Raw genomic sequence first — 113891 nt, 5'->3', positions numbered from 1 at the left:
ATCCAGAATCAGCCAGCCTTGCGTCTCGGCGTGTTGACGCAGCGCTGCACTGGGGTTGGTGGCCACGGGGTGGGTGACGGCTTGCAGCAGCGGCAGGTCGTTGTGCGAATCACTGTAGAACCAGGAGGATTCGAATTCGTTCAAAGCGAGGCCCAGGCCAGCCAGCCACTGGTTTACGCGCGTGACCTTGCCTTCCTGGAAACTGGCTATGCCATGTATCCGGCCGGTGTACCGACCAAGCGCCTGTTCCGGTACGGTGGCGATCAGATGGCTGAGGCCGAAGGCGCGGGCTATGGGCGCCGTAACGAATTCGTTGGTAGCGGTGACAATGGCGCACAGGTCTCCGCGCGCCAGGTGTCTTTGCACAAGTTCGAGCGCACTGGCCTTTATGGCTGGGCGTACGACCTCGGCCATGAATTGCTCGTGCCAGGCCGCCAACTCGGCCGGCGTGGTGCGGGTCAGCAGGCCCAGCATGAACTGGGCGGCTTCCTCGGCGCTAAGGGCTCCGGCCTTGTAGCGCTCCATCAGTGCGTCATTGCGCCGTATGGCCTGGGCCGGATCACCGGCGCGCCCCGTGCGGGCAAGATAGTCGGCCCATTGATAGTCGCTGTCCAGCGGCAGCAGTGTGTGGTCCAGGTCGAACAGAGCAAGGTGTTGCGGGCGTGTCATGGCAGTGTTGGTCAAGAAGGCAGTGTGACGCCGGGAGAGTTCAGCCGGCGTTGGGCGAAGGCGGCGCTGTGCGCAGCAGGTCCTTCAGCAAGGGCAGTGTGATTGCGCGTTGTTTTTCCATGGAGTAGCGATCAAGTGCGTCCAGCAATGCGCTCAGCAGGCGCATATCGCGCGAATGGTGGGTGAGTATCCAGTTGATGACTTCGGGTGCCAGCCGTAGCCCCCGCTCCAGCGCCCGGGTTTCCAGCGCCTGGGCACGTTCGGCGTCCGACAGCAACTCGAGCCGGAAAACCAGGTCCCATCCCAGCCGGGTGCGCAAATCCTCCCGCAAAGGCATGGACAGCGGCGCCCGGTTGCCGGACAGAACCAGGGCAAATGCTAGGGGCGTGGCGGCTACCTCGCGCCAGCGATTGTACAGGCTGAAGAGCGCCGCCTGCGCGCTGTCGTCCAGGCGCTCCACGTCATCGACGGCCAAAAGGCGAAAGGGAGGGGTATCTGCCATGGCCGCGTCCCTTAGCATATCGGCGGCGTCGGAGGGCTCGATATATATGGCATCGGCGCGCTCCGCGCAGGCCCGCAGCAGATGGGTGCGGCCGGCGCCCGGCGCGCCCCAGAGATAGATCGCATGACCGGGGCTGCACCGTGAAAGGGCATCCAGCGCCTGCGCATTGCCGCCAGGCACGAAGTTGTCCAGCGAGGGAGGTGAAGGCGGCAGAAGGTCGAGTATGAGTTGCTGGGACATGGTCATGCCGGGTTCATCGTAAAATCCAGGTTCATCAAGTTAAACACGCAATTCTTGCACATCCCGCAGCTTTTCTCTCGATAGCGGCCGCTCCACCCGGGCGCCGGCTATCCCGGAGCACTTTTCATGACCAAAAAACCATCCGCTTCCATGACCTACCGCGATGCGGGCGTTGATATCGACGCGGGCGACGCGCTCGTCGACCGCATCAAGCCCCTTGCGGCCCGTACTATGCGCGCCGGCGCCCTCACGGGTATAGGGGGCTTTGGCGCGCTCTTCGAAGTGCCGCCGCATCTGAAGCAGCCCGTTCTGGTGTCAGGCACCGATGGCGTGGGCACCAAGCTGAGGCTTGCGTTCGAATGGCAGCGGCACGACACGGTTGGGATAGACCTGGTTGCGATGAGCGTCAACGACATCCTGGTGCAGGGGGCGGAGCCTTTGTATTTTCTCGATTATTTTGCCTGCGGAAAGCTATCGGTGGATACCGCTGCCAGTGTGGTGGCAGGTATCGCCAAGGGCTGCGAGCTCTCGGGATGCGCACTCATCGGAGGAGAAACCGCCGAGATGCCGGGTATGTATCCCGATGGGGAATACGATCTGGCGGGTTTTGCCGTCGGGGCAGTCGAAAAATCCAAGATCATCGACGGCAAGTCCATTGCGCAGGGCGATGTGGTGTTGGGCCTGGCATCCAGCGGCGCGCACTCCAATGGCTACTCGCTGATCCGCAAGATTCTCAGCCACGCGAATGCGCGCCCCAGCCAGGATCTGGATGGGCGCAAGCTCGAGGATGTCGTCATGGCGCCCACGCGTATTTATGTGAAATCCGTGCTGGCGGCGCTCGCGGCGCATGAAGCCGGCATCAAGGGCCTGGCGCACATCACGGGTGGCGGATTGCTGGAGAACGTTCCACGCATTCTTCAGCCGGGCCTGGCGGCGCGCCTGCATCGCGATGCCTGGGAAATGCCTGCCCTGTTCAAGTGGCTGCAGGAGAATGGCGGCGTTGCAGACCAGGAAATGTATCGCGTATTCAATTGCGGCGTTGGCATGGTGGTAGTGGTGGATGCCGCGTCGGCGGATGCGGTCACGGCAACCTTGCGGGCAGAAGGCGAAACCGTCAGCCGCCTGGGTGAAATCGTGGCCCAGGGCGAAGGCCCGCAGACTTTCGTGGTATAGGACGGAGTGCGCCCAATATTGGCGGTCAGCGCCAGACCTGCGCCGCGGCATCGATGATGCGATCCCGTGCATCCGCGGCCAGGCAGTCCACGACGACGCGTTCGGGTTGGGCGCGTAGCCATGTCAGCTGGCGCTTGGCCAATTGGCGCGTGGCCGCAACCGCTTGCTCAACGGCGGCCTGCAAGCGAGCATCGCCATCCAGATGCGCCCACAACTGGCGGTAGCCCACGCAGCGCATTGAAGGCAGGCCGGTGTGCAGGTCGCTGCGGGCGTGCAGCGCGGCTACCTCTGCCAGCAAGCCTTGATCCATCATTTGGCCGAAACGAGCGGCAATGCGCGCATGTAGCACCAGGCGATCCGAAGGTTCCAGGCTGAGTGTCATGTATCGATGGCCTGCGTCATCGGAGGGGCGTGCCTTGCGCAGCCAGGCCGACATGGGTATGCCACTGACACGGTAAATCTCGATGGCGCGCTGCAGGCGCTGGCTGTCATTGGGCGACAGACGGGCGGCAGTCTCGGGGTCGTAGCCGGCCAGCTGTCTGTGCAAGCCGGGCCATCCCAGCGAGGCGGCCTCCTGGTCTATCTGGGCGCGAACAGCCGCATTGGCCAGAGGCAGGTTGTTCAGGCCTTCCCGCAGCGCCTTGTAATACAGCATGGTGCCGCCGCATAGCAGGGGGATGTTGCCTCTGGCGCGGATGTCCCGGATCAGTTGCCTGGCATCGTGTGCGAATTCCGCCGCGGAGTAGCTTTGCGCCGGATCGCGTATGTCCAGAAGGTGTTGCGCCACCCGGGCGCGTTCTTGGGCACTGGGCTTGGCTGTGCCGATGTCCATGCCGCGGTAGATGGTGGCCGAATCCACCGTGATGATTTCAAGAGGCCAGCGCTCGGCCAGGGCGAGCGCCGCAGCGGATTTCCCGGAAGCGGTCGGCCCCGCAAGACAGAGTATGGGTGTTGCCATGCCGGACTATTGGCCGCGCATGAACAGGCGGTCGAGCTCGGCGATGGGCCATTGCATCCAGGTGGGCCGGCCGTGGTTGCACTGATCCGCGCGTTCGGTTTCTTCCATGCGCCGCAGCAGCCCGTTCATTTCATCCAGCGTCAGCCGGCGGTTGGCGCGTACCGATCCATGGCAGGCCATGGTGGACAACAGTTCGTTGCGCTGCTCAGTCAGATGAGGCGTCATGCCCACGCTGGCCAGATCGCGCAATACGCTGCGCGCCAGCGATTCAATGTCGCCACCGGCGAGCAGCGCCGGCACGGCGCGCACGGCCAGCGCGGCCGGCCCTGCCGGCCGGATGCCCAGCCCCAGTTCGTCCAGCGTGGCCTGATACTCTTCCACCAGGCCAACCTCCTTCTCGCTGACATTGAATACAACGGGTACGAGCAATTCCTGGCGCGGCAGATCGCGCGCGTCCATGGCGCGCTTGAGTTGCTCGTAGACGACACGTTCGTGGGCGGCATGCATATCGACCAGCACCAGTCCATGCCTGTTCTGGGCCAGTATATAGATGCCATGGAGCTGGCCCAGGGCCATGCCCAGCGGGTATTCGTCCGTATCATGTGCGGCCGGCGGGCTTTTTGTCTCATGCTCGCCGACGCCATCAACGTTCAGTCCGTCGGCGGGGCGGTAGAAGGCCTGCCACGTATCGGTTCCGCCCGCCGGGTCGCGTAGCGGGAAGGTCCGCTGTCGGCTGTAGACATGTCCAGGGTTTCCTGAGGCGGCCTGAGCAGCCGAGAAGCGGCGCCATCCGTCCTCCGGCGCGGATCCCGGCACGGCAGGCACGGAGGGTTGTGTGCCGCCTTCTTGTGGGATATCCGTGTCCGGCATCTTTGCGCCAGCCTTGCCGTCATGCGAACTGCCGGCTTCCGCCAGGGCGTGGCCTCCCGCTCCCGCAAGCGCCTGTGCCAATGTTTGACTGACAAACCGGTGAACCGCGCCGCTGTCCCGGAAGCGCACTTCGTGCTTGGCGGGGTGCACATTGACATCCACTGTGGCTGGATCCACAGCCAGAAAGAGCACGTAAGCGGGTTGCCGGTCTCCGTGCAGCACATCGGCATAGGCCTGGCGAATGGCGTGCGATACGCTGCGGTCCTTGACAAAGCGCCCGTTGACGTACAGGTACTGGCGGTCGCTGCGGCTGCGCGCAAAGGTGGGGCGGCAGGTAATGCCCTCGAGCGCGATCAGGCCCAGTTCACGATGGACGGAAAGGCATTGCGACACGAAGTCCTGCCCAAGCACTTCGCGCACGCGCTGTCCGACATCGCTGGCCCGCCAGTTTCTCTGCGCCTTGTCATTGTGAAACAGGCGGAATGCAATCTGCGGGTGAGCCAGCGCGATGCGTTCGAAGGCATCCAGGCAGTGGCCGTACTCAGTGGTTTCTGAACGAAGAAATTTACGACGGGCCGGCACCTCATCAAAAAGCTGCCGCACATCCACTGTGGTACCCACAGAGCCCGAGGCGGCCGAGGGCCGGTCCTGCGGTCCCGTAACCTGCCAGGCATGGGGCTCGCCCTCGGTGCGCGATGTCAAGGCCAGGCGAGCAACCGAAGCCACCGAGGCCAATGCCTCGCCGCGAAATCCCATGGAGCTTACGGATTCCAATTCATCCAGCGATGTGATCTTGCTGGTTGCATGGCGCGTCAGCGCGAGAGGCAACTCCTGCGGCGGGATACCGCTGCCATCGTCGCTGACACAGATGCGGCGTATGCCTCCCCCATCAAGCCTGACCTCGATTGCCCGTGCGCTCGCATCGATGGCATTTTCCATGAGCTCCTTGAGCACGGAGGCGGGGCGCTCGATGACCTCGCCTGCGGCGATCTGGCTGACAAGGCGATCGGGCAGCGGGGCGATCGCGCGGCGCTGTAGGGCGGGATTGGACATTGCGGTCATGCACTGATTTTAGCCTCAGGTTCGCGGCATGTTGAATGCTGGAATAAACTGGGGCGTTCGCACCCACCTTTACAGGAATTTATGCTCGATTTATTCAACATGATCCTCCACATCGACCAATTCATGGGCGAGTGGGTAGTGCAATATGGGCAATGGATCTATCTGGTTCTGTTTCTTATTGTTTTTGCCGAAACAGGCCTGGTCGTCACGCCATTCCTGCCTGGCGATTCACTGCTGTTCATCGCGGGGGCGTTTGGCGCCAGCGGCATGCTGGACCCAGTGCTGCTCGCTCTCATATTGATTGTGGCAGGTGTGCTTGGCAATACGGTCAATTATCATATCGGCCGCTACATCGGCCCCAAGGTATTCACAAGCCGCGTCCGCTTTCTGGATCAGCGCGCACTGCTGCGCACACATGCCTTTTATGAAAAGCATGGCGGCAAGACCATCATCCTGTCGCGCTTTCTGCCGGTCATTCGTACCTTTGCACCGTTTGTGGCCGGTGTGGGGCTCATGAGCATCGTGCGTTTCCAGGTGTTCAACGTGGTTGGCGCGGTGCTGTGGGTGGGCGGGCTGATCACGCTGGGTTTTTACTTTGGCAACGTGCCCATCATCAAGGAACATTTGAACACCATTGTGCTGATCGGTGTCAGCGCCGCCGTGGTGCCGGTGGTACTGGGAGTGCTGTGGCGGCTGCTCAGGCGCTCTTCAGCAAGCTAGCACCGGGCCCCCGACGGTGCATGCTCACAGCGCTCGGCCGCCCAGCCGAGGCGATTGCGGCCGATGACGCGTAGTCGCCAAGCGGCCAGGCCGTATCAAGCGCGCCGCGCCAGGGTGGGCGAGGCGTCGAAGAAATCGGTAATGCTGGTCAGCAGCGCTTCGGCAATCTGCTCCTGATACTTGCTGCTGCGCAGTTTGCGCTCTTCCGCCGGATTGCTGATGAACGCTGTTTCCACCAGGATGGAGGGAATATCCGGCGCTTTCAGCACGGCAAAGCCTGCCCGCTCTACATGCTTTTTGTGCAATGTATTGATTTTTGCTATTTCTTGCAGAACCCGGCTTCCGATGCGGATGGAGTCGTTGATCTGGGCGGTCGTTGACAGGTCCAGCAGTACTTTGGCCACTTGCTGGTTATGCGATCCCAGGTTCACACCGCCGATCAGGTCGGCGTCGTTCTCGCGCTTGGCCATCATGCGGGCCATGGCGCTCGTGGCGCCATGCTGCGACAGCGCGAACACTGACGAGCCCCGCGCGCTGGGCTTGATCCATGCATCCGCGTGAATGGAAATAAACAGGTCGGCCTTGACGCGCCGTGCCTTCTGTACGCGCACGTGCAGCGGCACGAAGAAATCGCGGTCACGCGTCATATAGGCGCGCATATTGGGCTGCGCGTCGATCAGCTTGCGCAGTTTGAGCCCTATCTTGAGCACAACATCCTTTTCCTTGGTGCCGCCTCGGCCATGCGCACCCGGATCCTCGCCGCCATGGCCCGGGTCGATGGCAATCAGGAGCGGACGGTCGGGTGTGGGGGGCGCCGGCATGGGAGATACGTCGGGCGTCCGCCTGGGGGGCTTGGGACGGGGTGTGGTGGCGACCGGAGGCAATTGCTGGCCTGGCACTGACGGGACAGGCGCATCCGGTGGATTGTTGCGGGCCAGGTCTTCAAGCACTTGGGCCAGTGGATCATCCTGAGCCTCGTTCAGGATGGCCAACAGCGGGTCTTGCGCCACCTTCGGGTACAAGTCCAGCACAAGACGATATTTATATTCTCCAATTGGCTTGAGCGTGAACACCTGGGGCGCGATGGGCTGCTTGAGATCGAGCACAAGCCGCACTACGCCCGGTCGGTTTTGGCCCACGCGCACCGCGGCGATATAGGGATCGTTGGGCTGGATCTTGGATACCAGCTCCTTGATCGCGGTGTTCATGCTCAGTCCGTCGATATCCACGACCAGCCGGTCGGGATGTTCGAGCATGAAGTGTTCGGCCTTGAGCTCGGAATCCATCTCAAGGGTGACGCGGGTGTATTCGTCGGCCGGCCAGGTCCGCACGGCCACGATGGTGGCTGCCTGACTGAGCGAGGGGATGACGGGCAGAAGCAGCAGAGAGCCCGCAGTCGCTAGGACCCGGCGCCGGGAGACATCTGCCGGATTATGTCCTTTTGTGTGGAGGCAAGTGTCGTCAGCCATAGTCTTCCTTTATCGCTATGGGCGACAAGGGAGGCATGACGCCCGACATCTGCATAGTCGAGCCTGATATCCATATCCGGAGAGGAGAGCAAGCCGCCCGCCTGTTCCGGCCATTCGATCAAAACCACCGCCTCATCACGCAGGATTTCTCTGAATCCTGCATCCACCCATTCGCGCGAATCGCTAAATCTATAAAAATCAAGGTGATAGAAGTATAAGTTAGAAAGATTATAGCTTTCAAGCAGTGCGTAGCTGGGACTTTTTATTCTTCCAGTGATTCCTGCGGCGCGAAGCAGGGCTCGAACGAAGCTGGTTTTGCCTGCGCCGAGGTGGCCGCTGAGGTGAATGCGGCCTCCTTTTACCGAGGGCCCAAGGCGCGGATGCGTGCCGCAAAGCATGGGCGCGAATGCCTGGGCCAGCGCATTTGTTGCAGCTTCATCTGGCAATTGAATCGAAATTGCATCTATTTTTGGTTCTTGTGTTGCCATGGTTTTAGGCTATCAGTTAAAGCCGATTGTTAGCCAGAAGGGAATGGTAATGACGGCGAGCACAGTTGTGACAGACATGGTGACCGCGACCAGAGGCCCATTTCCACCCATGCGGGCAGCCAGCACATATGCGGACGATGCCGTGGGCAAGGCGCCAAATAACAACAGTATTTGACGTTCGAGCGGCGGAAGATTCAGGGCCCAGCCTATCACGATGGCTGCCAATGGCATGAGCAGCAGCCTGACAACGACAATCCAGCCCATCAGCTTTCCGGCGCCACGTCCGCCGGAAAGTGACAATGTGGCGCCCACGCACATCAAGCCGATGGCGATGGCACAGGCCCCCAGACGGCTGAGCACCACATCGATCACATGCGGCACCGGGATGTGCAGGAAGTTGAAGGCAAGAGCGGCTACCGTGGCGATAATGAGCGGGTTGCGCACAATCTCGCGCAGGATGCGCCCTCCAGGCTGCTGACGGGCCAGGCCGTGGACGGCAGCCACATTGGCAAAGGGCACCGACAGCCCCACGATCACGGCCATGACGGTCTGGCCCTCCGTGCCCGACATGGCCAATGCCAGAGAGAGCCCTATATAGGTATTGAAGCGGTAGCCGCACTGCGCGATGGACGCATGCGCCATCGGCTGGGGCCGCAATACCGGCATGGCCAGCCAAACCGCCGCCACACCGCAGGCCAGAAGCGCAAGCACGGCCTGCAGCAATTGGTAGGCCGATGAAGGGCTAAGCGGTGTCTGGCGTATGGAGTGGAACAACAGGGCAGGAAACAGTACGAAATAGACGAGCTTCTCTGCGTGCTGGAAAAAGTCTCCTGAGAACCGCAGCTTGTTATACAGCAACCAACCCAGGCCAATGAGCATGAAATCCGGGAGTACTAGCAGGAGAACGGACATAGAGAAACTGCAGCAGCGGCCTGTAGGGGCAGGGTTATCCAGTATGCCAATTTGTAACTTTTTTTGTTGGCAACCAGCCAAGATGGGGTAGTTTACTGTTATTCTCCACCCTGAAACAAACAGCCTGGCTACGAGCCAGGCTGTTTTCTTCGCTTACTGGATACCCCTTTTCGGAGACATCACTAAATGAAAAACCTCCACAGAAAGTTTGCCGCACTTACCCTCGTTGCCGGCGTAGCTTCCATGTTTGGTGCGGCAGGTGTAGCGCATGCTGCCTACCCGGACAAGGCCATTCGTGTCATCGTGCCGTTTGCTCCCGGCGGCTCCACTGACATCGTGGCGCGGATCGTCACGCAGAAAATGGGCGAGGTGCTCGGCCAGGCCATGGTTGTCGAGAACAAGGGTGGCGCCGGTGGCGCCATTGGGGCATCCGAGGCAGCGCGCGCTGAACCGGACGGCTACACCTTGTCCATCGCCACCGTCTCGACCATGGCGGTGAATCCCGCGTGCCGCCCCAAAGACCTGCCTTATGATCCGCTGAAAGACTTCCTGCCGGTGACCAACTTCGCCAATGTGCCTAATGTCATCGAAGTCAATCCCAAGTTCCCTGCCAAGACTTTCAAGGAATTTGTGCAGCAGCTCAAGGATCATCCAGGCAAGTACACCCATGGCAGTTCGGGTACGTGCTCGGTCCTTCACCTTTTTGGCGAAGCCTTCAAGCAGGCAACCGGCACCGAAGCCATTCACGTGCCCTACAAGGGTTCGGGTCCGGCTGTTACCGACGCCGTGGGCGGACAGATCGACAGCATGTTCGACAACCTGCCCTCTTCCATGGGGCAGATCAAGGCCGGCAAGCTGCGTGCTCTGGCCATTGCATGGCCTGAGCGTCTGAAAGCCCTGCCGGATGTCCCCACTCTGGCAGAGGAAGGCTATCCGCAGCTGAATCAGCCGGCCTGGTACGGTCTGCTGGCGCCCAAGGGTACGCCCAAGGAAATCATCGATGTTCTGCACGATGCCGCTGTCAAGGCCTTGAAGGATCCTGAGGTGATAGCTTCGCTTGAGAAACAGGGCGCGGCGCCCTCGGGCAATACGCCTGACGAGTTCGCCAAGGAAATCAAGGAGCAGTACGACTGGGCGCACGAGGTCGTGAAGAAGGGCAACATCACGCTCGAGTAAGCATTGCGCTGTGTCCAGGCCGCTTCAGCAGCAGCCTGGCAGACATGGAAAAGGCCGGCATTTGCCGGCCTTTTCCATGTCTGCCAGGTGGAGCCTCGCCATTTATTTGGCGCGCTGCGCCTCGCGCGCAGGCGTGCCAGAACGTTGAGTGTCAGGCCGCATCTGTCGGCTTGTTCTCCTGCGACGAGTTGTTGCTCGCATCCAGCAATTTCTGGAAATCGGCGTCCAACTGCTTCAATGCTGCATCGATGTAGCCATGCCGCGCATCGATCCATGTCTGCTGTTCGGCAAGGTCTTTTCTCGCATCGGCAATCATGCGTTTCATTTCCGCCGGCTGCGGGCCGCCCGTCGTTGCACGATGGTTCACAATCGACACGGGATCCAGCGCTGCCTTGAAACCTTCCTCCGTCATGGGCAGAGTTTGCGGATACGCACTTCCGTGCACGGTTTCTGCATAGATGCGCTGCGCCTGCGCGTAGGGAAAGTCCAGCGGCTTGATGTTGTTCTTTTTGGCGTAGCTGACGACCTCGGATGCAAAATGGTGGCCGATGCGAAACGGCAGCCCATGATTGCGCATGAGCGAATCGGCCAATTCCTGCGAGGCGGTCCAATCGCTGTTCAGCTCTTCCAGCGCGCGGTCGGGGCTGACGACCAAAGCCTTCATGACATCATCCCAGTTTTTCAAGGCTTTGATTGCGCTGGCAACCATTGCGCTGTTGGCCTTGGCACTTTTTGGGTCCGGCATCCCCGGTGTGATGTTGTGGGCCTGAATGGCGGGTCCCAATGCCAGCGTCAGCGCGGTGGATGCGCTGCTGCGCGTCCTGTTCAGCAGGCCAGGATTGCGCTTCTGGGGCATGGCACTGGAAACATAGGTGTTGTCGCCGCCTTCCTGCAGTAGTATCCATGGCCTGGGCTGGGCATACTGAGTGAGCAGATCCTCGATGAAGTGGCCAGTATGCAAGGCAATGCTCATCACGATGGCACCTGCTTCCACAGGGTGCTCCATTGACGATATCTGCGCGGCGTCGTATGCATTGTCCACAATGCGCGGAAATCCGAGATAGTGGGCCATTCTTTCCCGATTCAGCGGCCAGCTGGTGCCGTTCAGTACGGTGGTGCCCATGGCCGATCGATCGACACGCGCATAAGCTTCCCGAATGCGCTGCGCGTCGCGCCGCAGGCCTGCGGCATGACCCAGAAGGTAGTGGCCATAGCTATTGGGTTGCGCGGCAACGCCATTGGTGTAGTTGGGAACAATGGTGGCTGCGTTCTTCTCGGCCAGATTCACGAGTGTCGTCGATGTGTCCTGCAGTTGCTGGGCGAGGTCGAGCAAGCCGTCGCGCAGAATGGCGGCGCGGTAGGTTGCGTGCATGTCCTGACTCGAGCGTCCCGCATGCAGCAGCGTGATTTCGGAGCCCGCGGCCTTGATCATCAGGGGTTCGAAAGTAATCACGGTGGATGGACGCTTGCCTCCTTCCTTGTTTCCATCCTCGATGACTTTTTCTATGCCTGCGGCAAAACCCGGGGCCATGGATTTTTCGATAAGGCCTTCGTCGGTGTTGATGACCAGTGTCGCTTTATTCATCTCCCCCAGCCAGAAGAATTCGTCCCGCGGTGTTTCGGCGACGCCCGGTGCAGCGTAGGCGATGGCAGACAGGCACAGCAATGAAAGCAGTGGGGTTCTCATGGTTTGCTTCTCCTTCGTGTTCTTTTTTCGTATTTCAGCGTGGAGTAACTTCGTGGGTTCTGAGCGCAAAGGCTGTAACCTCCTCGCGAGCCCTTTGTAGGATTTTTGAGCTCACCTAGCGCTACTATAGGCGCATTGAACAAGAGATACTTGTTCATTGTTTCAATGAATATGATTTGCCGCCGAACTCACAAAGCCAGCGGCATTTCCTTCATAGCCATAGCCGCTTCGCCCGCCTTGTCGATGATGCACATGGTTGCGGAGAACACGACGCCCGGTCTCACGCACAAGGGGGCGATAGCAATAGACTATAGCGATATTTACATTTCTATAAGCCGAAGCTTTCTCTACTTCGTGCATGATGCTTTCGACCACGGCAAACTTAAAGATTTCGAGTCGATGGGTTTTTGTGCGATCTGCTGCTTATTATGCTTGCAAGCCCGCGAGCTTCTTTCGATGATTTTGAGGGCTCTATTGCATATGCCAAGGCGTATCCGGGTGAGTTCAATTTTCTTCAGCCGGCAACGGTACGTTTTTGCGCTTGGCCATGCCATAACTAGCCGCGTTGCGCCCCGACGTCTCCGTTACTAATGAATCTGGCGTGCCAGGATTTGTGGTCGGAGCCTGCTGGGCATACTGTACCCAGCAGGCATGCCACATGAATACGTCGAAACTATGAGCCATGCAATCAAGAAGGCTCTAGGATTTAGCCATGGAGAAATGCCCATAGAAGCCTTGCAACGATCACCTTCCGATGGAGAGTTTCAGGATTTGCTGAAGGATGATGGTGCTGGGCTGTAAAGGTTTTTGGTGTGAGGATGAGCTAACGAAATATTTAGGCCTTGCCATAGGGAAGGCTTACACCCGCCTTCTTCGCTACATCCCCCCAGCGCTTCAGTTCTGCTTGGTTAAACTCGGCAAACTCTTTAGCATTGCGTACTTTTGGTTCAAATCCAGCATTGATGAACTTTTGCTTGTATTTTTGAGAGCCAAACCCCTCGACCAGAGTGTCCGACAGATTCTGTACTATCTCGGGTGCCAAGCCTGCGGGTGCATATACGCCCAACCAGCTCGTCACGTCGAAGTCGCTCATACCTTGCTCCTGCATTGTTGGAACATCCGGAAGCTGCCGTGCGCGATAACTACTGGTTACAGCAAGCGCTTTAAGTTGCCCTGTCTGAATAATGGGTAAAGTAGGCGGCATGTTCATAAATAGCAAGTCAAGATCTCCGTTGGCTGTACCTATCAGCGCATCGCTGGCGGCCTTGTAGGGAACGTGTTCTAAATTCAAGCCAGTACGAATGCCGAAGAGCTCACTAGTCATATGGGATGAGCTTCCAATGCCGTTGCTGCCGTACAGTACGCGTTTCTTTCTATTTTTTTGATAGTCGATGAACTCTTGCAGGTTGTTTGCTGGGTGATTTTTACGTACCACAAGCACATTTACAAACTCCGCTGCTTGTGCAATGGCCATGATCTGATTTGGTATATCAATGGGCAAGCCAGTGCGCGTGACCGGAGGAATAACATTGTGTCCAAGGCCCCCCAACTGCAATGTGTAACCATCTGGGGCGGCTTTGGCAACGTCAATCATGCAAATAACGCCGCCTGCACCTGGTTTATTCTCGACAACAACAGTCTGCTCATATTTATTCTGCAAAATTTCAGCAGCTAGACGTGAAGCCAGATCGGTTGCGCTACCTGGTGTTGAGCCTACCAGCATATGAATTGTGTGGGTGGGGTAGTCTTGGCCCTTCGCCATAAGGCGATTGTATGGCACACATACGGCGCCAGCGGCCAACAGCTTGAGAAGCGAACGGCGTTCCATTGAGTGTCTCCTTTTGGTTTGTGAAGCCTGTTTGAGCTGCGTTATATGGCTTCAAAGCAAAGGCCTAGGTAATGGCCAGAACTTGGCAGCCTATTGAAATTGTCTCTGTGCTCTCAGCACGGCGTATGGTACGGTCGACGATGCTACGGTAGCTGGCTGCCCGTGAGGGGAAGACAGGCTTCGTCTTTGATCTCATATGTGGGCATTAATTCGTCCCACGATTTTCCAGACATGAATTGCCCCCAGCGACGGTAGTACGCGCGCGCATTTTCTTCGGTGAATTCATTACTGACAACCGCGCCACGTAGTTCGGGGACGGGCTTACAGTGGCCGATACCCATTTGATAGTTAAAATACATTTCTCGAGCAATGCTGCCTCGACTGGCCTCGGTGGCGCCGGTCCAGTTTTCCATGTCATCGGACTCAGTCATGCCTCCCGGACCGGAATAGCGAAGAAAATAGTGTCTCGCTGCCTCTTTGACTCCTGCTGGTGCGTCTGCGTCCACCAAATACATGCGCCACATTTCCATTTCAGAGGGACTGATGGGGTGATACACAGTAATGGTGCGTGGTTGCCAACCATGAAAAGACATGTTTGGAAAGATGGTGCCAACGCGGTGCCGAACGCGCATCTGATTTCCGAGGTTTCTTATGCGAGCCTGATGTACATCTCGATAGTATTTTTCAATTTCTGGATCGGCTGCGTAGTTCGCCTGGTACTCGGGCTCTTCGTAATGAGGCAGGTTTCCCAGTAGGCCATGTCCCAGTGCAGGAAAAGCGATCGCAACTCGGCCCTTCATGGCATCTCGTCTGCCTCGCCCGCCGCTTGGCCCTATCCCGACGATATCCACTGATCGGTGGCTAATGTCGTGATATAGATCGCCGATAAAGTTCTCCGCTGGCATCTTCCAGTTGCTGCCAACACGCCATTTTTGTACGCCGCCTATAACAATAGATCCGCCAGGACTACCATCGCGGTGATCCAGCGCAGAATCCAGGTAGTAGCGCATATCTCCGAGATAATCTTCAAATGCAGGGGCGCCTGCGTCCCAGGTTGCAAATATCGCCCCCTTGTAATTATGTACGTGTGCTACCCGTTTCAGGCCCCATTGTTTTTTATCCAAATCTCCCTTGTAGTGGCTGGCATGACCTGGCACGCCTACCAGTTCTCCTGGACGCTCGACCAGATTGCCATCAGTGGAAAAGCTCCAGCCATGATATGGGCAGGTGAAAGTTCGGTTGTTACCTTGATCATAGCGGCACAGTTTCATGCCGCGGTGAGTACAGCTGTTAAGTAGTACCTGAATTTCACCCTGCCGATTGCGTGTAAGGATGACCGAGTCACTCCCCATGCGTGATACGAAGTAGTCGTCTGGATTGGGTATCAAGCTTTCATGGCCGACGAACAACCAAGCGCGTGAAAAGATTCGATTGATTTCCTCTCGAAAAATTTCTTCGTCTGAGAAGATGGCACGCTTAACCAAGCCCTCATCGGCTCGAACGAGCTGCTCTACTGGCTCCATGGCTATCCTCATTTTCAATGATTTCTTTGATTGTAGTATAATCACACTAATAAGATCAAGAGAATTGAGCTATTGAAGCTAGCAGTCGAAATAAATTTAATTTTTAGTTTAATATCAATGATTTACAAAAATAACTGCAATAGATACGAAGCTTATTCCATACAAATTACGTGCTTTATTGAGGTATTTTCCCTTTCTATCTTCCAAAAATTCCATTAGTAATATAATATTATAAACACGAGTAATTGGAGTGTTGAAACATGGCCCTTCTTAAACGTCGTCCAGAGTCGGATCGGCGATCCGAGCCCGTCAGCCTAACGGATCGAATTACTGAAATTCTGATCAATGAAATTACTAGCGGGCAATATCGTCTTGGCGAAATTTTGCCTCCTGAGCAGGTAATCGCCGAACGGTTGGGCGTTTCGCGTACGGCCCTGCGCGAAGCCGTGTCGCGCTTGAAGGCTGATGGCCTTGTGGAAAGCAAACAAGGGCGGGGCCTCGCTATTACGGCGGTGGCTCGCCCTTCCGTGTTGCGTATGCATGCTGCGGAAGACGGCGATATCGAGCAGATCATTAGTATTGTGGAGCTTCGTAGGGGGTTTGAGATCGAGGCCGCCTCTTTGGCAGCGTTGCGCCGAACTGATTCTGATATTGATGCCATGCGCGGTGCGTTAGTGGACATGGCTGATGCAATTGAAACTGACAATGTGGTGGCCGGTGTTGAGGCTGATATGCGATTCCATCGGGCAGTTGCGGAGGCGACCCGGAACGAACACTACATTGAGTTCTTCAGCTTCCTTAGTCAGTTACTGGTGCGTAACTTGGAAGTATCCCGTACGCGTTCGGCGAATGCTCGTCGTGGTACGGATGCTCAGCGTGAGCATCAGTTGCTTTTTGACGCCATTGAACGAGGCGACCCGGAATTGGCTCGGCAACTGGCTCGCAACCATATTGAGAATACAGTGTCGCGCTTGCTTGACCGTATGCCAAATGGCGTGAAGCGTGACTCTTGATCAAACAAAACAAGCGGCGAGCGGGTGGAATTTGCGTGAAATGCCACGCAACTGGGGAGGATGAAATGATGGAATCCGATGTGCAACAGTCGGCTCAGTCTAGCTCAATCGAGCTTTGGTGGGATATCCAGCAATTCTATTTTCGGGAGGCCGACCTGTTGGACGAACGCCGTTTCGACAAGTGGCTGGAGTTGCTACACGAGGACATTCAGTACCGTATGCCTCTTGCGCGCAATGTCCGCCGCGATGCGATGGATCAGGAGTATTCGGCCAAAGGCGAGGCTGCCTGGTTTGATGAGGGTATCAATACATTACGCCAACGCGTGGCTCAGATTGGGACGGGAATTCATTGGGCCGAGGAGCCAGCATCACGTGTCTCTCATTTGGTATCCAATATACGTGTGCTTGATTTGAGAGAAGGGGCGGAAGGGGGGAAGCAGGTAAAAGTGCGGTCGCGCTTTCTTGTGTATCAGAACCGCCTCCAGGATGAGGAAAGCCTGTTTGTGGGAAAACGGTTGGACACCTTGCTGGGCGTTGGCGGTGATTGGAAGATTCTCACCCGTGAAATTTTTTTAGATCAGAATGTGCTGTTGTCTAAAGCGTTGACAACGTTCTTTTGATTACCTGTGGCGTGAGAAGCGCCGCAAGGATGCTTGTGTAGTGTGCATTTGCGTCAATGCGGGCATGCATAAGTATGTAGTAGCCATGACACCAGGATACATGTGGGAGGATAGGTTGGTCGGCATACAAAATGAATCGATCAAAGCAGACACAGTCATTGTCGGTGCAGGCCATGCCGGCGTCGAATGCGCTTTTGCTCTACGTGCTGCGGGCTATGAGGAGAGCATTATTCTGCTGGGAGAGGAGTCTCGCATACCCTATCAACGGCCGCCGCTATCCAAAGCATTCCTTGCAGGCCAAACCACATTTGATCGTATTGAACTGAAGGCTGCGGACAACTATGAGAAGCAAAAGATAACTTTCCTAAGAGGGGAGCGCGTTACGCGAGTCGATACAGACACTCGTCAATTGATTACCGACTTGGGGCGCAGAATCAATTTCCGGCAATGCGTATTGGCTTTGGGTGCGAGCGCGCGGGAGTTGCCAAGCCTGGATAATCCAGGTTTGCACATGATTCGTACAGCGGATGATGCATTGCGTCTAAGGAGCAAGTTAGCGGCTGGTAAGCACTTGCTGGTTGTCGGCGGGGGCTATTTAGGTTTGGAGGTGGCGTCTACGGCAATAGGTTTGGGCGCTCGTGTGACGGTGTTGGAGCAAGCGACTACATTAATGGCCGGTCGTGTTTCTGCCCACACCTCGCGCGAGTTTGAGCGGATGCATAGGGAAGCAGGCATCACTTTGATCCACGGTAGCGCCGTTCGTCAATGTGCGTATGAAGAGAGTTCGTGGCGTGTTGAGCTCGATTGCGGGCAATGGCTTGAAGCGGATGTTTTGTTAGCTTCCGTTGGGGCGGCGCCCAATACTAGGTTGGCTGAGTTGGCCGGCCTTGCCTGCAATAACGGCATTGTGGTGGATGAGATCTGCCGCACCTCTTCACGCAATGTTTATGCAATTGGCGATTGTGCGAGCCGCTATCGCTCCATCCTTAATGCGCATGTTCGCGTGGAGAGTGTTCAGAATGCGCTGGAGCAAGCTCGCATTGTTGCTACGGTGATTGCGAGAAAACCATTACCGGCACATCGTCCTTGCACGTTCTGGTCGGAGCAGCATGGCAGACGGCTACAGGTTGCGGGTTTAATTCGGCCCGGAGTGCCATGCGAAGAAAACATTCTTGTCACACGGAACGGATGGATTGTGGAACGTTACCAGGGCGGCACTTTGGCCGTGGTTGAGGCAGTGGACAGTCCCATAGAGTTTGTTAAGAACATCAAGCGGATCGGTATGCCGGCCGATGTCGCCGCCCCCGTCACTATTTCTCCAGAGGAGGAATCCCAATAATGCCCATAGTGAAATTTGTGCTGCCCGACGGTACTGAGCAACCTATTGATGTCCCAGTAGGCTGGTCTCTGATGGAGGCGGCCAGACGGGAGGGTATCGAAGGTATTGTTGCCGAGTGCGGCGGCGGGGCGATATGCGGCACCTGTCATGTGCATGTCGACCCAGAGCATTTCAGCGCAATCGCTGCTCCCGATATGTCGGAATCAGCGCTGCTTCAGATCGTGCCAGATCCGTCGCCTACTAGTCGCCTTTCCTGTCAAATAATCATGACTGATTCGCTGGCTGGTATGAGTGTACGTATACCGGTAGAACAACTTATGTTGTGACGCATTATGTATGGCACAGGAGAACATCATGCCTGATTCTAAGACAATAAATCTCAACGAGCTGGTGCCTGGAGTACGAGTGAAGCTAGCAGATGGTGCCATCGTTGAGGTGACTGAGAATCCCCAGGATGGGGCCTGGATAATTGGACGTTATCTGGAGCACCCGAATAACCCTGAACTTGTCAGCTCGAATGAGCAGCCTATTTTCGCCACTGATATCGAAGGGCTAGTGCAATAGAGCACACCCATATCAACCCATATCAATAAGGAGGATTTCATGTCCCACCCCTATGTCATTGTTTCTGCGCCTGTGCCTGAGGATCTACGTACCAGTATTGAAGCGAACTTCAATATCGTGGATGTGCCGGTCGGAAAGCGCCTGGAAGATGCCCTTGACTCGGACCGACTGCAGGAAATAGCCGGCATAGTGTGCACTGTACGAACGAAACTTGACGAAGGGGTCATGGCCTCTATGCCTAAGTTGCGCGTAATTTCGAACTTTGCGGTGGGGTTCGATAATGTGGACGTGGCCGCTGCTAATGCTCGTAACATTCTTGTTTGCAATACGCCTAGGGTATTAGACTCTGCTGTTGCTGATCTCGTTTTTGGAATGATTATTATCCTTGGCCGCGATATGCTCAATGGAGACACCTATGTGCGTGATGGAACCTGGGCAAGCAAGGGGGCGCCAGCACTTACTCGTGACATTCGCGGAAAAACACTGGGTTTGCTTGGCATGGGTCGCATAGGGCGAGTCGTAGCAAAAACTGCGAAAGCCTTCGATATGAACGTGATCTACCACAATCGAAATCGCTGTTCAGACGCCGAAAGCGAGGGCTTAGCCGAGTATCGCGATCGTGAGGCGCTCTTGGCAGAGGCGGATTTTTTGAGCATTCATGTTCCCTTGACGGATGCCACTCGCAATAGCATCGGCGAGCGTGAGCTTAAGATAATGAAGTCGTCAGCCTACCTCATTAATACGTCGCGGGGGGCGGTAGTTGACGAGCAGGCTTTGGTTGAGGCATTGAAATCTGGCGAAATTGCTGGGGCTGGCTTGGATGTGATGGTAAAAGAGCCACTGCCTGCGGAAAGCCCGCTTTGCAGCATGCGTAACGTGGTGTTGCAAGCCCATGTGGGCAGCGGGACTGTAGAAACGCGTCGCGCAATGATAGACCTTGCTACTCGCAATCTGATCGATGCCCTCACTAACAAACAGCCCGAAGCAATGGTCAATCCTCAGGTATGGGGATCTAAGGCGGAGTAGTCGAATGCTTGACAATAAGCAGCGGGGCCTATATCGGGGCTTGACGCATTACGGTGACATTGAGTTCTCACGGTATCTGCGTCGATCTTTTGCGCGATCGATGGGGTATTCAGGGGATGAGCTGGATCGGCCAATTATTGGTATTGCTGACTCGCGGAGTGGTTTCAATAATTGCCACAGGCATTTTCCTGAGCTGATCGAAGCGGTCAAGCGTGGCGTACTGGCGGCGGGTGCTCTTCCGATCACATTCCCAACGGTATCGCTTGGAGAGCCGTTTATCTATCCGACCAGCATGATGTTCCGGAACTTGATGTCAATGGACGTCGAGGAAATGGTGCGGGCACAGCCCATGGACGGTGTGGTGCTAGTGGGAGGGTGTGACAAAACCGTTCCTGCCCAATTGATGGGTGCCTTGTCGGCAGGGCGCCCCGCCATTCAACTTGTGGGTGGTCCGATGATGACTGGCCGATATATGGGGGAGCGGCTTGGAGCATGCACTGATTGTCGGCGGCATTGGTCAAACTTTCGTGGCGGCGATATCTCATCGGAGCAGATTGAGGAGATCGAAGGCCAACTGGCTACAACGGCAGGCACCTGTGCGGTAATGGGAACTGCAAGCACCATGGCCTGCATTGCCGAAGCCATTGGCATGATGTTGCCCCGTAGCGCCACTATCCCGGCGGTTCATGCAGATAGGTTGAGGGCAGCCGAAGCCACAGGTCGGCAGGCAGTCTGGTTGGCGCGGCAGAATGTCACACCTGATCGGATTGTTACGCAGAAGTCGGTCGAGAACGCACTGCGGGTTCTACTTGCTGTGGGAGGGTCGACAAATGCCCTTATTCATTTAACAGCAATAGCTGGACGATTAGGTATTACAGTGAGCCTTGATCTGTTGAACAAACTATCCAAGGACACCCCCGTACTGGTTAACCTTAAGCCCACAGGAACCCATTACATGGAGGATCTCAACGCGGCAGGCGGGCTGCCGGCCGTAATGAGAGAGATTCGTGACCTGCTGCATTTAGACTGTTTGACTGTCACGGGGCGCAAACTAGGCGAAGAGCTTGACGATGCGCAACTATGGTCAGATACGAATGTAGTTCGTCGGCGCGCTGATCCTGTTTACGAAGGAGGCGGTCTTCGCGCACTATACGGAAGCCTGGCTCCACAGGGGGCACTCATCAAGGTGGCGGCGGCCGACGAGCGGCTGTTCGAACATGAAGGACGTGCGGTTGTTTTCGACACGCTTGAAGATATGGCTGATAGGTTGGATTCACCTGATTTGGACGTTAATGCGGATGACATTCTTGTTCTGCGCAACGCTGGACCAAAAGCATCAGCGATGCCAGAAGCGGGATATATTCCGATCCCTTCCAAGTTGGCTCACGCTGGTGTGCGAGATATGGTGCGGATATCAGATGCGCGTATGAGCGGCACTGCTTATGGCACTGTTGTACTGCATGTCACCCCTGAGGCAGCGATAGGTGGCCCCCTGGCTTTTGTGCAAAATGGTGATCGTATTCGCCTGTCGGTATCGCGCCAACGCATTGATCTTCTCGTCGATGCAGTTGAAATGGCCAGGCGTATGGCCAATTTTGAAAGCAAGGAGCCAATGTCTCTTCGCGGCTATGCATGGTTGTATCAGAAACATGTACTGCAGGCTGACCAAGGGTGTGATTTTGACTTCCTGCGTTGTGAGTCTCACGATGAGCATAGATCGATCAGTACGCTGCAGGTGGAGTCGGGTGGGAAGACAGATCAAGAATCGATTGTTTAAGACATTAAAACAATAGTCCCCACAATGAAAGAGCCGGGAATTGCCCCCAAGGCTGCTGTTACATGGCGCATGGGTATCGTTTCGCAGGCGGTAAACATGCAGGAAGCAACGCTGATTGCAGGGTATGGCGCGGCGCGATTTGGGCACGCCATTTTTTGCCCACTTGAGTGAAGGTTGTCATAAGAAAGCCGCGTCATTCCTAGCTAAAGCTAGTGTACATGCGGCTTACGTTATACTCCATGAAAACCCGTTGTCCCTGTAGTTAAATGGATATAACTTTCCCCTCCTAAGGGAAGATTGCAGGTTCGATTCCTGCCGGGGACGCCACCAAGAAAAAGCAAGGGAAGCGCCTCATGACTCACGCTGCCGTGTCACCACCGCGTCCGTTTGCGCTCGCCTGTCCGGATCTTTCCGCCGAGCGGCTGGGCAATACCGGAACACCGGGGGTCTGGCATTTTGACACCGGTGAGCCTGGCAACAAAGTCATGTTGAGCGCACTGATTCACGGCAACGAACTGTGCGGCGCGTGGGCGCTCAAAGCGTTTTTGGCAAGCGGGCTGTGTCCACGCAGGGGAACGCTGACCCTGGCATTCTGCAATCTGGCGGCTTTTGACCGGTTCGACCCCAGCGATTATCTGCCTTCCCGTTTTGTTGACGAAGATCTCAATCGCGTCTGGAGCCCGGACAAGCTTGCGGACCCGACGACAAGCGAGCGGCGCCGCGCTGCCGAACTGCGGCCATGGGTTGACCAGGCGGATTGGCTCATGGACTTTCACTCGATGTCGACGTCCGACGTGCCATTGCAGCTTACCGGGATGCACCAGCGCAACATAGACCTTGCTCTTCGGCTCGGCAATCCGGCCAACGTCATTGCGGATGCCGGCCATGCCGCCGGTGTGCGCATGCGCGATTATGGCCGACATGGAGCGCCGGATGACAATGGTACCCGTGCATTGCTGATCGAGTGCGGCTTCCATGGCGCGCCAGAGTCGAGAGACGTAGCCCTGGATCAGATGGCGCGTTTTCTCATCGAGGCGGAAACGCTCGACCGCGCCGATGTTCCATCGGGCTGGCTTGCTGCGGATGCTTCGCGCCAACAGGCCTTGCGCGTGACACAAGCCATCAGTTCGCCGAGCGGCCGATTTCGGTTCGCCCGAGACTGGAAGGGACTCGAAAGCCTTGCCGCGGGCACGCTGATAGGATGGGAGGATGGCGAGCCTGTGGTCGCGCCTTACGACAACTGCGTGCTTATCATGCCGTCAGTCGCGAACATACGGCCTGGTGTCACCGTGCTGCGGCTTGCCCAGACCATTGCGTAGGTTCCCAGCGGCAGTGTGCCGGCGCATATTGGGCCGCGGCAGTTGCCAGCCGGACTTGTCCGGCCGCCCGGCCCGCTCGCTGGCGGGTTGGCGCATGGCATGAGATCATTGGCATCTTTAACCCGAGATCGCCATGAACACCGTCACTGAAACAGATCAGCTTGTCGCTGGCATCCAGGATTGGATACGCTGCGAATCCCCCTCCCATTCTCCCGAAGGCGTAGCCGCGATGGCGGAGCGGGTGCGTAAGCAGGCCAGTGCGGCGGGGCTTGGGGTCACGGTCACATTGCTAGGCAATGATACCGGGCCATTGGTCCATGTTACCAACAGGGCAGATCAGGACACGCGGCCCGGCATCTTGATTCTTGGCCATCTGGACACGGTTCATCCCATTGGCACGCTGCGTGAGAATCCCTGTCGCGTCGATGGCGATCGCCTGTATGGGCCGGGTGTCTATGACATGAAGGCGGGCATCTATCTCGCGCTGACCGCACTGGCGGGCCTTTCACAGGCCGGGGACACCCGGCTGCCGGTGGATTTCCTCATGGTGCCGGACGAGGAGACAGGTAGCCATGCCTCGCGCCCCGCCATCGAACGATATGCCGGCAATGCCAAGTATGCCTTGGTGTGTGAGCCGGCGCGTCCTGGCGGTGGCCGCTGTGTCACCGCCCGCAAGGGCACAGGCATGCTGCGCCTGGGTGTGAAAGGGCGGCCTGCGCATGCCGGCATGCAGCACGAAAAAGGACGCAGTGCCATCCGTGAAATGGCGCACCAGGTATTGGCGCTGGAGGGCATGACCGACTACGGCCAGGGTATTACCGTCAGCGTCGGCACCATAGCTGGCGGCACTGTTACCAATACCGTCCCTGCGCATTGCCGCTGTGTGGTGGATTTCCGCGTGCCAACGCTTGGCGCAGCCGACGTGGTATTGCGACGCATGCGCAATCTGTGCGCCGTGGATCCCGACGTGGAACTGGACATCGATGTCGAACTGAATCGCCCGCCCATGGAAAAAACCGAAGCATCGACCGCCTTGCTGGCACTGGCCCAGCGCTATGCGCGCGAGGCGGGCTTCGATCTCGAGGACGCCCCCATGACGGGTGGGGGCAGCGATGCCAATTTCACTTCCGCTATGGGCGTGCCCACGCTGGATGGCCTGGGCGCTGATGGTGACGGCGCGCATACCTTGCATGAGCACATACTGGTTTCCACCTTGCCGCAGCGTTTGGCATTTTGGACATTGCTGCTGCGCCAGCTCGCGTAGGGACGTGCCCCGACGGGTCGGCGCCGCGCTGGCAACAGGGTCTGACGGCCTGCGCGCTGCTTGGATATCCTGGCGGGCGGGTTGCTAGGACTTGGGCAGCGACGCCTCCACCGGCTTGGCGCCCAGCACCTTCATTACCACAGAAGGTGCTATGCCGATCAAATAACCACGCCGTCCGCCATTTACATACATGACGCCAAAATCCAGCAATGTGGCTTCAATCCAGACCGGCATGCGCTTGCGGGTGGCGAATGGCGAAGTGCCGCCCACCTGATAGCCGGAATGTTTTTGCGCTGTTTCTGGCGAGCAGGGGCTGATGCGCTTGGCGCCTGTCTGGCGGGCCAGGTTCTTCGTGGATACTTCACAGTCTCCGTGCATGACGACTACGAGCGGCCGCGCATTTTCGTCTTCCATGATCAGCGTCTTGGCGACTTGATGCGGATGCAAGCCCAACTGTCTTGCCGCCTCCAGGGCGCCGCCGTGTTCCACATACTCATAAGGATGCTCGCTGAAGGGGACTGCGGCCTGGCGAAGTAGATGCGTGGCGGGTGTTTCGGAAACGTGTTTGTCCTTGCTCATGATGCTCAGGCTCGTGGGTGATGGCGCGCGTGCAGGGCCTTGAGCCGTTCGCGGGCCACATGGGTGTATATCTGGGTGGTTGAAATATCGGCATGCCCAAGCAGCATCTGTACCACGCGCAGATCCGCGCCGTGGTTGAGCAGGTGCGTGGCGAAGGCATGCCGCAAGACGTGAGGAGAGAGTGGCACCTGGATGTCGGCCAGCGCCGCGTATTTGCGTACGATAAGCCAGAACGACTGACGCGTCATGGGGGCAGCCCGTCCGGTAATGAACAGCGCGTCGCTGCGGCGCGCGCCCAGCAGCGCCGGCCGTGAGGCGGCGAGATAGCGCGTGATCCAATAGTGGGCTTCGTCGCCTAGCGGCACCAGTCGGTCTTTGCCTCCCTTACCCATGACCACGCGCACCACTCCTTCGTTCAGGCTGGTGTCCAGCATGCCCAGGGTCACCAGCTCGCTGACCCGCAGGCCGGTTGCATACAGGGTTTCCAGCATGGCGCGATCACGCAGGCCCAGTGTGCTATCTGTATCGGGTGCCTGCAGCAGCGCATCGACCTGGGCTTCGGACAGCGTCTTGGGAAAGCGGGAGGGCTGCTTGGCGGCATGTAGTGTCAGGCATGGATCCTGGGCCACCAGGCCCTGGCGCAAGGCCCACAAGAAATAGCGTCGCAGCGATGCCAGGCGTCGGTTCGCGGTTGTAGCCTTGCTAACCGCGTGCCGTGCAGCGAACCAGGCCTGTATGTCTCCGGCGTCGGCAGTTTCCAGTGCCTTGCCTGCTGTGGCATGCAGCCATTGCGCGAACGCGGTGAGGTCGCGGCGATAGGCTGATAGCGTATTGGCGGCAAGGCCATCCTCCAGCCACGCGGCGTCGAGGAATGTGTCGATGGAGGGGGGCGGTACGAAAGACACGGCCGTCTGTGCGTATGCAAATTTTGATGGATGACGATGGGCATGTTAGCGCAAGGCTGGTTTGACTATCGTTATATACCTATATATATTTCGATTGACTGCCTGATACAAATGCACCATTTCGATCTCATCCATCTCGGGAACATCCATATCATGAAGACAAAACTCTGGCTGGCAACAACGCTTTTTCTCGCCATGGGCCTGACAGCGCAGGCGCGAGCGGGCGACTTGCTCGTGGCGGCCGCGTCCAGCCTCACCAATGCCTTTACTGAGTTGGGCGTAGCGTTTCAGAAGCTGCATACCGATACCAAGGTGCTGAACAGTTTCGCAAGCTCGGGCGCCCTGGCGCACCAGGTCATCGAGGGAGCGCCTATTGATGTCTTTGCATCTGCCGACCAAACCGCCATGGACAAGGCAGCCAAGGAGGACGCTATCGTGACCGACTCCCGGCACGACTTCGTTCGCAACGAAGTCGTGCTGATTGTGCCGGCCGACAATCCCCGTAGCATCAAGTCGGTCAAGGATCTGGGCGGTGATGCTGTAACCCGTGTTGCTTTCGGCAATCCGGCCTCCGTGCCGGTGGGACGATACACCAAGGCCGCCCTCGAGAAGAGCGGCGACTGGGCGGCTGTGAAGAAGCGCGAGGTGCTGGGCCAGAATGTGCGGCATGTGCTCGATTATGTGGCGCGCGGCGAGGTGGATGCCGGTTTTGTATTTGCCACGGATGCCGCCATCATGCCCGAGAAGGTCAAGGTCGTGCAGAAAATGGCATCGCCCATTCCGGTTCTGTACCCGATTGCGCTGGTCAAGCGCGAGGGGGCGAATCCGCTGGCGCAGGCATATATCGACTTTGTCTCCTCGGAGCAGGGCCAGGCAATCCTGGCCAAGTACGGTTTCTCCAAACCCTGAACGCCTGTGCAGCTTGATGCCGTCTGCGATGGCATCAGGGACGCATCACCATGAACGGACTGACCGTACCACTGCTGCTTTCACTCAAGGTCGCCGGATGGGCGACCTTCTTCTCGGCCGTGCTCGGCATTTCCATTGCCTATGGCCTGTCGCGCTGGCGCTCGCGCTGGTGCGACATGATCGATTCCATATTGACGCTGCCCATGGTGCTCCCGCCCACCGTCACCGGCTACTATCTGCTGGTGCTGCTGGGGCGCCGCGGATGGCTGGGTCAGTGGCTGTCCAGCCTGGGCATCGAGCTGGTATTCACATGGCAGGGAGCGGTGGTGGCGGCCACGGTCGTGGCATTTCCCATGGTGCTCAAGGGCGCGCGCGCCGCTTTCGAGGACGTGGACCACAATCTCGAAAACGGCGCGCGGGTGCTGGGTGTGGGACAGGCCGCCATCTTTTTCCGTATTACACTGCCGCTGGCAATGCGTGGCATAGTCGCGGGCGTGCTGCTGGCCTTTGCGCGCGCCCTGGGAGAGTTTGGCGCCACGCTAATGATCGCGGGCAGCATTCCTGGCCGTACGCAAACCTTGTCCATATCCATCTATGAAGCCGTGCAGGCTGGCAACGATCATCTGGCCAACGTACTGGTGATCGTCACGTCAATCACTTGCGTCGTCATTCTATGGGTGGCGGGAGCGCTGGTGCCGCGCCGGGCCCGTATGTCGGGCATGCCGGGAGGGCTGCGATGATCAGTCTGGATATCCACCGGCGCGTCGAGGCTGGCACGCGCGCTTTCGATCTGGATGTATCGCTGAGCTCCCAAGCCCGCCGCATTGCCCTGTTTGGTCCTTCGGGTGCGGGCAAGTCGCTCACCATACGTGCCATCGCAGGGCTGCTGCGCCTGGATCGCGGCTGCATTGTCGTCAACGGGGTGACGCTGTACGACTCCGACCGGGGTATTGCGCTGTCGCCTCAAGCGCGCCGCCTGGGTTATTTGCAGCAGGACTATGGACTTTTCCCCCACCTGACGGTTATCCAGAATATCGCTTTTGGCCTGACGCGCGGCTGGCTGAACCCGCGCGGCAGGCGGCTGCCCGAAGTGGCACGGCGATGGGTGGATGCATTCGATCTGGACGCCATATTGAACAGTTATCCATCGGAAATCTCAGGAGGGCAAAAACAGCGTGTCGCACTGGCCCGTGCCCTGTCCGTAGAACCGAGGCTGCTGTTGTTGGACGAGCCGCTGGCCGCGCTCGATGCCGGCTTGCGCGTCCGTATGCGCGAGGAACTGGCCGCCTTGCAATCGAGACTGGATATCCCGACCATTCTGATCACACACGATCCGCAGGACGCCGTGATGCTGGCCGATCAGGTATTTCGCATACGCGATGGCCGGATCGAGGGCGATTGCACGCCGCAGGGGTTGATGGCGGCGCAAAATGCCACCATCTCGCCCTCAGGTCAGTCCATGACACCCAGCATGACGCTGGATGCCTTGAAGATCGCATAGGCCGGCTGGCCGGTTTTCAGGCCCAGGGTGGCGAGACTGTCCATCGTGATGATGGAAACCAGCGCGTGGCCGCTGGGCAGCGCGATGCGCACTTCGGCATTTACTGCACCTTTGTTGATGCCATCGATTTTGCCGGCGAGCTGATTGCGCGCTGAAATTCGCAATGGTCCATCGACGGTGCCGACCATGATGGACGAAGCTTTGATCAGCGCCATGGCTCGGCGACCAGGCTGTAGGCCAAGATTCTGGACGCTGGCGCTGGTGATGTTGGCGACGATGTCCAGGCCTTCGGCCAGCGACAGCGCCACTTCATCGTTGACTGCGCCTGGGCGCACCGCGCTTACTGTGCCCAGCAGTTGATTGCGTGCGGACGTTTCCAGCATCATATGTTGTATCAGCTCCAGATTGTCGGCCGACGCATCCTGCACTTGTGCCAGCCTCGACATGAAACGGGCATGCTCCCGGCTTACTTGCTGGAACAATGCCAACAATTGCAGGCCCTTGTCGCTCAGTGTGGCGCCGCCGCCGCGCCGACCGCCGGTTGTGCGCAGCACCAAGGGTTCTCCCGCCAGGTTATTCATGGTATCGACCGCGTCCCATGCCGCCTTGTAGCTCATGCCCACGCTGCGCGCCGCGGCGGTGATGGAACCCTCCCGCGCGATGGCCTCAAGCAGGGCCATGCGACGTTGGCTGCCCCAGCTCTGGTTGCCTGAGCGCAGGGCGATGGAACCGCTGAGTTCGATGGGAGAGGTCGCAGCCATGAGTGTGTCCTATTGTCCTCTCATACACGGGGGCAGCTTGCCGCCCCGTTTGGCCATTGCCTTCTGGGCACGCTCGGCCATATGCCGATGCAACTCGTCCTGGTGGGCCTTGTAGAAGGCCATATTGGCATCGCTGATGGCCAGCCTCGTGGCATCGGGATGTTGCTTGACGATGTCGGGGTGCTGTGCCGCCAGCTCCTGCATGGCGGCGCCCATGAGCGTCATGGTGCCGAGCAGCAGTTCCCTGCCGGTAAGGCCTGACTCGGCGAGTGCCTTTTCCACACCGGGACGGGACTCGAATTTCCGTACAGTGTCATCCAGCGACATGCGGCCGTCGTCTTGCAGCACCAAAAGCGGCGACAGCTCGCAGGGCTTTTCGACGGCCAGATCCTCATAGGCGTAATAGCGTTCGAGGAAGGATGGCGTGAGTTCGAAGTTGCGAAGTGCCTGCAGGTCGGTGGCGGATGGCGGCGCTGCCTTGGAGGGTGCGGTGGCCGCGAGGGCCAGCAGGCAGGCAGACAGTATATGGGATAGCAGGCGCGGCATGAATGCTCCATTCGTTCTTGTTTCTGGCGCGGCGCATGGGCCCGGCGCAGCAGTGGGATCAGGCAAGCATAACAACTGAGGCGAGGAGGGGTAAAGGCTGAAATCCGCGTGGCGGTTTCTACGGCGGTGCCGACTCGTTAGAATGGCAGGCTATAACCGTAACGACCTGCTGGCGACCACATGGAAGATCTGGACACCATAGAACTTGATGCGCTGGCGCGGTGGCCCGCCCACCAGACGCTTATCCTGACAGTCAACAATCGTCATGCACGCCGGGTCCTGGCGGAGCTCACGTCCACGCTGACAGAGGGCAGGCGGGTCATGGCGGCACCCGAGGTTGTGCCGCTGTCGGGATGGGTGAATCGCCTGGCGGAGCAGTTGGCCTTCGATCCAAACGCTTCCCAGCCTCTGCACACTGTGGATGCCTTCGGAGCGCATTGGCTGTGGCAACGCGTCATTGGCGATATTGAGTCCGAAGCGGGGCATGGTCTACTGGACGTCTCCCAGGCTGCAAAATTTGCGGCTGAAGCTGACCGGCTCATGGACGACTGGCGCATCAAGGTGCCAGCCGGGCAGGAGACGGCAGAGTATCTTCATTTTCTGACATGGCGGAATGCCTACCGTAATAGCCTGGCTGAACTGGATGCCGAGGATGGCAACATGCTCTGGGAGCGGGTCTGCGGGGCCCTGGAAGACGAGCGCCTGGATGTGCCCATAGGTGCGCTGGTGCTGGCCGGCTTCAATGAATTGGCCCCGAGGCTGCGCGCTATGATCGCCGCGCTGCAGCGGCGCGGCATACAAGTGGTGGCGTTGCGCAACAGTGCGATTCCCGCGGGTGCATGCCGGTGGTTGCAGGTGCCCGAACCAGACGCCGAATGGCGCTTGGCAGCAGCCTGGGCCGCCAGGCAATTGAGCGCGCATCCCCAAGGCCGCTATGCCATTATCGCGGCTCGGCTTGAAGAAGATAGCGCGTTGGCGCACCGCTGCCTGCGCGAGCACCTTGCCCCGCAAACGCCCTACAACATTGCCGTGGCGCGGCCGCTGTCCGAGTGGCCGCTTGCGCGTGCGGCACTTGCATGGCTGCGCGTGCTCGCACGGTTCGACCGCGACGGCGTCTGCCCCGTGGCGGAACTGGGCCAGGCCCTGCTGGCGGGAGGCTGCGTGGCAAGCAGGGCGGAGCGCGCCGGCCGTGCACGGCTTGACGCGCTCTGGCGGCGCCGTGGCACCGTGTCGATATCTGTTCAGGCCTTCGGTGAGCAGCTTATGCGCCATGCTCCCCAGCTTGCGGCAGCCTGGCAGCAATGCTGGCTTGACCTGGCGGCGACGCCCTGCGACGGCACAGCGCACGGCTGGCGCCAACAATTCCGGACCTGCCTGATAACTCTGGGTTTTCCAGGCAGCGGTATGCTCGACAGTCATGCTTTCCAGTCCGTGGAAGCGTTTGAGCGCCTGTTGGAACGCATGGCACACCTGTCTCCAGTCGTTGGTGTGTTAAGCCGGTACGCCGCATCCGTGCTGCTGCGCCGTCTGGCAGACGAGACGCCTTTCCAGCCTCAACGCGATCCAGCCGCAAGACTGGATGTGCTGGGCTTTCTTGAGTCTGAAGGCGGGCGGTGGGACGGCGTGTGGGTTCTGGGCCTCACCGATGAAGTGCTGCCTGCTCCCGCACGGCCCAACCCTTTCATACCCCTTCAAGCGCTGCGCGATGCGGAGGCACCGCGCGCAACACCGGAGCGCGAGCTTCATTGGGCGCACACCCTGTACGCGGCTTTGCTGAAGTGCGCGCCTGAAGTCTGGCTGAGCCACGCGCAATACGAAGGCGAGCGCCTGCTGCGTCCCAGCCCGTTCGTTGCGCAGGCGGCAAAGTGTGAGTCCGAGCCCTGGATGGATGCCGTGCTGGCAAGGGCGCAAGCATCGTTCGAAAACGTGCCGATGGAGCGCATTCTGGATGAACGCGGGCCGGCATTGGTCCGGGGCGCGCGTACGCGGGGAGGCATCGGCGTCATTGACACCCAGGCGCGAAACCCGCTTTGGGCATTTGCCAAATATCGTCTGGGTGCCAGCGCGCTGCCGGCTTATGCGGATATTTTCGATCAGAACGCGCGCGGCCTGTTGCTGCACAAGGCCGCCGAGCTGCTGTGGCGCATGTTGCGTGACCAGGCCGAATTGTGGGCCGCACATGAAACAGGCCGCTTGGTCGCGCTGCTCGAGGAAGTCGTCGCCCAGGCGGCCAAGGAGCACCTGCCCGAATATGGCCCCCGGCTCAAGGAGCTGGAGATGCATCGCGCGCGGAGCGTGCTTATGGCGTGGGTCATGCACGAGCTGGCGCGTACGCCTTTTCGGGTGCTTGAAGTCGAGAAAAACTGCGAATGGAACCATGGCGCATTGAGCCTGTCGCTGCGAGTGGATCGCATTGATGCACTCCTGGACGATCGCCTTGTAGTAATCGACTATAAGTCTGGCGGCGGCAATGTCGAGCCCCGCGCCGACTGGATGCGGGAGCGCCCGGTGGGGCTGCAGCTGCCTTTCTATGCCTCGGTATTGGCCGGAAACAGCGATGCCGTGGCGGCGATGGCCCTGGTGAAGCTGCATGCGCGCGGCATCGAGGCGCGCGGCCTGCAGGACGGCGACTGCGGCATGGAAGGCATGGCCACCCTGGATGACTGGCCGGCATTTGCCGGCCGAAGCTGGCGCGACGTGATGCTGTTGTGGCGTACCACCATCAATGATCTTGCCGAAGAGTATGTAAGCGGCGTTGCCATCAACACTTATCTTCGCGCTGAGGACATGCGCTATTGCGACGTCCTTCCCTTTCTGCGCCTGAACGAGGAATATCCGGATGACACACAAGCAGCCCAGTGACAGTGCGCTGCGTCTTGCAGCCCTTGATCCGCAGCACTCGTTCCTGGTGCAGGCGCCGGCGGGTTCCGGCAAGACGGAGTTGCTGACCGACCGCATCCTCGCCTTGCTTCCCACCGTGGGCAAGCCCGAGGAAATTGTGGCTATCACATTCACCCGCAAGGCGGCGTCCGAAATGCACAAACGTTTGCTGGACAAGCTGCGTCTCGGCCTGAACGAAGATCCGCCCGACGACCCATATCGCCTGGGCAGTTGGAAGCTTGCACGGGCCGCCATGGCCCGGGACAAGGAAATGGGCTGGGATCTGCTGCAATATCCGGCGCGCCTGGGACTGAGGACCATCGATGCCTTCTGTGCCCATCTGGTTCGCGCCATGCCCTGGATGAGCGCGCTGGGCGGCATGCCGGCCTTCACCGACAACGCGCAGGCGCACTACGAGGCCGCGGCGCAGGCCACGCTGGCCATGGCCGACAATGAGCCCTGCGTGGCGGCGCTCGTCGAACATCTGGATGTGGATCTGCGCGCAGCGCGCGACCTGCTGGCACAGATGCTTGCAAGCCGCGATCAATGGCTGCCTTTGCTGTCCGAGGGCGGCGAGATGGATGTATTGCGCCATAATCTGGCGACTTCGATAGAAACGGATCTGGCTCGCCTGCGCGCCGGCATGCCGGATGGGTGGGCGCAGGCCCTGGCACCCGCGCTGCGCCATGCCGCAGAGGTCATTGCCGGCAAGACGGGGCAGGACGCAGGGCCGCTGGGGCGATGGGACGGCACGCCTTTTCCAGCCGAAGCGGCAAGTCTGGACGCCTGGCAGGCGCTGGCCGACGCCTTGCTGACGAAACAGGGCCTGCCGCGCCGGCGGGTGACGGCCAGGGAAGGCTTCGAGCCCAAATCTCCATACAAGCAAGGATTCCAGGCGTGGCTCAATGCTGTGTCGGAGGCGGACGCCTGGGTGCGGACGCTGCATGAGATCCGCGTGGCGCCAAGAGAGGGCTACAGCGATAGTCAGGAAGCTGTGCTGGGGAGCCTGATTCAAGTGCTGTGGCTGGCTGCGGCGCAATTGCAGCTTCGGTTCGCCGAGACTGGGCAAGTGGATTTTATCGAGGTGTCGCAGCGCGCATTGAACGCTTTGGGTGCGGCGGACGCACCGACCGAATTGTTGCTGGCCCTGGATCGTTCCATCCGCCATATCCTGGTGGATGAATTCCAGGACACCAGCCAGACGCAGATCGCGCTGCTGGAGCGCCTGACGGCCGGATGGGAGCCGGACGATGGGCGCACGCTGTTCCTGGTCGGTGATCCCATGCAATCCATCTACCGCTTCCGCAAGGCCGATGTGGGTGGATTTCTTCGCGTCAAGGAACACGGTATTGGCCATATCCCCGTGACGGCGCTTGAACTCAGCGAGAACTTTCGTTCGCAGGGGCGTATCGTGGCCTGGGTGAACGACACCTGCCAGCCGATTTTTCCCGCTGAGAATCACCCGGGCCTGGGCGCCATTGTCTACACACCCTCCGTGCCGTTTCGCGACCCTGAATCAGGGCCGCCCATGACGTTCCACCCCATCTGGACGCACGACGAGCGTGATGCTCAGGACACGAGCCGCCAGACGGAGGATCTGGTGGTCAGGCTGGCCCGCCAGGCACTGGAGGACAATCCCGATAGCGACCATCCGGTCGCCATTCTGGTGCGCGCGCGCGGGCACCTGGCCGGCATCGTCCATCGCCTTGCCCAAGCGGGCATTCCTTGCCGGGCTGTGGACCTCGTACCGCTGAAGGACCGCCAGGCCGTCATCGACCTCACTCAGCTCGCCCGCGCTTTGTCGCACCCGGCCGATCGCCTTGCCTGGCTGTCTGTATTGCGCTCGCCCCTATGCGGTCTGACATTGGCCAGCCTGCACAGCGTGTGCGGCGACTATCCCGATGCCGCCGTGCCCGACCTGCTGCGGGCGTGGATGGAAGGCAAGGCGCCGCCAGCGCTGGCTTTGCCGACAGGTTCAACGATCGGTGACGGCATGCCCATGGCGTCCGAGGAACCGGTGACATCCGACTGGGGTCATCTGGAAGCCAGCGAGGCACGTCGCCTGCGGATGGCGGCCGGTGTGCTGCTGGACGACGCCAACGATGCGGGCACCGTCCCATTTGCCGCCTGGCTGGCATCCATCTGGCGGCGACTGGGGGGCTTCGATATATACGGCGGCCCCGGCGATGTCGCGGATACCGAGCGCTTGTTTCGCCTGATCGAGCAACTCTCGCCCTACGGCAATCTGGATCCTGGTGAACTTGAGCAGCGGGTGGAGCAACTGTTTGCTGCGCCTGAAGGCAGTGGCCGCGCAGTGGAGGTCATGACCATTCACAAGGCCAAGGGACTTGAATTCGAGACCGTCATCCTGCCGGGGCTGCACAAAATGCCCCGCGGCGATTCCCAGCCGCTGTTGATGCTGGAGCACCACGAAGGAGCGCTGTTGATGGGGCCCATCAAGCACAGGGCGGCCCGCGAAACAGATCCGGTGTCCGCCTATCTGATGACGCGCGAAAAGAAGCGTGCTGCTTATGAGGCCGACCGGTTGCTCTACGTAGCGTTGACGCGCGCGCGGCGCAGCCTGCATCTGATCGGCGAGGTAGGCCTGGACGGCGAGGCATCGGTCAAGACGCCTGTCCCCGGTTCGCTGTTAGGCCGCTTGTGGGAGCATCTTGGCTCGCCGGCCTTGCCGCCGGCCGATTTGCGTGCCCCGGATGCGGCGCGCGAGGCCTCCGGAAGGCGGTGGCTGGCGCGGCGTAGGCTCGATAGCCTTCCGCAGCCGGATGCGCCTGTCGCCGAAATATTGAACGACAAGGGGGAAGAGGCGGGGATCAAACCGTTGGTGGAAACCAGAGGCGTGGCCTGGAACTGGCGCGACGATGCTGGCGAGGAAGCCGTGATAGGCACGGTGGCCCACGCCTGGCTTGAGCGCATAGGCCGCGAAGGTTTGTCGGCCTGGTCTCCTGGGCGTGTTCATGATTGCGCGCCAGTCTTTCGGCGACAGCTGAGCCGCGCAGGGCTGCCGCAGCCCGCGCTGGATCATGCTGTCGAGGCCATCAGGGACACGCTGTGCGCCACGCTGTCCAGCGCAAGGGGGCAGTGGCTTTTGCAGGTGGCGCAGGCCTATCGGGAATGGTCCCTGCTCGATATCAGCGGCCGCGTGTCCATCATCGACCTGGCGATTTCCCAGGAAAACGACTGGCTCGTCGTGGACTACAAGACCGGGCGCCCGCAGGATGGTGAGTCCGTTGAGCACTATGCAGACCGAATGCGGGAGCGGTATCGTGCGCAGATCGAGCGCTACTGCGCGCATGTCACCGCGCTTGATGGACGGCCTGCGCGCGGCGCTCTGTATTTTCCGCGCGCCGACATCTGGGTTGACTATCCCATGCGCTAAGGCCTCGGCCGGCGGAGAACCAGCCGGACTCTGCTGTCCTTGGCGGCGGGCATGGCGCGCGGGAAAGCCTCACACCTGTTAGAATGCAGCTGGCGGGCCCCTTCGCATGGTTCGGCGGTGAACCTGGTCAGGTCGGGAACGAAGCAGCCATAGTCGCTCAGAGTCAGTGCCGAAGTCAGGCTCGCCCTTTCACTACCGGGTGCCAACCCGCGTCCCCAGGCAGCGCCGAATCCGGTACACTTTTCGTTTATCCCTTGGTGGCTTGGGCTCCGCATGACCTATCTCGTACTAGCACGCAAATGGCGGCCGCGCTCCTTCGACGCGCTGATCGGACAGGATCACGTCGTGCGCGCGCTGACGCATGCCTTGTCCACGCAACGCCTGCATCATGCCTGGCTGTTCACAGGCACTCGGGGGGTAGGCAAGACCACGCTGTCGCGCATCCTGGCCAAATCGCTGAACTGTGAAACCGGCATTACGCCCACCCCATGCGGCGTCTGTCAGGTGTGTACCGAAATCGACGCAGGCCGATTTGTCGACTACGTGGAACTCGATGCCGCGTCCAATCGCGGGGTCGAGGAAATGACCCAACTGCTGGAACAGGCTGTCTATGCACCCAGCAGCGGCCGGTTCAAGGTCTACATGATCGACGAGGTGCACATGCTGACGGGGCATGCGTTCAACGCCATGCTCAAGACCCTGGAGGAGCCACCCGCGCATGTCAAATTCATCCTTGCCACCACAGACCCGCAGAAGATTCCGGTCACTGTCCTGTCGCGCTGCCTGCAGTTCAACCTGAAGCAGATGACGGCGGAGGCCATTGTTGGCCACTTGCAGGGCGTGCTCGACCAAGAATCCATCCGCTACGAAACGCCCGCGCTGCGGCTGCTGGCACAAGCTGCCAGCGGCTCTATGCGCGATGCGCTGTCGCTGACGGATCAGGCGATAGCCTACAGCGCAGGCGACCTGTCCAGCGACGCCGTGCGCGGCATGCTGGGCACCATAGATCAGCGTCACCTGGTCAGCCTGCTGCAGGCGCTGGCCGCAGGCAGCGCGGCGCAAGTGTTGTCCGTTGCGGACGAGCTTGCCGAGCGCGGCTTATCCTATTCCGGCGCCCTGGCTGATTTGGCGGTGCTTCTGTCCCGCATTGCCATCGAACAGCGTATTCCGGGCGCCACACAGCCCGAAGACCCTTTGGCGTCCGATATCGCCGAACTTGCCGGCATGCTGCATGCGGATCAAGTGCAGCTGTTTTATTCCGTTGCCGTGCACAGCCGCGGTGAGCTTTCATTGGCGCCCGACGAGTATGCGGGTTTTGTCATGGCTTGCCTGCGGATGCTGTCGTTGGTGCCGGACGGCGGCCCGGGGCAAGGGCCTGCGCCATCGGGCGGCCAGCCCACCAGCGGCCGCGAGGTACCGGCTGCTGCTGAATCGCCATCGGCGGCTGCTGTCGCGGGAGCGGGCCAAGCGTCCGCTGCATCGGTAGCATGTCCCGCGTCCGATATGCCCGCGCAAGTCAAGTCCGCCGGCAATGCGACTGCAGACGCATCGGTATCCAATACCGCCACGATGCAACAGCAGGGCGCGCACACCGTGGCGGACGAAGCCACAGACCCGGCGTCTTCTGCTCACGACGAATCCGAATCGACTCAGTCCGGGAAGAGCGGGGCGGCCCCGGCCCAGCGGAGCCCGGAACCGGCCCATGACGACGTGCCCGCCTGGGAGGATGCGCCCAGCCCGCCGCCGCCGTCAGCCTCGGACGCTGATACGTTCGAAACCATGTCGCCGGACGATGCCTATTTTGACGATGCACGCTTCATTCCAGCCGACGGCGAGGATGGCGCCGACGAGGTGCCCGGCGGCTATGCCTTGCGCGAAGAGGACGGCGCGGGCCTACCGGCCGGCCTTGCGCCCGGGCGAAAAAGAAAGCACCGCCAACCGCGGCCCGGCGATATCACGCCGCAGACCTGGCCCGCGCTGGCCGCTGCATTGCCGCTAACCGGGCTGGCCGCCGAGCTCGCCCGCCAGAGCGAATGGGTGTCGGCGCAGGGCGATGCCATCACCCTGCGTGTGGCCATCCGCTCACTGGCCGAAAGCGGCGGCAGGGCGCGTCTGCGCACCGTGCTGTCCGAGCATTTTGGCGCCGCGGTCCAGTTGAATGTCGAATATGGCGTCACCGGAGACGACACTGCACATGCCGTCGAGCAGGCCTGGCGCGCCGACAGGCAGCGCGAGGCCGAGCAGGCGGTTGCCAACGATCCGTTTGTGCAGGCGCTCATTTCCGAGTTCGGCGCCCGCGTGGTGCCTGGTTCCATCAGTGCCACGCTTCGCCAGCGGGCTGCGTAGGCAGATTATTCAATTCTTAATTTCAGGAAATCCTATCCATGATGAAAGGTCAGATTGCCGGCTTGATGCGCCAGGCGCAGCAGATGCAGGAAAACATGAAGAAGGCGCAGGAGGCTTTGGCCGATATTGTTGTCGAAGGCGCCTCGGGCGGCGGCCTGGTCAAGGTATCCATGACCTGCCGCAATGACGTAAAGCGCGTCACCATCGATCCGAGCCTATTGGAGGACGACAAGGACATGCTGGAAGACCTCGTCGCGGCGGCGTTCAACGACGCCTTGCGCAAGGCCGAGACAACCTCCCAGGAAAAAATGTCCGCCGTCACGGCAGGCATGCCCATGCCGCCGGGAATGAAGCTGCCGTTCTGACGGCGCAGGCGCCATGGAACCCGAACTGCCCGAGCCCGAACCGCTGACGACGCTCATCGAATCGCTGCGCTGTCTGCCTGGCGTTGGACTGCGTTCGGCGCGCCGCATGGCCTACCATTTGCTGCAGCACGATCTGCGCGGCGCGGAACAGCTCAGCCATGCCCTGGCCACGGCAGTGGCGGGCCTGCGACATTGCAGCCGTTGCAACGGGTTCTCCGAAGACGACATCTGCGTTACCTGCGCCAACCCGAAGCGTGATCCCACCTTGCTATGCGTGGTCGAGACGCCGGCAGACCAGAACATGATCGAATCCAGTCACGGCTATCGCGGCCTGTATTACGTGCTCATGGGCAGGCTGGCGCCGCTTGAAGGGGTGGGCCCGCAGGCGCTGCAGTTTGACCGCCTGCTGGAGCGGGCGGCCGATGGTGTCGTGCGTGAAGTCATCCTTGCCACCAATTTCACGGCCGAGGGCGAAACCACAGCCCACTATCTGGCCGAATTGCTTCGTTCCCGCGGCCTTGCCGTCAGCCGGCTGGCGCGGGGCGTACCGGCCGGGAGCGAACTCGAATACGTGGATGCGGGAACCATTGCCTGGGCGCTCATGGAGCGGCGCGGCGCCTGAAATTCCCCTGCGGTTTTGTACCGCCACCGCGGTGTTCCGGTTACTATTACGTGGCTGTTTTCCATACAGAATAACGAACAGGAGATATCTCATGTCCATATCCCGCCGCGACCTGCTCAAGCTCTCCGGTATTGCAGGCGCCACCGTTTTTGCGCCCGCTCTTGTGCGTGCGCAGGAGCTCGAAAAGAAGGAAGTCACCATCGCTGTGGGCGGCCAGGCGCTTATTTATTACCTGCCGCTTTCCATCGCCAATATCAACGGCTATTTCAAGGACGAAGGGCTGGATGCCAAGGTCGTTGATTTCGCTGGCGGCTCGAAGGCTCTGCAAGCCGTCGTGGGCGGCAGCGCCGACGTCGTCTCGGGCGCCTTCGAACATACCATCACGTTGCAGTCCAAGGGGCAGGCATACCGTACTTTTGTGCAGCAAGGGCGCGCACCCATGATCGTGCTGGCGGTCTCCAAGAAAACCATGCCCGACTACAAATCGCCCGCTGATCTCAAGGGCAAGAAAATAGGCGTCACGGCGCCCGGTTCATCCACCAACATGATGGCCAGTTTCTTTCTTTCCCAACATGGCCTGAAGCCCGCCGATGTGTCCTACATCGGCGTCGGCGCGGGTGCTGGTGCCATCACGGCCATGCGCACGGGGCAAATCGATGCCATCGCCAACCTGGACCCCGTCATCAGCACATTGGTCAAGGAGGATGCGGTCACGCTCATTGCGGATACGCGCACACTCAAGGACACCAAGCAGGTATTTGGCGGCAACATGCCTTCCGGCTGCCTGTATACCTCGCAGTCATTCATTGACGCCAATCCCAACACCGTGCAGGCCCTGGCCAACGCCATCGTGCGTGCGGACAAATGGATACAGGCAGCCAGCCCCGATGAAATCGCCAAAACGGTCCCCGAAGGATACTTACTTGGCGATCCCGATCTCTACAAGCTCGCGCTCAAGGGCAACATGGAGGCGCTGTCTCCCGACGGCATGGTGCCGGAGGATGGGCCCCAGACCGCGCTGAACGCGCTTGCCGCCTTTGTTCCCAATTTCCCCAAGGACAAGATCGACGTTTCCAAGGTGTGGACCAACGATTACGTGATCAAGGCCAACAAGAAATATCCCCATGCCTGAAGCAGCACTTTCGCTCGACAACATTACCTGCACCTTTGCTTCGAACGACGGCAGCGGCAAGCGCTACACAGCGGTGCATGAGGCGACGCTTTCCGTGGCCCCCGGCGAGTTTGTTTCCGTCGTGGGCCCCACGGGCTGCGGCAAGTCGACCCTGCTTAACGTGGGGGCCGGCTTGCTGGCGCCTTCGTCCGGGCAGGTGCGCGTGTTCGGCCAGCCGCTGTCGGGCGTGAATCGGCGGGCGGGTTATATGTTTCAAGGCGAAGCGCTTATGCCCTGGCGCGATGCGCTATCCAATGTCATTGCGGGACTGGAGTTTGCGGGCACACCGTCAGCCCGGGCGCGCGAGCAGGGGATGGAGTGGCTGCGCCGCGTGGGCCTGGGTGGTTTTGAGAACCGCTATCCGCACCAGATGTCGGGTGGCATGCGCAAGCGCGCCATGCTGGCGCAGACGCTTATCCGCGATCCAGACATCATCCTCATGGACGAGCCCTTTTCGGCGCTGGATATCCAGACGCGCCAGTTAATGGAAAACGAAGTGCTTGAACTATGGATGGCCAAGCGCAAGGCTGTGCTTTTCATCACGCACGATCTGGACGAGGCCATTGCCATGAGCGATCGCGTGATCGTGCTCTCAGCGGGCCCGTCCACGCACCCCATCGGCGAGTTTGCCATCGATATCTCCCGCCCACGGGATGTGGCCGAGGTGCGCACCCATCCCCGCTTCGTGGAACTGCACAAGGCAATATGGGGGGTGTTGCGCGAAGAAGTTCTCAAGGGCTATGCCCAGCAAAAGCAGGCCTGACCATGTCCAAGTCACAAAAAAACAATCTGAATCTGCGTTTCTGGCAAGTGCTTCTTTTGGTGGTGGTGCTGGTTGCCTGGTACCTCGCCGCGCGCGATAACAATTTTGCCTTCTTTTTTGGCCGGCCTGTTGAAGTGGCCAAGGTTATCTGGGCCTGGTTTGTGACCGACGGAAGCATCTACCGGCACCTGGGCATCACGTTGTCCGAAACCATATTGGCCTTTGTGATCGGTACTGTTGGCGGGCTGGCCTTCGGCCTTTGGTTGGGATTGTCTCGCGGCGCCAGCGCCTTGCTCGATCCTTATATCACTGCGGCCAACTCCATGCCCCGCGTTATCCTGGCCCCCATATTCGGCATGTGGTTCGGCCTGGGCATATGGTCCAAGGTCGCGCTTGCGGTCACGCTGGTATTCTTCATTGTGTTCTTCAACGTCTATCAGGGTGTGCGTGAAGTCAGTACCACACTGCTGGACAATGCGCGCATGTTGGGCGCAAATCGCAAGCAGTTGCTGCGTCATGTATACATTCCGTCTGCCACGAGCTGGGTGTTTTCCAGCCTGCATACGTCCGTGGGCCTGGCTTTCGTGGGTGCGGTCGTTGGCGAGTACCTGGGATCGGCTGCGGGCGTAGGCTACCTGATCCTGCAGGCGGAAGGTACGCTGGATGTCAATACGGTCTTTGCGGGTATTGTCGTTCTGACGCTTTTTGCGCTATTGCTGGACGGCATGGTCAGCCTCATCGAAGACCGCCTGCTGTCGTGGAAGCCCAAGGCAGGAGAAACGGAGAAGCTCTAGCGGGCAGGCCGGGCTTCAGCCCGGCCTGGGCGGCTGGCTAGGCGCGTGCCTTGGCGATCAGCTCATCGAGCTTGATGGCATCCGAAGCAAACTTGCGTATGCCTTCGGCCAGTTTTTCAGTGGCCATGGCGTCGTTGTTCAGGCCGGTGCGGAAGGCCACCTCGTTGCTGGCTTGCCATTCCGGCGCTTCCTTGCGGGCCGCTTCCGGGTCCAGCTGGCGCTGCAGCGGCGCCTCGCTTTGCGACAGCGCCTCAAGCAGGTCGGGGCTGATGGTGAGTAGGTCGCAACCCGCAAGCGCTGTGATCTGGCCGGTATTCCGGAAGCTCGCGCCCATGATCTCCGTGCGGATGTCGTAAGCCTTGTAATAATCGTAGATGCGCTGGACCGATTGGACCCCAGGATCATTGGTGCCGCTGTTGGCTGCCTCGTCCCACTTGTCGCCTGCGTCTTTCTTGTACCAATCGTAGATACGGCCCACGAAGGGGGAAATGAGCTGGACCTTGGCTTGCGCGGCCGCCAACGCCTGGGGCAGCGAGAACATCAGCGTCATGTTGCAGTGAATGCCTTCGGCCTGCAGGATGCGGGCCGCCTGCACCCCTTCCCAGGTGGATGCCAGTTTGATCAGCACACGGTCGCGCTCCACGCCAGAACGCTTGTACATGGCGATGATCTGGCGCGCCCGTTCGATGCTGGCCTGGGTGTCGAAGGACAGACGTGCATCCACTTCAGTAGACACGCGGCCGGGAATGATGGAAAGAATTTCGCGGCCAAACGCCACCAGTATCTGGCTTGCCAGCTCGGTGGCCGACACGCCGGGGTGATCGGTCATCACCTTGCGCACCAGTTCGCGGTTCTCTTCCTCTTGCACTGCTTTCAGGATCAAGGACGGGTTGGTGGTTGCGTCGGTGGGTTTGTACTTGCGCATGACATCGAAGTCGCCGGTATCGGCGACGACAGTCGTGAACTTGCGCAGGGCATCGAGTTGATTGGTCATATGCACACACTGTCCAGAAAATTTCGGTCTCAGTGCCTACTGTAAGCCATTTTTGGAATGCCCCCCAAATTGTCCCGGCGGCCATGCGCGGCATCATCGGGCAACAGGCCATCAGGCGCTGCGCAAACGGGCGGCCATGCCCCGCCATGGCGGGTGGCGCTGTGTCCCGGGCGGCCGCCCCGGCAATGCAGATGTGTTTTACGGCGGGCCCGCCGGCACCTGCCGCAGCGCCTGGCTGCAACCCAGAAACGGGAGGAGGCTCCGGTCACTGGTATAATCGTAAGGTTTAATTATCGACTTTAAATCCGGGGTTTACAGTGCTGCCGTCACTTTTTTCCGAGGGGACCAACGGGTCGCCTCCTGCAATACTTGCCTTGGCGGACGGTACCATCTTCAGGGGTGTTTCAATTGGCGCCGATGGTCATTGCGTCGCCGAGATCGTCTTCAACACATCCATGACGGGCTACCAGGAAATCCTGACGGATCCCAGCTACAGCGGGCAAATCGTCACGCTTACCTATCCGCATATCGGCAATACCGGCGTCAATGAAGAAGACGTCGAGTCCACGCGTATCCATGCCGCCGGCCTGGTGGTGCGTGACTGCTCCCTGCGGGTGTCCAATTTCCGCGCTACACGCTCCCTGCCAGAGTACCTGAAGGCCCAGGGCGTTGTCGGCATTGCCGGCGTCGACACGCGCAAGCTCACGCGCATCCTGCGCGAGGGCGGAGCGCAGGGCGCCTGCATCCTGGTCGGCGAAGACGCCGAGCGAGCCGTAGCGCTGGCGCGCAGCTTTCCGGGCATGTCCGGCCAGGACCTGGCACGTACCGTGTCCATCGAGGCGTCCCGGCAGTGGAACGAGGGAACCTGGGCATTGGGCAAGGGCTACGCCGCCCAGGCGGGCAACAAATATCATGTGGTTGCCTACGACTACGGCATCAAGAGCAATATTCTGCGCCTGCTGGCGGACCGGGGTTGCCGCATCACCCTTGTTCCCGCGCAGACGCCCGTCCAGGATGTCCTGGCGCTCAAGCCCGATGGCCTGTTCCTGTCCAACGGGCCCGGTGATCCCGAGCCATGCGGCTATGCCATCGAAACCGCCAAGGCTGCGCTTGAGCGCAAGATTCCCCTGTTCGGCATCTGTCTGGGCCAGCAGATCCTTGGTCTGAGCCTCAAGGGCAAGACCATCAAGATGAAAACCGGTCATCACGGCGCCAACCATCCCGTACAGGATCTGGATTCCGGCAGGGTGTTCATTACCAGCCAGAACCATGGCTTCAATGTCGATCCCGACACGCTGCCCGCTAATGTTCGGGTTACGCATGTGTCGCTCTTCGACGGCACCCTTCAGGGCTTCGAGCTTACCGACACGCCCGCCTTTTGCTTCCAGGGCCACCCCGAAGCCAGCCCAGGCCCGCACGACATTGTCGTGCTCTTCGACAAATTCATCAGCCTCATGGCCGGTCAAAAATAATCCAGCATCATGCCCAAGCGTTCAGATCTGAAAAGCATACTTATCATCGGGGCTGGCCCCATCATCATCGGGCAGGCCTGCGAGTTCGACTATTCCGGCGCCCAGGCCTGCAAGGCGCTCAAGGCCGAAGGCTACCGCACCATTCTGGTGAACAGCAATCCGGCCACCATCATGACCGACCCGGAGACGGCCGATGTCACGTACATCGAGCCCATTACGTGGCAGGCGGTCGAAAAAATCATTGAGCGCGAGAAACCCGATGCGCTGCTGCCCACCATGGGCGGCCAAACGGCGCTCAACTGCGCGCTCGACCTGGCTCACAACGGCGTGCTCCAGAAGCACGGCGTTGAGCTCATCGGCGCCAACGAGCATGCCATTGAAAAGGCGGAAGACCGTCAGAAATTCAAGCAGGCCATGACGAGCATCGGCTTGGAATCGGCCAAGTCCGGCGTGGCACACTCCATGGACGAAGCCTGGGATGTGCAGCGCCGTATAGCCGAAGAAATCGGCACGTCGGGCTTTCCCGTGGTCATACGGCCCAGCTTTACCCTGGGTGGCACGGGCGGCGGCATTGCCTACAACAGCGAAGAGTTCGAAAGCATCTGCCGGCGCGGCCTGGAGGCATCCCCCACTAACGAGCTGCTCATCGAGGAGTCGTTGCTGGGTTGGAAGGAATTCGAAATGGAAGTCGTGCGCGATCGCGCCGACAACTGCATTATCGTGTGCGCCATCGAGAACCTCGATCCCATGGGTGTGCATACAGGCGATTCCATCACCGTGGCGCCTGCACAGACGCTTACCGACAAGGAATACCAGATCATGCGCAACGCATCCATTGCGGTGCTGCGTGAAATCGGCGTCGATACCGGCGGCTCCAATGTGCAATTCGCGATCAACCCGGTCAATGGCCGCATGATTGTCATCGAGATGAACCCGCGCGTATCGCGCTCATCGGCCTTGGCTTCCAAGGCGACGGGCTTCCCCATTGCCAAGGTCGCGGCGCGCCTGGCCATTGGGTACACGCTGGACGAGCTGCGCAACGAGATAACGGGCGGCGCGACGCCGGCCTCGTTCGAGCCGACCATAGACTACGTGGTCACCAAAGTACCGCGCTTCGCCTTCGAGAAGTTCCCGCAGGCCGATTCGCGCCTGACCACACAGATGAAATCGGTGGGCGAAGTCATGGCCATAGGCCGCACCTTCCAGGAGTCCTTCCAGAAGGCCTTGCGCGGCCTCGAAGTGGGTGTAGACGGCCTGAATCAGAAAACCACCGACCGGGAGAAGCTGCAGATCGAACTGGGTGAGCCCGGGCCCGAGCGCATCTGGTATGTGGGCGATGCCTTTGCGCAGGGATTCAGCCTCGAGGAGGTGCATGCGCTCACCAGCATCGATCCCTGGTTTCTTGCACAGATCAAGGAAATCGTGGACATCGAGCTGGCGCTCGAACAGAAAACCCTTGCCGAGCTCGATTTCGGCACACTGTGGCAATTGAAGCGGCGCGGTTTTTCCGACCGCCGCCTGGCCTTCCTGCTCGACACCACGGAAGCGGAGGTGCGCAAGCTGCGCCATCAGCTCGGCGTTCGCCCCGTCTACAAACGGGTTGACACTTGCGCAGCAGAATTTCCCACACGCACGGCCTATATGTATTCCACATATGAAGACGAGTGCGAGGCCGCGCCCACCGACCGCAAGAAGATCATTGTCCTGGGGGGCGGCCCGAATCGCATCGGGCAAGGCATCGAGTTCGACTATTGCTGCGTTCATGCCGCGCTGGCCATGCGGGCCGATGGTTATGAAACCATCATGATCAACTGCAATCCCGAAACCGTGTCCACCGACTACGACACATCAGATCGTCTCTATTTCGAGCCGCTCACGCTGGAAGACGTTCTTGAGATCGTCCACAAAGAAAACCCTGTCGGCATGATAGTCCAGTACGGCGGCCAGACTCCGCTCAAGCTGGCCAGGGCGCTTGAAGCCAATGGGGTACCCATTATCGGTACCAGTCCCGACTCCATCGATGTTGCTGAAGACCGGGAACGCTTCCAGAAACTGCTCAACAAGCTGGGCCTGCGCCAGCCACCCAATCGTACTGCACGCACCGAGGGCGAGGCCCTGGCGCTGGCAGGCGAAATCGGCTATCCGTTGGTTGTGCGGCCCAGCTATGTGCTGGGCGGGCGCGCCATGGAAATCGTGCATGAGCAGGCCGATCTCGAGCGCTACATGCGCGAGGCGGTCAAGGTCAGCAATGACTCCCCCGTCCTGCTGGATCATTTCCTGAATAATGCCACAGAGGTCGATGTCGACTGCATCTGCGACGGCGAGACCGTGTTCATTGGCGGCGTCATGGAGCATATCGAGCAGGCGGGCGTGCATTCGGGCGATTCGGCCTGCAGCCTGCCACCCTATTCGCTCCCTGCCGACATCGTTGCTGAAATCAAGCGCCAAACGGGTCTCATGGCGCGGGCACTGAATGTCAAAGGCCTCATGAACGTGCAGTTTGCCGTGCAGGATGGCGATGTCTATGTGCTGGAAGTAAACCCGCGCGCCTCCCGCACGGTGCCGTTTGTATCCAAGGCCACCGGCCTGCAGCTGGCCAAGATTGCCGCGCGCGCCATGGCTGGAAGAACGCTGGCGGACCAGGGCATCAGCAAAGAGGTCATCCCGCCCCATTTTTCGGTCAAAGAGGCGGTGTTTCCCTTCGTCAAGTTCCCGGGCGTGGACACCATCCTGGGGCCCGAGATGAAATCCACGGGCGAAGTCATGGGTGTGGGCGAAAGCTTTGGCGAGGCATTCGTCAAATCACAGCTTGCAGCCAGCGCCCGTCTGCCAGAGTCGGGGACCGTATTTCTCAGCGTGCGCGACCAAGACAAGCCGCGCGCCGTCGAAGTGGCGCGTGGTCTGAGCGACCTGGGCTATAGCATCGTGGCCACGCGCGGCACGGCGGCGGCCATCGAGACAGCGGGCCTGAAGGTGCAGGTAGTGAACAAGGTCACCGAAGGGCGGCCGCATATCGTGGACATGATCAAGAATGGCGAGATTGCGCTGGTCATCAATACGGTCGAAGAGCGCCGCAACGCCATTGCTGATTCCCGCATGATACGCACGAATGCGCTGGCCGCACGCGTCACCTTCTTCACGACCATCACGGGCGCCCGGGCTGCCGTCGAAGGCTTGCAGTACCTGCGCAATGGCGGCGGGCTGAAAGTCTACGCCCTCCAGGACTTGCACGCGGCCATGCAGGCGCACTAGCTGCGCGCGCTTTGCATGCGGCGCGTATTCATCACTGGAGCGAGCAGCGGCATCGGCGCCGCGCTTGCCCAGGCCTGCGCACGGCGCGGCGATCAGTTGGCGCTGATTGGCCGCCGTGCCGACGCCCTGGATCGCGTGCGCGAGAGCCTGCCCGGAACGGGGCATGCGTGCTACGTGCTGGATGTGCGCGACCGCAAGGCCCTGCACGCGGCTGCGCTGGATTTCCTTGATGGCGGACCGGTGGATGTCGTGATTGCCTGCGCGGGTATCAGTGTCGGGACGCTCACCGAGGAATTGGATGACTTCGGCGTCTTTGAAGCCGTGATCCAGACCAATCTGATGGCAACCGTGGCCACGTTCGAACCCTTTATCGCTGCCATGAAAGCGCGGCGGGCTGGCACGCTCGTGGGCATAAGCAGTGTGGCTGGGGTGCGCGGCCTCCCGGGGGCTGGCGCCTACAGTGCATCGAAGGCGGCGTTGCGCAATTATTGTGAAAGCCTGCGTGTGGAATTGCACGGCAGCGGCATCAAAGTTGTGACGGTGGCGCCCGGCTTCATTCGCACACCCATGACGGCAGCCAATCCGTATCGCATGCCTTTCCTCATGCCGGTGGCGCGTTTTGCCGATCGGGCGCTGCGAGCGATTGAACGAGGCGACAGCTATGCCATTATTCCCTGGCAAATGGGGATTGTCGCCCGGTTGCTCAGGCTGGTGCCCAACGGGCTGTACGATCGGGTGGCCGCGCGGCGCAAACGCAAGCCCCGGCAGAACGGGAAAAACTAGAGCAGGTCTTCAGAGCACATCATCCAGCGCGGCATCTTCCAGGTGCGAGACGCAGCCCCAGTCCAGCAATTGCCATCGACCGTCGTCGTGAATGCAGAAATAGTTGATGCTGGTGTTCAGGACGGGATCGCGGCGCGGCGCGTCAAGCCCCAGACCACTCGCCAGGCGCCAGCAGATATCGATGACGCCGCCGTGAGAAAAGACCAGTACATTCTTGCCCGCATGCCGTCGCGCCAGTTCTGCGAATGCCTGTCCGATGCGGTCATGGAATTGTGCGAGCGATTCGCCCTGCTCGAGCAACTGGCCGGGATCGAGAAAATTGATGCCAGGCCCATGGGCACCCTTGAGCCAGGCCCAGTCCCGTCCCTCGTAGATGCCATAGTTGCGCTCGCGCAAGCCTGCCGCTGTTTCAATCGGCCTGCCCAAGTGGCTGGCGGCGATGCGTGCGGTTTCATGAGCGCGGCCAAGGTCGCTGCTGACAATGACATCGACGTCGGTGTCGAAATGCGGCGGACGCAGGCCGAGAGCCAGGCGCTCGGCCTGGCGGATTCCGGTGTCGTTGAGCGGAACGTCCTTCCAGCCCTGCAAGCGGCGCTCGGCGTTCCATTGTGTTTCTCCGTGGCGAATCAGCCAGAATTGGGTGGTCATGCTGCGTGGTGTCCTGGTCGGCGTCTGCGCGGCCTGTTGCGAAAAGCAGCCCGCGCCTGGGATAAACATGTGCTTTTCGCATTCTAGCGCCCATTTCTTGCCCTGGACTCGCGGACAGTCGTACACTCTCGCCTCAGTGTCTCCCCTCAACGCAAGCAAGAACGAAAAAAAGGGCTTCCCATGTCAGATTCCTACTTTCCGCGCTGGCGCCGTGTCCAGGGCGGGCCCAGCGGTATGGTCGTGCAACCCGACGAACGCATGGGGTGGCCGCAGAACATCGCGATGGGGGCGCAGCACGTGGTTGCCATGTTCGGCTCCACCATTCTCGCCCCCATTCTCATGGGTTTCGATCCCAATATCTGCATACTGATGTCGGGTGTCGGCACATTGATTTTTTTCGTATTCGTCGGTGGCAGGGTGCCTAGCTATCTGGGGTCCAGCTTCGCATTCATCGGCGGCGTCATTGCGGTAACCGGCTATACGGGAGCGGGTTTCAACGCCAATATCGGCACGGCCCTGGGCGCCATCATTGCATGCGGTTTCGTCTACACGCTGATCGGTCTGCTGGTCTGGTGGATGGATGCGCGTTTCGGTGGCGCCGCCGTGCGCATCAACACACTCATGCCGCCCGTCGTTACGGGCGCCATCGTGGCCGTCATCGGGCTGAATCTGGCGCCAATAGCCGCCAAGGGTGCGATGGGCGGCTCCACGTTTGAGGCCATGATGGCGCTCATGACCGTTCTGTGCGTGGGAGGCATTGCCGTCTATACGCGCGGCGCCACGCAGCGCCTGCTGATCCTGGTCGGTCTGCTGCTGGCCTGCGTGATATACGGCGTGCTGACCAATGGGCTGGGCCTGGGAGCGCCGCTCGATTTCAGCAAGATCGCCGCGGCGCCCTGGATCGGCTTGCCCCGCTTCCATGCGCCGGTGTTCGAGCTCCATGCTATCAGCGTCATCGTGCCGGTGGCCATTATTCTGGTTGCCGAGAATCTTGGCCATATCAAGGCGGTCAGCGCCATGACGGGGCGGGACCTGGACATGTATCTGGGGCGAGCCTTCGTCGGCGACGGCGTGGCGACCATGGTGTCCGGCGCCGTGGGCGGTACGGGTGTCACGACTTATGCCGAGAATATCGGCGTCATGACTGTCACACGCATATATTCCACACTGGTCTTTGTTATTGCCGCGGTGATTGCCATTCTGCTGGGTTTTTCTCCCAAGTTCGGTGCCGTCATCCAGACCATACCCGGTCCGGTGCTGGGCGGCATGTCGGTGGTCGTGTTCGGCTTGATCGCGGTGGCCGGCGCCCGCATATGGGTTGTCAACCAGGTGGATTTCAGCGACAACCGCAACCTTATCGTCGCCGCCGTCACCCTGGTGCTGGGAGCCGGCAATTTTTCCGTGCAGATCGGCGCTTTCAAGCTCGACGGCATCGGTACCGCGACGTTCGGCGCCATTATCCTGTACGCATTGCTGAATGGGATGGGGCGGCAAAAAACGCTTTGATTTCAGATTGTTGCATTTAGTTTGAGGTTTTCCTCAAAAACCCGGCGGGGGGCTTGCATTTTTCGCGAACATTGCCGACAATGAACGCATACCCCGGTTCGAACCAGGCCGGGGTTTTATTTTGAGCCACGCCCATACCCGTGCCGCACAGTCTGCGCCGCGGCTATCCGGCGGCTCGACCTCCCGGGTGCCGTGCACCCACGTATACCATAGTGCCAGGCGCTCCTCGTGAGGAGCGTCTTTTTACTTTTGAATCAGGAAGCATATGTCCACGATACCGTTGACAGCACGCGGCGCCGAGCGCCTGCAAGCGGAACTGCACCGTCTGAAGACAGTCGAGCGTCCCGAGGTCATCAATGCCATCGCCGAGGCGCGCGCCCAGGGCGATTTATCTGAAAATGCCGAATACGATGCGGCGCGCGAGCGCCAGGCCTTTGTGGAAGGCCGAATTCGCGAGCTGGAAGGCACGCTGTCCAATGCCCAGATCATTGATCCCAGTGCCCTGGACGTTGACGGCCGCGCGGTGTTCGGCGCAACAGTCGAGATCGAGGACTTGTCCTCGGGTGAGCGTGTCACCTATCAGATCGTGGGCGATGTCGAGGCCGACATCCGCGCCAATCTCATTTCCGTGTCCAGTCCGGTTGCGCGCGCGCTGATTGGCAAGATGGAAGGCGACGTGGTCGAGGTCAAGGCGCCCGCCGGCGTGCGCGAATATGAAGTGTTGAGTATCAGCTATCAGTAGAAGTAGAGGCGACTTCCCGGCGCGCCGTTCGGCTGCGCAGCGGTGTCATGCAAGGCCGTATACTGACGGCCTGTTTTTTTCAGCCCTTGCCCGAACGTAGCCCGCGCCGTGCACCTGCCCGCAAGGACAATGCGCTGCCAGACCGGCGGGGGATGCCGTGAGCTGGGCGGGGGCTGGTTGCGGCACCCGGCCGGCCTGTGCTCCGACGAGCACGGGGCGGCGCTTCGGCGGGTTTTGCCGGCTTGGCGGCGCCGCTGCGCGCTGTGCGGGCGGCCTTGTCGGCAGCTTTCCTGGCGCTGCCGGCACCCTGCGATGCCTGCTTCTTGGGTACGTAGGGCTCTGAAGGCTTGCGCAGCGCGCGAGTGGCGTACTCGGCCTCGTGTTTTTTGCGCTCGGCTTCCAGGTCGGGGCGGTACAGAATAAGCGTCTTGCCCAGGTGGTGCACCAACGCGCACGACAGGGCATCGCAAATGCGGTCTATCATTGCCACACGCGCTTCGCGGTCATCGCCTGAAACGCGCACCTTGATGAGCTGGTGGGCATTCAGATTCAGGTCGATTTCCTTGATTACGGGATCTGTCAGCCCGCGTTCGCCGATCAGGACGACGGGTCGCAGGGAATGGGCAGCGGCGCGCAGGGTACTGCGCTGCTGTGAAGTCATATCGAGTTTAGCCATGTTGGAATTGTACGGGAATGGCAAAGAAAAAATTCTCCAGGGACTGGCTGCAGCAGCATATCAATGATCCCTATGTGAAAATGGCGCAACAAAAGGGGTACCGGGCGCGCGCCGCATTCAAGCTGACCGAGATACTGGATGCGGAAAAGCTCATGCGTCCGGGCGATGTGGTCGTCGACCTGGGCAGCGCGCCGGGCAGTTGGTCGCAGGTGGCGCGCGAGCGTCTCGCGGGACCAGGCGGTGAAATACGGGGACGCATCATCGCATTGGATATGCTGCCCATGGAGCCTATTGCAGGTGTGACGTTCATGCAGGGCGATTTCCGCGAAGACGACGTGCTCGGCCAGCTTGAGCGCATGCTCGACGGCCAGGCGGTCGACCTTGTAATGTCGGATATGGCCCCCAACTTATCTGGTGTGGGATCTGCGGATTCCGCGCGAATACAGCATGTCTGCGAGCTTGCTCTCGATTTTGCCTGCCGCTGGCTCAAGCCCGAAGGCGCCTTGATTGTCAAGGCTTTCCACGGTAGCGGCTTTTCACAGGTGGTGGAGGCTTTCAAGCGCAATTTCCAGCGGGTGGCTGAACGCAAGCCCAAGGCCTCGCGGGGAAAGTCGTCGGAAACTTTTCTGGTGGCGCGCGGCCTGAAGGCCGGTCTTGGGCGGCGCAATACATGATGCGCGCGATCAGGTAGAATGACTTATTGACAATTGGCCCTTGTGCGCCCAGCCTCATCCGGGCGGGAGGAAAGGGCGGAAATGACTGTGATATCCCCGGCTGCGGGGCCGGGCCGCCGTCAGGCGGGGCGGCCAGGGATCACAAGCAGGAGATAGGCTTTGAACAACTCGTTTTCCAAGGTCGCGATATGGATGGTGATCGCGCTTGTCCTGTTCACTGTGTTCAAGCAGTTCGACGGGCGCGCCGCAGCCACCGATACCGTGTCCTATACGCAATTCATGAAGGATGCGCAGGCGGGCCGCATCAACAAGGTGGACATACAGGGTGATACGCTGTACGTCACGCCGGAGGCCGGCCGTCCCTACAGCCTGACGTCGCCCGGCGACCTCTGGATGGTGCCCGAGCTGGTCAAGTCGGGCGTGCAGGTGTCGGGCAAGGCGCGCGAAGAGCCGTCTTTCCTTACCAGCCTGTTCATTTCCTGGTTCCCGATGTTGCTGCTTATCGGGGTGTGGATATTCTTCATGCGCCAGATGCAGGGTGGCGGCAAGGGCGGGGCGTTCAGCTTCGGCAAGTCGCGCGCCCGCATGCTCGATGAAAACACCAACAACATTACTTTCGCCGACGTTGCCGGGTGCGATGAAGCCAAGGAAGATGTCCAGGAACTGGTCGATTTCCTGCGCGACCCCACCAAGTTCCAGCGTCTGGGCGGTCGCATCCCGCGCGGCGTGCTCATGGTCGGCTCGCCTGGCACCGGCAAGACCCTGTTGGCCAAGGCCATCGCGGGGGAAGCCAAGGTGCCATTCTTCAGCATATCCGGCTCCGACTTCGTCGAGATGTTCGTGGGCGTGGGCGCGGCCCGAGTGCGCGATATGTTCGAAAATGCCAAGAAGCAGGCGCCCTGCATTATTTTCATCGACGAAATCGATGCGGTGGGCCGCCAGCGCGGTGCCGGCCTGGGCGGTGGCAACGACGAGCGCGAGCAAACACTGAACCAGTTGCTCGTCGAGATGGATGGCTTCGAAACAGGCCAGGGTGTTCTGGTCATTGCCGCCACCAACCGTCCCGACGTGCTTGATCCCGCGTTGCTGCGCCCTGGCCGCTTCGACCGTCAGGTCGTGGTATCACTGCCCGACATCCGCGGGCGCGAGCAGATTCTCAAGGTGCACATGCGCAAGGTGCCTCTGGCAACCAATGTCGACGCTTTGATTCTGGCGCGTGGCACGCCGGGGTTTTCGGGCGCCGACCTGGCCAACCTCGTCAACGAGGCCGCGCTGTTCGCCGCGCGCCGCAGTGGTCGCACCGTTGACATGAGCGACTTCGAAAAGGCCAAGGACAAGATCATCATGGGTGCGGAGCGCCGCTCCATCGTCATGCCCGAGGAAGAGCGCCGCAACACGGCCTATCACGAGTCGGGGCACGCCATCGTGGCGCGCATGCTGCCCAAGACAGACCCCGTCCACAAGGTCACCATCATCCCGCGTGGGCGCGCGCTGGGTGTCACCATGCAACTGCCCGAGGGTGACCGCTACAGCATGGACAAGGAACGTCTGCTGAACACCATCGCGGTGCTGTTTGGTGGCCGCATCGCCGAAGAAGTCTTCATGAACCAAATGACCACCGGCGCCTCCAACGACTTCGAGCGAGCCACCGCAATTGCGCGCGATATCGTTACCCGCTACGGCATGACCGACTCGCTGGGGCCTGTGGTCTATGCTGAGAACGAAGGCGAGGTATTCCTTGGTCGCAGCGTCACCAAGACCACGCATGTGTCCGAGGCCACCATGCAGAAGGTGGATCATGAGATCCGCAAGATCATCGACGAGCAATATACGGTGGCGCGGAACATCATCGAGGGGAACCGCGACAAGATGGAAGCCATGGCCAAGGCGCTGCTCGAATGGGAAACCATCGATGCAGATCAGATCCAGGACATCATGGAAGGCCGTCCTCCCCGGTCGCCCCAGCCGCCGTCTTCCGGATCCGACACGTCCGACAAGACGCCGCCCACGGGCATGACCCCGGCTGGCGGAGACACCGCGGCCACGCCGGTCTGATCTTTCGGCTTCTGCCGCTGGTAGGCTGCCACATGGGCGACACTTTGCTTTGCGGACGCTTCGAGCTTGCGCTCGAGCGTCCGTTTGTCATGGGCATCGTAAATGTCACGCCCGACTCATTCTCCGACGGCAACGCCCATCCGGATCCCGCTGCAGCCATACGGCACGCCCACCGGCTGCTTGAGGAAGGTGCCGATATGCTGGATATCGGCGGCGAGTCCACACGTCCGGGTGCGGACCCGGTGCCACTGCAACAGGAGCTCGACCGTGTTCTGCCAGTCGTGCGGTCGCTGCGCGATTGCGGCGTACCGTTGTCGGTGGATACCTTCAAGCCGGAGGTCATGCGCGCCGCCCTGGAAGCAGGCGCCGACATGATCAACGATATCTACGGATTCAGGCGTCCCGGCGCCATCGACGTGGTGGCGGATAGCCCTTGTGGTCTGTGCGTCATGCATATGCAGGGAGAGCCGCGCACCATGCAGCAGGCGCCCCAGTATCGTGATGTCGTGGCCGAAGTGCAGGCGTTTCTGCTCGAAAGAGTCCAGGCCCTGGTACATGCCGGCGTGGCTCGCGCCCGCATCGTACTGGACCCGGGCTTCGGGTTTGGCAAGACTGCCGAACAAAATTACCTCTTGCTGCGCCAGCTCGGTCAGATCGACAGCCAGGGCCTGCCCTGGCTTCTGGGCCTGTCGCGCAAATCCATGATAGGCCATATCGTGGGACGTGAGCCGTCCGAACGCCTGGCGGGCAGTATTGCAGCCGCGCTTTCGGGCCTGGCGCGAGGCGCGCGCATATTGCGTGTCCACGATGTGGCCGCCACCCTGGACGCGATCAAGGTCTGGCGCGCCGCAGAACACGGAGTTTTTTCATGACAGAGCGTAAATATTTCGGCACGGACGGTGTTCGGGGCGAAGTGGGCGGCACCACCATCAACGCCGAGTTTGCCCTGCGCCTGGGCTACGCTGCGGGACGCGTACTGGCGCGCAAGCGGCGCCAGGATGGGCGGGGCCGTCCCGCGCTCATTATCGGTAAAGACACCCGGATCTCTGGCTATATGCTTGAATCGTCCCTTGAGGCCGGGCTTTCCGCCGCCGGCGTGGACGTGCTCCTGGCCGGCGTCGTGCCGACTCCGGCGGTGGCCTATCTGACGCGCGCGCTGCGTCTCGAGGCCGGCATTGTCATCAGTGCCTCGCACAATCCGTTCCAGGATAACGGAATCAAGTTCTTCTCCGGCCAGGGCATGAAGCTGCCCGACGAAATAGAAAGCGAAATCGAGGCCGCTATCGATGAGCCCCTCGACTGCGTGGGTTCGGCAGACCTGGGGCGGGCTCGCCGCCTGGAGGACTCGGCGGGCCGCTACATTGAGTTCTGCAAGAGTACATTTCCCAACGAGCTTGATCTCTCGGGCCTGTCCATCGTCGTCGATGCCGCCAACGGAGCGGCATACCACATTGCCCAGCATGTATTCCGCGAACTCGGTGCCGAGGTTCATGCCATCGGGTGCACGCCCGACGGCTTCAACATCAATGACGGCGTGGGAGCCATGTTCCCCCAGCATCTGGCCGAGGTGGTCCGCGAGCGGGGGGCCCATCTTGGCATTGCGCTGGATGGCGACGCCGACAGGCTGCAGATGGTGGACAGCACAGGTCGTATCTACAACGGCGACGAGTTGCTGTACGCCATAGTGTGCGACCGCATGACTCAGCATCCGGTGGATGGCGTGGTGGGCACGCTCATGACCAATTTCGGCTTTGAAAAGCAGATGCAGGCGCTGGGTATCGGCTTCGAACGCGCCAAGGTGGGCGACCGCTATGTGCTTGAAAACATGCAGAAGCATGGATGGCTTTATGGCGGAGAGAGCTCCGGCCACCTGCTGTGTCTCGACCTGCATACCACGGGCGACGGCATTATTGCGGCGCTTCAGGTCCTGACCGCCATGCGGCGCAGCGGCCTTCAGCTGGCGGATCTGGTGAAGTCGCTGAAAATGTATCCGCAGAAGATGGTCAATGTTCCTCTTACCCCTGGTCTCGACTGGCAGCATCATGACGGCCTGTCCCGCGCGCGGTCCGAGGTGGAGGCTGCGCTGGGCGAGCGCGGGCGTGTGCTGATCCGTGCATCGGGTACCGAGCCCAAGCTTCGCCTTATGGTCGAAGCCGAGGACGAGGACCTGGCCGAGCAAGGAATACAGAAACTCCTTGCAGTGAATTTAACAAACGCGTAACGCCAGGTACAAAAACCTGCAACATCCGGCATGCACACTGGAGGCCACTTCACGGAGTAGCCCGCATGTTAGAACTTGCACGTATTCAGTCCAACATACCGGCCAGCGCCGCGTGCGCGGGGCCGGAAACCGGCGGCCTGGCCATGGGCCTGGCGCGCAGCAACGAGGAGCTTGAGGCCATACAGCGGCTGCGGTATCGCGTATTCACCGAAGAAATGAACGCTGTTTTTCCCGATGCGACGGATGGCCTGGATGCGGATCGGTTCGATCCGTGGTGCGAGCACTTCATGGTGAGCGAGATAGGCACCGGCAAGGTGGTGGGCACCTATAGGCTGCTTGACCCGGACAACGCGCGCAAGGCCGGCGGCTACTATTCCGAGTCTGAATTCGACCTGTCTGGCCTGGGCGCCATCAGGCGGAATCTGGTCGAAGTCGGTCGATCCTGCATTCATCCCGATTATCGGAACGGCGCGGTCATCATGCTGCTTTGGTCGGGCATTGCCAATATGGTCAAGCGGGCGGGGTTTCGCCATGTTCTGGGCTGCGCGAGTGTCAGCCTGCGGGACGATGGCGTAACCGCACGCGAAGTTTGGCGCCGTGCACAGGCGGACATGGCCAACCAGCCGCAAATGCCTCGGGTGATGCCCCTGCACCGTTATCCGGTCGATGACAGCGGTCAACGCCTCCCTGCGCGCATCCCGCCGCTGATAAAGGGCTACCTGAAGCTGGGCGCGGCAATATGCGGTGAGCCGGCATGGGATCCCGATTTCAATACGGCGGACTTCCCTGTGTTGCTGGATGTGCAGCACATGGACACCCGTTACCGCCGCCACTTCGGCCTGTAGTGAAAATTGGCCTGGATCTTGCGCTTGAGCCAGCTTTGGTTCAGGCCTGTTTTAGCCTGAACAGCGTGCCCACCTTGCGCCACTCTTTTTCCTCGGATTTCAGCAGAAACTCCGAAAGCGGCCGGGCTTCCAGCCACGCCTCGTCCACGCGCGCTTCAACCAGATGGCCGTCGGTGCGCAGACTGACTGGAACGCGTTCCTGATTTTCGCGCCGCCGGGACAGCAGGACTGCCAGCCGCAGACAGAGCAGGGCGCGCCAGGTGGCGCGCGTTATGTCCAGGCCCCGCAACTTGGACATCTTGCCCTGGTGGCCCAAAACGAGTCTAGCCAGCAACAATTGGTCGTCGTTGGAAAAGCCCGGCATATCGGCATGCTCCAGGATGTAGGCGCCATGCTTGTGATAATCGTCGTGCGCAATGCTCAGGCCAACTTCGTGCAGGTCGGCAGCCCATCCCAGCGCGCGTTCGAGTTCCTGGTTCTCGGGCGTGTCTTCCAGGCCGAGCTGCTTGAAAAAGTCCAGGGCTATGCGCCTGACTCGTTCCGACTGATTGGTGTCGACATGATAGCGCTTGATGAACTGGCGCACGGTCTCGTGCCGCTTGTCGTGGTCGGAATCACGGCCCAGTAGGTCATAGAGCACGCCGACCCGCAAGGCGCCCTCGCCGGGCGCCATCGCCTTGATTTTTAGCTCCTGGAAGGCGGACAGCATAATGGCGAGGCCACCTGCCAATACCAGGGAGCGATCATGCTTCAGTCCGGGCAGTTCGCTCATGATGACCCTGCCGTCCTGGATCAGCTTGGCCTTCAGCTTTTCCAAGCCCTCCAGCGTAATGCCCTTGCGTGAAAGGCCGCCTTCTTGCAGCACGGCAATCAACCCCTTGGCCGTGCCCGACGAACCATAGGCCTCCTGCCATCCCGTCTGGCGATACAGCCTGGATATCCGTTCGAACTCGCCCCGAGCGGCCAACTGTGCCTGGGCCATGCGCGTGGCCGTGATGCGTCCATCGGGAAAGAATCGCTTGGTGTAGCTGACGCACCCCATGAACAGCGACGACAGATGAATGGGCTGAAAGCCCTTGCCGATGATGACCTCGGTGGAGCCGCCTCCGATGTCTATCATGAGCCGGCGGTTGGGGGAGGGGGGGAGTTCGTTGCTGATGCCTGAAAAGATCAGACGCGCTTCTTCCTGGCCGGCGATGATCTCTATGGGGAAACCGAGAGCCTGTTCGCACTGCTGCACGATATCGGATGCATTGCGCGCGACACGGAAAGTGTTGGTGGCTACGGCGCGGACCCGGTTAGGGTGAAAGCCCGACAGCAGCTCGCCGAAACGCTTGAGTACGGTGATGGCGCGTTCCGTGGCGGCCTGGTCGATATTGTGCCGGTCGTCCAGCCCGGCGGCCAGCCGCACCGATTCCTTCAGTCTGTCGACTGCGTAGATTTGCGCTACGCCGTCCTGTTGCACCACCTTGCCGATTGAAAGCCGGAAGCTGTTGGAGCCCAGGTCGACCGCGGCGAGTAATTGATCCATCGGTTCGGTCTCGAAAAAATACCGCTAGATTATAGTTTCCGTTTTTGACAGGCCGGCGATGCGGCCCATGTATGGCGCTGGATAGGGCATTTGGATAGTATTGGGGCATGGTGCATGTTTTTTTCATGCCCTGTCACTGAATTGTCATCAATTTGCAGTAAAACAGTCCGTCCCCTGCTTCGGAAGGCCTATGTCCAGCGCTTCGTCATCGCATTCTGTCCTGCTCAATCGCGAGCTCTCCCTGCTCAAGTTCAACGAGCGTGTGCTGGCGATGGCAGAGAATCCTGCCACACCCCTGCTGGAGCGATTGCGTTACCTCTGCATAGTCAGTTCCAATCTGGATGAGTTCTTCGAGATCCGTATCTCCAGCCTGAAGGAGCAGCAGCGTCAGAACCCAGGGGTGATCGGTGCGGACGGCATGACGCCCGCGGAGGCTTTCGAGCAGGTGCAAACAGCTGCCCACGACTTGATCGACAGGCAGAATGCGCTGCTTACCAAGCAGGTCCTGCCCCGACTGCGCAAGGAAGGCATAGACATCATGGAGCCATCCGCATGGAGCGAGGCGCTGCGCGAGTGGGCCCACGCCGAGTTCTACCGTGAAGTCATGCCCATGCTGACTCCCATAGGCCTGGACCCGGCGCACCCTTTTCCCCGCGTCTATAACAAGAGTCTGAACTTCATTGTTTCGCTGTCGGGCAACGACGCCTTTGGGCGCAGCGCGTCCATTGCCATTGTGCAGGCGCCCCGGGCGTTGCCCCGGATCATGCGGGCGCCTTCATCCATTTCCGGCGTGCCGCACGGCTATATTCTGCTATCGGCGCTCATCAGCGCCTTTGTTGGAGACATTTTTCCGGGCCTGAACGTCCAGGGAGTGTATCAGTGGCGGGTAACCCGCAACAGCGACTTGTTCGTGGACGAGGAAGAAATCACCAACCTGCGCCAGGCGCTGCAGGGGGAATTGTCACAGCGCAATTTCGGCGCCGCGGTGCGGCTGGAAATTGATCACATCATGCCGGAGGCGCTCGAGGCCTTTCTGCAGCAGGAGTTCCTGCTGCAACCGCAGGACACGTATCGTGTCAGCGGCCCGGTGAACCTTTCGCGGCTCATGCAGTTGTGCAATGTCGTGGACAGGCCCGACCTGTTGTTTCCCGTCCACAGGCCTCACGCGCCCGCGCCGTTTGACACCGTCATGGGCAAGCCGGGCGAGCTATTCGCAGCCATTGCCCAGAAGGATCGCCTGCTGCACCATCCTTACCAGTCTTTCCAGCCGGTGCTCGACTTCCTGACGGCGGCCGCCACGGATCCGTCCGTGGCGGCAATCAAGCAGACCATCTACCGCACCGGCGAAGACTCCGAATTGATGCGCTTGCTCCTGGCCGCAGCCCGCGCGGGCAAGGAAGTGACGGTCGTGGTCGAACTCATGGCCCGTTTCGATGAGCAAACCAATATCAATTGGGCGGCACGGCTCGAGGAAGTTGGCGCGCATGTCAGCTACGGTGTTGTTGGCCATAAGACACATGCCAAGATGGCGCTGGTGCTGCGGCGCGAAAAAGGCCAGATCCGGCGCTATGGGCACCTGGGTACTGGAAACTATCACCCCCGTACAGCCAAGCTGTACACCGATTTCGGCCTTTTGACAGCCAACCCCCAGATGTGCCTGGACATGGACAAGGTATTTTCCCTGCTGACCGGCCTTGGCGCGCGCCGGCCGCTCAGCACGCTGCTGCAGTCCCCGTTTACCCTGCACGAAACCATGATGGCGCTGATTCGGGCGGAAACCGCGGCGGCCAGGGCAGGGCGAAAGGCGCGCATCATGGCCAAGATGAATTCGCTGCTTGAGCCGGAGATCATCGAGGCTTTGTACGCAGCCAGCACGGCGGGGGTGCACATAGACCTGATCGTGCGGGGGGCCTGTGCCTTGCGGGCGGGTGTGCCGGGCCTGTCCGACAACATACGGTTGCGGTCCATCATTGGCCGTTTCCTCGAACATGCCCGCGTTTTCTACTTCTACAGCGGGGGCGAGGAGAAAGTCTATCTCTCGTCGGCCGATTGGATGGACCGCAATTTCTTTCGCCGTGTCGAGGTCGGTTTTCCCATACTCGATTCCGCCCTGAAGAAAAGAGTCATCAACGAGTCCTTCACCCTGGCGATGCGCGACAATCAACTGGCATGGCGGGCACTGCCCGATGGCACCTATGCCAAGGTAAGGGGCCGTGGCAAGCCTGTCAATCTGCATGAGTCGCTGCTGCAGACCTTGGGGTAGTCCGCGGATGCCGGACTGTCACGAACATGTCATATTGCATGTCTAATATGTCGTCTGAGCAGAAAAAAATCCTGCTGATTTTGACCACCCAAAAGGACATCAAATGATCAAGCGCATGCTGATACAAGTTTCCGCCGGCATTGCCCTGGGCACCGCCGCACTGGCTGCCCAGGCGGCCGATATCACCGGCGCGGGCGCGTCGTTTCCGTACCCCATTTATGCAAAATGGGCTTCCCAATACCAGACTGAAACCGGCAACCGGATCAACTACCAATCCATAGGTTCGGGCGGCGGCCAGCAGCAGATTATTGCCAAGACTGTCGATTTCGGCGCTTCGGACGATCCCATGAAAGGGCCCGACTTGGAAAAAAACGGCCTGTTCCAGTTTCCGGCCATTATCGGCGGGACGGTGCCGGTGGTGAATGTCGCCGGCGTCGAGCCGGGCAAGCTCAAGCTGTCGGGCGAGGTGCTGGCAGATATTTTCCTGGCCAAGGTCAAGAAGTGGAATGATCCCGCCATTCAGTCGCTTAATCCCGACCTCAAGCTGCCGGATGCAGCCATTATTGTTGTGCACCGTTCGGACGGATCAGGCACAACCTTTGGTTGGACCAACTATCTGTCCAAGGTGTCGGCCGATTGGAAGGCGAAAGTGGGCGAGGGCAAGGCTGTGAAATGGCCCACCGGCCAGGGCGGCAAGGGCAATGAAGGCGTGGCCGCTTATGTGCGGCAGCTGAAGAACTCGATCGGCTATGTGGAATATGCCTATGCCAAGCAGAACAAGCTGTCCTGGACACAGCTGCAGAACAAGGATGGTCAGTTTGTTCAGCCATCCCAGGAGGCCTTTGCGGCTGCTGCGGCCAATGCCGACTGGAAAAGCGCGCCGGGCATGGGTGTCGTGCTGACCAACGAGCCGGGTGCAGAATCCTGGCCTGTGACCTCCGCCAGCTTCATTCTGGTACACAGGAAGCAGGAAAATCCCGAAAAGGCCCTGGAAGTGCTGAAATTCTTCAACTGGGCCTTCGAGAAGGGTGACGACATGGCCAAGGCGCTGGACTACGTGCCGATGCCCGATTCGGTCACGGCGCAGATCGTGCAAGCCTGGAAGGACGAAATCAAGTCCTCGGACGGTCAGGCTATCTGGAAATAATCACAGTGTCCGTCGCCATGCCAGCAGTAATCCGGCATGGCGGCGGGCGTCTTGCCGTCTCCGGCCGCAGGCGGACCTATAGCCCGCCTTGCAGCGGTGCCCGCGGCCTAGCGTCCTTGCTTATGCGAAAATGCAGGGTGAGCCGCAGCTTGCGGCTTCCGGCTTTCATCAATACGGCCCCGACCCTTCGCACACATACCCATGGAAAATAACCGCAACGCGCTCATGGATGTCTTGTTCAAGAACCTGACGCGCATTTTTGCGTTCTTTGTTTTCGTCCTGCTGGGCGCCATCATGCTTTCGCTGATATGGGGCAGCCGTGCCTCCATCGCCGAAAACGGCATCGCGTTTCTGTGGACCAATAATTGGGATCCCGTCCAGAATCTGTATGGCGCCATGGTGCCAGTGGTGGGCACGCTGCTGACATCCTTTATCGCCTTGGCGATTGCTGTGCCGGTGTCCTTCGGCATCGCCATGTTCCTGACCGAACTCTCCCCTGTCTGGCTGCGCCGGCCCCTGGGGACAGCCATAGAGATGCTGGCGGCCATTCCTTCCATCATCTATGGCATGTGGGGCCTGTTCGTCTTCGTGCCGCTATTCCAGCAATACGTGCAGCCCGGCTTCATCGCCCTGTTCGAAGATATTCCTGTACTGCAGAATCTCTTCGCCGGCCCCCCCTTCGGCATCGGCATATTTACGGCGGGCCTGATTCTGTCCATCATGGTCATCCCGTTCATTACCGCTGTCATGCGCGATGTGTTCGAGCTGGTGCCTCCCATGCTGAAAGAGTCCGCCTACGGCCTTGGTAGCACCACCTGGGAGGTGGTGTGGAAGGTAGTCCTTCCCTTTACCCGATCGGGTGTCATTGGCGGCATCATGTTGGGGCTGGGCCGGGCTCTCGGGGAAACCATGGCCGTCACCTTCGTCATCGGCAATGCATTCAACCTGCCCGACTCCATATTCTCGCCATCCAATTCCATTGCCTCGGCGCTGGCCAATGAGTTCAACGAGGCGGGCGGCATGCAGAAGGCGGCGCTGCTGGAGCTGGGCCTGATTCTGTTCCTCATCACGACTATCGTTCTCGCCTTGTCCAAGCTGCTCTTGCTGCGACTGGGCAGGAGCGAGGGTGCAAAAAGCTAGCAGGCAGCCCCAATATGTTCGATACCGATTCCATCGTCAGCCTGAACAACCGCATTTACAGACGCCGCCAGCGTTTCAACCGGCTGATGCTGGCGCTGTCGGGCTTTACCGTCGTCTCGGGGCTGTTCTGGTTGTTCTGGATCATTCTTACCCTCCTGATCAAAGGGGGCGGAGCGTTGTCGCTGACACTGCTTACGCAAAGTACGCCGCCGCCGGGTGCCGCCGGAGGCCTCATCAACGCCATTGTTGGCAGCATCATGATGGCCGTCGTGGCAACACTGATCGGCACGCCCATTGGCATCCTGGCCGGCACCTATCTGGCCGAATACGGGCGCCGCGGGTGGCTGGCGCCGGCCACGCGCTTTCTGAACGACGTTTTGCTGTCCGCGCCGTCCATCATCATCGGTCTGTTCATCTACGCAGTCTATGTGGCGCAGGTTGGGCATTATTCGGGCTGGGCCGGTGCCTTCGCGCTGGCCATACTGGTGATTCCCGTGGTGGTGCGGGCCACGGACAACATGCTCATGCTGGTTCCGAACAGTTTGCGCGAGGCCGCCGCCGCCCTGGGATGCCCGCAGTGGCGCATTATCACCTTCATCTGCTACCGTGCAGCCCGCTCAGGCATCATTACGGGCGTATTGCTGGCGGTGGCGCGCATTTCTGGCGAAACCGCGCCCCTGCTGTTCACCGCATTGAACAACCAGTTCATGTCCTGGAACATGAATGCGCCGCTGGCCAACCTGCCCGTCGTGATCTACCAGTACGCGGCCAGCCCTTTTGAAGACTGGAATCACCTTGCCTGGGCTGGCGCCGTGCTGATCACGCTGCTTGTTCTGGGCATCAATATCGCTGCCCGCAGCCTCTTTCGCAAGTAATACAGATACAGGCCAGCCCGGCAAGGGCAGGGCCAGGGAAACACCATGCACACGACGATACCTGCCGAACGCGCCAAGATCGAAGTCAAGAACCTGAACTTCTATTACGGCAACTATCACGCGATCAAGAACGTCAATCTGTCCATACGTGAAAAGAAAGTGACGGCGTTCATTGGGCCGTCGGGCTGCGGCAAATCGACCTTGCTGCGCACGTTAAATCGCATGTATGAGCTGTATCCGGGACAGCGCGCGGAGGGAGAAATCAACCTTGACGGCGAGAATCTTCTGACATCGAAGATGGACATCTCGCTGATACGCGCCAAGGTCGGCATGGTGTTTCAGAAGCCCACGCCCTTTCCCATGAGCATCTACGACAACATCGCCTTTGGCGTCAGGCTGTTCGAGCGTCTAAGCAAGGGTGAAATGGACGAGCGGGTGGAATGGGCGCTGACCAAGGCGGCGCTATGGAACGAGGTCAAGGACAAACTGAACCAAAGCGGCAACGGCCTGTCGGGCGGGCAGCAACAGCGGCTGTGCATAGCGCGCGGCGTGGCCATCAAGCCCGAAGTGCTGCTGCTCGACGAACCATGCTCCGCCCTGGACCCTATTTCCACGGCCAAGATCGAGGAACTGATAGCGGAACTCAAATCGGACTACACCGTGGTCATCGTGACACACAACATGCAACAGGCGGCGCGTTGTTCGGACTACACCGCCTATATGTACCTGGGCGAGCTCATGGAGTTTGGCGACACCGACCAGATCTTCGTGAAGCCCGCGCGCAAGGAAACAGAAGACTATATAACTGGCCGTTTTGGCTGAATAAGCGCGGCAGTAGCACGCAGCCCCGCTCGAAGGACGGCCCTGGCATGCCGCTTGATACCGAGCACGCACATGGCTGCGCTAAATAAGGCGACAGCGCACGTTTTTCAGTTCCAGCGTCCCGAACTGCCGCCCAGGCTGTAGCGTCCCGCACCCAGCAGGGCGATGGCAAGGCCGCAAAACAGATACAAACCTTGCAGTTCCAATTGCCAGCCGCCTGTTTTGCTCAATAGATAAAGTTGGCCGGTATGCACCAGCAGTATGGCCACAATCATGTTGATAGCCACCAGCAGGCCGCCGGCGCGTGCGTAGATGCCAGCGATGAGCAGCAGCGGCGCAATGACTTCGCCGATATACACTCCCCAGCCGAGAAAGCCCGGCAGGCCATGGGAGGCGACCATGCCCTCGATGCCGCTGACACCGTTTGTAAGTTTGGAGATGCCGTGGAACAGCATGAGAATTCCTACGACGAGACGCAGGATCAGTTTACCCAGGTCTTCCTGATTGCTTGAGGACATAGAGGCTCCATGTAGTTGGCCGGGACGCCTTCGTCCGAGTGCGAACATGAAGGCGGGAACCATTATAGAGAGCCCTGGGTGAGCGCGCATGACAAAACATCACGTGCGCCGGAATGGATGGGGGTCAACACACGTCGATGTCGCGCAGGTACCGGTGGGTATGCAGGTGCGCTACGCGATGCTGGCGCCAGGCGATTTCCGAGATGACCCAAGGCGGGGCGCCGATGTCGCGCAATACGTGCGCATCAAGATGACTTAGACGAGGCAAGGCGCTGGCCCAGGCCTTGTTTAGTTCATTGTGGCGGATGAGGGTCGCATTCGGGGTTGAGGTATCGGGCAGGGGCAGGCGCAGGTGGCGCATGACAGCACGCAGGAAAATGGCGAGGCCGGTGCGCCATTCATTCCGCGCCCGGGAGCGATCCGTGGATGCATGGTTCGGCATGTCCGGCGCGGCGCAGGGCGCGTCGGTGCAGGAGGCGGCGAAGCCGAGGTTGCCGGTTCTGTGACTGGACATGATGGTCTCCGGGTTGGGGCGGTCCATGAAATTTCCCTTGCGCACTATGCGTAGAGAACATGTGGTAAGAATAAGCGTCCACATGTCTGCTGTATATCGACTTGTTCTGCCTAGCTTGGTCAGTTATGCTTACCAATAATGAGTAGATTGCCCTTAAATACCTTGCCTGCCTTTCGTGCCGTTGCCGAGCTTGGCAGCCTGCGCGCGGCTGCGGAGGCCATGCATCTCACGCACAGCGCCATAAGCCAGCAGATACGCAGCCTGGAAAGCAGGCTGGGGTTTCCTGTATTCGAGCGCCGCGGACGGCGGGTGGAGCTCAATGCGGCTGGCGTCGCCTTGCTTCGCGCCACGCAGGCCGCCCTGGCCCGCCTGGAAGAAGGAACGCATGCCGCGGCAGCCGCGGCGTGCGGCGTGGCGCAGCGCCTGCGCATATCGGTCTTGCCATCGTTTGCCCAGCATTGGCTGCTGCCGCGCATGGGGCGCTGGCATGTGCTGCACCCCGACATCGCCTTGGAAGTGGAGTTCTCGCAGCAGGTTGCGGATCTGCACCGCCACGGTTTTCATGCGGCGCTGCGCCAGGGGCTTGGTCCTTGGCCAGGGCTGATGTCAGAGCAGCTGTTCGATACCCTGACGCCGCTGGTGGTCGTGGGTTGCGCCATCGATGCGCGCCGGCTGCTTGGCGCGCCGGCAAGCGATCTGCTGCGCGAGCCCCTGCTGGGCGATCCCAAGGTATGGAATGCCTGGTTTGCCGAGGCCGGTGTACAGGCCGATGTCAAGCCAGTGGCACAGTTCAACGACATGGGGTTGATGCTGCAGGCGGCCGAGTACGGCGTGGGCTTGACGCTGGCGCGCGAGCTGCTGGCCGCGGACGCCATACGCGCGGGACGCTTGATCAAGCTCTCACCGATATCCGTGGAGTACGAATATGGCCATAGCTATCATCTCGTATATCCTCCCGCGCTGGCGGACTGGGCGCCGTTGATTGCACTGCGCGACTGGCTGCGCGATGAAATACAAAGCAGCCTTGCGCAACTGCGCGACGGCGAGGCAGGCTCTGGCGCCAATGCGCGGCCAGCCTGAGCATGCCGGGACTATACTTTCCCTAACCAGAACAACAATACGGAGACACACTATGCTGCCGTCGTCGCCAAGCAGTTACGAAGATGCCTGCGAGCGATTCCAATGGAACATCCCACAGCGCTACAACATCGGTCATGATGCCTGCGGCAAGTGGGCCGAAGCGGATCCGGGCCGGCTCGCGCTGGTACATGTCGATGCCATGGGCAAGGGGCATGAGTACACATTCGGCGCCGTGCACGAAGCGTCCAACCGCCTTGGCCGGTTGTTGCTGTCCCTGGGTGTGGAACCAGGCGACCGGGTGGGCATTTTGCTGCCCCAGGCGCCCGAGACCGCATTCGCTCACATTGCCTGCTACAAGACGGGTTGCATTGCCATTCCGCTGTTCACATTGTTCGGCGCCGAAGCGTTGCAATTCCGGCTTGGAGACAGCGGCGCACGTGCCGTGATCACCAATGCCGAGGGCGCGGCCAAGCTGGCGCAGATTCGTGACGCGCTTCCTGCGTTGCAGACGGTGCTGACCATAGACGGCGCGCGTCACGGTACGCTGGACATGCACGCCGAAATGGCAAAGCAGTCCGATGATCTGCCCATCGCCGACACACATGCCGATGATCCGGCCATCATCATCTACACCTCCGGTACCACAGGCCAGCCCAAGGGCGCGCTGCATGCGCAGCGTGTATTACTGGGCCACCTGCCTGGCGTGGAGATTTCCCACAATGTGCTGCCGCAGGAGGGAGATAGGTTATGGACGCCCGCCGACTGGGCCTGGATAGGTGGCCTGCTCGACGTGCTGTTGCCCGCCTGGCATCACGGCATTCCGGTCGTGGCGCATCGTTTCCAGAAGTTCACGCCCGAAGCCGCTTTTCAGCTGCTGCAGGATTTCGGCGTGCGCAATACCTTTCTGCCGCCCACGGCGCTCAAGATGATGCGTACGGTACATCAGCCTGAAAACCGCTGGCGCTACAGCCTGCGTTCAGTTGCGAGCGGCGGCGAGACGCTGGGCGTGGAGCTGCTTGAATGGGGGCGTCGCACCTTCGGGCTGACCATCAATGAGTTCTACGGCCAGACCGAGTGCAACATGACAGTGTCGGCCTGCGCGGACTTGATGCCTGTGCGGCCGGGGGCCATTGGGCGTCCTGTGCCAGGCCACGATGTGGCAGTGGTGGGCGAGGACGGCCAGGTAAAAGCGGCTGGAGACAGTGGCCATATCGCGGTCCGTGGGCCTGATCCGGTGATGTTCCTGCGCTATTGGAACAACGAAAAGGCAACGCAGGCGAAATTCATCGGCGAATGGCTGATTACGGGCGACACGGGCCATATGGATGAAGACGGATATGTGCATTTCCTTGGCCGCAGCGACGATGTCATTACATCCGCGGGCTATCGCATAGGGCCGGGTGAAATCGAGGATTGCATCCTGCAGCATCCCGCAGTGAAGATGGTGGCGGTGGTGGGCGCGCCCGACGCGCAGCGCACCGAGGTGGTGGTGGCTGTTGTGGTTCTCCAGGATGGCCAGGAAGGCAACGAGGCGCTTCGCACGGCACTGCAGGAGCACGTCAAGCACAGGCTGGCTGCACATGAATATCCACGCGAAGTCTATTTCGTCGACGAATTGCCCATGACCACCACCGGCAAGGTCATTCGGCGCCAATTGCGTGACGAGGTGACGCGTTGGCGGGCCGGTGCGCAAATATGATGCGACAAGCGCCTCCAGGCTCGCGTCCCAGGGTTATGTAAAGACCAATTGGTCTTGCATGCTGAAACCTATTGACAGGCTTATGGTGAAGCAGGCAATCTAAAAAAAGGGGATCGCAGACCAAGACATGGCCTGCATCGATTGCGTGACGGTGTTGCATAAAGCCACGAATAAACAGTGGCTATGCAGCATGGTGCGGCAAATATCGTGTGCAGGCTGCGCAGGAGGAGTCCCCATGGAGCAAAAGAAACCGGGTGCGGTGAGCAGGCGTGCCGTGTTGCAACTGGCGGCAGTCACTGGAGTGGCCCAATTGGCACCTCCCATGCTCATCCAGGCACGAGGTGAACAGGCCGTCAAGCTGGGTCTGGATAATCCCCTTACCGGCACCTACGCCGCAACAGGCAAGAACGAACTCACTGGCTGCCAGCTCGCTGTCGAACAGATCAATGCCAAGGGCGGCATACTGGGCCGCCAGGTGGAATTGCTGATCGAAGATTCCACGAGCGGCGACGCGGGCACAGCGGTACAAAAGGCGCGCAAGCTTATCGACCGCGACAAGGTCAACTTCTTGCTGGGTAATGTCAACTCCGCGCTATCGCTGGCCATGGCCGAAGTCAGCTTCGAGAAGGGCGTGCTGCACGTGGTGCCGGGTGGTCATACCGATGCCATCACCGGCAAGACTTGCCACTGGAATGTTTTCCGTGTCTGCAATACGACACGGATGCTGACCAACGCCATTGCCAAGACCCTGATGGATCAATACGGCAAGAAGATGTATTTCCTGACATCGGACTATGCGTTTGGCCATACGCTGCAGGATGGCTATGACGCCAACCTGAAGCAATATGGCGGCACCAAGCTGGGCGAGGATCTCATCCCGCTGGGCACTACCGATTTTTCCTCCTATCTGATCAAGGCCCAGGCGACCAATCCCGATATCATCGTATTCCTGATGAATGGGGACGACCTGCTTAATGCATTGAAACAAGCCGTGCAGTTCGGTTTGGAGAAGCGCATTCACCTGGCCGGCGCCAATACCGAGCTGGAAGTGCTGGAAGGTCTTCCTCCTGTGGCCCGTATCGGCGACTGGGTGGCGGAGTGGTATCACGTGCAACCCAATGTGCCGCATGTGGACGAGTTTGTGGCGGCCATCAAGAAGAAGAGCGGGCGCGTGCCCACTGCCCGGACCTGGTTCGGCTATGTGGGCGCTTGGACATGCGCGTTGGCCGCCAACAAAGCCAAATCGCTGGAGGCGGTCAAGATGGCCAAGGCCTTGCAGGGCATGGAATTGCCCCCGGAAGTGGGCCTGATGCCAGATACGCCGTTCTATCGGGAAGGCCAGAACCAGCTCATCGGTTCGCTGTTCGTGGGCCATGCCCAGGCCAAGGGCGAAGCGGGGCCCGACGACTTGTTTCATGTCGATACCGTTGTGCATGGCAAAGATGTTGCCGGCACCGTGGAGGAATCGGGCTGCAAGATGACCTGGCCCAAGGCCTGAGCCAGCATCACGAAATGATCATCGCCGCCGAGAGGGCGGCGATGGTCACGCTCACTACCTATGCCCGCAGCCGCGCCTGCTGCCGTGCCTTTTTGCAATGCATGGATGACTGAATGACAGAACTCATCATCTTCAATGTTTTCAATGGTCTGATCGTGGGCGCCTTTTATGCGCTTATGGCGCTCGGACTGTCCCTCATCATCAATCTGACCAGCGTCATCAATTTTTCTCATGGCGGCTTTCTGGCGCTGGGCGCCTATATCGCCTACGAACTGGCGCCCTACATGGGATTCTGGGGCGCGCTGGTCGTCGCGCCGGTTATCACCGCTATCCTGGGTCTTGTTGTGGAGCGGCTCATGATACGCCGCCTCTACGGCCGAGACCCGCTCTACAGTCTTTTGCTTACCTTCGGGCTGGCCTATGTTTTCGAGGATGGATTGCGCTACATCTGGGGTGCGCAGAGCCTGCCTTTCAAGGTGCCGGGATGGCTCACCACGCCGCTGAGCACCTATTTATTCTTCCTGACTGGTTATCGCGTATTCATGGTGGTGCTGGTGGCCGTCGCCGTGGCAGGCCTGTTCTTCATCCTGACGCGCACACGATTGGGCATACGCATACGGGCCGGGACGCTGGACCTTGAAACCGTGTCGGTGCTGGGCGTGAATGTGCGAATACTTCGCAATCTGAATTTCGGCCTGGGCATCTATCTGGCCGGCCTGGCCGGCGTGCTGGCTGCGGGCCTGCTCGGCCTGCAGCCCACCATGGGCGACTCCCTGATCATGCCCAGTTTTGTCGCCATCATTGTTGGCGGGCTGGGCAGCCTGGTCGGCACGCTGCTCGGCGGCCTGTTGATTGGCGTGGCGGCCGGTCTTGCCACGGTGTACCTGCCATCGGCCTCGGAGGCCATCATTTACGTGATGATGGCCGCGGTGTTGCTGGTCCGCCCACGTGGGCTGCTGGGTGAAGAGGGGATGAATCTGTGAGCGACACGAACAAAAAAACAATCTGGACGATTGTGCTGTGGCTGGTCTTGCTGACCATGCCGTATTGGATGGGCGCCGTGGGCGGCTATACCGGCCTGGCCACGCGCGTACTCGTGCTGGCCCTGGCTGCGATGTCGGTCAACTTTCTGCTCGGCTTCACAGGCGTGCTGTCCTTCGGTCACGCCGCCTATTTCGGCCTGGGCTGCTATGGCGTGGGAATGATGATCAAGTACCTTGTGCCCAGCACGCCGCTGGGCATGCTGGTGGGCGTGCTGGTCGGCACTGCGGCCGCGGCGGTGGTGGGCGCACTGATCGTCAAGCTGCGCGGCATTTACTTCGCCATGGTGACCATCGCATTCGGGCAAATGTTCTACTTCATCGCATTCAGATGGAATACCGTCACGGGCGGAGACGACGGGCTCACCGGCTGGCGGCGCATGCCCCTGGATCTGGGATTCACGCAGGTGGATTTGCTGCATAATGGCCTGGCCTTCTACTACTTTGTCCTGCTGCTGTTTGCCGTATCGGTAGGGGTCATGGCACTTATCCTGCGCTCGCCCTTCGGCCGAACATTGCTGGCCATCCGGGAAAATGAGCGTCGCGCGCGCTTTCTGGGCATACCCGTCGAACGGCACATCTGGATCGCATTCATCATTTCAGCCTTGTTCGCCAGCCTGGCTGGCACGCTGTATGCCTTGCTGAACAACTTCGTGGATCCGCGCTCGCTGCACTGGACGCTGTCGGGCAACTTCGTGATCATGGCCGTGGTGGGCGGGATGCGGTCCTTCTGGGGCCCGTTGATCGGGGCAGCCATCTTTGTGGTCCTGCAGGATTTCGTGTCCAGTTATACGCAAAACTGGATGTTCTTCATCGGCATATTTTTTGTGCTCATCGTGCTGTTCTTTCCGCGCGGTGTATTGGGCATCATCCGCAGGAGGCTGTCATGAGCATGCTGGAGGTCAAAGGCGTTACGCAGCGGTTCGGCAATCTGGTCGCAGTGAGCGACGTGTCCATGGCCGTGGAGAAGGGCGAACTGCGCGCGCTGATCGGCCCGAACGGCGCAGGCAAAACCACCTTTTTCAATCTGATAAGCGGCTTCTTCCGCCCCACAGAGGGCCAAATATTCCTCGAGGGCCGCGACATTACCCTGATGCCGCCGCATGCGCGTGTACGCCTCGGCATGGCGCGCACCTTTCAGGTCACGGAGATTTTTCCCGAACTGACGGTGCGCCAGAACCTGCGCAGCCCGGTAGAGTTGGCACTGGGCCTGCGTCTGCGTCCGTGGATCAGCAGTGCCGACAACGCGCGGGTGAAGGATCGCGTGCAGGAGTTGCTGGAAATGGGAAGGCTTGAAGCCCATGCGGATCGCCTCACGGGCGAACTGTCCCATGGCGACCAGCGCGCGACCGAGATCATGATGGCCCTTGCACTGGAGCCGCGCATTCTCCTGCTCGATGAGCCGACTGCCGGCATGGGCAGCCACGAGACATACAGCACGGCCATGCTGATACGTCGATTGCACCGCCAGCAGGCGCTCACTATTGTATTGGTGGAGCACGACATGCGCGTGATATTCAACCTGGCGGATAGGATAACCGTGCTGGCGGAGGGCAAGGTGCTTGATGAAGGCACCCCGGATGAAATCGCGGCCAGCGAGGTCGTGCAGATGGCCTATCTGGGCAAGGCTGCTTGAATATTGCCTTAACCGGTCACTGCCCTTGTACGAGAGGGCAGCAGGGCCCGGAGGAGCGGAATGAACGCACTTGAAGTCAAAGAACTGCACACCTACTACGGCAAGAGCCATATTCTGGACGGCGTTGGCCTGCATGTGGCGCAGGGTGAACTGGTAACGCTGCTCGGGCGCAACGGCGCAGGCAAGTCCACCACCTTGCGCAGCATCGTGGGGCTTACGCCGGCGCGCAGCGGCAGCGTCACGGTTTTCGGCAAGGACACGACACATTGGCCGCCTTACCGGATTGCCGGCCTTGGGGTGGGTTTCGTGCCAGAAGGGCGGCGCATATTTGCCAACCTGACCGTGGACGAGAATCTCAAGGTGCCGGTAGAACGGCCCGGCCCCTGGAATATCGGTCGCATCTATCAGTTGTTTCCCCGTCTCGCGGAACGCAAGGGCAACAAGGGACGGCAATTGTCCGGCGGCGAGCAGGAGATGCTGGCAATTGCCCGCACGCTCTTGCTCAACCCGTCCCTGCTGTTGCTGGACGAACCATCCCAGGGCTTGGCGCCGCTGATTGTGCAGGAGGTGTTCAGAGTCATTACCGCCACGCGGGATGAAGGCACGTCCGTGCTGCTGATCGAGCAGAATGTGCGCGCCGCGGTCGAAGTGGCCGATCGGGCCTATGTGCTGGATGATGGCAGCATCGTCTACGAGGGCCTGGCCTCGGAGTTTGCGCGGGATGAGGAGCGCGTGCGCGCACTGGCCGGCGCCAGCGCGGAAAAATGGAGCGAAGAGGAAGTCGGGGATGCGTCGGTGCAGGCGGCGCCCGGTATGGGTTAAGCCTCGGATCTTGGGGTGATGCCGCCTCGAACTATGTCCGAGGCGGCTTGCAGGAAGCCCGGCTAATTTACTTGGCGTTGCTGGCCGCGGGCGCCGCCGTCTTGTGCGCCTTGCTCTTTATTGTTTTCTTGTGATGATGGCTGGTGGCATGCTTGGCGCTGGCGGCATGTTGCGTGGCCGCCTGGGCCAGTGGCGCGATCCCGAATGCAAGGCCTGTGGTCAGGGCGCCTGTGGCGAGAGTGATGGCGAGGCGTGAGGAACGATTCATGGAAGTTAGCTCCTGAGAAGTATCCGGATGCCGTTGCGTCCGGATGGGGTCAACCGATGCGGATGCCCTGGCACCTGAGAACCGCCGCCCTTCGCTTGGTTCACGTTGCTCGCGCTTTCTTGGTCATCACAAGGTAATGATCTGCAACATGGGCTGCACACCAATTTCCATAGGAAACATGATCTTGTGTGCCGCCTTGCGGCGGCGCCGATACGCTTTGTAGCGATGCTGAATACAGGCTGAGCGATTGTGCCGCCGTAACGGCTGCTGCATGCCCATACGGCTATAGCGGCGTGTATTCGAGCGGCACCCAGTCATACCCTTGGTCGGTCTTGCGCACATGGCCTATGCCCGGAAAAGGCAAATGTGCGCCGGCGATCCAAAGCTTGTCGGCAACCGCGTCGGCAAGCACTTCCTTGCGCGAAACGATGGCCTTGGCCGGATCGACATCGAATTCGATGGCCACTTCGGGATGGCTGAATTGCACAGCATGGCTGTGTATGACATCGCCCCAGAAAAGCAACTGATCGTTGCCTGTTCCAATGAGATAGCCGCCGTGCCCTGGTGTGTGTCCAGGCAAAGGCCAGGACTTGACGCCGGGTGCAACTTCATCGCCGGGTGTGAACAGCGCAAGCCGGCCGCTGGTCTTGTAGGGCGCCACAGCTTTTTGCGCCAGGACGAAACCTCCTTTCTTATCTTCCGGTGCCTTGGCGGCGACATTCTCGTCCAGCCAATAGGCCGCCTCGTCATCAGATACATGAACTGTGGCGTTGGGAAAGGCAGCCTTTCCCTCCGCTGTGGTGATCCCGCAGGCGTGGTCGCCGTGCAGATGCGTGAGCAGAATGGTATCGACCTGGGCGGGCTCGTAGCCCGCGGCTTCCAGATTGCGCGGCAGCGCGCCCAGTGTAGGCCCGAAACAGCTGGCGGCACCGGCGTCAACGAGAATCAAATGGCTGCCGGTATTGATCAGGAAGCCGTTGACTGCAGTCTGCGCGCCCTTGTTTCGCATGGGAACAAACATGCCGTTGAGCAGATTCTGGATGTCCTGGGCGGAGGCTCCCTTGAGCAATGAAGAACTGACGGGCACATAGCCATCGTAGAGTGCCGTGACTTCGAGATCGCCCAGCATCATGCGATAGTAGCCGGGAACCTGGATCTTCTGCTGTGCCGGCGCTTGGGCGAGCGCGGAGGGCGTCCAGGCTGATAGTGCCAGGCCAGACAGGCAGAGGGCTGCCGTGCAAAGTAGCCGGCCAGGATTGCGCCGAAAAAGGGTAGGGCATTGCATGATGTCACCTCCAGGGGCAAGATAAGCATGGACAACAGCAGAATGTACAGCAATACCGCGTTACTATCTATCAATGCGCGCATTGCAAGACTTTATCCCCGATTCCTTAGCCTGGGCATTCTTCTTCGATCTGGATGGCACGTTGGCGCCATTGGCCGAACGCCCGGAGCAGGCCAGTGTGCCGCCCGCCACGCTCGGCATGCTCGAGCGCCTTGGCTGCATCGCGGGCGGTGCGCTAGCCGTCATCTCTGGCCGCCCGCTGGAAACGCTCGATGTCCTGTTGCAGCCATTGGTATTGCCCCTGGGTGCCGAGCACGGGGCCATCATCCGCGACAGCAGCGGGAATATCCATGCGCCTGCCAATGATGCGGCGGGTATTGTGCGCGCCTTGGCAGATGCCTTGGATGAATCGCTGGGGGGCATGCCCGGCGTGTTGCTCGAGCGCAAGAATTTTGGTATTGCGGTGCATTACCGGCAGGCACCGGAGGCGGCGGATGCCGTGCGAGGCATCATGCAAACAGTGCGAAGCAGATTTCCTCAGTTCGAGCTGCTGCCTGGCAAAATGGTGGTGGAAGCCAAACTCCCGGGCGTGGACAAAGGGCGTGCCTTGTCATATCTGATGCGTGATATACCCTTTGCAGGAAGAAAGCCGTTGATGGTTGGCGATGATACGACCGATGAGACCGCTTTTCGGGAAGCCAATGCCCTGGGCGGCACCAGCGTCAAGATCGGGCCGGGGGCTACGTCGGCGCGGCTGCGCCTGGCCGCGCAAGATGCGCTGCCAGGCTGGATTGAACGGATCGTTGAGGCCGGCGCCATGTCGGGCGCTTCGGACAACGCCTGACACCTACCCGCCTGACGGCGGATTTTCCAGGTCGCTGAGAAATCGCTCGCGCCACGCGATGAGATCATTCTTCTTGAGAACCTGCATCATGGTTTGATGGCGCTGTCTGCGCTCGGCTGCATGCATATCCAGCGCGGCCTGCAGGGCCTTGGACATGCTGCTTGTATCGTGCGGGTTGATGATGAGTGCGCCCTCGGCCAATTCATCGGCGGCGCCGGCGAACTCCGAGAGCACCAGCACGCCCGGGTCGTCCTCCGATTGTGCGGCAACGTATTCTTTGGCCACCAGATTCATGCCGTCGCGCAGAGAGGTCACCAGGCCGACCTGCGATGCGCGAAAAAACGACATCAGTGTCGGTCGATCGAAGGACCGGTTCATATAGCGTATCGGCGTCCAGGACAACTCCGTCCAGCGCGCGTTGATGCGCCCCGATGTTTGCTCCAGCATTTGCCGGAGGCTGCGGTATCCATGCACGTCAGTGCGGGATGGCGGTGCAATCTGAACGAACGACACGGCTCCTCTGAAGCGCGGGCGCGTATCGAGCAGGCGCTCGAAACCGCGGAAGCGCTCTATAAGACCTTTGCTGTAGTCCAGGCGGTCGACGCTGATGATGAGCCTGCGGTGCTGCAGGCCCGATTTCAGCTTGACCACTTCACGGCTGTTTTTATGTTCCTGGGCCAGATGCTGGATGTCTTCGGGGCATACGCCGATGGGATACACGCCGGTGCGGGTGACTTTGCCATCCAGCGTTATTGCTCCATCGGTACTGGATGCGCCCAGACATCGCTCGCAGTAGTCGTGCAGCGCCCTGCGGTCGCCCGCCGTCTGAAGGCCGACGAGATCATATGCCAGCATGTCGCGGGCCAGAGCATCGTTGTTGGGAATGGTGCGAAAAATCGGGGGGCTGGGAAAAGGAATGTGCAGAAACAGGCCTAGCCTGTTTTTCAGGCCAAGTTCTCTGCAGTACTGGGCCAACGGAAGAAAATGGTAGTCGTGTATCCAGATCAAGTCATCAGGCTTGGCCACGCGCTGTATCTGTTCGGCAAAAAGACGGTTGACTCGCCGATAGCCCTCGTAGTCCTCGTCGCGAAAGTGAATGAGGTCGGAGCGAAAGTGGAATGCCGGCCACAGCACGCCATTGGCGAAGCCCCGGTAGAAGGTATCGTAATCCCTTTGGGACAGAGGCCATGTGATTTGTGAAATATTGCCGTTTTCATCCTGCGAGCACGGGTCGCCGGATTTGCTGCCAACACTGCCGTTCCAGCCCATCCATATGCCACCGGTCTTTTTCAGTGCATCGAGTACACCCACAGCCAGGCCTCCGGTGGATACCTGGCCTTCCGTGATTGGGGCTACCCGATTCGAAACAATCAATATCCGTGCCATGCATTGTCCTTGCGTCTGCGGCGTATGCGTAGGGAACGCCAGTTTAGGTGTTCCGGCGTATTGCCGCGGGAAGCGGTCCGCTCAGTCACGATACGCTTATGTCAACGAATATAGCGCGTTGTGGCAATTTGCGCGCATGAGTGCCTTATATTCTCTTGCGCAACTGCAGGATGACCTCTGTCTGCCGATAGCTGAATGCCCAGGTCGGATTGCTGCGGTTCACGACATGGCGTATGCGCAGCTCTGGCGTCATGCCGGCCAGTTGCCAGGCTTGGGCGCCGATGGCGGCGATATAGACCTGTTGTGAATCGGTTCGCCGGGCGCCGAGAAAGCCATCGAATGCGTCGTTCCGGCTTCGGCGCCTGATGCCATGTGCATTCAGATATATGCCTGGCCTGCCTGGGAGTGCATGAAATACGCCCGCGTGTAAGGCCACTTCCTTGTTGCTGGCCTGGGACACAGCAAATATTCTGCGTGTTATATCCAGGCCTGCATGGATGGACATGGACCGGGTTGGCATGTAGGCTGCAAACACACCGCCCTGGTATTGCGTATTGTCATCGGCGAACAGCTGCGCCGGCTTGCTGTAATGGTAGCGCTTGGCATCGAGCTGGCTGCCCATCCGCCAGCGGCTGCTCAAGTCGTGGCGCCAGTCGATCTGCAGGCCGCCAGCCAAATGGCTGGTTCGACCATCTTGGTAATGGTGTTCCAGATAAGGAAGTACACGAATATCAGTGCGCGCATCCAGATATTGATAGCCGAGATACATCAGCGAAATATGACTGCTGTAGCGTGCGTTGGCGTTGTTGCCTGGGGCATTTCCCTGGCGGTATCGGCTGCCATAACCCATGGGTTGCACGAGCAGGTTATGGTTGCCGCGCAGGTTGAAGCGGCGTTCCAGCGATATTTCGTAGCTTGCCATGCCGGCGCTGACGGGCTTGGGCATGCGGCGTTCGAGCAGGCAGATGTCCCTATGTGTTGTCAGGCAATTGCGGCGCCCATTGGCCTGATTGATGTTGCTGTTATGGCCCAGGCCAATTGCCGCAGCGCCATGCCAGCCAGCGCGGGCGTCCAGCATCGCCAGATATTGCCGCGCCATGTCGCTGGCGTGATGGGGCAGGCCGCCAGAGCGGGCAAGCATGAAAAAATCGTGGGCGCTGGAGGCCTGGTTGTCCTCGAATAAAAGACGGGCGAGCTCCAGCTGAATGCGGACGTCTTTGGGCTCGGCGTTATGCGCCGCCTGCATCTTCCGCAAGGCCGTGCGATAGTCCCCGCGGTGGCGGGCATGGAGCGCGTCCGCCATGTCGACCAGGGCATGGCGGTGTTTGCGCAGGAGGCGATAACGGCTGGTGAACTCAGCCACCTTCTCCCATTGCCCGCTATTGAGCGACATATAGATGGCGGACTCAAGATCGCCTGGGTGCGTGCCCACCTCATGGATCCGGCCTTCGTGCAGTACGGTGCCGGGCGGAGCGGTCACACTGGTGGGCTGTGCTATGGCATGGTATTGCGCCGCAAGACGGCTGTGCTTCATGAGAAACCGATTGTCGTCATCGCCGGCTCTGGCGGTAATCGATGCGAGGCTGGCCAACAAGGCAGCCAGCACGACAGCGAGGCGGTGCGAAAGTAATGGCGTTAGCGGCATGTCGGGCAGAGGGATGCCTGGCGATTGCCAGCCGGACATTGGCCTGCAAGTGCCAGAGGAGGAAAATAAAGGGGCCGGCGAACCGGCCCCGGTTGTCATGCCATGGCAGGCATGGTTGGGCAGAGGTTAATTGGAGCGGCTACCGCCAAAAGCGATGTGCTCATTTGCGGCACCGCCGGTGTAAATGCCCGCCAGCGCAGCGGCCTCGTTATAGAAACGACCTTCTATTAGCTGGTCTTTTTTGAAAGTGCCGTCTGCGAAGATGGCCGTACCGTTGAAGTCCACGTTGTGGCTGCCGCGCGAAATGGCGCCGGTTATTGCACCATGGCCTGCGCTGTAGTTGGCGGTAAGCGTGCCGCCGTACAGATTGGGCGCATGCGGCAGATTGTCGTTGGTTCCCGTCAGGTGTATGCCAACCACCTTGTACTGGGCATTGACCAGGGTTGGCATGGTGGTGACGGCGTTGTCGCCCACGTACCAGACAATGCGGTCGGTAGCAGTCATATGCAGGTCGGTACTGTCGCTTTGGGTGGGTGTGCTGACGGCCTTGGACCACTCGCCGAAGTAGACGCCCTGGCCGCTTTCGGTGCCCTTGACCTGGCCCACGACCAGTCCGCCGAACTCAGGCCAAGCGCCGAATGGCGGCTTCATCAGTTGGCGAATGCTGTAAACATTGGCTGTGGGGTTCTGGTCGTTATACCAAACCTGGGCAACATTGAAGATGGGCAACAGGGGGAGCTTTGCAAAGAAGGCCCCTGCCTCGTTGGCTTTGGCGGCATTGCGAACCTGCGTGACCGGGCCGCCGAAGATATCGATGGTGCCGGATTCTTTATCGTTTTCGTATTTCACGCGAAGCCCCGCTTTTTCTAGTGGGTTGACGAAAGGCGGGAAATCCGATTTGTCAATGACAAGCATTGCATTGTTGGATGAACTGCCTTGGACATTGGCGGCCTGCGCCACCGCAACCCATGCGCCGGTCAGTGCAAGTGTGGTGGCGGCAACCATAAACTTCTTCATACTGCATCTCCGTAACAACAGGAAGAACATTGGCGCCAGCAAAAGGGCTGGCAGCCATCAGTATCGCAAGGCGAGGTCCAGATTTACCGTACGTCCCGGGCCCGGCTGGGCTACCCTGGCCAATGGATCCAGGTAATACCGGTCGGTCAGGTTGTCGATCGATAGCCGAACACTGCTGAAGCGATTGATGCAGTATTCAGCGGACAGGTCGAACAGCATGACGTTGTTCCAGTAAAAGGGACGCGTGGACCAGAGATACAGGTCGCGATCAGCATCTCGCATTACGATGCGTTCAAGTCTATTGTTTTCGGTACGGCTGTGGTAGCGCATCCGGACATTAATGTCCATCTTGTTTTGCAGCAGGCGGGTGCCTAGATCAGCGTTTATCGAGTATTTGGGCTGCAGGCTGTAGAAGGCCATGGTCCCAGCGAAGCCTCCGGGAACGCATTTAGGCCACCGACCGCGAGCGGGGTCGAGTTGCACGGCATAGTCGGCATCGCACATGTCTTGCCGCAGGCGTAAGGTGGCGGCCAATCCGCCATAGAATAGGCCGGCATCGAAGCGGCTTTGCATCTCCAGACCGCTCATGATCTTGCGGTCGAACTGCAGGGTAGTCATGCTTTCGGTTCGATCATAAAAATTGCGTATGGTGTTGTGGTAGTAGCTAAGTTTGATATCGGCCACCCGCAAGTGAGGTAAAAGGTTGTTCAGGTCGTGCACGTAGCCGATCTCCCAAGCCTCGTTATGCTCTGGCCTAGGTGTATACGGAAACTCGCCGACAATACTGCGTCGGTTGGCGGTTTCCAGAATGCTTGGAAAGCGTGCCATGCTGGCTGCGCGTGTATAGATGCGGGCACGCTCATTCAGTTGATAGGAGACTGTCAGTTGTGACGTCCACGCATGACTGCGTTGCTTTTCAGGACGCTCCCATGGATCATCTGGTTTGATCGATTTAAACCTGTGGGGAATACCACCCAAAGATCTGTGTTTTTTGTAGACGCCGGGGACACCTTGCGGGTTTTCGACTGTTTCGGAAAGATTGATCTGCCCGTTATGGAATGGATTCTGTTTGCGGTCAGCCTTGCCGTCGTGCAGCGGTACGGGCCATCGCACGAACCACCACTGGAGCCCGGTTTTATAATCCCGCTGCATGGAATGGAAATGATTCGCCTCCATGTACGCCAGATACTCTTCCGCCAACTTTACCCATTCTTCATCTTGTATAGCAGTAAAGAGCTTTTTATGCATCGCCAGCTCTTCATCGCTGACGATTTGTGAATAGTGAATAAGCTGGTGTGTGTTGATTGATCTTTTTGCCCAGCGTTTATCCTCTTTTGCGAGACGATTGTTTGTTTCGTCATCAAATCCCCAATAGGCGCCGTAACGCGTTCCAGCGCTGATCTGCAACCTGTCGGTCGCGCGCCAGCTTAGATTCATGCCCGCTCCGTACTCCTGGCGCCGCCCGGATGCTGGACCGAATGCAGTGCCGGTTATTCCACCGCCTATTACCGCTGTTTCAATCGGCATGTAGTCCGTCTTGCGCTCGTACTGCCAGTCCGCGGCGGCGGTCAGGGTAAGCCTGTCGTTCAGGCGAAAGCGGTTGCTTACGTCTATGCCTGTTTTGGTGGATTGCGTGTGTTGAAGGGTGCCTATGAATACGTTGTATTGGTTGTCGGTGTTGGGTTGCCGCGGTGGCGGGTGAACAGGGTCGATGGTACCCATGCCGTACAGGCCTTGGCATTGGATGCGTTGAATGGTTTTACAGAACACCCATGTGTCCCACAGTAGATCGGTAGCGCCTACTTGATACGTGGCATCGCCGGTATGGTAGCGCTTGTTGTTGCTCACAGCGCGCCAGAGAGAAAACTGCAAATCCAGCCAGCGGGTGTCTTGCGGTTTTATCTCATAGTTGAGCCGGTATGTTTTCTGATCGACCTGTGTGGGCGGATAAGGGTACTGAAAGCGGGTGCGCGCAAAGTTGATATCCGGATCAAGATCGCTCATGTTGAGGAAGAGTTCGACAAGTGCCGGCGGCAGCTCGCCAAAGTCGAGCTGATTGCGGCTCATGCCCAGGCTGAGCTTTTGGCCATTGGGAAGGTGCCAGTTATTCTTGAACAGCGTGCTGCTGTTATGGGTGCTGGTGTAGGGGACTTCGTAGCCGGGGGCAAAGAGCCGTGCCAGGTTGGGATAGAGGTTTTGCGGCATAAAGTCGACGATGGGTGCCGTATTTGAAAGATAATCGTCGGCGCCCTTTGTGCCCGCGAAGTAGTTGCCCCGACGTGCATTACTGTATGCAAGCATGGCGTCGAAATATTCATGCCGATAGGCACCGCTTAGGAAGGCCCTTCGGTTATGGTGATTGAATCGCTGGACATCGGAGCGTTCGCGCATTTGAACCCATGGTTCGGTGAATGCCACACCTGGGGTGGCCCAGGTGGTTGCGGTGATTGCACCGGGGATGTCTCGGTAATCCTTGCCGACTATGCTGTAGGGGTCGGAGGAATCCTGGACGGAATTGGTGGCAGTGTTGAGCTTGATTTCCATGCCCCAGTTGTTGCCGGGTGAAATAATATCGGACGCCTCGATGGTGCGTATGGCCACGGAGCCGCCGATGCCGCCTTTCATGCCTCGCGTTATGGCAGGGCCTTTCTCCACCGAGATGTTGCGGAACATATTGGGGTCGACATAATTGCGGTTGTTTATGCCACGCATTGCCATCCACACATCAAGCGACTGGTCTACGCCATCGACGGTGACGGGTATGCGCCCATTTCCAGACAAACCGCGAATATTGGGAAAGAGCGCGGCGCCGTTGCGGTTGTCGGTGTTGTAGACCCCGTTCATGCCGGCAAATACGTCGCCCACGGAAACACCTTTGTGCCGCTCCAGATACGCGCGATCTACATAGGCGTTGGCGATATCCTTTTCGTAGACGTCGTCATGACCTTTTTCGTCGATGCTGCGCGTACCGGTAACCACGATGTCGTCCAGCGCTGAAACACGCCCGGTCTTGCGTGCGGCATTGAGTGAATGCGCCTTGTCAGGCTTCTGGCCGTTCACGTTGACGGACGATTGATCGTCGCGTTCCGCATGATTTTCTGCCTGCGCGGACGCGGGAGGATGCGCAGCGTAAGCGCTTGAAAGCAGCAAGGCCAGTAGGCGAAGCTTGAATCGGATGTACATTGAGTGGGTTCTGAACAGAGGGCAACAAAATAGCCAACTGCGGATGCGATGCTCATACACTGAGGTATGCCTGTCACGACACACCCTATTCGCCAGGCAGGCGATGGTGTGTGGTTAGGCTCAGGCTGGCGCTGTCCCGGCAGTGGCTTGCATGGTGAAACGAACAAGCGGTCGCGATATTCGCTGCGGCGCAGGGCGCTCACGCCATGAAGCTTCGGCGCCGAAAAAGATAAACGCGGATGTTTGCCTGGCTGCTTGAGGGAAAAACCCATTTGAGGGTGCGAGTGCGCTGCGGCCATGCGGCAGCGAACCCGGGGAACAGGGTGCCGGGAGGGTGTGGGGGGATTCAGCCGCGCGGAAACATGTCCGGCGGCATGGGCCTGAAACGGGCAATGAGCCGTTGCGGCTTTTTGCGCTTGTTTCCTGGGCCAAAATAATAAAGGCCCCGTCAGGGGCCTTTATTCACTGCAATCGCTTTATTACGCGACTTCAATCGCTGTTGCCTGGGGGCCCTTCTGGCCCGCCGCCGCGATATAGCTCACACGCTGGTTTTCCTCGAGGGAGCGGTGGCCGCTACCGGAGATTTCAGAGTAGTGGGCGAAGAGATCCTTGCCGCCGGCTTCTGGCGAGATGAAGCCAAAGCCCTTGTCGTTGTTGAACCATTTTACGATGCCGAATTCACGTTGATTACTCATATGCTTTATTCCTGTTGATTAAGAGCGAAATGCTCCGGTTTGGCAGGGTCACCAGGCGTAAAGATATTGAATTGGCACCTACAACTTGTAACTGTGCAAACTGACTCGAAACTAACCTAACTAACTATCTACCTCGCGCAAGAGTAGGCCTTTTCGGAGGACAGGTCAACAAGTATTTTCATTTCATGCGGCGAATGCGACATAAGCGCCGGTCATGCGGCCCAGTGTCGCTTATGCGGCACATATTTTGCTGCGGATCCAGCCATACCCACGCAGCCGGCAAAAGGCCTGCCGGCGCTCAAGGAGCTTACATGATGGCAAACGATAAACCCGCACCCAAGGATGACGATACCCGGCGTGAAGATCAGAAGAGCCACGGCGATCAGCAGAATCGCAGCAAGAAGGATGGGCACACCAGCCAGATCGGTGCCAGTCAGGACCAGGTCAGCCAGCGAAATCGCGGGAGTGGTTCAAGACGGTGAGGCCGGACGGGTTTGGGGGCAGGGATATTCGACGGCTGTTTACCTGGGCGGTTGGGAATTCAGATGCTGAACGATCTGTTCGTTCAGGGTAATCACCTTAGCGCGCGCCTCGAACCATTGTTCGCGCGCCCTGATTCGCAAGGCGAAGTCTTCCGTGCGCTCCGCTTCCCGCAATGCGTCAAGCAATGCACGTTCCTCGGCCTTGAGTGCCTCGAATTCGCGCAAAGCCCGGTCCAACCAGCTCTTCCACTGGTCCATCTTCCCCCCGGCATCGCCCTGCTTATTGTGGACGAGATAATAGGCTGGGGGAGGGAATAACTCAACAAAATTTACGAACGCGTACTATTTCGTAGTTGCCGCCTGGGCGCGAAGCGGAGCGCACGGAAGGTTCAGGCGCGTGAACTGGTCTGCGGCGAGGCCGTCCGAGCCTTGGCGACTTCATGGCGCAGTTGATCGAATCCAGTGGCAGGTATGGTTTCTCCCCGACGGTCGGAAACCTCGTCCAACCGGTGGATCAGGCTGCTTGCCGACAACTCTGCCTTTCCCAGGTATATGCCTTGCGTCATGGTGATGTTCGCTTGTTCGAAACCTCCTGCGCCAGCCATCAGAATGGTTCGGGTTGGAGCGTTTTCCGCTGCGAGGACTACCACAGCCGGGCTCACTGCGGCCGGTGAAAGCATATTGAGCGCCTCGGCTTCAAGCAGCCCTTCGGTCATGGCCGTGGCAGCCGTGGGGGCAAGGCAGTTGACGCGGATGTCGTAGCGTTCGCCTTCGAGGGCGAGTGTCTGCATCAAGCCGACCAACGCCATTTTTGCCGCCCCGTAGTTGGCTTGCCCGAAGTTGCCATAGAGCCCCGAAGAGGAAGTGGTCATCACGATGCGCCCGTAGTTCTGGTCACGCATGCTGTTCCAGACCGCATGGGTACAGTGCACCGCGCCCATCAAATGCACCTCCATGACCAGCCGGAAATCATCCAGGCTCATCTTTGCAAACGTCTTGTCGCGCAGAATGCCCGCGTTGTTCACCAGAATGTCCACACGGCCCCATTGCTCGATGGCCGATTGCACCATTGCCTGAGCCTGCAGTGGGTCTGTTACATCGGCGCTGCGTGCGTGCGCCTCGCCGCCGGCCGCGCGTATGTCGTTTACGACGGCCAGCGCATCGGCGCCTGGCCGGTCGGCATCCAGGTCGCTGACCAGCACCTTGGCGCCGTGGCGGGCAAGTTCCAGCGCATGCGCCCGGCCGAGACCGCGGCCCGCACCCGTCACAATGGCAATCCGGCCTTGTAAAAGTTGTGTCATCGATTATTCCAGGTATTGAAATTGTCAGGAGGTCGGCGGCGTGGCGGCTTCGACCTGTGTGCGAATGATACCAACGCGCTCGAGTTCGGTGATGGTGTCATCATCCAGGCCCGCATCGGCCAGCGCGGCGCGACTGTGCTGGCCCAGCGATGGCGCGCCGGCCTGGGTGGGTTCGCCGTCCTGTTCCAGCGCGAAACCGATACCCCGCGACCTTACTTCGCGGCCGGCCTGCTGGAAGCGGTAATCTGGCAGGTTCACGCACGCCGTGGCGTCCACCTCATCGAGAAACTCTTCAAGTTTTCTTACTCTGGCAGCGGGCACGCCGACATGGCCCAGCAGCGCTTCCAGCTCTGCCGCGCTGCGGGTCGCAAATGCCTTGCGCAAACAACCGACAACGTAGTCTTGATCGTTCGGCACCACGAAGCCATTGGGGCGATTGAATGCGGCAAGATTCAGGGCCCGTGCATCGCTGCATAAATCTTCTATTCCGATGACGGCAGCGAGCTTGCGGAACTGGGCTGGGGTGTTTGCCGCGACCGCCAGCCATCCGTCGGCACATCGGTATGTATCAGCGGCGGGGCTGCCGGTATAGCCACGATTGCCAACCCGTCGTGTTGCTGTTCCGTCACTCAGATAGGAGCAGGCGTTGGGATACATCAGCATCAGGGAGGCCTGGACCATGGAGGCGTCGATATACTGCCCGACGCCGTCGCGGGCGCGGCGATGCAGCGAGGAAACGATGGACAGGGCGCCGAGCATGCCTACGGCTACATCGATGACCGGGAAGCCCACCTTGAGCGGCGGGGCGTCGTCTCCCTCCCCCGACATCATCATCATGCCGGTCAAGGCTTGAACGACATGATCGTAGGCGCCGCGCCGCGACCAGTCGCCTTGTTGACCGAAACCCGAGATGGAACAGTAAATGATGTCGGGCTTGATGGATTTGATGGTGGCGTAGTCCAGCCCGTACCGGGCGACCACACCTGGCCGGAAGTTTTCGATGAACACATCGGCAGAGGCAGCGAGTGTGCGCAGCAGTTCGGCGCCCTGCCGCGTTCTCATATCCAGCGCCAGTGATCGCTTGCCTGCGTTGAGGGCTGAAAACCCGGTCGGCGTATCGGTATCAGCCTCATCTTTCATGGAGCGCAGCACTTCGCCAGCCAATGGCGGTTCCACTTTGACGACCTCGGCGCCCAGTTGCGCCAGATAGAATGAAGCGAGGGGCCCGGCTATCACGTGCGATAGATCCAGCACGCGCACGCCTTCGAGCGGTTTTGTCATGAAGCGCACTCCGTCAGCCGGCGGTGACACCGGTGAGTTTGATGATCTCGGCCCATTTGCGATATTCGCTTTGTATGAAGCTTGCAAAGCTTTGTGGATTATCGCTTTGGATGACGCGGGTTCCGGCTGCTGCAAACTTGCGCTTTACCGAAGGATCCTGGAGGGCTGTGGTTGTGGCGGCAAAGAGTTTATTCACCGCCTCGGGCGGCGATCCTTGGGGCAGCCAGAAGCCAAACCAGAATTCCTGGATCGCCAGCTCGCTGTGCAGGATGCCGTGAAGCGTGGGCACGTTGGGCAGCTGAGGCATGGGATCGCGGCTGGACACGGCCAAGGCGCGCAGCCTGCCGTCCTCGACCTGCGGAATGGCGGTGCCTGCAATGGCGAATGCGAAATCGGTGTCCCCACGCGTGAGTGAGACTGGAATTTCGACTGAACCCTTGAAAGGAATATGAACAGCATTCGCGTGCAGCAGGGAGAGAAAGGTTGCGCCACCCAAGTGCGCCCCTGATCCGACGCCGCCGGACGCAAAATTCAGTTTGCCTGGATTGGCGCGCAATGCGGAAATAAGATCCTGCAGGGTTTTATAAGGCGAGCTGGCAGACACGACGAGCACGGTGGGCGAGGTGGCAATGACAGTGACAGGCAGGAAATCATTGAGCGGATCGAAAGCCAGATCAGGTTGCAATGCTTTCTGGATCAGGTGCGAGTTTGATCCCAGCAAGGCGGTGTAGCCATCAGCGTCGGCCTGGGCGACATATTGCGCCGCCAGCACGCCGCCGGCTCCGACCTTGTTTTCAACCACGACGGGCTGCTCCAGTACCGCGCTGAGCTTGGGGCCGAACTGGCGCATCATGACGTCCGGCCCCCCGCCGGCAGCATAGGGCACGATGATGCGGACCGCCCGGGACGGGTAGCTCGCCGGCGTGGCCCGCGCGGTGGTGTTGAAGCCCAGACTGGCAAACAGGGCACCCAGGCAGAAATGGCGGCGTTGCATGGCGTCTCCTTGTAGTGCATTGCAGAATAGGTTATCGAGGTGAATATAAAAAGTGATATATTTTTATATATCGATAACTTTATGTTTTATATCTAGTTGATGAACGCTTCGATGGAGCCGGATCATCTGGTGGCGAAGCTGCGTTTTCGGCACTTGCGTTTACTGACGGAGGTGCAGGCAAGAGGGAGTCTGCGCGCCGCCGGCCAGGCGCTCAGTCTGACTCAGCCAGCCCTGAGCAAGGCGCTGGCGGAAATCGAGAACGCATTTGGCTTCCCATTGTTTTTCCGCAGCGCGCGCGGCTTGACGCCGACCGTCCAGGGGGAAGCTGTGCTTCGCGGCGCGAGGCTTCTGCTCAAAGAGCTTGCGCATCTTCGTTCCGAGGCGGTCACCGCGGATCGCTTCCAGGCCAAGATCCGGGTAGGCGCACCGCCGTTTGTGGCGCAGACGTACCTGCCCGCCGTTGTTGCCAAGCTGGTGAAACGAGAGATGCCGATCCGGGTGCAATTACTGGAGGAGCCTGTACCCGCCCTGATCCGCGCATTGCAGCGGGGCGAACTCGATGCGCTGGTCACCACCTTTCCACTTCAGATGCTGGAGTCCGACGCGGGGGCGTTTGAATTCATCAAACTGTTTGAGGTGCAGTACGCTGTGGTGGCTTCCACCGCGCATCCGCTTGTTCGTGCGAGGCAGGTGGGCTGGGCTAGTCTGGCGCGGGAGCCATGGGTGATGCCAGCCGAAGGGTCTATGGGCCGCAAGCTCATTGAAGACTGTTTCACGCACGCTGGCGTGCCCGTGCCGCTGCCTGTAATCGAATCCACCAGTCCGACGACAAGGGTACAGCTCGTTGCCGACGGTTTGGGCGTCGGTATCGTGCCTGAAGCAATACCCCTGCACCGTCAATCGCAAACGGGACGAATCAAGCGGATACGCGCGTTTCCCGAGCCGCCTTCCAGCGTGGTGGCGTTGATTTTCCGCAAGGGGCCGGTTAATCCGCGGGTTGCCTTGCTGAAAGATGCGCTGGGCGTGGCGGGTGGATAAGCGGGCTTTGCTTTACAGATATCGCCTGACCCGCTGGCAATAGTCGGCGTAGGCCTGGCCATATTGCTTGTTCAGGAATTTTTCCTCCCGCAATACCTGGCGGTGGAAAAGCCAGAATCCAGCGCCAAGATAGGCGAGGAGGATCCAGTTGGAAAAAATAAGGAACTGTCCCAGCAATATAACGGCAAAAGCCACGTAAATCGGATTGCGGCTAAGGGCAAACACACCTGTGGTAACCAGCCGGTCGGGGCTGTCTTCATCGATACCCACCCGGAAGCTTCGTCCGAATGAAACAAGACTCCATAGCAATAACAGCAATCCGGCCAGGCAAAGCGCTACGCCTATCCAGCCGACTGCCTCAAAGGGCAGGAATTCTTGCCTGCTGATGCTGGGCCAATGGAAGGCCTGGGCGAACACGAGATAGAAATAGAGCAGAGCGAAAGGCGGAATAAGAAAGTCTGTTCTGTCCGTTTCGCCGAACCGGAAGGCCTTGATGCCGTTTGCGCTCATCAAGGCGATCCGCGCCAGTACCATGCCCAGCATGAGTACTATGGTCAATGCGGCAAGATAGTTTGCCATGACTGCCTCCCGAGTGTTCCTCGCGGAGACTAGATTACTGCATTGAAGATGCGCCTGCGTGTTCTTGTTGTTCGGCACGCAAGGGCATGGGTTGGGTTGGCGAACCCACGCCCCTGCAATTTGCATCATGCGGTCGGCACGAGATTGCATGCGGCGTATGTTGGCTCGTTGAACGCAATTGCGCTTTACCGCAAATGTATCGGACAAGAAAAAAGAGCTTGCGCGCAAGATGGCGTAAGCTCTTGATTTCACGGTTTGTGCCCGTTTTTGTGTGGTCGGGGCGAAAGGATTCGAACCTTCGACCCTCTGGTCCCAAACCAGATGCGCTACCAGGCTGCGCTACGCCCCGACGTTTTTGCAATAGCCGCACAATATAGCACAAAAGGGGCGCGCGCCCCGGCCCTGATGCGCAGTCATCAGCTGTGGGGGCCTCCGACGTCGTCGCTTTCCGCGCCGTGCTCGGCATCCTGACGCGCCAGCAACTCCACCAGTACCTTGGCGATGCGTCGGCCTTCAATTTCGAGCACATCGAAGCGCAGTTGGCCGCGCAGGCTATCCACGACGACTTCGTCCCCCGGTGCGGGCAGGCGGCCAAACTGCCTCAGCAGGTAGCCGGCGAGCGTACTGTATTCGTCGGTGTCTTCCATCAGGCCTTCGATCTGCAGGGCCTGTTCGAACTGGTGCATGTCGGCCGCGCCGTCCACTATCCAGCGGTTTTCCTCATCGACGATGATGTCGGGCGTTTCATCCTCGTCGGGGAAGTCGCCGGCGATCGCCTCGAACACATCGATGGGCGTGACCAGGCCTTCCACGGCGCCGAATTCATTGATGACCAGCACCAGCTGCCCGCGGGCGGATTTCAGGGTCTGGATGAGGTCCAGAATGCGCACGGTTTCATGCACGATGATGGGTGGACGCAATTTGCGCTCATCCAGCGCGCCGCGCATGAGGATGTCGGCAATGATGTCCTTGGCCCGTCCTATGCCCACGACATCATCCAGCGATCCGCGGCAGACGGGAAAGAAGCCATGCGGCGTCTCGCGGATCTCGCGGCGGATGTCCTCTGGGTCATCATTCAGGTCCACCCAGCTGATGTCGGTGCGCGGCGTCATGATGGAATGGACGTTGCGGTCGGCCAGGCGTAGTACCCCGCTGACCATATTGCGTTCTTCGACGCCAAAGGGCGCTTCGGCGGCTGCGGGTGTTTCAGGATCGACGGGTGTGTCCACATTGGGCGGGCGCTTGCCAAGCATGCGCAGTATGCCTTCGGCTGTACGTTCACGCATAGGCCGCATGGTTTCCATGCTGAGCAGCTTGCGCCGGGCAAGTTGATTAAGGCCCTCGATCACTGCCGAGAAAGCGATGGCGGCGTACAGATAGCCTTTGGGCACTTTGAACCCAAAGCCTTCCGCAATCAGCGCGAAGCCTATCATGAGCAGGAAGCCAAGACACAGTATGACGACCGTCGGATGCGCGCCGACAAAGCGTGTCAATGGCTTGGAGGCAACCAGCATGATACCGATCGCAATGATCACGGCGGCCATCATGACTTCGATCCGATCGACCATGCCGACCGCGGTGATGACCGCATCCAGGGAGAAAACCGCATCCAGCACGACGATCTGCGTCACCACAATCCAGAAACTGGCGTAGGCGCGTGGGCCCGCCATGCCGTGGTGCTTGCCTTCCACACGCTCGTGCATCTCCATTGTGCCCTTGAGCACCAGGAAAAAGCCTCCTACGATCAGTATGAGGTCGCGCCCGGCGAAGGAGAATGGGCCCAGTGAAAACAAGGGCTGCGTAAGCCGGAACATCCATGAGATGGCCGAGAGCAGCGCCAGCCGCATGATGAGCGCGAGGCCCAGCCCTATCAGGCGTGCCCGGTCGCGCTGGGCGGGCGGCAGCTTGTCGGCGAGAATGGCGATGAAGACCAGATTGTCGATACCCAGGACGATCTCAAGCACGACCAGCGTGAGCAGACCTATCCATGCTTCCGGATCGGTGAGCAGCACTATCAGCGAGTCCATCATCGTACCCTCCGAGACTCATGGGAGAATAGGGCGGACGGGGGTTCCGGGTCGGCAGGCACGAGGGCGATATCCTTCAGGTCTGGAGGTGGGGGAGGGTGTAGGCGCGATCGTTGTAGATCTGGTTGGGCCACAGTACGTGGGCCAATGCAACGCGCGCAAGCGTTTCATCAAGGGCTACCGGATCGAAGACGTCGGGAGCCTGATAGCGGTACTGAGTGGCACCACGATGCGGCTCGAGCACAACGAGCTGGTCACCCTGCAGGTAGCCGTAGTTCTCTTTATATTGCATCATCGCGCGTCCGCCGCCACCCTGTGTCAGGTCATGGCCAGGCATGGGGTGTTCGGTTTCCAGTCCCATGAGCGAGAGCAGGGTGACCGGCAGATCGATCTGGCTGATGATACGGTCATCACGCCGCGCCTCTACATCCGCGCCCAGAATCATGGCGGGGATATGAAAGTGACGCATAGGCACCAGGCGGGCGCCTCCGACCTTGGCGTCATGGTCGGCAACCAGCAAGAAAACCGTATTGTTCCAGTAGTCCGATGTGCGTGCCTGTTCGAAGAACCGGCCAATGGCCCAGTCGGCATAGCGCACGGTGTTGGAGACACTGCGCGGATCTCCTTCCGGCGTGATGCGCCCTTCGGGGTACTCCCATGGGGAGTGATTGCTCACGGAGAATGCGAGCGTGAAAGTGGGCTGGTCGCCGTCATTCAGCAGCAGACGGTGCAGCTCATTGAACATATCTTCGTCGCTGGCGCCCCATGTGCCTACAAAAGCGGGTTCCTGGAAGTGGGGCAGATCATGCACATGATCGAATCCGTTGCCAAGGAAGAAGTTCTTCATATTATCGAAATGGGCTTCTCCCCCGTAGATGAAGCGGGAATGGTATCCATGCTGGCGCAACAGTTGCGCCAGCGTGAAGAAGTTGCTTTGGGCACCCGATAAACGCAGGACGGCGTCGGAAATAGTGGGTGGAAAGCCGGCTGAGAGCGCCTCCAGGCCGCGCACCGAGCGTGTGCCGGTCGCATAGGCGCGGGTGAAGTTCCATGCGTCTTTTGCCAGCGCGTCGATGCAGGGCGTATAGCCCGCGCCGCCCAGGTTGCCAATGTACTGCGCGCCGAGGCTTTCTTCGACGATCATCACCAGGTTGAGCGGGCGCTCGCGCCGGCGCGCAGGATGCTGCACATGCAGGCTGGGTATGTCTTGCCGGGTCTGGCCGATGCCCGCCTCCCGCAAGACGAGGCCATTGCACTCTTCGCTATCCATATGGCCGTATACACGCGTGGCCGAACGCTCGTTTTTCATGCTGTAGATGGCGTAGGCCACGCTGTATAGCGAATTGAGCGGCAGCGTATTCAGCATACTATCCGCGCAGTAGGCAACCGTGGACGGGTTGATGGGACGGTGCTTGAGTGTGCCGCGTATGGCCAGGGCCACGACGGCGGCGGCGGCGACGGAAAACAGAATGCCTTGCCACCAGGCCATGGACGCATCGGGTTGCGCGCGATGAAAGAGCCACCAGGCTAGCCAGGCGAGCGCCGCGATCACGGCCACAGCGCCGATCAGGGTAGCCTTGTAGCCTTTCCAGAGCATGCCGAAAACTTCGCGCGGATGTTTCAGATATTCGACGTACAGGCGATTGGGGCGGGTGTCGTATTCATCGATGAATTGCGGGGTGGATGCCTCCAGTAGAACCATCAGCACCCATCCGAACATGAACCACCCACGGGTGATGCCGATCGCAAGGGATGAATCACCGAACCATGGTGAAAGAATCAGCGGAATGCCGGCCAGCGTAGCGATGAGATTGGCGTCGATGCGCGCACCGCCGCGAATGATGGGCCACAGCCCACCCGCCTGTTTGACGCGCTGCCATTGCCAGGCGGCCAGCATGCAGCGGCTCAGCGTCAAAAGCACCAGGCTGCAGCCAATGAAGAGTAAGGTCAGGTTCCGCATGCATTGCAAGAAAAATTCAGGAGGTCTAGTGTAATGGACTTTCATGATCCGACCCTGCAATAGTGGCTTGACGAATAATTATGCTCACTGTTAGCATAATTATTCGTCGTCGGGGCACGCAGCCTGATTCCCTGTGCGGCTCATTGACCTTTCTCAGCCACCGCCCAGGATTTCATCATGCATATATCTTTCCGGCTTACTTCCCGGCTTCTTGCCGGCACCGCTCTTGCTATTGCCAGTTTTTGCGCGATCGCCGCCCAGGACGTCATTCGCATAGGCGAGTTGAACAGCTACAAGGCGCAGCCCGCCTTTCTCGGGCCATATAAAAACGGCATGGAGCTGGCGCTGGAGCAAATCAATGCGGCCGGCGGCGTCAATGGCCGCAAGCTTGAGTTGGTGATACGCGACGATAACGCCAACCCCGGCGATGCGGTGCGCGCCGCGCAGGAGTTGCTCGCGCGCGAGAAGGTCGATGTGCTGACGGGCACGTTTCTCTCCCATGTTGGCCTGGCGGTGGCCGATTTCGCCAAGCACAAGAAGCGATTTTTCCTCGCCAGCGAACCATTGACGGACAAGATCGTCTGGGCTGACGGCAACCGCTACACCTACCGGCTGCGGGCCTCCACCTATATGCAGGTGGCCATGCTCATTCCCGAGGCGGTAAAAATGCACAAGAAGCGTTGGGCCATTGTTTATCCCAACTACGAATATGGCCAGTCCGCCGCGACCACATTCAAGACGCTGCTCAAGCAGGCACAGCCCGATGTCGAGTTTGTGGCTGAACAGGCGAGCCCACTGGGCAAGATCGACGCCGGCAATGTGGTGCAGGCCTTGGCGGACGCCAAGCCCGATGCGCTGTTCAATGTGCTGTTTGCCACGGATCTGACTAAATTTGTCCGTGCAGGATCCCAGCGCAATTTCTTTGAGGGGCTGTCGGCCGTCAGTCTCCTCACGGGCGAGCCCGAGTACCTGGATACGCTGGGTAATGAAACGCCCGAAGGCTGGGTGGTGACCGGCTATCCGTGGTACGCCATCGACACACCGGAGCACAAGGCGTTTCTGGAGGCCTACCGCGCCCGCTTCAACGACTATCCCCGCCTGGGCACGGTCGTGGGATACAACGCGATCAAGTCGCTGGCCGCTGGCATTGCCAAGGCCGGCTCCACCGACACCGATGCCCTGATAGAGGCATTCAAGGGGCTGGAGGTGGACACGCCTTTCGGGCGCATCATGTATCGAGGCATAGATCATCAGTCAACCATGGGCGCTTATGTGGGCAGCCTGGCCATCAAGGATGGCCACGGCGTCATGACCGACTTCCGGTATGTCGATGGCGCCAGCGTGCAGCCTGACGATGCGCAGGTTCGGGCGTGGCGGCCTGATTCGGCGAACTAGGATGGAAAGAGGCGTTCGTGCGGAGCGTCTCTTGCCTTGACTCATGCATTTTTCCGGTCTCGTCGTTCAGGTGCTCAATGGCCTGGCCGAAGCTTCTTCGCTTTTCCTGGTTGCCGCAGGCTTGTCGCTGATCTTCGGCGTCAGCCGTATCGTCAATTTTGCCCATGGCTCGCTGTACATGCTCGGGCTTTATGTCGCCTATACGCTAGTGGCCGCCTGGGGGAACACGGCGCCGGGATATTGGCTGGCTATTCTAGCCGCGGCACTTGTCATTGGCGTGCTGGGTGCGCTGATCGAGATCCTGCTCTTGCGCCGCATTTACCAGGCGCCGGAAATGTTCCAGCTGCTTGCGACTTTCGGCCTGGTTCTGCTGTTCAACGATCTTGCGCTATGGCTATGGGGGCCTGATGACCTGCTTGGCCCGCTGGCGCCAGGCCTGGAGGGTTCCCTGCCCATCCTGGGCCGCTATCTGCCCGTCTACGATATCCTGCTGATGGTGGTCGGTCCCGCCGTGCTGCTGGCGCTTTGGTGGGTGCTGGCGCGCACACGGTGGGGCATGCTGGTGCGCGCCGCCACGCAGGACCGCGAAATGCTTGGCGCCCTGGGCGTGAACCAGGCCTGGCTGTTCACGGGCGTGTTTGCCTTTGGCGCCTTGCTGGCGGGCCTGGGCGGCGCCATGCAGGTGCCGCGGCAGCCGGCCAGCCTCATGCTTGATCTGAGCATTATTGGAGATGTTTTTGTGGTCGTGGTGGTGGGCGGCATGGGCTCGCTTCCAGGGGCCTATTTGGCGGCTGTCATCATTGCGCAGCTCAAGGCGCTGTGCATCAGCCTGGGCGTGGTGGAAATAGGGGGCATTTCTATTGCGTTTCCTCGGCTCACGCTCGTGATCGAGTTCATTTTCATGGCCGTGGTGCTGACGGTGCGGCCTTGGGGGCTGTGCGGCAGACCGCTGGCCATCTCGCGTCACATCGGGCCGCCCGCCGCGCCACTCGCTTCCCTTCGCGGCGCTGGCCGCCTGGCTGCCGCGCTGGCGCTGGCGGCTTTGCTGGCCTTGCCGCTGCTCGACGGTATTTTGCCCTATCTGCCCATCTTGGCCCAGGATGTGCTGATCGCTATATTGTTCGCAGTCAGCCTGCATGCCATGATGGGCTTGGGCGGCATGCCTTCCTTCGGCCATGCGGCCTATTTCGGGCTCGGCGCCTATGGCGCGGCGCTGCTGTTTCAATCAGCGGGTGTCGGCATGCTGCCCGCCATTGCGCTGGCGCCGATGCTGGCCTGCGTGGCCGCCATGCTGTTCGGCCTGCTGGGTGCACGGCTCACGGGCGTTTACCTGGCCATGCTGACATTGGCCTTCGCGCAGATCATCTGGTCGATTGCCTTTCAATGGGATGACGTAACCGGCGGTTCCAACGGCCTGTTCGGTGTTTGGCCCGAGGACTGGCTGTCGGGCAGGGGCTATTACTATTTCACGCTGCTGCTGGTGTCGGCGGCGGTGATCCTGGTCAGGCGCGCGGCTTTTTCGCCCTATGGCATGGCGCTACGCGCCACGCGCGATTCCGTGCTCAGGGCCAGCGCCAGCGGCATGCCCGTCAGGCGCATTCAATGGGTATCGTTTGTTGCGGCGGGTACCCTGGCCGGGCTGGCGGGCGCGCTGTATGTCTTTGCCAAGGGCGGTACATCGCCGGAAGTCATGACCGTGGGCAAGTCAGTGGAAGCGCTGGTCATGGTCATGCTGGGCGGCATCCAGTCGCTATCGGGGCCGGTGATCGGGGGCGCCGTCTTCACAGTGCTCCAGGATTTCTTTGTGGGCGTGACCGAATACTGGCATGCGCTCTTCGGTCTGGTCATCTTACTGGTCGTTCTGGCATTTCCTCAGGGCATCGCCGGCTGGGCCGCAGTTCTGAAGCGGCGGGAGGGGCGGCCATGACGCTGTTGCATGTACGGGGCCTGGCCCGCGATTTCGACGGCAACCGCGCGGTGGATGGCGTTGGCTTCGAGCTGGATGCGGGTGAAATGGTGGCGCTCATCGGGCCCAATGGCGCAGGCAAATCGACCTTGTTCAACATGCTGGGAGGGCAGTTGGCCGCCACGGCTGGTTCGGTACAGTTCGACGGGCATGAATTGATGGGCATGGCACCGCACCGCATTGCCCGGCTGGGCATAGGGCACAGTTTCCAGGTCGCTGCCACCTTCACCTCGCTCACCGTCAGTGAAAACCTTCAGGCCGCCCTGTTGGCGCATCGCGGGCGCATCTGGTCCTGCTGGCGGCGCGCGAGCAGCCTGTATAGAAGCGAAGCACTGGACTTGTTAGAGGAAGTCGGCATGCGAGACCAGGCCGCGCGCCCTTGCAGTGAGCTGGCTTATGGCGACGTCAAGCGTCTGGAACTAGCCATGAGTCTCGCGGGCGCGCCGCGGCTGCTGCTAATGGACGAGCCCACGGCCGGCATGGGAGCGGCTGAGCGCGATGCCCTCATGAAGCGTGTCAAGGCACTGGCGCGAGAGCGGACGATGGCGGTGCTGTTTACGGAGCACAGCATGGACGTGGTGTTCGGTTATGCCGACCGCATTCTCGTTCTGGCGCGCGGGCGCCTCATCGCGCAAGGCGATGCTGCGCAAGTGCGCAGCGACCCCCAGGTGCGCAAAGTGTATTTCGGCACTGGCACCACATTCCAGGATGACGATACTCGGCCGGCGCTGACGCCGGCGGCCCCCTCGAACCGCACCGAGGCGGAAGCGTGCGCACCGCGGGCGGCCACAGTCCATTCCGATCCGCAAGCAGGCGCAGGTGCGGGCTTACGGGAAGAGGAGAGAGGGGCGACAGCGTTGACGCCATTGCTGGCGGTGCGCGGCCTGAATGCGTGGTATGGGGCGGCCCATATCCTGCGCGATATAGATCTGCAAGCGGAGCGGGGCGAGGTGGTGGCGCTCATGGGCCGCAACGGCGCGGGCAAGTCCACCACCTTCAAGGCCATCATGGGGCTGATTCCGGCGCGCGAAGGCGGCATACACCTGTTGGGGAGGAACATCGCACGCTGCCAGCCGCATGAAATAGCACGGCTCGGCCTGGGCTATGTGCCCGAGGACAGACGAATATTTACCGAGCTGACGGTTGTCGAGAATTTACTTACCGGCCGCCGGAAGCCCGAACGCGACGCGCAGGCCGGGCATGGTGCGACGGACTGGGCCGTGGAAGATGTGTTTGCATTGTTTCCGCATCTTGCCGCGCTGGCGCGGCGCCGGGCCGGCGCGCTGAGCGGCGGCGAGCAGCAGATGCTGACCGTGGCCCGAACTCTGATGGGCAATCCGCGGTTGCTGCTGCTGGACGAGCCTTCCGAAGGCGTTGCGCCGGTCATCGTGGAGCAGATGGCCGATATGATACTGTCGCTGAAGCGCCGGGGCGTCAGTATTTTGCTGTCAGAACAGAATCTGCATTTTGCGCGCCTCGTGTCCGACAGGGCCTATGTGCTCGAAAAGGGTGTAATCCGCTTTCAGGGCAGTATGGCTGCACTGGCCGGTAACCAATCGGTCAGGCAGGCCTATCTGGAGCTGTAGACGCGACACAGTTACAGCCCTGTCCGGGCACGGCAGCGGCGCCCGTACCCAAGCCACACGCCGCGCATGCAAGTCAGGGCACCAGCGCCAGGCCGATGCGTATCTGCGACCCTACTTTGTGGTTGTAGTCCAGCAACGTCTCGCCATAGCCCTTGAAGTACTGCACATGCAGATAGCCGTTCATGTTGAGCGGCGTGCGGCGCAACGGCCATGCCGCTTCTAGCTGAGTGGCGTAGTGTCCGCCATGCCCCTGGCGGTATAGACCGCTGAGCACCAGACCGTTGTCCTGGGCCCAGCGCAGCTTCCAGTCGACATGGCCGAAATAGTCGCTGTAGTCGGGATTCTCGTCCATGCTGAAGTAGGACTTGATCTTGGGCGCGAAGGTCAGCGTGCTGCCGCCTGAAAAGCGGTAATTGAATTCGGGCTGTACATAGACGAAATTCAATGAACGCGTGTCGTCGCCGTCCTTGCCGTTGGACTCATGCTCCACCCCCGATTGCAGGCCTGTGAACCAGTTGTGTCCCGGCGATTCCCACAATGCATCCTTGCGCCAGAACACACTGGGCTTGAACGAGGTATCCACAAATGGGTGCGAATCCGAAAACAGGTCCCACAGCGATGTCTGGGTATAGGCAAGATAGAAGTTGTCGACGAATGACGGGTTGCTGGCATCCTCGGGTTGGAACAGGCGGTACTTGAAGCTAAGCTGGAAGCGCGCATTGCGCCCGTTGTTGTTGCCCAGGTCAAAGTACACGGGTTCGTAGGGCGAAAAGGCATTGCGGAAGTTGTCGAAGGCCGCGTTGGAGCCCGATGCCTGTACCGCAACGGGCGTCGGACCGCTGGATGGCGATGCATGCGCTTCAGCCACGGTCGTGGCGGGCAGGGGCGGGTTGGACTGTCCGTCTGCACTGACCTTGCCAGTATCCACGACGGGCCCTGTGGCGGGCGCGGAGGCCACCTGGGTCATGACGCCAGTGTCCAGCGCCATGAGTGTGGAATCACCTTCCACGTTTACGGCCTGCAGGCCAGTCAGGCCGGCTGGCACCTGCGCGTGCCAGACCAGCGTCACGAAGTTATTGACCGGAAGCGTGATTTCGCCGGAGCCGTCGGCCAGTTGCGCCAGGCTGCGGATGACCTGGCCGTCCTGGCCGCGCCACTGGATGACCAGCTCGTGGGGCGGGGACCACGACAGGGAATCTTGTGTGTCGTTGAAGAGTACGCCAGTGATGTCGACGGTTTGTCCCGGCAACGCCTGGGGTTGGGATAGCTTGTAGGTGATGCCGGCAGTCGCGTTGGCAGTACAGAGCAGGACGCCTGTGGCCACAATGGCATAGCGCGATAATGGAGGGAAAGACATGGAATGAATATATATTCAGTATTTTCCTATAACAGCAGAACTTTAGCATCCACAAGCCAATAACGCTTGGGCGTATGTAAGCAGTTTTTAAACGCCGGGTAAGGCAGGTTGTCGCCAGCCCGTTTATAATCCGGACTTTCTGGCCGCCCTTAGCTCAGTTGGATAGAGCACTCGCCTTCTAAGCGAGCGGTCACACGTTCGAATCGTGTAGGGCGGACATTTTTCACAGGCATTTCCATGCGCGGCGAAATGCCCCTATCTTTCATGACCGCTATTCATCGAGAAAGTCCGGCTTCACCCAACGCGTTGCGGCCCAGTCCCGCCATCCTGCTTGGCACGCTGGGCGTGGTTTTCGGCGATATCGGCACCAGCCCTTTGTATGCCATCAAAGTATCGCTGTCCGCATTTCCGGTGCTGGATCCCGAACATATCCTGGGCGTTCTGTCGCTGCTGTTCTGGCTGTTGACCATCGTTGTGTCTCTTAAATACGTGGCCTGCATTCTGAGGGCCGACAACCAGGGCGAAGGCGGTATTCTTGCGCTCATGGAGCTGGCCATAGCGCGGCTTGAAGGCAGGAAGCGCTGGCTTTATATCGGCTTTGGCCTGGTCGGGGCATCGTTGTTCTACGGCGACAGTATCATTACGCCCGCGATTTCTGTTATGTCCGCCATCGAGGGCCTGGGTATCGTGTCGGACCAGTTGGACAGCTGGGTCGTGCCACTTTCCCTGATCGTGCTGGCCAGTCTGTTTGCCATACAGTCACGCGGCACCGGCACCATGGGCAAGCTGTTTGGGCCCATCATGCTGGTGTGGTTCCTGGTCATCGGCCTGCTCGGACTATGGCGCACCGTGCAGACGCCCATGGTGCTGCAGGCGCTCAATCCCCTGTGGGCGCTTCAGTTCATACAGGATGCCCCCTGGGACGTGTTCCTGTTGCTGGGCGCCATCGTGCTTTCGGTGACGGGAGCCGAGGCACTCTACGTGGACATGGGCCATTTCGGTCGCAGAGCCATACGCTTGGCATGGTACGGCCTGGTCATGCCTGCGCTGGTGTGCGCCTACTTCGGGCAGGGCGCGCTGCTGCTGAGGGATCCGGCGGCCATCAAGAATCCATTTTTCCTGCTGGCGCCTAGTCCTGCACTGCTCGTGCTGGTGGTCATCGCCACGCTGGCCACCATCATTGCCTCGCAGTCCGTGATTTCCGGCGCCTTCTCTATTACCCGGCAAGCGGTGCAGCTGGGCTACTGGCCACGCATGCAGATCGAGCACACATCCGCCAGTGCCGAAGGCCAGATTTATCTGCCGCGTGTGAACATGCTGCTATTCGTCGCGGTCATGGTGCTTATCGTGGGCTTCGGGTCGTCTGACCGCCTGGCCCATGCCTATGGCTTCGCTGTGACGGGCACCATGCTGATGACCTCGCTGCTAGCCTTCATGGTGCTTCCGAGGAAGGCCAAGGGCTTGCGGCGCGCCATATGGCTGGCCGCGCTTACGGTATTCCTGCTCATCGACATCCTGCTGTTCTCCTCCAACGCGCTCAAGATACCGCAGGGAGGCTGGCTGCCTTTGGGAATAGGCCTGACCATCTTCACCTTGATGATTACCTGGAAGCGCGGACGCCATCGGTTGCATGAGGCCTTGTCGGAGGAAACACATACACTCAAGGAGTTCATGGAGGGCCTGGAAACCTATCCGCCCACGCGCGTACCGGGCACCGCGGTTTTCATGAGCATGATTTACGGCACTGTTCCGCCCGCTTTGCTGCACAATCTCAAGCACAACAAGGTATTGCATGAACAGGTGCTGTTTCTGACGGTGGAGACGGCGCGTGTGCCCTATGTGCCGTTCGAGGAGAGATATATCCTGGAAAAAGTGGGTCGGTCGAGCTGGCAGGCTAGGGCGACATGGGGCTTCAAACAGGAGCCGAATGTGCCGCAGATGTTGGAACAGTTGGCGCAGGATTTGCCGGAGCTCAATCTCGAGCCGCTGCAGGTATCGTACTTCCTTTCAAGGCAGACGGTACTGGTGGTGCGCAAGCTGCCCTTGCTGGCCCGCATGCAGCGGCGCATCTTTGCCTTAATGGCGCGCAATGCGACGCGCAGCACACGGTTCTATAAGATACCGCCCAATCGCGTCGTGGAAATGGGCATGCAGCAGGAGATCTGACGCGCAGCACGCCGCGCCTTTTGCCATTTCGGACACGGCGCTGCTCAGGCTCTGCCGGCCGCGCCTGTCAGAGCGACGACTGCAAGTGGCCGCCGTCGACGACGATGGTGCTTCCCGTCATATACCGCGATGCATCGGATGCGAGCAACAGCAAGGGGCCATCCAGATCGCGAGCCTGTCCCAGCCTGCGCTGGGGGATGCGCTTGATCATTGCCTGTCCGGCTTCGCTGGAGAAAAATTCCCGGTTCATGTCAGTTTCGATGTAGCCGGGTGCCAACGCGTTGACGCGGATGTCATGCCTTGCCCATTCCAGCGCCAGCGCCTTCACCATCTGCTCGACGCCCGCCTTGGATACGGCGTAGCTGACCACGCCGCCTGCGACCCGATGCCCAAGTATGGACGAAATAACGATGACCGAACCGGGCTTGCCTGCGGCAACCAGCCTGCGCGTCCCCTCATTGGCCACCAGCCAGGCGCCTTTCAGATTCACGTTGACGACTTGATCCCAGTCGCTATCCGACATGGACAGCGATGGCTTGGTCGCCGCGTGGCCCGCGTTGCAGACCACTATGTCGACGACGCCGAAAGCGTCCTGCGCCGCATCGAAACAGGCATGCACGGAATCCGCGTCGCTGACATCCGACGATATCGCCAGCGCCTCTATGCCGTCCTCCTCGCCAAGCCGCCGGGCAAGATCTTGCAATGGATCAAGGCGGCGGCCGGTCAGCACCACCTTGGCTCCGGCGCGACCCAGGGTTCTGGAAAAATGCGCGCCCAGGCCGCCGGCGGCGCCCGTCACCAGCGCCACACGGCCGCGCAGATTGAGGGGCGTCACGATGCGGTTTCCTGGCCAGTCGCTACGGGCGCATCGGGCTGCTGGCTCCATTCGCTCCAGGAGCCGGGATACAGCGCCGCGCCACCCAGGCCCGCTATCTCCATGGCCAGCAGGTTGTGGCAGGCAGTGACGCCGGAGCCGCACTGATGGACAACTTCGCCGGGCTTACGCTCGCCGAGCAGGGCGGAAAACGCGTCGCGTAATGCTTCGGGAGACTTGAAATGGCCTTTGTCGTCCAGATTGTTCATGAAGAAGTGATTGCGCGCGCCCGGGATATGGCCGGCCTTGGCGTCCATGGTTTCGTTGCGGCCCGCGTAGCGGTCGGCATTGCGTGCATCGATGACCAGGCGTTCGCTGCTTTCCAGGTTGGCGCGTACATAGGCGTAGTCGACGGTTGCGGCAAGAGGCGCACGCAGACTGAAGCTGCCGCCAGCCGCCTGAGCCGGATCGCCGGCCTCGGTGGGCAGTCCGGCGGCCTTCCATGCAGCCAGGCCGCCATCAAGCACCTGGCGGGCGGCATGGCCTGCCCATCCCAGCATCCACCACAGCCTCGCGGCATACATGCTGCCGGCGTTATCGTAGGCGACAATGTGCGTGTCGTTGCGCGCGCCAAGGCGGGCCATGCATTGTGCGAAGGCCTGGGCGTCGGGCAGCGGATGGCGGCCGTTGCGCCCCGTCCTGGGGGCGCTCAGATCGTCTTCCAGGTGCACATACCGTGCTCCGGGAATGTGCTCGGCCTCAAAGGCGCGCCGCCCTGCGGCGGGATCGGCAAGGTCAAAGCTGCAATCCAGCACCAGGACATTGCCATCGGCCGCTTTTTGGATGGCGAGAAGTGACTGTGGTTGAATCAACGGGGACTTGCTCATCAGATGCTCCGGGAAACGTCATTGATCATGGCAGGCCTGCGCTCCAGGCTGCCCAGGAAACATGCGCAAAGGGCCTCCATGCCGTGCCGATCTTCTTCGTCGAAGCGCTCGGTGACGAAACTGTCGCAGTCCCAGACGCCAAGCAGGCTGCCGTCCTCCTTGATCAGCGGCACCACGATTTCCGATAATGAGGCTGCGTCGCAGGCGATATGGCCCGCGAAGGCGTTGACATCGGCGACGACCTGGGTCTGGCGGGTCTGCGCGGCGGTGCCGCAGACGCCGGCGCCCAGGCCGATACGCACGCAGGCGGGCTTGCCCTGGAAGGGGCCTACAACCAGCTCCCGTCCGTCGAACAGATAGAAACCCGCCCAGTTCAGCTTGGGCAGGCTGTTGAATATCAAGGCGCTGAAATTGGCGGCATTGGCGATCATGTCATGTTCGCCGTGAAGCAGGCCCTGGGCCTGCATTAAAAGTTCGGCATAATGCTGCTGCTTGCTGTCGTATTCCTGCGTGATGGTATGAAACATCGAAGGTTTCCTGTGTTCGTGATGCCGCGGCCAGCGTGGTCTGTATACTGGCTGGTAAATAAGATAATACTAATACGTCCGGCGCAAAACCTGGGCGGATCTGTTTTTGTGACGCCCGGTGCGTCATTGCTGTCGGGCGTGATCCAATGAAATCCAAGATCCTGGATAGCCGGGTACCTCTATATCTGCAACTGGCCGAACTCATGCGCCAGCGTATCATCCGCGGAGAGTGGCCGCAGGGCTGCAGGCTGCCGACGCTGGAGCAGTTGCTCAAGGAATTCGGTGTGGCGCGCGTGACGGTACGCCAGGCAATTGACATGTTGGCTCGCCAGGGCCTGGTATCGCGCCAGCAGGGGCGTGGCACTTTTGTTACGCACCAGCCTGCCAGCGATCGCTGGATCAACGTCGTCACCACGCTGGATGAACTGGCCAAGGTCTATCACGACACGCAGCCAACTATCGTCAATATCGACGAATCCACGCGCCTGCCCCCCCTGCGGCCAGGCGAGGGGGTGGTTCGGGCGCGCTACGTGTTCATGCGGCGCATACATGCCCGCGATGGCAATCCCTATTGCATTATCAGCATCTATATGGACGATGATCTCTTCCGACGAAATCCGGAGGGGTTCCGCAACCATACCGTCATCCCTCTGCTGGCATCAATGCGGGTGGTCGCTGATGCACACCAGACATTGACCATAGGCACGGCGGACATCGAGGTGGCGCGCTGTCTCGGGCTGTCCATCAATGCGCCGGTGGCGGAAGTGCGGCGCATCTTCCGCAATGCGGCGGGTGAGGTTATTTATCTGGCCGAAGTCACGTATCGGGGCGACGCCATTCACGTGGAGATGGATTTGAAGCCATAGGCGGCGTTTTGCTGTGTGGCTTGCGCAGCGTCGACTTTCTAGTTGCTAAAGATATAACGTATGGCTTATAATACCAATTATAAAAACAGGTTGTAGCCTCAGCCATCATTCAGGAGCGAGACACTCATGTTCAAGAAATCCATTCCCCTGGCCGCAGCGTTGGCGGCATCGTGCGCCCTATTAAGCGGGCCTGTTCAGGCGGCCGGTTATCCCGCCCAGCCTGTTCGTGTTGTGGTGCCATGGCCGGCCGGCGGCCTGGTAGACCTGTTGGCGCGGTCGGTGGCGGACAAAGCGCAGGCCAGCCTCGGCGTTCCAATGATTGTCGAGAACAAGCCTGGCGCAGGCGGTGCGATCGGCGCCGGCGAGGTGGCGCGTGCGGCACCCGATGGCTACACCGTCATGCTGACCACCAGTGCCATGAACATGAACGCCGCCATCCGCAAGGGCCTGACCTACGATGTGGAGAAGTCGTTTGTTCCCATTGCCGTGGCGGCCTATACATCGTTGATCTTGGTAACCAGCCCGAATGGGCCCGATTCGGTACAAGCGCTGATAGACCAGGCCAGGAAGCAGCCGGGCAAGCTGACCTATGCGTCCGCGGGCGTTGGTACGCCAGGCCATTTTGCCGGAGAGATGCTGAAGTCGGCACAGCATATCGATGTGGTGCATGTGCCATACAAGGGCGGGCCGCCAGCGATGGTGGATCAGATATCCGGAAGGGTGGATTATCACTTTGCCAATGCAGTCGTGGCGCTGCCGCAGATCAAGGACGGCAAGATCAAGGCGCTCGCGGTTGCCAGCGCGCATCGCGTGCCGCAATTGCCTGACGTGCCCACAATGGCCGAGGCGGGAGTTCAGGGCTTCGACCTGGATCAATGGCTGGGTTACCTGGCGCCGGCGGGCACACCGCCGGAGGTCGTCAAGACCCTGCATGACGCGATCACCGCTGCGGCACAGGACAAGAGCCTGCAAGCTTCGCTGGTCAAGAATGGCATGCGTGCCGCCGAGCCGATGTCGCCAGATGCATTCAAGACATATCTGCACGACGATTATGCAAAATGGAAATCGGTGGCCAAGGCATCCGATATCCACTTGGATTGAGCCATGCGCACAGTTTTCCTGTTGTTCGATTCGCTGGTGCGTGGGGCACTGGAGTGCTATGGCGGCACATCCGTGCATACGCCCAACTTCAAGCGTTTTGCCGAGCGGGCCGTCACATTCGACAATCATTTTGCTGGCAGCCTGCCGTGCATGCCCGCGCGGCGCGACATGCATACCGGCCGGCTGAATTTCCTGCATCGCAGCTGGGGGCCTTTGGAGCCTTTCGACCAGTCTTTTTCCGAGCTGCTGCGCGCGGCGGGCACCTACACGCACCTGGTATCCGACCATTATCATTATTGGGAGGATGGCGGCGCTACTTACCATAACCGTTATTCTTCCTGGGAGTTTATTCGCGGGCAGGAGTGGGACAAATGGAAGGCCATGGTAGAACCGCCCCTCGAACGGTTCAAAACCATGTATCACGCGATGCAGCAGCCCCAAGGCGGGCAGGACGGGCGCGTACAGGCCATGGTGAACCGTGAGTTTATGCGGGAAGAAAGCGACTTCTGCTGCCCGCGTTCTTTTGACGCCGCTTTCGAGTTTCTGGACCGGAACCGCGGCGCGAAGGACTGGCTGCTGCATCTGGAATGCTTCGATCCGCACGAGCCCTTTTTTGCACCAGCACGCTTCAGGGAACGGTATCCCACTGGATATACGGGCCCCATCCTGGACTGGCCGCGCTACAAGCGGCTGGAAGAACATGACCTGGAAGTGCGGGAACTGCGCGCGAACTACGCCGCGTTGTTGAGCATGTGCGATTTTTATCTGGGCCGTTTTCTTGACTACATGGACAGGCATGATCTCTGGCGGGACACGGCGGTTATTCTGACTACCGATCATGGCTTTCTCTTGGCCGAACACGATTGGTGGGGCAAGAACCGCATGCCTTTCTACAACGAGATCGCGCACATCCCGCTGATGGTGCATCATCCCGATTTCGCCAGCCAGGCCGGCAGCCGACGCAGTGCGCTGACCCAGACCATGGATATCATGCCCACGCTGCTGGACTTGCATGGCGTGCAGGCGCCAGAGACGGTGCGCGGTCATTCTTTGCTGCCCGTGCTTGAGCAGGACAAGTCCTCGCGGGAGGCCGCCGTGTTCGGTATGTTCGGCGCGGGCACCAATATCACCGACGGCCGCTATACCTATTTCCGCTATCCCGAGGACATGACGCGCCAAATGTTGTATGAATATACGCTCATGCCCATGCATTTGAAGAGCCTGTTTCATGTCGACGAGCTGCGCGGCGCGCAACTGGTCGAGCCCTTTGGCTTCACGCAAGGCGTGCCGTTGCTGAAAGTACCCGCGCGACGCAACGTGAAGGGACAGCCAACTGGGCATCAGGGACAGGGTGGCGGCTACGAGGATACGACCACCGTACTGTACGACCTGAAATCCGATTATGCGCAGCAGCATCCATTTCGTGATGAGGACATAGAGCGGCGCTTGCTGGGCGCGATGGCGGACATCATGTGCGCCCATGAGGCGCCGCCGGAGGCCTTCACACGACTGGGCTTGGCCGTCCCGGATGGCGGGGGGCACGGCTGACGTCATGCGATATGGCCGCAGGCGTTTTGGCGTCGTGGCCGCCTCGATACAGGCAAGGGACACGCGAGCAAACTCATGGCCACTCTTGAACATTACGACTACATCATCATAGGCGCGGGCTCGGCCGGCTGTTTGCTGGCCAACCGCCTGAGCGCGAATTCAGCCTGCCGCGTACTGCTGCTGGAGTCGGGAGGCGCCCAGCATCATTTCTGGATACGGCTTCCCGTGGGATACTTCCGCACCATTTATGACACGCGCTTTTCCTGGCAATTTCCCACACGACCGCAGCCAGAAACCGGAAATCGCGAGATTGTCTGGCCGCGTGGCCGAGGCCTGGGAGGCTCAAGCGCGATCAATGGCCTACTCTACATTCGCGGCCAACATGCTGATTTCGATGATTGGGCGCGCAGCGGCGCCAGCGGCTGGAGCTATCGCGAGGTGCTGCCGTATTTCCGCAAGTCGGAATGTTATCAAGGCGGTGCCAGCGAATACCATGGCGCTCAGGGCGAACTATGCGTGTCCGATCTGCGCAACGACCATCCCTGCTGCGAAGCGTGGGTTCAGGCAGCGCTGGAGGCGGGGCATCCGCCTTCTCCCGATTTCAATGGCGAGCACGATTGCGGCATCGGTGCCTATCAACTGACACTGCGCGGACACTGGCGCTGCGATGCGGCCACGGCTTTTCTGCGGCCGGTGCGTGAGCGGCCGAATCTGAAGATATGCACGGGCGCTCATGTGTCGCGTATCGTCATCGAGAATGGCCGGGCTTGCGGCGTGATGTGGACGCAAGACGGCACGGTGCACCGGGCGAACGCCGATGCCGAGGTCATACTCGCCGCTGGAGCCATCCAGTCGCCGCAGTTACTGCAATTGTCCGGCGTTGGCCCCGCCGCGTTGCTGCGCGAGCACGGCATTGCCGTTCACAGGGATGCGCCGGAAGTGGGCGCGAATCTGCAGGATCACTACCAGGCCCGGGTCATCGTCAAGCTGCGCCGCAAGATGTCGCTGAACGACGACGTGCGCAATCCGTTCAGTCTTGCGAAGATGGGGGCGCAGTGGCTGTTCGGCCAGCGCGGACCGCTGACGGTGGGGGCGGGGCAGGTTGGCGGCATGGTGTGCAGTGCGCACGCGCGCAACGGCAGGGCTGACGTGTTGCTGAATGTCATGCCGCTGTCGGTGGATAAGCCAGGCGACCCCTTGCATGCATTTTCAGGGTTTTCGGCCTCGGCCACGCAATGCCGTCCCGCGTCGCGCGGCACCGTGCGCATAACGGGCAGCGATCCGCACACGGCGCCCGAGATCGTTACCAACTATCTCACCGAGCGCGAAGACATCGATGCCCTGGTCTCGGGACTGGAGGTGCTGCGCGACATCTACGCGCAACCATCGTTCCGTACCCTGACCACAGACGAGGAATACTTGCCCGGCAACACCGTGAACGGCCGTGCCGCGCTTGAGCAATTTGCCCGCAACAAAGGCGGCACAGTGTTTCATGCCAGTGGCACCTGCCGCATGGGCAGCGATGAGCGCGCCGTAGTCGATCCTGCGCTACGCGTACAGGGTGTGGACGGGCTGCGCGTCATTGATGCATCGGTCATGCCCGCCATGGTGTCCACCAATACCAACGCCGCCACCATCATGATCGCCGAAAAAGGCGCGGACCTGATTCTGCATGGAGATGCCCAGGCGTCAGGCCAGGCGCAAACCCGTTGAACTTCGCACAGGCGCAGTGCTGTCAATGCCCGCGAACGGCTCGCTTGCGCTCCGGCAAGAGAAAGGCCACGATGCCCAGCAGAGGCAGGAAGCTGCAGATCTTGTAGACGAATTCGATGCTGGTGGCGTCGGCCAGATTGCCTAGCGCTGCCGCGCCAATGCCGCCCATGCCGAATGCCAGCCCGAAGAACAAACCTGAAATGGTGCCGGTCTTGCCCGGCACCAGTTCCTGCGCGTAGACCAGGATGGCGGAGAAGGCCGAGGCGATGACCAGTCCAATGACAAAGACCAAGACGATGGTCCATGGCAGGTTGGCGTATGGCAGTATCAGTGCAAAGGGGGCAGCGCCTAGAATGGACCCCCAGATCACCCGCTTGCGCCCGATGCGATCACCCACCGGGCCGCCAACCACAGTGCCCACTGCGACGGCAAACAGAAAAACGAACAGGCAGTACTGGGCATTCTGTATCGAGATATCGAACCGGTGCATGAGGTAGAAAGTGAGATAGCTATTGAGGCCGGCCAAATAGAAATACTTGGAAAACACCAGCACCAGCAGCAGGCTCAGCGCAATGCCGACCTGCCGGCGGCTCAAGCCGGTTTCAATACGGGAGAGGCTTTTGCGGCCGCGCACGCTGGTCAGGTGGAAGGAATACCAGCGGCTGACCCGCAAGAGAACCAACATGCCGGTCAGCGCCGCCAACGAAAACCATGCCACGCTGCCCTGGCCCAGGGGCACGATGATCAGGGCCGCCAGCAATGGTCCCAGCGACGAACCCAGATTGCCGCCGACCTGAAATATGGATTGCGCCAGGCCGTGCTGGCCCGCGGACGCCAGGCGCGCCACGCGCGAGGATTCGGGGTGGAACACGGACGAACCCATCCCGATCAGTGCCGCGGCCATCACGACGCTGGCGAAGCTCCATGCCTGGGACAGCAGCAGCAGGCCAAGAAAGGTGAATCCCATGCCGATAGGCAGCGAATAGGGCTTGGGCCGCTTGTCGGTGAAGGCGCCAATGGCGGGCTGCAGCAGCGACGCGGAAAACTGGAAGGCCAGGGTGATCACGCCGATCTGGGCGAAGCTCAGGGAGAGATTGCCCTTGAGGACGGGGTAAAGCGCCAGCAGGACCGACTGCATCATGTCGTTGAGCAAGTGGGTGAAGCTGATGGCGCCCAGCACCTTGTACGCCACGCCCTCTTTTTTTTCGGCGGCGGCCGGTGTCGCCGGGTTGGGACTGATAAGGACTTCTCCGTCGGGCGAGGCTGGAGGAATATCTGGCGTGGCGATCACACTTGCCTGGTTCATTTCTTGCACACCTGTTTCAGGGAAAGCCGGGATTGTTTAAATAAAAATATAGGCTTAAAGGGTATGACTGTCATTAGAATATAGGACATTCATTGTCGAATTTCGGCCAGGGCCATGTTCCACAGAATCGATCTGCTTGAAAACACAGACCGCGATATCGTTGCAGTCGAGTCCGATTATCCCGACGGCCACATCGTGGCCAGCCATAGGCATGCACGCGTGCAACTTCTGTATGCCACGCGCGGCATCCTGCAACTGGAAACACAGGTAGGCAGCTGGATAGTGCCTCCGGGTTTCGCACTGTGGATACCCGCAGGAGTAATGCACCAGTTGCGCACTTCCCGGGTGACGACGCGCAGCCTGTATTTCCGGCCTGTGGCCATGCCGCAAAACACGCCGGAATGCCAGGTGATCGAGGTGTCGCCGCTGCTGCGCGAGTTGATCAACGAAGCCATGCGCGTGCCGGTGCTGTACGACACCCAGGGACGGGATGGGGCGCTCATGCGGGCATTATTGCTCGAGGCCTGCAGCCTGCCCGCCGCGCCGCTGCACTTACCCATGCCCCGCGATCCGCAACTGGCGGCGCTGTGTCACGCTTTTCTGCGCAATCCGACCCAGGCTGCGACGCCTGGCGCGTGGGCACGGGCCTTGCATGTGGGAGAGCGCACCTTCTACCGGCGGTTTGTGGCTGCCACGGGCCTGCGCTTTATCGAGTGGCGGCGTCAGGCCTGTGTGTTCGTGGCCATCTCGCGCCTTTCCCAGGGCCAGGCTGTCACGCGCATTGCACTGGACATGGGCTACGAGAGTCCGTCTTCCTTCTCGGCCATGTTTCGCCGGACGACAGGCAGGGCCCCCACTGCCTACGGCCGGGTTGCCGCGTGATATTTAGGCGGCTCGGCATTTACCCTCCGCAACACTTGGAAATAGCCGCAAGCACACCCGCTGGGCGTTCGTGTTACCTATGAAGGAGAGATGAAAAACGCACGGCGCCGCCCGCGCATCTCAGATTCATGCCGGGCAGGGCGTCATCGGAGTATTGGCTTTTTATGCAGACAGGAGGACACAGGTTCAGTGCGGCCATGGACATGGCGCGGGTGGTGGCGTGCTTCATGGTGGTATTGCTGCATGTCGCGGCGCTGAATTTCCATTCGTTCGATGGACAATGGTGGGCAAGCAATTTCTACGATTCGCTGACGCGAAGCTGCGTGCCGCTGTTTCTGATGATTACCGGTGTGCTGCTGCTGGGCAGGCAGGAGCCCCTGCCCGCCTTCTTGCGCAAGCGCTTTCTGCGCATATTGCCGCCGCTGTTGTTCTGGTCGCTTTTCTACATGACATGGAATACATTCCAGGGCGAACACTACGGGCCATGGTACGACTGGCTGCGCACGCTGGCCAATGGGCCGGTCACATTTCATCTCTGGTATCTGTACGCCATTGTCGGCATATATTTGTTTGTGCCTTTCCTGCGCAAGATCTGGCATGCGACCGGGCCCGTGGAAAAGAAGACCTATCTGGCATTGTGGGCGCTGGTATCCGCCTGGCCTACAGTCAAGACGCTTGCCGGCATCGACACCGATCTGCTTGAGGTCTATGGCGTTGGCTCCTTCTTCGGGCTTGTGGGCTATCTATTCCTCGGTGCCTATGTGCGGGAGCTCTATATGCGGCAGCGGGACCGGCGCCGCTACTGGCTGGTCAATGTCATGTTGTTTGCCCTGTTCAGCAGCCTGACCATGCTGGCTACCTATGCCTACTCCCGCCATAGTGGCGAGCCCGATCCGCTTTTCTATGACTATCTGTCTCCCTTTGTGCTGGCATCCTCGTTCTGCGCCTTCAACGTGCTTTATGGCCTGGGTACTCGCGTGGTGGAGTATGCGGGCCCGCTGAAGCAGCTGTCCGCGTGTACCTTGGGCGTATATTGCATCCATATTTTCATATTGCAGCGCCTGGACGATGCCACGCCGCTAATGGATGCGGACAACTGGTGGTCGATACCCGTCATGGCAGTGTGTGTCTTCCTGCTGTCCATGGCGGCCATCATGGCGCTGCGGCGCTTCAGGCCTTTCGAGTATGTGACCTGAGCAGTCCTGCCATCGAGGCGCTGGACTTTTCATGGGCGGCGGTACACCATAACGGGCAGTAAAGCCGAGGAGACCTATGAATATTGCACACTGGCTGCATGCCCGCGCCTTGTCCACACCCGCGGCGCCCGCTCTGTTTACGGGCACCAAACTGGAGGCTGATTACCGCTGCTTCGCCGCGCGCGCCTGCGCACTGGCGCGCCATCTTGAAACAGCGCATGGCCTGAAGCAGGGCGACCGGGTGGCGCTGTATCTGCCGAATCGGGCTGACTACCTCATCCTTATGTACGCGGTGTGGTGGCTGGGTGGCGTTATTGTGCCGATCAACTACAAGCTGCATGCGCGCGAGGCTGCCTGGATAGCAACCAATGCGCGCGCCGCGCTGTTGTTCTCCGACGGTGGCGC

General features: G+C 60.1%; 98 protein-coding genes, 3 tRNA genes and 1 other RNA gene (2 of these 102 cut by a window edge). 62 read left to right on the top strand and 40 right to left on the bottom strand.

All coding sequences use genetic code 11. The features are described from left to right. Positions 1-669 carry the 5' portion of an HAD family hydrolase gene (locus ERD78_RS17520; RefSeq protein ID WP_129970940.1) on the bottom strand. 33 nt of this gene lie to the left of the window's left edge, so 669 of the gene's 702 nt are visible here — the first part of the coding sequence; the start codon lies at positions 667-669; its stop codon lies off the left edge, out of view. A gap of 40 nt (positions 670-709) precedes the next feature. Next, entirely contained in the window at positions 710-1411 is a 702-nt protein-coding gene (gene hda / locus ERD78_RS17515; RefSeq protein ID WP_129971083.1) for a DnaA regulatory inactivator Hda, read from the bottom strand. A 126-nt stretch (positions 1412-1537) separates the two neighbouring features. On the opposite strand from hda, the gene purM reads away from it, so the two are divergent. Continuing rightward, complete coding sequence (gene purM, locus ERD78_RS17510; protein WP_129970938.1) at positions 1538-2584, top strand: phosphoribosylformylglycinamidine cyclo-ligase; 1047 nt, start codon at positions 1538-1540, stop codon at positions 2582-2584. A gap of 25 nt (positions 2585-2609) precedes the next feature. Here purM and miaA read toward each other — a convergent pair whose 3' ends face one another. After that, entirely contained in the window at positions 2610-3542 is a 933-nt protein-coding gene (gene miaA, locus ERD78_RS17505) for a tRNA (adenosine(37)-N6)-dimethylallyltransferase MiaA (protein ID WP_129970936.1), read from the bottom strand. 6 nt (positions 3543-3548) lie between these two features. Further along, positions 3549-5474 carry a DNA mismatch repair endonuclease MutL gene (gene mutL / locus ERD78_RS17500; RefSeq protein WP_245152514.1) on the bottom strand — a complete coding sequence of 642 codons (1926 nt, stop codon included), beginning with the start codon at positions 5472-5474 and terminating at the stop codon, positions 3549-3551. An 81-nt stretch (positions 5475-5555) separates the two neighbouring features. Between mutL and ERD78_RS17495 the strand changes: the two genes are divergently transcribed. Next, positions 5556-6194, top strand: coding sequence for a VTT domain-containing protein (locus ERD78_RS17495; protein ID WP_129970934.1), 639 nt, complete (start codon positions 5556-5558; stop codon positions 6192-6194). A 95-nt stretch (positions 6195-6289) separates the two neighbouring features. Here ERD78_RS17495 and ERD78_RS17490 read toward each other — a convergent pair whose 3' ends face one another. From ERD78_RS17490 to ERD78_RS17480, 3 genes are read right to left on the bottom strand one after another with little or no spacing between them, the layout of a single operon-like run. Continuing rightward, positions 6290-7663, bottom strand: a complete 1374-nt coding sequence (locus tag ERD78_RS17490; RefSeq protein WP_129970932.1) for an N-acetylmuramoyl-L-alanine amidase — start codon at positions 7661-7663, stop codon at positions 6290-6292. Then, entirely contained in the window at positions 7594-8151 is a 558-nt protein-coding gene (gene tsaE / locus ERD78_RS17485) for a tRNA (adenosine(37)-N6)-threonylcarbamoyltransferase complex ATPase subunit type 1 TsaE (RefSeq protein ID WP_129970930.1), read from the bottom strand. Before tsaE ends, ERD78_RS17490 begins: the two co-directional genes overlap by 70 nt. Positions 8152-8163: 12 nt before the next feature. Further along, entirely contained in the window at positions 8164-9063 is a 900-nt protein-coding gene (locus tag ERD78_RS17480) for an AEC family transporter (RefSeq protein ID WP_129970928.1), read from the bottom strand. Positions 9064-9306: 243 nt separating this feature from the next. Here ERD78_RS17480 and ERD78_RS17475 point away from each other — a divergent pair, with 243 nt between their 5' ends. Next, entirely contained in the window at positions 9307-10239 is a 933-nt protein-coding gene (locus ERD78_RS17475) for a tripartite tricarboxylate transporter substrate binding protein BugE (protein ID WP_129971079.1), read from the top strand. Positions 10240-10390: 151 nt separating this feature from the next. Here ERD78_RS17475 and ERD78_RS17470 read toward each other — a convergent pair whose 3' ends face one another. From ERD78_RS17470 to ERD78_RS17460, 3 genes are all read right to left on the bottom strand, one after another. Beyond that, the gene (locus tag ERD78_RS17470) at positions 10391-11926 is read right to left on the bottom strand and encodes an argininosuccinate lyase (protein ID WP_129970926.1); all 1536 of its coding nucleotides are present in this window, start codon (positions 11924-11926) and stop codon (positions 10391-10393) included. 835 nt (positions 11927-12761) lie between these two features. Beyond that, on the bottom strand, positions 12762-13754 hold the full coding sequence (locus tag ERD78_RS17465; RefSeq protein WP_129970924.1) for a Bug family tripartite tricarboxylate transporter substrate binding protein: 993 nt from the start codon (positions 13752-13754) through the stop codon (positions 12762-12764). Positions 13755-13897: 143 nt separating this feature from the next. Continuing rightward, positions 13898-15277 (bottom strand): aromatic ring-hydroxylating dioxygenase subunit alpha, encoded by a 1380-nt coding sequence (locus ERD78_RS17460; protein WP_129970922.1) that lies wholly within the window; start codon positions 15275-15277, stop codon positions 13898-13900. Positions 15278-15537: 260 nt separating this feature from the next. Between ERD78_RS17460 and ERD78_RS17455 the strand changes: the two genes are divergently transcribed. From ERD78_RS17455 to ERD78_RS17410, 10 genes are all read left to right on the top strand, one after another. Next, entirely contained in the window at positions 15538-16290 is a 753-nt protein-coding gene (locus ERD78_RS17455; RefSeq protein ID WP_129970920.1) for a FadR/GntR family transcriptional regulator, read from the top strand. Between the two features lie 65 nt (positions 16291-16355). Beyond that, positions 16356-16910: a 3-phenylpropionate/cinnamic acid dioxygenase subunit beta gene (locus tag ERD78_RS17450; protein WP_129970917.1), complete on the top strand. Its 555-nt coding sequence runs from the start codon at positions 16356-16358 to the stop codon at positions 16908-16910. A gap of 64 nt (positions 16911-16974) precedes the next feature. Beyond that, positions 16975-18249 (top strand): NAD(P)/FAD-dependent oxidoreductase, encoded by a 1275-nt coding sequence (locus tag ERD78_RS17445; protein ID WP_245152513.1) that lies wholly within the window; start codon positions 16975-16977, stop codon positions 18247-18249. Then, complete coding sequence (locus ERD78_RS17440) at positions 18249-18575, top strand: 2Fe-2S iron-sulfur cluster-binding protein (RefSeq protein ID WP_129970915.1); 327 nt, start codon at positions 18249-18251, stop codon at positions 18573-18575. Before ERD78_RS17445 ends, ERD78_RS17440 begins: the two co-directional genes overlap by 1 nt. 28 nt (positions 18576-18603) lie before the next feature. Further along, on the top strand, positions 18604-18813 hold the full coding sequence (locus tag ERD78_RS17435) for a hypothetical protein (protein WP_129970913.1): 210 nt from the start codon (positions 18604-18606) through the stop codon (positions 18811-18813). A gap of 39 nt (positions 18814-18852) precedes the next feature. Further along, positions 18853-19839: a 2-hydroxyacid dehydrogenase gene (locus ERD78_RS17430; protein WP_129970911.1), complete on the top strand. Its 987-nt coding sequence runs from the start codon at positions 18853-18855 to the stop codon at positions 19837-19839. A 4-nt stretch (positions 19840-19843) separates the two neighbouring features. Beyond that, complete coding sequence (locus tag ERD78_RS17425) at positions 19844-21616, top strand: IlvD/Edd family dehydratase (protein ID WP_129970909.1); 1773 nt, start codon at positions 19844-19846, stop codon at positions 21614-21616. A gap of 252 nt (positions 21617-21868) precedes the next feature. Then, positions 21869-21943 (top strand) — tRNA-Arg (locus ERD78_RS17420). Between the two features lie 26 nt (positions 21944-21969). Further along, a complete protein-coding gene (locus tag ERD78_RS17415) occupies positions 21970-22935 on the top strand; it encodes a M14 family metallopeptidase (RefSeq protein ID WP_129970907.1) in 966 nt (321 codons plus the stop codon). 133 nt (positions 22936-23068) lie between these two features. Then, positions 23069-24199, top strand: coding sequence for a M20 family metallopeptidase (locus tag ERD78_RS17410; RefSeq protein WP_129970905.1), 1131 nt, complete (start codon positions 23069-23071; stop codon positions 24197-24199). 84 nt (positions 24200-24283) lie between these two features. Here the strand turns inward: ERD78_RS17410 and ybaK are convergent, their stop codons facing one another. Then, positions 24284-24778 (bottom strand): Cys-tRNA(Pro) deacylase, encoded by a 495-nt coding sequence (gene ybaK / locus ERD78_RS17405; RefSeq protein WP_129970903.1) that lies wholly within the window; start codon positions 24776-24778, stop codon positions 24284-24286. A 5-nt stretch (positions 24779-24783) separates the two neighbouring features. After that, on the bottom strand, positions 24784-25683 hold the full coding sequence (gene xerD / locus ERD78_RS17400) for a site-specific tyrosine recombinase XerD (protein WP_129970901.1): 900 nt from the start codon (positions 25681-25683) through the stop codon (positions 24784-24786). Positions 25684-25836: 153 nt separating this feature from the next. On the opposite strand from xerD, the gene modA reads away from it, so the two are divergent. From modA to ERD78_RS17385, 3 genes are read left to right on the top strand one after another with little or no spacing between them, the layout of a single operon-like run. After that, positions 25837-26592 carry a molybdate ABC transporter substrate-binding protein gene (gene modA, locus ERD78_RS17395; RefSeq protein ID WP_129970899.1) on the top strand — a complete coding sequence of 252 codons (756 nt, stop codon included), beginning with the start codon at positions 25837-25839 and terminating at the stop codon, positions 26590-26592. Positions 26593-26642: 50 nt separating this feature from the next. Further along, positions 26643-27332 (top strand): molybdate ABC transporter permease subunit, encoded by a 690-nt coding sequence (gene modB / locus ERD78_RS17390; RefSeq protein ID WP_129970897.1) that lies wholly within the window; start codon positions 26643-26645, stop codon positions 27330-27332. Beyond that, a complete protein-coding gene (locus ERD78_RS17385) occupies positions 27329-28093 on the top strand; it encodes a sulfate/molybdate ABC transporter ATP-binding protein (RefSeq protein ID WP_129970895.1) in 765 nt (254 codons plus the stop codon). The genes modB and ERD78_RS17385 overlap by 4 nt, the downstream gene beginning before the upstream one ends. Here the strand turns inward: ERD78_RS17385 and ERD78_RS17380 are convergent. Together ERD78_RS17380 and ERD78_RS17375 are read right to left on the bottom strand one after the other, a co-directional pair. Beyond that, entirely contained in the window at positions 28045-28854 is an 810-nt protein-coding gene (locus ERD78_RS17380; RefSeq protein ID WP_129970893.1) for a TOBE domain-containing protein, read from the bottom strand. The two genes, ERD78_RS17385 and ERD78_RS17380, sit on opposite strands and share 49 nt — an antisense overlap. Positions 28855-28863: 9 nt before the next feature. Beyond that, entirely contained in the window at positions 28864-29400 is a 537-nt protein-coding gene (locus tag ERD78_RS17375) for a hypothetical protein (protein WP_129970891.1), read from the bottom strand. A 180-nt stretch (positions 29401-29580) separates the two neighbouring features. On the opposite strand from ERD78_RS17375, the gene ERD78_RS17370 reads away from it, so the two are divergent. From ERD78_RS17370 to ERD78_RS17330, 9 genes are all read left to right on the top strand, one after another. Next, positions 29581-32262, top strand: coding sequence for a PD-(D/E)XK nuclease family protein (locus ERD78_RS17370; RefSeq protein WP_129970889.1), 2682 nt, complete (start codon positions 29581-29583; stop codon positions 32260-32262). Beyond that, the gene (locus ERD78_RS17365; RefSeq protein ID WP_129970887.1) at positions 32240-35677 is read left to right on the top strand and encodes a UvrD-helicase domain-containing protein; all 3438 of its coding nucleotides are present in this window, start codon (positions 32240-32242) and stop codon (positions 35675-35677) included. Before ERD78_RS17370 ends, ERD78_RS17365 begins: the two co-directional genes overlap by 23 nt. Before the next feature lie 91 nt (positions 35678-35768). After that, positions 35769-35866, top strand: an RNA gene (gene ffs, locus ERD78_RS17360) — signal recognition particle sRNA small type. An 84-nt stretch (positions 35867-35950) separates the two neighbouring features. Next, on the top strand, positions 35951-38023 hold the full coding sequence (locus ERD78_RS17355; protein ID WP_129970885.1) for a DNA polymerase III subunit gamma/tau: 2073 nt from the start codon (positions 35951-35953) through the stop codon (positions 38021-38023). 38 nt (positions 38024-38061) lie between these two features. Next, positions 38062-38388 (top strand): YbaB/EbfC family nucleoid-associated protein, encoded by a 327-nt coding sequence (locus ERD78_RS17350; RefSeq protein WP_129970883.1) that lies wholly within the window; start codon positions 38062-38064, stop codon positions 38386-38388. Positions 38389-38401: 13 nt separating this feature from the next. After that, on the top strand, positions 38402-39010 hold the full coding sequence (gene recR, locus ERD78_RS17345; RefSeq protein ID WP_129970881.1) for a recombination mediator RecR: 609 nt from the start codon (positions 38402-38404) through the stop codon (positions 39008-39010). A 91-nt stretch (positions 39011-39101) separates the two neighbouring features. Next, a complete protein-coding gene (locus ERD78_RS17340) occupies positions 39102-40142 on the top strand; it encodes an ABC transporter substrate-binding protein (protein ID WP_129970879.1) in 1041 nt (346 codons plus the stop codon). Then, positions 40135-40944 carry an ABC transporter ATP-binding protein gene (locus ERD78_RS17335; protein ID WP_129970877.1) on the top strand — a complete coding sequence of 270 codons (810 nt, stop codon included), beginning with the start codon at positions 40135-40137 and terminating at the stop codon, positions 40942-40944. Before ERD78_RS17340 ends, ERD78_RS17335 begins: the two co-directional genes overlap by 8 nt. Positions 40945-40946: 2 nt before the next feature. Beyond that, a complete protein-coding gene (locus ERD78_RS17330; RefSeq protein WP_129970875.1) occupies positions 40947-41738 on the top strand; it encodes an ABC transporter permease in 792 nt (263 codons plus the stop codon). A 37-nt stretch (positions 41739-41775) separates the two neighbouring features. Here ERD78_RS17330 and tal read toward each other — a convergent pair whose 3' ends face one another. Continuing rightward, the gene (tal, locus tag ERD78_RS17325) at positions 41776-42732 is read right to left on the bottom strand and encodes a transaldolase (RefSeq protein WP_129970873.1); all 957 of its coding nucleotides are present in this window, start codon (positions 42730-42732) and stop codon (positions 41776-41778) included. Between the two features lie 317 nt (positions 42733-43049). On the opposite strand from tal, the gene carA reads away from it, so the two are divergent. Genes carA through ERD78_RS17310 form a run of 3 tightly spaced genes read left to right on the top strand, consistent with a single transcriptional unit; the run spans position 43050 to position 48239 of the window. Next, the gene (gene carA / locus ERD78_RS17320; protein ID WP_167668978.1) at positions 43050-44204 is read left to right on the top strand and encodes a glutamine-hydrolyzing carbamoyl-phosphate synthase small subunit; all 1155 of its coding nucleotides are present in this window, start codon (positions 43050-43052) and stop codon (positions 44202-44204) included. Positions 44205-44213: 9 nt separating this feature from the next. Next, entirely contained in the window at positions 44214-47456 is a 3243-nt protein-coding gene (gene carB / locus ERD78_RS17315) for a carbamoyl-phosphate synthase large subunit (protein ID WP_129970869.1), read from the top strand. Positions 47457-47471: 15 nt separating this feature from the next. Continuing rightward, on the top strand, positions 47472-48239 hold the full coding sequence (locus ERD78_RS17310; protein WP_129970867.1) for an SDR family oxidoreductase: 768 nt from the start codon (positions 47472-47474) through the stop codon (positions 48237-48239). 9 nt (positions 48240-48248) lie between these two features. Here the strand turns inward: ERD78_RS17310 and ERD78_RS17305 are convergent, their stop codons facing one another. Further along, on the bottom strand, positions 48249-48887 hold the full coding sequence (locus ERD78_RS17305; RefSeq protein ID WP_167668977.1) for a histidine phosphatase family protein: 639 nt from the start codon (positions 48885-48887) through the stop codon (positions 48249-48251). Between the two features lie 180 nt (positions 48888-49067). Between ERD78_RS17305 and ERD78_RS17300 the strand changes: the two genes are divergently transcribed. Next, entirely contained in the window at positions 49068-50393 is a 1326-nt protein-coding gene (locus ERD78_RS17300) for a solute carrier family 23 protein (protein WP_129970863.1), read from the top strand. A 265-nt stretch (positions 50394-50658) separates the two neighbouring features. Further along, the gene (greA, locus tag ERD78_RS17295) at positions 50659-51135 is read left to right on the top strand and encodes a transcription elongation factor GreA (protein WP_129970861.1); all 477 of its coding nucleotides are present in this window, start codon (positions 50659-50661) and stop codon (positions 51133-51135) included. A gap of 79 nt (positions 51136-51214) precedes the next feature. Here the strand turns inward: greA and ERD78_RS17290 are convergent, their stop codons facing one another. Then, a complete protein-coding gene (locus tag ERD78_RS17290) occupies positions 51215-51811 on the bottom strand; it encodes a YhbY family RNA-binding protein (protein WP_129970859.1) in 597 nt (198 codons plus the stop codon). A 17-nt stretch (positions 51812-51828) separates the two neighbouring features. On the opposite strand from ERD78_RS17290, the gene ERD78_RS17285 reads away from it, so the two are divergent. The 5 genes from ERD78_RS17285 to ERD78_RS17265 all read left to right on the top strand — a co-directional run bounded on the left by ERD78_RS17285 (position 51829) and on the right by ERD78_RS17265 (position 57606). After that, entirely contained in the window at positions 51829-52485 is a 657-nt protein-coding gene (locus ERD78_RS17285) for an RlmE family RNA methyltransferase (protein ID WP_129970857.1), read from the top strand. A gap of 159 nt (positions 52486-52644) precedes the next feature. Further along, the gene (ftsH, locus tag ERD78_RS17280) at positions 52645-54540 is read left to right on the top strand and encodes an ATP-dependent zinc metalloprotease FtsH (RefSeq protein ID WP_129970855.1); all 1896 of its coding nucleotides are present in this window, start codon (positions 52645-52647) and stop codon (positions 54538-54540) included. A gap of 32 nt (positions 54541-54572) precedes the next feature. Further along, positions 54573-55412 carry a dihydropteroate synthase gene (folP, locus tag ERD78_RS17275; RefSeq protein WP_129970853.1) on the top strand — a complete coding sequence of 280 codons (840 nt, stop codon included), beginning with the start codon at positions 54573-54575 and terminating at the stop codon, positions 55410-55412. Continuing rightward, the gene (glmM, locus tag ERD78_RS17270; RefSeq protein ID WP_129970851.1) at positions 55409-56761 is read left to right on the top strand and encodes a phosphoglucosamine mutase; all 1353 of its coding nucleotides are present in this window, start codon (positions 55409-55411) and stop codon (positions 56759-56761) included. The genes folP and glmM overlap by 4 nt, the downstream gene beginning before the upstream one ends. A gap of 65 nt (positions 56762-56826) precedes the next feature. After that, complete coding sequence (locus ERD78_RS17265; protein ID WP_129970849.1) at positions 56827-57606, top strand: GNAT family N-acetyltransferase; 780 nt, start codon at positions 56827-56829, stop codon at positions 57604-57606. A 40-nt stretch (positions 57607-57646) separates the two neighbouring features. Here the strand turns inward: ERD78_RS17265 and ERD78_RS17260 are convergent, their stop codons facing one another. Next, the gene (locus ERD78_RS17260; protein WP_129970847.1) at positions 57647-59137 is read right to left on the bottom strand and encodes a Ppx/GppA phosphatase family protein; all 1491 of its coding nucleotides are present in this window, start codon (positions 59135-59137) and stop codon (positions 57647-57649) included. Between the two features lie 190 nt (positions 59138-59327). On the opposite strand from ERD78_RS17260, the gene ppk1 reads away from it, so the two are divergent. The 5 genes from ppk1 to pstB all read left to right on the top strand — a co-directional run bounded on the left by ppk1 (position 59328) and on the right by pstB (position 65384). Continuing rightward, positions 59328-61400, top strand: a complete 2073-nt coding sequence (ppk1, locus tag ERD78_RS17255) for a polyphosphate kinase 1 (protein WP_129970845.1) — start codon at positions 59328-59330, stop codon at positions 61398-61400. Between the two features lie 103 nt (positions 61401-61503). After that, entirely contained in the window at positions 61504-62547 is a 1044-nt protein-coding gene (gene pstS / locus ERD78_RS17250; protein ID WP_129970843.1) for a phosphate ABC transporter substrate-binding protein PstS, read from the top strand. A 201-nt stretch (positions 62548-62748) separates the two neighbouring features. Next, positions 62749-63687, top strand: a complete 939-nt coding sequence (pstC, locus tag ERD78_RS17245; protein ID WP_129970841.1) for a phosphate ABC transporter permease subunit PstC — start codon at positions 62749-62751, stop codon at positions 63685-63687. Between the two features lie 14 nt (positions 63688-63701). Next, a complete protein-coding gene (gene pstA / locus ERD78_RS17240; protein WP_129970839.1) occupies positions 63702-64562 on the top strand; it encodes a phosphate ABC transporter permease PstA in 861 nt (286 codons plus the stop codon). Between the two features lie 45 nt (positions 64563-64607). After that, positions 64608-65384, top strand: coding sequence for a phosphate ABC transporter ATP-binding protein PstB (gene pstB / locus ERD78_RS17235; protein ID WP_129970837.1), 777 nt, complete (start codon positions 64608-64610; stop codon positions 65382-65384). 107 nt (positions 65385-65491) lie between these two features. Here pstB and ERD78_RS17230 read toward each other — a convergent pair whose 3' ends face one another. Together ERD78_RS17230 and ERD78_RS17225 are read right to left on the bottom strand one after the other, a co-directional pair. Continuing rightward, positions 65492-65902, bottom strand: a complete 411-nt coding sequence (locus tag ERD78_RS17230; protein ID WP_129970835.1) for a DoxX family protein — start codon at positions 65900-65902, stop codon at positions 65492-65494. A 124-nt stretch (positions 65903-66026) separates the two neighbouring features. Continuing rightward, positions 66027-66416 carry a hypothetical protein gene (locus ERD78_RS17225; RefSeq protein WP_129970833.1) on the bottom strand — a complete coding sequence of 130 codons (390 nt, stop codon included), beginning with the start codon at positions 66414-66416 and terminating at the stop codon, positions 66027-66029. 138 nt (positions 66417-66554) lie between these two features. Between ERD78_RS17225 and ERD78_RS17220 the strand changes: the two genes are divergently transcribed. The 7 genes from ERD78_RS17220 to ERD78_RS17190 all read left to right on the top strand — a co-directional run bounded on the left by ERD78_RS17220 (position 66555) and on the right by ERD78_RS17190 (position 74191). Next, positions 66555-67496 (top strand): LysR substrate-binding domain-containing protein, encoded by a 942-nt coding sequence (locus tag ERD78_RS17220; RefSeq protein WP_129970831.1) that lies wholly within the window; start codon positions 66555-66557, stop codon positions 67494-67496. 52 nt (positions 67497-67548) lie between these two features. After that, on the top strand, positions 67549-69195 hold the full coding sequence (locus tag ERD78_RS17215) for an AMP-binding protein (RefSeq protein WP_129970829.1): 1647 nt from the start codon (positions 67549-67551) through the stop codon (positions 69193-69195). A gap of 235 nt (positions 69196-69430) precedes the next feature. Then, on the top strand, positions 69431-70693 hold the full coding sequence (locus ERD78_RS17210) for an ABC transporter substrate-binding protein (protein WP_129970827.1): 1263 nt from the start codon (positions 69431-69433) through the stop codon (positions 70691-70693). A 113-nt stretch (positions 70694-70806) separates the two neighbouring features. After that, positions 70807-71676: a branched-chain amino acid ABC transporter permease gene (locus ERD78_RS17205; RefSeq protein ID WP_129970825.1), complete on the top strand. Its 870-nt coding sequence runs from the start codon at positions 70807-70809 to the stop codon at positions 71674-71676. Positions 71677-71732: 56 nt separating this feature from the next. Further along, complete coding sequence (locus tag ERD78_RS17200; protein WP_129971075.1) at positions 71733-72623, top strand: branched-chain amino acid ABC transporter permease; 891 nt, start codon at positions 71733-71735, stop codon at positions 72621-72623. Further along, the gene (locus tag ERD78_RS17195; RefSeq protein ID WP_129970823.1) at positions 72620-73369 is read left to right on the top strand and encodes an ABC transporter ATP-binding protein; all 750 of its coding nucleotides are present in this window, start codon (positions 72620-72622) and stop codon (positions 73367-73369) included. The genes ERD78_RS17200 and ERD78_RS17195 overlap by 4 nt, the downstream gene beginning before the upstream one ends. Before the next feature lie 60 nt (positions 73370-73429). Beyond that, a complete protein-coding gene (locus ERD78_RS17190) occupies positions 73430-74191 on the top strand; it encodes an ABC transporter ATP-binding protein (RefSeq protein ID WP_129970821.1) in 762 nt (253 codons plus the stop codon). Between the two features lie 67 nt (positions 74192-74258). On the opposite strand, the gene ERD78_RS17185 is transcribed toward ERD78_RS17190, so the two are convergent. Together ERD78_RS17185 and ERD78_RS17180 are read right to left on the bottom strand one after the other, a co-directional pair. Beyond that, positions 74259-74459, bottom strand: coding sequence for a hypothetical protein (locus tag ERD78_RS17185; RefSeq protein WP_129970819.1), 201 nt, complete (start codon positions 74457-74459; stop codon positions 74259-74261). Positions 74460-74742: 283 nt separating this feature from the next. Then, a complete protein-coding gene (locus ERD78_RS17180) occupies positions 74743-75744 on the bottom strand; it encodes an MBL fold metallo-hydrolase (protein ID WP_129970817.1) in 1002 nt (333 codons plus the stop codon). A gap of 73 nt (positions 75745-75817) precedes the next feature. On the opposite strand from ERD78_RS17180, the gene otsB reads away from it, so the two are divergent. Then, the gene (gene otsB, locus ERD78_RS17175; protein ID WP_129970815.1) at positions 75818-76588 is read left to right on the top strand and encodes a trehalose-phosphatase; all 771 of its coding nucleotides are present in this window, start codon (positions 75818-75820) and stop codon (positions 76586-76588) included. 3 nt (positions 76589-76591) lie between these two features. Here otsB and otsA read toward each other — a convergent pair whose 3' ends face one another. The 5 genes from otsA to ERD78_RS17150 all read right to left on the bottom strand — a co-directional run bounded on the left by otsA (position 76592) and on the right by ERD78_RS17150 (position 84514). Further along, positions 76592-77974 (bottom strand): alpha,alpha-trehalose-phosphate synthase (UDP-forming), encoded by a 1383-nt coding sequence (gene otsA, locus ERD78_RS17170; RefSeq protein WP_129970813.1) that lies wholly within the window; start codon positions 77972-77974, stop codon positions 76592-76594. A 145-nt stretch (positions 77975-78119) separates the two neighbouring features. Next, the gene (locus tag ERD78_RS17165; RefSeq protein ID WP_167668976.1) at positions 78120-79658 is read right to left on the bottom strand and encodes a surface lipoprotein assembly modifier; all 1539 of its coding nucleotides are present in this window, start codon (positions 79656-79658) and stop codon (positions 78120-78122) included. Positions 79659-79745: 87 nt separating this feature from the next. Then, entirely contained in the window at positions 79746-80636 is an 891-nt protein-coding gene (locus ERD78_RS17160) for a Slam-dependent surface lipoprotein (protein ID WP_129970809.1), read from the bottom strand. Between the two features lie 57 nt (positions 80637-80693). Then, complete coding sequence (locus tag ERD78_RS17155; protein WP_129970807.1) at positions 80694-83819, bottom strand: TonB-dependent receptor domain-containing protein; 3126 nt, start codon at positions 83817-83819, stop codon at positions 80694-80696. Between the two features lie 479 nt (positions 83820-84298). Further along, the gene (locus ERD78_RS17150) at positions 84299-84514 is read right to left on the bottom strand and encodes a cold-shock protein (protein ID WP_129970805.1); all 216 of its coding nucleotides are present in this window, start codon (positions 84512-84514) and stop codon (positions 84299-84301) included. A 311-nt stretch (positions 84515-84825) separates the two neighbouring features. Between ERD78_RS17150 and ERD78_RS19815 the strand changes: the two genes are divergently transcribed. After that, positions 84826-84996, top strand: coding sequence for a hypothetical protein (locus tag ERD78_RS19815; protein WP_167668975.1), 171 nt, complete (start codon positions 84826-84828; stop codon positions 84994-84996). 39 nt (positions 84997-85035) lie between these two features. Here ERD78_RS19815 and ERD78_RS17145 read toward each other — a convergent pair whose 3' ends face one another. From ERD78_RS17145 to ERD78_RS17130, 4 genes are all read right to left on the bottom strand, one after another. After that, entirely contained in the window at positions 85036-85254 is a 219-nt protein-coding gene (locus ERD78_RS17145; RefSeq protein WP_129970803.1) for a hypothetical protein, read from the bottom strand. A gap of 131 nt (positions 85255-85385) precedes the next feature. Continuing rightward, positions 85386-86297, bottom strand: a complete 912-nt coding sequence (locus ERD78_RS17140) for an SDR family NAD(P)-dependent oxidoreductase (protein WP_129970801.1) — start codon at positions 86295-86297, stop codon at positions 85386-85388. 24 nt (positions 86298-86321) lie between these two features. Further along, entirely contained in the window at positions 86322-87578 is a 1257-nt protein-coding gene (locus tag ERD78_RS17135; protein WP_129970799.1) for a CaiB/BaiF CoA transferase family protein, read from the bottom strand. 13 nt (positions 87579-87591) lie between these two features. Beyond that, positions 87592-88572 carry a Bug family tripartite tricarboxylate transporter substrate binding protein gene (locus tag ERD78_RS17130; RefSeq protein WP_129970797.1) on the bottom strand — a complete coding sequence of 327 codons (981 nt, stop codon included), beginning with the start codon at positions 88570-88572 and terminating at the stop codon, positions 87592-87594. 99 nt (positions 88573-88671) lie between these two features. Between ERD78_RS17130 and ERD78_RS17125 the strand changes: the two genes are divergently transcribed. Beyond that, positions 88672-89610, top strand: a complete 939-nt coding sequence (locus ERD78_RS17125; RefSeq protein WP_129970795.1) for a LysR family transcriptional regulator — start codon at positions 88672-88674, stop codon at positions 89608-89610. 12 nt (positions 89611-89622) lie between these two features. Here ERD78_RS17125 and ERD78_RS17120 read toward each other — a convergent pair whose 3' ends face one another. The 4 genes from ERD78_RS17120 to ERD78_RS17105 all read right to left on the bottom strand — a co-directional run bounded on the left by ERD78_RS17120 (position 89623) and on the right by ERD78_RS17105 (position 94176). Beyond that, positions 89623-90189, bottom strand: coding sequence for a methyltransferase family protein (locus ERD78_RS17120; RefSeq protein ID WP_129970793.1), 567 nt, complete (start codon positions 90187-90189; stop codon positions 89623-89625). Positions 90190-90461: 272 nt separating this feature from the next. Further along, positions 90462-90538, bottom strand: a tRNA-Pro gene (locus tag ERD78_RS17115). A gap of 67 nt (positions 90539-90605) precedes the next feature. Next, positions 90606-92219, bottom strand: coding sequence for a TerC family protein (locus ERD78_RS17110; protein ID WP_257216560.1), 1614 nt, complete (start codon positions 92217-92219; stop codon positions 90606-90608). 73 nt (positions 92220-92292) lie between these two features. Then, entirely contained in the window at positions 92293-94176 is a 1884-nt protein-coding gene (locus ERD78_RS17105; protein WP_129970791.1) for an LTA synthase family protein, read from the bottom strand. A 177-nt stretch (positions 94177-94353) separates the two neighbouring features. On the opposite strand from ERD78_RS17105, the gene ERD78_RS17100 reads away from it, so the two are divergent. From ERD78_RS17100 to ERD78_RS17090, 3 genes are read left to right on the top strand one after another with little or no spacing between them, the layout of a single operon-like run. Beyond that, positions 94354-95571 (top strand): ABC transporter substrate-binding protein, encoded by a 1218-nt coding sequence (locus ERD78_RS17100; protein ID WP_129970789.1) that lies wholly within the window; start codon positions 94354-94356, stop codon positions 95569-95571. A gap of 43 nt (positions 95572-95614) precedes the next feature. Next, a complete protein-coding gene (locus ERD78_RS17095) occupies positions 95615-97498 on the top strand; it encodes an ABC transporter permease (RefSeq protein WP_129970788.1) in 1884 nt (627 codons plus the stop codon). After that, positions 97495-99123, top strand: a complete 1629-nt coding sequence (locus ERD78_RS17090) for an ATP-binding cassette domain-containing protein (protein WP_129970786.1) — start codon at positions 97495-97497, stop codon at positions 99121-99123. The genes ERD78_RS17095 and ERD78_RS17090 overlap by 4 nt, the downstream gene beginning before the upstream one ends. A gap of 73 nt (positions 99124-99196) precedes the next feature. Here the strand turns inward: ERD78_RS17090 and ERD78_RS17085 are convergent, their stop codons facing one another. Further along, a complete protein-coding gene (locus ERD78_RS17085; protein ID WP_129970784.1) occupies positions 99197-100480 on the bottom strand; it encodes a phospholipase A in 1284 nt (427 codons plus the stop codon). Between the two features lie 143 nt (positions 100481-100623). On the opposite strand from ERD78_RS17085, the gene ERD78_RS17080 reads away from it, so the two are divergent. Both ERD78_RS17080 and ERD78_RS17075 read left to right on the top strand, forming a co-directional pair. Continuing rightward, a tRNA-Arg gene (locus ERD78_RS17080) sits at positions 100624-100697 on the top strand. 32 nt (positions 100698-100729) lie between these two features. After that, the gene (locus ERD78_RS17075) at positions 100730-102646 is read left to right on the top strand and encodes a potassium transporter Kup (RefSeq protein WP_371734623.1); all 1917 of its coding nucleotides are present in this window, start codon (positions 100730-100732) and stop codon (positions 102644-102646) included. A gap of 67 nt (positions 102647-102713) precedes the next feature. Here the strand turns inward: ERD78_RS17075 and ERD78_RS17070 are convergent, their stop codons facing one another. The 3 genes from ERD78_RS17070 to ERD78_RS17060 are packed head-to-tail and all read right to left on the bottom strand — an operon-like array spanning position 102714 to position 104874. Beyond that, the gene (locus ERD78_RS17070) at positions 102714-103481 is read right to left on the bottom strand and encodes an SDR family NAD(P)-dependent oxidoreductase (protein ID WP_371734625.1); all 768 of its coding nucleotides are present in this window, start codon (positions 103479-103481) and stop codon (positions 102714-102716) included. Beyond that, positions 103478-104347, bottom strand: a complete 870-nt coding sequence (locus ERD78_RS17065; RefSeq protein WP_129970780.1) for a sulfurtransferase — start codon at positions 104345-104347, stop codon at positions 103478-103480. The genes ERD78_RS17070 and ERD78_RS17065 overlap by 4 nt, the downstream gene beginning before the upstream one ends. Then, complete coding sequence (locus ERD78_RS17060; protein ID WP_129970778.1) at positions 104347-104874, bottom strand: GAF domain-containing protein; 528 nt, start codon at positions 104872-104874, stop codon at positions 104347-104349. The genes ERD78_RS17065 and ERD78_RS17060 overlap by 1 nt, the downstream gene beginning before the upstream one ends. Before the next feature lie 146 nt (positions 104875-105020). On the opposite strand from ERD78_RS17060, the gene ERD78_RS17055 reads away from it, so the two are divergent. From ERD78_RS17055 to ERD78_RS17040, 4 genes are all read left to right on the top strand, one after another. After that, positions 105021-105740, top strand: a complete 720-nt coding sequence (locus ERD78_RS17055) for a GntR family transcriptional regulator (protein WP_129970775.1) — start codon at positions 105021-105023, stop codon at positions 105738-105740. A gap of 126 nt (positions 105741-105866) precedes the next feature. Next, positions 105867-106841 (top strand): Bug family tripartite tricarboxylate transporter substrate binding protein, encoded by a 975-nt coding sequence (locus ERD78_RS17050; RefSeq protein WP_129970773.1) that lies wholly within the window; start codon positions 105867-105869, stop codon positions 106839-106841. 3 nt (positions 106842-106844) lie between these two features. Beyond that, positions 106845-108389, top strand: a complete 1545-nt coding sequence (locus tag ERD78_RS17045) for a sulfatase (RefSeq protein ID WP_129970771.1) — start codon at positions 106845-106847, stop codon at positions 108387-108389. 75 nt (positions 108390-108464) lie between these two features. Further along, positions 108465-110102, top strand: coding sequence for a GMC family oxidoreductase (locus tag ERD78_RS17040; RefSeq protein WP_129970769.1), 1638 nt, complete (start codon positions 108465-108467; stop codon positions 110100-110102). A 22-nt stretch (positions 110103-110124) separates the two neighbouring features. Here the strand turns inward: ERD78_RS17040 and ERD78_RS17035 are convergent, their stop codons facing one another. Further along, positions 110125-111408 (bottom strand): MFS transporter, encoded by a 1284-nt coding sequence (locus ERD78_RS17035; RefSeq protein WP_129970767.1) that lies wholly within the window; start codon positions 111406-111408, stop codon positions 110125-110127. Between the two features lie 114 nt (positions 111409-111522). Between ERD78_RS17035 and ERD78_RS17030 the strand changes: the two genes are divergently transcribed. The 3 genes from ERD78_RS17030 to ERD78_RS17020 all read left to right on the top strand — a co-directional run. Continuing rightward, a complete protein-coding gene (locus ERD78_RS17030) occupies positions 111523-112290 on the top strand; it encodes an AraC family transcriptional regulator (protein WP_129970765.1) in 768 nt (255 codons plus the stop codon). Positions 112291-112454: 164 nt separating this feature from the next. Next, positions 112455-113486: an acyltransferase gene (locus ERD78_RS17025; RefSeq protein ID WP_167668974.1), complete on the top strand. Its 1032-nt coding sequence runs from the start codon at positions 112455-112457 to the stop codon at positions 113484-113486. A 76-nt stretch (positions 113487-113562) separates the two neighbouring features. Continuing rightward, on the top strand, positions 113563-113891 hold the start of the coding sequence (locus ERD78_RS17020; RefSeq protein ID WP_129970761.1) for a class I adenylate-forming enzyme family protein. It continues 1195 nt past the right edge of the window; only the first 329 of its 1524 coding nucleotides appear in the window; the start codon lies at positions 113563-113565; its stop codon lies beyond the right edge, outside the window.

The organism is Allopusillimonas soli (assembly GCF_004153445.1).
Lineage (GTDB): Bacteria > Pseudomonadota > Gammaproteobacteria > Burkholderiales > Burkholderiaceae_B > Allopusillimonas > Allopusillimonas soli.
This window is presented reverse-complemented; position numbering and strand designations above follow the sequence as displayed.

What these genes read in the sequence shown, in the direction of transcription:
- hda (WP_129971083.1), bottom strand. Translation starts at nt 1,411, where the DNA reads ATGTCCCAGCAACTCATACTCGACCTTCTGCCGCCTTCACCTCCCTCG.
- purM (WP_129970938.1), top strand. Translation starts at nt 1,538, where the DNA reads ATGACCAAAAAACCATCCGCTTCCATGACCTACCGCGATGCGGGCGTT.
- miaA (WP_129970936.1), bottom strand. Translation starts at nt 3,542, where the DNA reads ATGGCAACACCCATACTCTGTCTTGCGGGGCCGACCGCTTCCGGGAAA.
- mutL (WP_245152514.1), bottom strand. Translation starts at nt 5,474, where the DNA reads ATGACCGCAATGTCCAATCCCGCCCTACAGCGCCGCGCGATCGCCCCG.
- ERD78_RS17495 (WP_129970934.1), top strand. Translation starts at nt 5,556, where the DNA reads ATGCTCGATTTATTCAACATGATCCTCCACATCGACCAATTCATGGGC.
- ERD78_RS17490 (WP_129970932.1), bottom strand. Translation starts at nt 7,663, where the DNA reads ATGGCTGACGACACTTGCCTCCACACAAAAGGACATAATCCGGCAGAT.
- tsaE (WP_129970930.1), bottom strand. Translation starts at nt 8,151, where the DNA reads ATGGCAACACAAGAACCAAAAATAGATGCAATTTCGATTCAATTGCCA.
- ERD78_RS17480 (WP_129970928.1), bottom strand. Translation starts at nt 9,063, where the DNA reads ATGTCCGTTCTCCTGCTAGTACTCCCGGATTTCATGCTCATTGGCCTG.
- ERD78_RS17475 (WP_129971079.1), top strand. Translation starts at nt 9,307, where the DNA reads ATGTTTGGTGCGGCAGGTGTAGCGCATGCTGCCTACCCGGACAAGGCC.
- ERD78_RS17470 (WP_129970926.1), bottom strand. Translation starts at nt 11,926, where the DNA reads ATGAGAACCCCACTGCTTTCATTGCTGTGCCTGTCTGCCATCGCCTAC.
- ERD78_RS17465 (WP_129970924.1), bottom strand. Translation starts at nt 13,754, where the DNA reads ATGGAACGCCGTTCGCTTCTCAAGCTGTTGGCCGCTGGCGCCGTATGT.
- ERD78_RS17460 (WP_129970922.1), bottom strand. Translation starts at nt 15,277, where the DNA reads ATGGAGCCAGTAGAGCAGCTCGTTCGAGCCGATGAGGGCTTGGTTAAG.
- ERD78_RS17455 (WP_129970920.1), top strand. Translation starts at nt 15,538, where the DNA reads ATGGCCCTTCTTAAACGTCGTCCAGAGTCGGATCGGCGATCCGAGCCC.
- ERD78_RS17450 (WP_129970917.1), top strand. Translation starts at nt 16,356, where the DNA reads ATGATGGAATCCGATGTGCAACAGTCGGCTCAGTCTAGCTCAATCGAG.
- ERD78_RS17445 (WP_245152513.1), top strand. Translation starts at nt 16,975, where the DNA reads ATGCATAAGTATGTAGTAGCCATGACACCAGGATACATGTGGGAGGAT.
- ERD78_RS17440 (WP_129970915.1), top strand. Translation starts at nt 18,249, where the DNA reads ATGCCCATAGTGAAATTTGTGCTGCCCGACGGTACTGAGCAACCTATT.
- ERD78_RS17435 (WP_129970913.1), top strand. Translation starts at nt 18,604, where the DNA reads ATGCCTGATTCTAAGACAATAAATCTCAACGAGCTGGTGCCTGGAGTA.
- ERD78_RS17430 (WP_129970911.1), top strand. Translation starts at nt 18,853, where the DNA reads ATGTCCCACCCCTATGTCATTGTTTCTGCGCCTGTGCCTGAGGATCTA.
- ERD78_RS17425 (WP_129970909.1), top strand. Translation starts at nt 19,844, where the DNA reads ATGCTTGACAATAAGCAGCGGGGCCTATATCGGGGCTTGACGCATTAC.
- ERD78_RS17415 (WP_129970907.1), top strand. Translation starts at nt 21,970, where the DNA reads ATGACTCACGCTGCCGTGTCACCACCGCGTCCGTTTGCGCTCGCCTGT.
- ERD78_RS17410 (WP_129970905.1), top strand. Translation starts at nt 23,069, where the DNA reads ATGAACACCGTCACTGAAACAGATCAGCTTGTCGCTGGCATCCAGGAT.
- ybaK (WP_129970903.1), bottom strand. Translation starts at nt 24,778, where the DNA reads ATGAGCAAGGACAAACACGTTTCCGAAACACCCGCCACGCATCTACTT.
- modA (WP_129970899.1), top strand. Translation starts at nt 25,837, where the DNA reads ATGAAGACAAAACTCTGGCTGGCAACAACGCTTTTTCTCGCCATGGGC.
- modB (WP_129970897.1), top strand. Translation starts at nt 26,643, where the DNA reads ATGAACGGACTGACCGTACCACTGCTGCTTTCACTCAAGGTCGCCGGA.
- ERD78_RS17385 (WP_129970895.1), top strand. Translation starts at nt 27,329, where the DNA reads ATGATCAGTCTGGATATCCACCGGCGCGTCGAGGCTGGCACGCGCGCT.
- ERD78_RS17380 (WP_129970893.1), bottom strand. Translation starts at nt 28,854, where the DNA reads ATGGCTGCGACCTCTCCCATCGAACTCAGCGGTTCCATCGCCCTGCGC.
- ERD78_RS17375 (WP_129970891.1), bottom strand. Translation starts at nt 29,400, where the DNA reads ATGCCGCGCCTGCTATCCCATATACTGTCTGCCTGCCTGCTGGCCCTC.
- ERD78_RS17370 (WP_129970889.1), top strand. Translation starts at nt 29,581, where the DNA reads ATGGAAGATCTGGACACCATAGAACTTGATGCGCTGGCGCGGTGGCCC.
- ERD78_RS17365 (WP_129970887.1), top strand. Translation starts at nt 32,240, where the DNA reads ATGACACACAAGCAGCCCAGTGACAGTGCGCTGCGTCTTGCAGCCCTT.
- ERD78_RS17355 (WP_129970885.1), top strand. Translation starts at nt 35,951, where the DNA reads ATGACCTATCTCGTACTAGCACGCAAATGGCGGCCGCGCTCCTTCGAC.
- ERD78_RS17350 (WP_129970883.1), top strand. Translation starts at nt 38,062, where the DNA reads ATGATGAAAGGTCAGATTGCCGGCTTGATGCGCCAGGCGCAGCAGATG.
- recR (WP_129970881.1), top strand. Translation starts at nt 38,402, where the DNA reads ATGGAACCCGAACTGCCCGAGCCCGAACCGCTGACGACGCTCATCGAA.
- ERD78_RS17340 (WP_129970879.1), top strand. Translation starts at nt 39,102, where the DNA reads ATGTCCATATCCCGCCGCGACCTGCTCAAGCTCTCCGGTATTGCAGGC.
- ERD78_RS17335 (WP_129970877.1), top strand. Translation starts at nt 40,135, where the DNA reads ATGCCTGAAGCAGCACTTTCGCTCGACAACATTACCTGCACCTTTGCT.
- ERD78_RS17330 (WP_129970875.1), top strand. Translation starts at nt 40,947, where the DNA reads ATGTCCAAGTCACAAAAAAACAATCTGAATCTGCGTTTCTGGCAAGTG.
- tal (WP_129970873.1), bottom strand. Translation starts at nt 42,732, where the DNA reads ATGACCAATCAACTCGATGCCCTGCGCAAGTTCACGACTGTCGTCGCC.
- carB (WP_129970869.1), top strand. Translation starts at nt 44,214, where the DNA reads ATGCCCAAGCGTTCAGATCTGAAAAGCATACTTATCATCGGGGCTGGC.
- ERD78_RS17310 (WP_129970867.1), top strand. Translation starts at nt 47,472, where the DNA reads ATGCGGCGCGTATTCATCACTGGAGCGAGCAGCGGCATCGGCGCCGCG.
- ERD78_RS17305 (WP_167668977.1), bottom strand. Translation starts at nt 48,887, where the DNA reads ATGACCACCCAATTCTGGCTGATTCGCCACGGAGAAACACAATGGAAC.
- ERD78_RS17300 (WP_129970863.1), top strand. Translation starts at nt 49,068, where the DNA reads ATGTCAGATTCCTACTTTCCGCGCTGGCGCCGTGTCCAGGGCGGGCCC.
- greA (WP_129970861.1), top strand. Translation starts at nt 50,659, where the DNA reads ATGTCCACGATACCGTTGACAGCACGCGGCGCCGAGCGCCTGCAAGCG.
- ERD78_RS17290 (WP_129970859.1), bottom strand. Translation starts at nt 51,811, where the DNA reads ATGGCTAAACTCGATATGACTTCACAGCAGCGCAGTACCCTGCGCGCC.
- ERD78_RS17285 (WP_129970857.1), top strand. Translation starts at nt 51,829, where the DNA reads ATGGCAAAGAAAAAATTCTCCAGGGACTGGCTGCAGCAGCATATCAAT.
- folP (WP_129970853.1), top strand. Translation starts at nt 54,573, where the DNA reads ATGGGCGACACTTTGCTTTGCGGACGCTTCGAGCTTGCGCTCGAGCGT.
- glmM (WP_129970851.1), top strand. Translation starts at nt 55,409, where the DNA reads ATGACAGAGCGTAAATATTTCGGCACGGACGGTGTTCGGGGCGAAGTG.
- ERD78_RS17265 (WP_129970849.1), top strand. Translation starts at nt 56,827, where the DNA reads ATGTTAGAACTTGCACGTATTCAGTCCAACATACCGGCCAGCGCCGCG.
- ERD78_RS17260 (WP_129970847.1), bottom strand. Translation starts at nt 59,137, where the DNA reads ATGGATCAATTACTCGCCGCGGTCGACCTGGGCTCCAACAGCTTCCGG.
- ppk1 (WP_129970845.1), top strand. Translation starts at nt 59,328, where the DNA reads ATGTCCAGCGCTTCGTCATCGCATTCTGTCCTGCTCAATCGCGAGCTC.
- pstS (WP_129970843.1), top strand. Translation starts at nt 61,504, where the DNA reads ATGATCAAGCGCATGCTGATACAAGTTTCCGCCGGCATTGCCCTGGGC.
- pstC (WP_129970841.1), top strand. Translation starts at nt 62,749, where the DNA reads ATGGAAAATAACCGCAACGCGCTCATGGATGTCTTGTTCAAGAACCTG.
- pstA (WP_129970839.1), top strand. Translation starts at nt 63,702, where the DNA reads ATGTTCGATACCGATTCCATCGTCAGCCTGAACAACCGCATTTACAGA.
- pstB (WP_129970837.1), top strand. Translation starts at nt 64,608, where the DNA reads ATGCACACGACGATACCTGCCGAACGCGCCAAGATCGAAGTCAAGAAC.
- ERD78_RS17230 (WP_129970835.1), bottom strand. Translation starts at nt 65,902, where the DNA reads ATGTCCTCAAGCAATCAGGAAGACCTGGGTAAACTGATCCTGCGTCTC.
- ERD78_RS17225 (WP_129970833.1), bottom strand. Translation starts at nt 66,416, where the DNA reads ATGTCCAGTCACAGAACCGGCAACCTCGGCTTCGCCGCCTCCTGCACC.
- ERD78_RS17220 (WP_129970831.1), top strand. Translation starts at nt 66,555, where the DNA reads ATGAGTAGATTGCCCTTAAATACCTTGCCTGCCTTTCGTGCCGTTGCC.
- ERD78_RS17215 (WP_129970829.1), top strand. Translation starts at nt 67,549, where the DNA reads ATGCTGCCGTCGTCGCCAAGCAGTTACGAAGATGCCTGCGAGCGATTC.
- ERD78_RS17210 (WP_129970827.1), top strand. Translation starts at nt 69,431, where the DNA reads ATGGAGCAAAAGAAACCGGGTGCGGTGAGCAGGCGTGCCGTGTTGCAA.
- ERD78_RS17205 (WP_129970825.1), top strand. Translation starts at nt 70,807, where the DNA reads ATGACAGAACTCATCATCTTCAATGTTTTCAATGGTCTGATCGTGGGC.
- ERD78_RS17200 (WP_129971075.1), top strand. Translation starts at nt 71,733, where the DNA reads ATGCCGTATTGGATGGGCGCCGTGGGCGGCTATACCGGCCTGGCCACG.
- ERD78_RS17195 (WP_129970823.1), top strand. Translation starts at nt 72,620, where the DNA reads ATGAGCATGCTGGAGGTCAAAGGCGTTACGCAGCGGTTCGGCAATCTG.
- ERD78_RS17190 (WP_129970821.1), top strand. Translation starts at nt 73,430, where the DNA reads ATGAACGCACTTGAAGTCAAAGAACTGCACACCTACTACGGCAAGAGC.
- ERD78_RS17185 (WP_129970819.1), bottom strand. Translation starts at nt 74,459, where the DNA reads ATGAATCGTTCCTCACGCCTCGCCATCACTCTCGCCACAGGCGCCCTG.
- ERD78_RS17180 (WP_129970817.1), bottom strand. Translation starts at nt 75,744, where the DNA reads ATGCAATGCCCTACCCTTTTTCGGCGCAATCCTGGCCGGCTACTTTGC.
- otsB (WP_129970815.1), top strand. Translation starts at nt 75,818, where the DNA reads ATGCGCGCATTGCAAGACTTTATCCCCGATTCCTTAGCCTGGGCATTC.
- otsA (WP_129970813.1), bottom strand. Translation starts at nt 77,974, where the DNA reads ATGGCACGGATATTGATTGTTTCGAATCGGGTAGCCCCAATCACGGAA.
- ERD78_RS17165 (WP_167668976.1), bottom strand. Translation starts at nt 79,658, where the DNA reads ATGTCCGGCTGGCAATCGCCAGGCATCCCTCTGCCCGACATGCCGCTA.
- ERD78_RS17160 (WP_129970809.1), bottom strand. Translation starts at nt 80,636, where the DNA reads ATGAAGAAGTTTATGGTTGCCGCCACCACACTTGCACTGACCGGCGCA.
- ERD78_RS17155 (WP_129970807.1), bottom strand. Translation starts at nt 83,819, where the DNA reads ATGTACATCCGATTCAAGCTTCGCCTACTGGCCTTGCTGCTTTCAAGC.
- ERD78_RS17150 (WP_129970805.1), bottom strand. Translation starts at nt 84,514, where the DNA reads ATGAGTAATCAACGTGAATTCGGCATCGTAAAATGGTTCAACAACGAC.
- ERD78_RS19815 (WP_167668975.1), top strand. Translation starts at nt 84,826, where the DNA reads ATGATGGCAAACGATAAACCCGCACCCAAGGATGACGATACCCGGCGT.
- ERD78_RS17145 (WP_129970803.1), bottom strand. Translation starts at nt 85,254, where the DNA reads ATGGACCAGTGGAAGAGCTGGTTGGACCGGGCTTTGCGCGAATTCGAG.
- ERD78_RS17140 (WP_129970801.1), bottom strand. Translation starts at nt 86,297, where the DNA reads ATGACACAACTTTTACAAGGCCGGATTGCCATTGTGACGGGTGCGGGC.
- ERD78_RS17135 (WP_129970799.1), bottom strand. Translation starts at nt 87,578, where the DNA reads ATGACAAAACCGCTCGAAGGCGTGCGCGTGCTGGATCTATCGCACGTG.
- ERD78_RS17130 (WP_129970797.1), bottom strand. Translation starts at nt 88,572, where the DNA reads ATGCAACGCCGCCATTTCTGCCTGGGTGCCCTGTTTGCCAGTCTGGGC.
- ERD78_RS17125 (WP_129970795.1), top strand. Translation starts at nt 88,672, where the DNA reads ATGAACGCTTCGATGGAGCCGGATCATCTGGTGGCGAAGCTGCGTTTT.
- ERD78_RS17120 (WP_129970793.1), bottom strand. Translation starts at nt 90,189, where the DNA reads ATGGCAAACTATCTTGCCGCATTGACCATAGTACTCATGCTGGGCATG.
- ERD78_RS17110 (WP_257216560.1), bottom strand. Translation starts at nt 92,219, where the DNA reads ATGATGGACTCGCTGATAGTGCTGCTCACCGATCCGGAAGCATGGATA.
- ERD78_RS17105 (WP_129970791.1), bottom strand. Translation starts at nt 94,176, where the DNA reads ATGCGGAACCTGACCTTACTCTTCATTGGCTGCAGCCTGGTGCTTTTG.
- ERD78_RS17100 (WP_129970789.1), top strand. Translation starts at nt 94,354, where the DNA reads ATGCATATATCTTTCCGGCTTACTTCCCGGCTTCTTGCCGGCACCGCT.
- ERD78_RS17095 (WP_129970788.1), top strand. Translation starts at nt 95,615, where the DNA reads ATGCATTTTTCCGGTCTCGTCGTTCAGGTGCTCAATGGCCTGGCCGAA.
- ERD78_RS17090 (WP_129970786.1), top strand. Translation starts at nt 97,495, where the DNA reads ATGACGCTGTTGCATGTACGGGGCCTGGCCCGCGATTTCGACGGCAAC.
- ERD78_RS17085 (WP_129970784.1), bottom strand. Translation starts at nt 100,480, where the DNA reads ATGTCTTTCCCTCCATTATCGCGCTATGCCATTGTGGCCACAGGCGTC.
- ERD78_RS17075 (WP_371734623.1), top strand. Translation starts at nt 100,730, where the DNA reads ATGCCCCTATCTTTCATGACCGCTATTCATCGAGAAAGTCCGGCTTCA.
- ERD78_RS17065 (WP_129970780.1), bottom strand. Translation starts at nt 104,347, where the DNA reads ATGAGCAAGTCCCCGTTGATTCAACCACAGTCACTTCTCGCCATCCAA.
- ERD78_RS17060 (WP_129970778.1), bottom strand. Translation starts at nt 104,874, where the DNA reads ATGTTTCATACCATCACGCAGGAATACGACAGCAAGCAGCAGCATTAT.
- ERD78_RS17055 (WP_129970775.1), top strand. Translation starts at nt 105,021, where the DNA reads ATGAAATCCAAGATCCTGGATAGCCGGGTACCTCTATATCTGCAACTG.
- ERD78_RS17050 (WP_129970773.1), top strand. Translation starts at nt 105,867, where the DNA reads ATGTTCAAGAAATCCATTCCCCTGGCCGCAGCGTTGGCGGCATCGTGC.
- ERD78_RS17045 (WP_129970771.1), top strand. Translation starts at nt 106,845, where the DNA reads ATGCGCACAGTTTTCCTGTTGTTCGATTCGCTGGTGCGTGGGGCACTG.
- ERD78_RS17040 (WP_129970769.1), top strand. Translation starts at nt 108,465, where the DNA reads ATGGCCACTCTTGAACATTACGACTACATCATCATAGGCGCGGGCTCG.
- ERD78_RS17035 (WP_129970767.1), bottom strand. Translation starts at nt 111,408, where the DNA reads ATGAACCAGGCAAGTGTGATCGCCACGCCAGATATTCCTCCAGCCTCG.
- ERD78_RS17030 (WP_129970765.1), top strand. Translation starts at nt 111,523, where the DNA reads ATGTTCCACAGAATCGATCTGCTTGAAAACACAGACCGCGATATCGTT.
- ERD78_RS17025 (WP_167668974.1), top strand. Translation starts at nt 112,455, where the DNA reads ATGCAGACAGGAGGACACAGGTTCAGTGCGGCCATGGACATGGCGCGG.